Source organism: Pseudomonas sp. MF6394, assembly GCF_002018845.1.
Taxonomy (GTDB): domain Bacteria; phylum Pseudomonadota; class Gammaproteobacteria; order Pseudomonadales; family Pseudomonadaceae; genus Aquipseudomonas; species Aquipseudomonas lactis.
The window spans coordinates 1-81,897 of the sequence record NZ_MVOJ01000035.1 but is presented as its reverse complement, the minus strand read 5'-3'; the positions used below and the strand labels follow the sequence as shown (position 1 = coordinate 81,897).

Genomic DNA, 81,897 nt, shown 5'->3' with positions numbered 1-81,897 from the left:
TCGGCGCTTGGGTGAAAGGAGGAGGGGCGAAATCTCCCACGGTCTGTACTGCGTCAACAGTCAGAATCGGGCTTTGTCCCTTCTCCTCCCTTCAAGTCCTAGCATACAAGCGGGCTTGCTCGCGAAGGCGGCCTGACAGCTGACACAGTTTATCGGGGACATATCCATTCCTGCGGTAACGGCCACTTAGGGTTCCGCCCTGACAGCGGCTCACTTTTGAAAAGCGCAAAAGTAAGCAAAACGCTCATGCCCCACCACTCGGCACCTCGCTTGGGCTCGGTGTGCCCGTAATCCGCCAGTGATTTGGGGGGCCGCCGCCACGCGCCATCCATGGCGCGGGGCGGCTAAACCGGCATCCCTGCCGGTTTACCCCCCAAATCCCTGTCGAATTCCGGCCAGCGTGGTTTAACGGGGCGCCTGAGATCAAGAGCAGATCAAGAGCGGCTCGCTTCGCATCGTGGTTACCGCCTGCTGCTACAGCCCACAAAGTTATGTAGATACCTATGCTCATCGCGGGCAAGCCCGGCTCACAGTTGGCTGAGTTGTTTGTTATGGCAGCGATCAAATGTGGGAGGCGGCTTGCCTGATAGCCATAGGTATCTACACAACTCTGTAGCGACCGTAACCACGATGCGAAGCGAGCCGCTCTTGATCTTGATCTGCTTTTGATCTCAGGCGCCCCGTTAAACCACGCTGGCCGGACGTAGGCTTGAATTCGTGGGTAACCCGGCAGGACGCCGGGTTAGCCGCCTCGCGCCATGGATGGCGCGTGGCGGCGGCCCACGGATTCAAGCCTGCGTTCGGGCACACCGAGCCTAAGCGAGGTGCCGAGTGGTGGGGCATGAGCGTTTTGCTTACTTTTGCGCTTTTCAAAAGTGAGCCGCTGTCAGAGCGGAACCCTAAGTGGCCGTTACCGCAGGAATGGATATGTACACGGATAACAGTGTCGCCTGCCAGGCCGCCTTCGCGAGCAAGCCCGCTCCCACAGTTGGATTGTGGGGTGTCAGGTAGATGGGTGTCGGCTGGGAGGCCGTCATCGCAGGCAAGCCAGCTCCCACAGTTGGATCGTGGGGTGTCAGGTAGATAAGCGTCGGCAGTCAGGTCGTCACCAGAGCAAGCTCCCTCGCCACAGGTCCAGCGTCGGCTCTAAGTTGTGTCGATATCTATACTGCGATGAGGCCAACTCGGTCTGACAAGTTACCGCCGGTTAGCCCAGCGCAACTTCAACCACTCCAGATCTTCCGGCCGAGTCACCTTGATATTGTCCGACCGCCCTTCAACCAGGCGCGGCGCTTGCCCGGACCACTCCATGGCCGAGGCTTCATCGGTGATCAGCGCATCGGCCACCAGGCTGTCCGCCAAGGCGCGATGCAAGGCGCCCAGGCGGAACATCTGTGGTGTGTAGGCCTGCCAGATCAAGCTGCGATCGATGGTGTCCACCACACGGCCATGCTTGTCGACACGCTTGAGGGTGTCGCGCGCGGGCACTGCCAGCAGGCCGCCTACCGGATCATCGGCCAGTTCCGCCAGGAGCTTGTCGAGATCATCACGGCTCAGGTTAGGCCGCGCAGCATCATGCACCAAGACCCAGTCTTCATCACTGGCGCCCAGGGCATTGAGTTGCAGCAGCGCATTGAGAACCGAGCCGGAACGTTCCGAGCCGCCGTCGGCACGCTGGATACGCGGGTCGTTGGCGCACGCCAAGCTGGGCCAATAAGGATCATCAACTGCAAGACTGACCACCAGGCCCTTGAGGGAGGGATGGTCGAGAAAACAGCCGAGGCTGTGTTCGAGAATAGTGCGCCCGCCCAGTTGCAGGTACTGCTTGGGACGGTCCGCGGCCATACGGGCACCGACGCCCGCGGCAGGAATCACGGCCCAGAAGGCCGGTAAATCGTGGCTCATTGGGCCAACTGGTAGAGGGTTTCGCCCTCCTTGACCATGCCCAACTCATGACGAGCCCGCTCTTCAACGGTCTCCGTGCCTTTTTTCAACTCAAGCACTTCAGCGTCGAGGACGCGGTTGCGCTCCAGCAGGCGTTCGTTTTCGGCACGCTGGTCGGCAATTTGCTGGGTCAACTCTTCTACCTGCGCAAAGCTGCCATTACCGACCCATAGGCGGTACTGCAGGCCAGCCAGCAACAAGAGCAAGACGAGGAACAACCAATTGGGACTGCGCATCGAAATCCGGGTATCCAGTGAAAAAAGACAGTCATGCAAACCTTTTGCAGCAACTGATAGCACAAAGCCTGGTAAAACCAGGCTTGCGCTTGTCAGTCAGCAGATTAGCGCCGAAATTCACACTTTCGTGAGATTTCTGACGTAATCCGCCGACTTTTTACCATTTACTGCTTAGCCGCGAAACTCGCCGCGACCGTTGTACTTAGCTTTACCTGCCAATTGCTCTTCGATGCGCAACAATTGGTTGTACTTGGACACGCGATCGGAACGGCACAGGGAACCGGTCTTGATCTGGCCCGCCGAAGTACCCACGGCCAGGTCGGCAATGGTGGAATCTTCGGTTTCGCCGGAGCGATGGGAGATCACGGCAGTGTAGCCCGCAGCCTTGGCCATCTGGATGGCTTCCAGGGTTTCGGTCAGGGTGCCGATCTGGTTGAACTTGATCAGGATAGAGTTGGCGATCTTCTTGTCGATGCCTTCTTTCAGGATCTTGGTGTTGGTCACGAACAAGTCGTCGCCCACCAGCTGGATTTTCTCGCCGATCTTGTCGGTGAGGATTTTCCAGCCATCCCAGTCGGACTCGTCCAGGCCGTCTTCGATCGAGATGATCGGGTAGCGCTGGGTCAGGCCCTTGAGGTATTCAGCAAAACCTTCGGAGTTGAACACCTGGCCTTCGCCGGACAGGTTGTACTTGCCGTCTTCATAGAATTCGCTGGCAGCGCAGTCCAGGGCCAGGGTCACGTCGGTGCCCAGCTTGTAGCCAGCGTTGGCGACAGCTTCGGAGATGACTTTGAGTGCATCTTCGTTGGAGGCCAGGTTCGGCGCGAAACCACCTTCGTCACCCACGGCAGTGCTCAGGCCACGGGCCTTCAGTACAGCCTTGAGGTGATGGAAAATCTCGGTGCCCATGCGCAGGCCTTCGGAGAAGGACTTGGCGCCAACCGGCTGCACCATGAATTCCTGGATGTCGACGTTGTTATCCGCGTGCTCGCCACCGTTGATGATGTTCATCATCGGCACCGGCATCGAGTAGACGCCAGGGGTGCCGTTCAGGTTGGCAATGTGTGCGTACAACGGCAGGTCCTGGTCCTGCGCAGCCGCCTTGGCAGCTGCCAGGGACACCGCGAGGATGGCGTTGGCGCCGAGGCTGCCTTTGTTTTCAGTGCCGTCGAGCTTGATCATCGCGTGGTCCAGGGCTTTCTGGTCCAGCGGGTCCTTGCCCAGCAACAGGTCACGAATCGGACCGTTGATGTTGGCTACAGCCTTGAGTACACCCTTGCCCAGGTAACGGCTCTTGTCGCCATCACGCAGTTCCAGCGCTTCGCGCGAACCGGTGGAAGCACCGGACGGCGCGCAGGCGCTGCCGATGATGCCGTTATCGAGAAGCACGTCGGCTTCGACGGTGGGGTTGCCACGGGAGTCGAGAACTTCACGACCTTTGATGTCGACGATTTTTGCCATTGTTGTAAACACTCCAAAGTTGACGAAAACGACGCAGCTGAAGGAAATCTTTTGACCGACCGCAAGGGTGGAACAACGGGGCAGGCTTGCAGACGACAAGGCTCAGGCCCGGGGGCCTGAGCGTAAAGCGTGGGAAATTCTACCGGAGAAATGCCAGTTACGCGGTCTCTACCGTCGGAAAACTCTTGACCAGCTCGTCCAACTGCTTGAGCTGGGCCAGGAATGGCTCCAGCTTGTCCAGGCGCAGGGCGCATGGGCCATCACATTTGGCGTTGTCCGGGTCTGGGTGAGCTTCAAGGAACAGGCCCGCCAGCGACTGGCTCATGCCCGCCTTGGCCAGGTCCGTCACCTGGGCACGTCGCCCGCCAGCGGAGTCCGAACGACCACCGGGCATTTGCAGCGCGTGGGTCACGTCGAAGAACACTGGGTATTCGAACTGTTTCATGATGCCGAAACCGAGCATGTCCACCACGAGGTTGTTGTAGCCGAAGCTTGAACCCCGCTCGCAGAGGATCAACTGGTCGTTACCCGCTTCCACGCACTTGCTCAGGATGTGTTTCATCTCCTGGGGGGCGAGGAACTGGGCTTTCTTGATATTGATCACAGCGCCGGTCTTGGCCATGGCGACCACGAGGTCGGTCTGGCGCGACAGAAAGGCCGGCAACTGGATGATGTCGCACACCTCGGCGACCACGGCAGCCTGCTCAGGCTCGTGCACGTCGGTGATGATCGGCACGCCGAAGGCTTGCTTGATGTCCTGGAAGATCCGCATGCCTTCTTTAAGGCCCGGGCCGCGATAGGAGGTCACGGACGAACGGTTGGCCTTGTCGAAGCTGGCCTTGAAGACATAAGGGATACCCAGTTTCTGGGTGACCCGCACGTACTCCTCACACACCTGCATCGCCATGTCGCGGCTTTCCAGCACGTTCATGCCGCCAAACAGCACCATGGGCTTGTCGTTGGCAATCTCGATGTCGCCTACGCGAATGATCTTCTGGGCCATCAGGTTTACGCCTTCTTCTGATGTTGCGTCAGTGCTGCTTTGACGAAACCACTGAACAACGGGTGACCGTCGCGCGGCGTCGAGGTGAACTCCGGGTGGAACTGGCAGGCCACGAACCATGGATGATCCGGTGCTTCGACCACTTCAACCAGCTTGCCATCATCGGAGCGACCGGAAATCTTCAGGCCGGCTTCCTTGATCTGCGGCAGCAGGTTGTTGTTCACTTCATAACGGTGGCGGTGGCGCTCGACGATCACGTCCTTGCCGTAGCAGTCATGAACCAGCGAACCCGGCTCCAGCAAGCAGTTTTGTGCGCCAAGGCGCATAGTGCCACCCAGGTCGGAGCTTTCGGTACGGGTTTCAACGGCGCCAGTGGCGTCTTCCCACTCGGTGATCAGGCCCACGACTGGATGGCCGCTGCTGTGATCGAACTCGGTAGAGTTGGCGTCTTTCCAGCCCAGCACGTTACGGGCGAACTCGATAACGGCCACTTGCATGCCCAGGCAGATACCCAGGTACGGCACCTTGTTTTCACGGGCGTACTGCACGGCAGTGATCTTGCCTTCCACGCCACGCAGGCCGAAACCGCCGGGGACGAGGATCGCGTCAACACCTTCGAGCAGCGCGGTGCCCTGGTTCTCGATGTCTTCGGAGTCGATGTAGCGCAGGTTGACCTTGGTACGGTTGCTGATACCGGCGTGGCTCATGGCTTCGATCAGCGACTTGTACGCGTCCAGCAGCTCCATGTACTTACCGACCATGGCGATGGTGACTTCATGCTCAGGGTTGAGCTTGGCGTCGACAACCGCGTCCCACTCGGACAGGTCGGCGCCGCCGCACTGCAGGCCGAAACGCTCGACCACAAAATCATCCAGCCCTTGCGAATGCAGAATGCCTGGGATCTTGTAAATGGTGTCGGCGTCTTCCAGGGCAATTACCGCACGTTCTTCAACGTTGGTGAACTGCGCGATCTTGCGGCGCGAGGAAATGTCGATCGGGTGATCGGAGCGGCATACCAGCACGTCCGGCTGCAGGCCGATGGAGCGCAGTTCCTTGACCGAGTGCTGGGTAGGCTTGGTTTTGGTTTCGCCGGCAGTGGCGATGTAGGGCACCAGTGTCAGGTGCATCAGCATCGCGCGCTTGGCGCCAACTTCGAAACGCAACTGGCGGATGGCTTCGAGGAACGGTTGGGACTCGATGTCACCCACGGTGCCACCGATCTCGACCATCGCCACGTCGGCATCGCCTGCACCCTTGATGATGCGGCGCTTGATTTCGTCGGTGATGTGCGGGATCACCTGGATGGTTGCACCCAGGTAGTCACCACGGCGCTCTTTGCGCAGCACGTGCTCGTAGACACGGCCGGTGGTGAAGTTGTTGTTCTGGGTCATGGTCGTGCGGATGAACCGCTCGTAGTGGCCCAGGTCCAGGTCGGTCTCGGCGCCGTCGTGGGTGACGAACACTTCACCGTGCTGGAACGGGCTCATGGTGCCCGGGTCAACGTTGATGTACGGGTCCAGCTTGAGCATGGTGACCTTAAGTCCCCGCGCCTCCAGGATGGCCGCCAATGAAGCGGAGGCAATGCCTTTCCCCAATGAAGAAACAACACCGCCCGTGACGAATATGTAGCGCGTCATGAAAAACCCTAGAAGTCTGCGTTAAAGCGGTCCGAGCCGCCGGGGAAAGCGAAGGAAGGCCGAAGCCCCCGATCACCTGCATTAATCACAGTGCACCTTTCAAAAAAACCGCCGCGTTGTGACAGACCAGCAATGAAACACCGGTACGTTGATCGCTACACATTTTTTGGAATCGCCCAGCAAAGACTGCTTGGTAATCGGCAACGACTGCGATTCAGGCGAATCCACAGAAGTTGTATCAAGAAGGGAGCGTAGTCTACCGGAAAGGCGCTATCAGCTCAAACCTTGATCGCAGGTCTGTGGCAACCAATCCAATTGCACCTCACCCACCGACCGGGCCCATGCCCCCGCAACGCTTGGCACAGCCAGCAATTGCTCGCCCCGATAGACCAGCGGCAATCTGCCACGGACGAAGCCCGGCATGCCGCTTTCATTCAGCAGACGCTTGAGATCACGCCGGCCTCGGCCCGGTACGTCGATGATTTCGCCACCTTGGCGATAACGAACCTGCAGCGGGCCTTCGGGCGCCTTGCCGATAAACTTCAGTTGACCATTGCCCGTTAACTCTAGTGGATTTTGCGCATCGGGCCAGCTCACCGATGCGTCGGAAAACTCCGACCATGTTGAGGGCAACCACCAGATGCGTTCACCGCTACGCTGCATTTGACCGTCGGCCAGCCGCCACAGGGGCTGTGCGTCACCCTTGGCATCGCGCAGGGCATGCCAACCGGCCCAGTGGTCGCTGTCGGGTAAACGGGTCAGTGGCATCAGCCAATGCCGCAGGGCGTTGCGCTGGCGGGCATCGGATAGTTCGCGCAATGGTTCAAGCGCCAGAGACGGCAGAGGCAACCAGGGAAACGTAGAAGGCTGATCGGCGCGCTGCAGGTCCATCAGCGCCAACTCGTCGAGCAGCCCTTGCGCCTCAGCCATATGCTCAGCCGTGCGAGCCAGGTGGGTGATCGCGTGGGGCCAGCGTTCCGTCAGGGTTGGGAATACGCGGTGACGCAGGTAATTGCGGGAAAACCGTGGATCAGCATTGGAGGGATCTTCGATCCACTGCAACTGATGCTGATGGGCGTAGGCTTCCAGTTCGCGACGGGAGAACGCCAGCAACGGCCGCACCAAGTGGCCCTGCGCTAAGGGACGATGCTCAGGCATAGCTGCCAACCCTCGCACGCCGGCACCACGCAGCAGGCGAAACAGCAGGGTTTCGGCTTGATCGTCGCGGTGTTGGCCGGTGAAAAGCACCTCCCCTGCCCCCATGATCTGCATGAATGCTTGGTAGCGCGCATCGCGGGCCGCACGTTCAAGACTGGCGCCAGGCTGCACCTGCACGCGCATGGTCCGCAGGGGCACGCCCAGGCTGTCGCATACCGCTTGGCAATGAGCAGGCCATACCTCTGCGGCAGCCTGCAGGCCATGGTGAATATGGACCGCGCTGAGGGGAGGTAATGTTTCGGACTTTGTCAGAGTGACCAGAAGATGCAGCAGCACAGTGGAATCGAGGCCACCCGAGAACGCGACGTGCCAGGCCGGGGCGTTACGCCAAGGGGCTAGGGTTTGCAGGAGGTTGGCGGATAAGCTGGGCGTCATGACAAAGTACCGCCATTCATCTGGAATGAAATAAACCAGCTTACACAAAACAAATGTGGGAGCGGGCTTGCTCGCGAATACGGATTGTCAGCCACTGTATATGTGTCTGATACACCGCTTTCGCGAGCAAGCCCGCTCCCACATTTGGGTACTACGTCGCTCTTAGAGACCGTAGCTCATCAGGCGCTCATAACGACGAGCCAGCAGCGCTTCGTTATCCAGCTTCTTGAGCATCGCCAGTTGCGAACCCAACTCGGCACGGATGGTCGCAGCAGCCGCAGCCGGGTCACGGTGGGCACCGCCCAGTGGCTCGGCGATGACTTTGTCGACGATACCCAGGCCTTTGAGGCGATCGGCGGTGATGCCCATGGCTTCGGCAGCGTCCGGCGCCTTTTCGGCGGTTTTCCACAGGATCGAGGCACAACCTTCCGGCGAGATCACTGCGTAGGTCGAGTACTGCAACATATTCAGTTGGTCGCAGACACCAATGGCCAGCGCACCGCCAGAACCACCTTCACCGATCACGGTGGCGATGATCGGGGTTTTCAGGCGGGCCATGACGCGCAGGTTCCAGGCAATCGCTTCGCTCTGGTTGCGCTCTTCGGCGTCGATACCTGGGTAGGCACCCGGCGTGTCGATGAAGGTCAGGATCGGCATCTTGAAACGCTCGGCCATTTCCATCAGGCGGCACGCCTTGCGGTAGCCTTCCGGGCGCGGCATGCCGAAGTTGCGGCGTACTTTCTCGCGCACTTCACGGCCTTTCTGGTGACCGATCACCATCACCGGCTGGTCGTCCAGGCGAGCGATGCCGCCCACGATGGCCGCGTCGTCGGAGAAGTGACGGTCGCCATGCAACTCGTCGAACTCGGTGAAAATGTGCTCGATGTAGTCCAGGGTGTAAGGACGGCGCGGGTGGCGAGCCAGGCGCGCGATCTGCCAGCTGGTCAGCTTGCCGAAGATGTCTTCGGTGAGCGTGCTGCTCTTGTCTTGCAGGCGAGCGATCTCATCGCCGATATTCAGCGAATTGTCATTGCCGACCAGGCGCAGCTCTTCGATCTTGGCTTGCAGGTCAGCGATCGGCTGTTCGAAATCAAGAAAATTCGGGTTCATAAGCGTCCGTCTTGGGTCGACGGCCAAGGGGTGCCTGGCCAGCCGGTTGTCTATTCGCGCCCTACCTTAAGGGAGAGGCGCGTTTAGGTCGAGATTAAATGTTTAGTCGAGATCAGACTCATCTGACCGTCAACGGTATTGGAGGAAGACGTTGTCTCGCCCGAACTGGTCACGCAAAGCTTGAATCAAGCCATCAGCGGGATCAATTCGCCACGTCTCACCAAACTGCAACATGGCCTTGGCATCGCTACCGGTGTACTCCATGGTCACCGGGCATGCGCCACGGTGGCGTTTGAGCAAGTCCCCCAACCAGCGTAGCTGATCGCCTCTAAGCGCTTCGGTCTTGACCTTCAGGCGCAGGCTCTCGGCCAGGTTGGTGCGGGCATCTTCCATGCTCATCACCCGCTTGATACGCAGGCGCAGACCACCGGAGAAGTCATCATTGCTGACCTCCCCTTCCACCACCACCATGGCGTCGGTTTGCAGCAGCGACTGGGCGGAGTGGAACGCGTCGGCAAACAATGACGCTTCGATGCGGCCCGAGCGGTCATCGAGGGTGATGAAGCCCATCTTGTCGCCCTTCTTATTTTTCATCACCCGCAGGGCGATGATCATGCCGGCGACGGTCTGGGTATCCCGCGCCGGTTTCAGGTCGATGATGCGCTGACGGGCGAAACGGCGGATTTCGCCTTCGTACTCGTCAATCGGGTGGCCGGTGAGGTAGAGGCCCAAGGTGTCTTTCTCACCTTTCAGACGTTCCTTGAGGGTCAGTTCCTTGGCCTTGCGGTGGTTGGCGTAGACATCGGCATCTTCTTCGACGAACAGCCCGCCAAACAGGTCGGCGTGGCCGCTGTCATGGGTACGGGCAGTCTGTTCGGCAGCCTTGATCGCCTCTTCCATGGCGGTCAGCAGTACCGCGCGGTTGCGGTCGATATTAGCCTGGTAAGCCTTCGGCTCATCATGGAAGTACGGGCCAAGACGGTCGAGTGCGCCGCTGCGGATCAGGCCATCGAGGGTACGCTTGTTGATGCGCTTGAGGTCCACCCGCGCGCAGAAATCGAACAGGTCTTTGAACGGCCCGTCCTGACGCGCTTCGGTAATGGCCTCCACCGGGCCTTCGCCCACGCCCTTGATCGCGCCGAGGCCATAGATGATGCGGCCTTCGTCGTTCACCGTGAACTTGAACTCCGAAGCGTTCACGTCCGGCGCGTCGAGACGCAGCTTCATGGTGCGCACTTCCTCGATCAAGGTCACAACCTTGTCGGTGTTGTGCATATCCGCCGAGAGTACCGCCGCCATGAACGGCGCCGGGTAGTGGGCTTTCAGCCAGGCGGTCTGGTACGACACCAGGCCGTAGGCGGCGGAGTGGGATTTGTTGAAGCCATAACCTGCGAATTTTTCTACCAGGTCGAAGATGTTACCGGCCAGGTCGGCATCGATGTTGTTAGTCGCGCAGCCCTCAATGAAACCGCCGCGTTGCTTGGCCATTTCCTCGGGCTTTTTCTTACCCATGGCGCGACGCAGCATGTCCGCACCGCCGAGGGTGTAGCCGGCCATCACCTGGGCGATCTGCATCACCTGTTCCTGGTACAGGATGATGCCGTAGGTCGGCGCCAGTACGGGCTTGAGGCCCTCATACTGGTAGTCGGAGTGCGGATAAGCCAGCTCGGCGCGCCCGTGTTTACGGTTGATGAAGTCATCCACCATGCCCGATTGCAGCGGGCCCGGACGGAACAGGGCCACCAGTGCGATCAAGTCTTCCAGGCAGTCGGGCTTGAGCTTTTTGATCAGCTCTTTCATGCCCCGGGATTCAAGCTGGAACACCGCGGTGGTTTCGGCTTTTTGCAGCAGGCTGTAGGTCGGTTTATCGTCCAGCGGGATAAACGCGATATCCAGCGGTTCTTCGCCGACCTTGGCACGGTCGCGGTTGATGGTCTTGAGCGCCCAGTCGATGATCGTCAGGGTCCGCAGGCCGAGGAAGTCGAACTTCACCAGGCCGGCCGCCTCCACGTCGTCCTTGTCGAACTGGGTGACTAGGCCGTCGCCTTCTTCATCGCAATAGATCGGCGAAAAGTCGGTGAGCTTGGTCGGCGCGATAACCACACCGCCGGCGTGTTTACCGACGTTACGCACCACACCTTCGAGCTTGCGCGCCATGTCCCAGATTTCGGCGGCTTCTTCATCGACCTTGATAAAGTCGCGCAGGATTTCTTCCTGCTCGTAGGCTTTTTCCAGGGTCATGCCGACTTCGAACGGGATCATCTTCGACAGGCGGTCCGCCAAACCGTAGGACTTGCCCTGCACCCGCGCCACGTCGCGGATTACCGCTTTGGCGGCCATGGAACCGAAGGTGATGATCTGGCTTACCGCGTTGCGGCCATATTTTTCGGCCACGTATTCAATCACGCGGTCTCGGCCATCCATGCAGAAGTCAACGTCGAAGTCGGGCATGGAAACCCGTTCCGGGTTCAGGAACCGTTCGAACAGCAGGTCATATTCCAGCGGGTCAAGGTCGGTGATCTTCTGTACATAGGCCACCAGCGAGCCAGCACCTGACCCCCGGCCCGGACCTACCGGTACGCCGTTGTTTTTGGCCCACTGGATAAAGTCCATTACGATCAGGAAGTAACCGGGGAATCCCATCTGGATGATGATATCCAGCTCGAAATTCAACCGATCGACATACACCTGGCGCTTGGCTTCGTAGTCCTCGGTGGTGTCCTTGGGCAGCAGGACGCTCAGGCGTTCTTCCAGGCCATCGAACGACACTTTTCGAAAATATTCGTCGATGGTCATGCCATCGGGAATCGGGAAGTTGGGCAGGAAGTGCTTGCCCAGCTTTACTTCAATGTTGCAGCGCTTGGCGATCTCGACGGAGTTCTCAAGGGCCTCGGGCAAATCGCTGAACAGCTCCGCCATTTCATCGGCGCTTTTGAGGTACTGCTCTTCGCTGTAGTTCTTCGAACGGCGCGGGTCGTCCAGGGCCCGGCCTTCGCCGATGCACACGCGGGTTTCGTGGGCTTCGAAATCTTCTTTCTTGATAAAGCGCACATCGTTGGTCGCCACCAGCGGCGCACCCAGCTTGTCGGCCAGGGCTACGGCAGCGTGCAGATGCTCTTCATCATTGGGGCGATTGGTACGCTGGACTTCCAGGTAGAAACGGCCCGGGAATACCTGCATCCACTCGCGCGCCAGCACCTCGGCTTCCTGGGGGTTGCCGCCCAGCAGCGCGATACCGATTTCACCCTCTTTGGCCGCCGAGAGCATGATCAGGCCCTCGCTGGCTTCGGCCACCCACTCGCGCTCGATGATGATCGAGCCGTTGCGCTGGCCGTCGATAAAGCCACGGGAGATCAGTTCGGTGAGGTTGCGATAACCCACACCGTTCATCGCCAGCAGGCTGATGCGGCTCAGGGGGTTATCCGGGTCTTTGTTGGACAGCCACAGGTCGGCGCCGCAGATCGGCTTGATGCCGGCGCCCATGGCGTTCTTGTAGAACTTGACCAGGGAACACATGTTGTTCTGGTCGGTAACCGCGACCGCAGGCATGTTCATGCCCACCAGGGTTTTGACCAGCGGTTTGATCCGTACCAGGCCGTCGACCAGGGAGTACTCAGTGTGCAGGCGTAGATGAACGAATGAAGCCGGCATAGTGATCCTGTCTTGATACATGAAAACAACAAGGCCCGGATTGTACCGGGCCGGGGTAAAAGCATCAGCCTTGCTGCTAAACCTCGATCAGGCTTTCACGGGCCTCATAAGCCTGGCGTACCGGGGCAAACGAGCGGCGATGGATCGGGGTGGGGCCGAGCCGAGCCAGGGCTTCCAGATGAACGGGCGTCGGGTAGCCCTTATGCCCGCCAATCCCGTAGCCGGGATAGATCAATTCGAACGCGGCCATTTCACGGTCGCGGCTGACCTTGGCCAGGATCGAGGCGGCGGCAATGGCGGGAACCTTGCTATCGCCCTTGACCACCGCTTCGGACGGCATCGTCAGCTTGGGGCAGCGGTTGCCGTCGATCATCGCCATTTTCGGGGTGATGTGCAGCCCTTCCACAGCGCGCTGCATCGCCAGCATGGTGGCGTGCAGGATATTCAGCTCGTCGATTTCTTCGACCTCAGCCCGGGCGATATGCCAGCTCAGGGCCTTTTCACAGATCTCGTCATAGAGTTTTTCGCGACGGGCTTCGGTGAGTTTCTTCGAATCGTTGAGCCCCAGGATCGGGCGGTTCGGATCAAGGATCACCGCCGCCGTGACCACAGCGCCACACAGCGGGCCGCGCCCGACTTCGTCAACACCCGCCACCAGTTCGTGGGCTTGGGCAACGAGGCTGAAATCCAGGCCCATTTGCATGGTCATAAGGCGTCCTGTTTATGGCCGATCAAGGTCAGTACGGCATCGGCCGCCTGGTTCGAGGCATCACGGCGCAACGTGCGGTGAATGTCGTCGAAACCACGGGTCTGCTCTTCGCCGCCCTCGATCAAGGGTAGTAGAGTTTGCGCAAGCGCTTGGGGCGTTGCATCGTCCTGCAACAACTCCGGCACCAGCAGGCGCTGTGCCAGCAGGTTGGGCAAGGAAATGTAAGGGCTCTTGACCATGCGCTTGAGAATCCAGAAGGTCAGTGGCGCCAGGCGATAGGCCACGACCATCGGCCGCTTGTACAGCAGGGCCTCCAGCGTGGCAGTGCCCGAGGCGATCAACACCGCATCGCAGGCTGCCAGCGCCAGGTGGGACTGGCCATCGAGCAGGGTCAACGGCAGGTTGCGACCTTCCAGCAGGGTTTCGATCTGCGCACGGCGTTGCGGGCTGGCACAGGGCAGCACAAAGCGAATCCCCGGCTTTTGCGCTTGCAGACGTTCGGCAGCATCAAAGAACAACGCACCCAAGCGCCCCACCTCGCCGCCACGACTCCCTGGCATCAACGCAACCAAGGGGCCATCGGGCAAACCCAGCTCGGCGCGCGCGGCAGCACGGTCAGCCTGCAAGGGAATGGCGTCAGCCAAGGTGTGGCCGACAAACCGCACCGGCACGCCCTTCTCTTCGTAGAACCGGGCTTCGAACGGCAGCAACGTCAACATCAGGTCGCAGCCTTCGCGGATTTTCAACACGCGCTTCTGGCGCCACGCCCATACGGATGGGCTGACGTAGTGCACGGTCTTGATCCCGGCCTGACGCAACTTGAGTTCGATGTTGAGCGTGAAATCCGGCGCATCGATGCCGATAAAGACGTCAGGCTTTTCTTCGATCAGCGTCTTGATCAGCAGCTTGCGGCGAGCCAGCAGCTCACGCAGGCGTCCCAAGACTTCTACCAGCCCCATGACCGACAGGCGCTCCATGGGGAAGTAGGAGGTCAGGCCTTCGGCCTGCATCAACGGGCCGCCGACCCCGATAAATTCCACCGCCGGATGCTGGGCCTTGAGCGCCCGCATCAAGCCGGCACCCAGGATATCGCCGGAAGCTTCACCGGCCACGAGCGCAATACGCAGAGTGGCCATGATCAGCGGGTGATGCCGCGAGTCGAGGTCTGGATAGAGTCACGGAACACCGCGACTTCCGGAAACTGCGTGGCAGGCTCTGCCAGCTCGGCCAGGGCCTGCTCCACGGTCAACCCTTGGCGGTAAACCGTCTTGTAGGCACGGCGCAGGGCGTGGATGGCTTCTTCACTGAAACCGCGACGACGCATGCCTTCAAAATTCATGCTACGGGCTTCGGCAGGGTTGCCAAATACCGTCACGAACGCCGGGACATCCTTGCCAATGGCGGTGCCCATGCCGGAAAAGCTGTGGGCGCCGATATGGCAGTACTGATGCACCAGGGTAAAACCGGAGAGGATCGCCCAATCGTCAACGTGCACATGGCCTGCCAACGCGGTGTTGTTGACCAGGATGCAATGGTTGCCGATCACGCTGTCATGGCCGATATGCGCATAGGCCATCACCAGGTTGTGATCGCCCAACGTGGTTTCAGCGCGATCCTGCACGGTGCCGCGGTGAATGGTGACGCCTTCACGAATGATGTTGTGGTCACCGATGACCAGGCGTGTTTCTTCACCCTTGTACTTCATGTCCGGGGTGTCTTCGCCTACCGAGGAGAACTGGTAGATACGATTGTGTTTGCCAATACGGGTCGGACCTTTAAGGATCACGTGTGGCCCGATGACAGTCCCCTCGCCGATTTCCACACCTGCGCCGACGATCGACCAAGGGCCGACCTCAACGTCGGCGGCCAGTACGGCCGACGGATCGATGATTGCGCGAGGGTCAATCAAACTCATAGTTTGCGTTCCGCACAGATGATCTCGGCAGAGCACACCGGCTTGCCATCTACCGAGGCCTGGCATTCGAACTTCCAGATCTGGCGCTTGCAACTGATGAACTTGGCTTCCAGGATCAACTGGTCACCCGGGGTGACCGGGTTGCGAAAACGCAGCTTGTCGGAACCCACGAAATAGTAAAGCGTGCCGTCGGCAGGCTTGAGGTCGAGCATTTTGAAACCAAGGATACCGGCAGCCTGGGCCATGGCTTCGATGATCAACACACCCGGCATGATTGGATGCGCAGGAAAGTGACCGTTGAAGAATGGTTCGTTGATGCTGACATTCTTGTAGGCACGAATGCGCTTTTCCTCGACGTTGAGGTCCACTACGCGGTCCACCAGCAGGAACGGGTAACGGTGAGGCAGGTATTCGCGAATCTCGTTGATGTCCATCATTTCGGGGGGAAGCCTGTAATAAAGATTGGGGGCGGGCGCACCAGGCGCACGCCCCGCTAGCAAATCAAGGAGGCCGTCTAGCGGCTGCGCACACTTGATATGGAAATGGTATCAGCCTTCTGATGAAGCATTACCGCCGGGGGTCACGTCCCCGACACGCTTTTCAAGCTGTTTGATACGTCGTGCCATGTCGTCGATCTTCCTCAAACGCGCGGCACTCTTGCGCCATTCGGCCGCAGGTTGCATCGCGGTACCGGACGAATAGGCCCCTGGCTCTGTGATCGAGTGGGTCACCATGGTCATGCCGGTGATGAAGACGTTGTCGCAAATGTCGATATGCCCCACCAGCCCTACGCCACCGGCGAGCATGCAATGCTTGCCGATCTTGGTGCTGCCGGAAATCCCCACGCAGGCGGCCATGGCGGTGTGATCGCCAATCTGCACGTTGTGGGCGATCTGGATCTGGTTATCGAGCTTCACACCGTTACCGATCACGGTATCGGCCAGGGCCCCGCGATCCACAGCAGTGTTCACGCCGATCTCCACATCATCGCCGATCAATACGCCACCGACTTGGGCGATCTTGTGCCAGATGCCCTTGGCATTGGCAAAGCCGAAGCCCTCACCGCCGATCACGGCGCCCGACTGGATGACCACACGCTGACCGATACGCACATCGTGGTACAGGGTTACGCGAGGAGCCAGCCAGCCATCGGCACCAATTTCGCAGCGCGCGCCGATGAAACAGTGGGCACCCACGGTGACGCCTGCACCAATACGCGCTCCACTCTCGATCACGGCAAACGCGCCGATGCTGGCCGTCGGGTCAACCTGGGCATCCTCGGCGATCACGGCAGACGGGTGAATACCGCCAGCCGCCTTCGGCTTGGGATCGAACAGGTGCGACGCCTTGGCGTACGACAGATACGGGTCGGCCACCACCAGCGCATCCCCAATAAACCCTTCGGCGTCAGCGGCCTTCAGCAACACGGCTGCGGCCTGGCAGTCGACCAGGTATTTACGGTATTGAGGATTTGCGAGGAAGCTCAACTGAGCTGGGCCAGCCTCCTGCAAGGTGGCTAGCCCAGTGATTTCTTTCTCCTTGGAGCCACGCAAGGTGGCCCCCAGGAACTCGGCCAACTCGCCGAGTTTGATAGTCGCTGTCATGGTTTACTTCAGCTGGTTCATGCGCTCGATCACCTGGCGGGTGATGTCGTATTGAGGCTTGACGTCGATCACGGCGCCACGCTCGAACACCAGGTCAAAGGCACCTTTCTTGATGACTTCTTCCACAGCGCTGTCCAATTTCGGCTTGAGCTGCTTGAGCATTTCGCGGTCGGCCACAGCCTTGGCTTCGTTCAGCTCCTTGGATTGGAACTGGTAGTCACGGGCCTTTTGCTTGAATTCAAGCTCCAGACGCTCGCGCTCGCCTTGCTGCATCTTGTCGCCACCGGCTACCAGGCGGTCCTGGATGCCCTTGGCGCTGCTTTCCAGTGTCTTGAGCTTGGTCAGTTGCGGACCGAACTTCTTCTCGGCATCCACGGCGTATCGCTTGGCCGCATCGGATTCCAGCAGGGCCATCTGATAGTTCAGAACGGCGATTTTCATTTCGGCGAAGGCCGGGGTGGTGACCAGCACAGTGGCCAGCAAGACCAATTGAGTCAACTTACGCACGATGTACTCCTACAGAATCCGTTGTCGTTATCTTAGGTCAGACGCTTAGAACGTCTGGCCGAGGGAGAATTGGAAAATCTGGGTTTCAGCGTTATCCGGTTTCTTGATCGGCATGGCCAGAGCAAAGCTCAACGGGCCCAGTGCAGTCACCCAGGTCACACCCACGCCCACGGAGCTTGCCAGGTTGCTGAGGCTCACGTCGTTGCATTGGGTGTTGGACTTCACGCCACTTGGGTTGGTGATCTGATCGCACTTGGAGTCGAACACGTTACCCACGTCCCAGAAGACCGAAGTACGCAGCGACCGCTGGTCTTTCACGAATGGCAGCGGGAATAGAATTTCCGCACCACCCTGGATCAGCACGTTACCACCGAACGGAAGCGGGTCATTGTCGGAGTCCACTTGCGTACCCTGGTTACCCGTAAATGCCTGGCCGCGGCTCGGCGTACCACGTGGACCCAAGGTGCTGTCCTTGAAGCCACGTACCGAGTTGAAGCCACCAGCATAGTAGTTTTCATAGAACGGCAAGCCATTGGTCGAACCATAACCGTCGCCATAGCCCAGCTCTGTGTGCAGGCGCATGGTGTAGTTATCGCTCAACGGTTGGAACAACTGGCCGCGGTAGTCGAGCTTGAAGAACGACAGGTCGCTGCCCGGCGTGGTGACTTCCGCAGTCAGGCTCTGGGAGTGGCCGCGGGTTGCCAGTACGCCTTTGTTCAGGGTCGACTCGGACCAGCCGGCAGACGCCTTGAAGTTCAGGAACTTGTCGCCTTCACGACGGGTGAAGTCAAAGATTTCGTCCACGGTGTACACACCGGTCTTGATCTCATCCTGCTGTGCGGTGAGGCCGAAGGTCAGGCGCGACGTCTCGCTGATCGGGTAACCCACGTTGACACCAGCACCCAGGCTGTCGATCGCATAGCTTGCAACGTCAACATCGAGGTCTTTGTAGTCGGTGGTGCGGTAGAAGGCGTTGTAGCCCAGGCTCACACCGTCTGCAGTCCAGTAGGGGTCGGTGTAGCCGAAGTTGTATCGGCTCTGGTATTCGCTGCGGGTCAGGCCGATGGACACACGGTTACCGGTACCCAGGAAGTTGTTCTGCGTGATGGAACCACCCAGGATCAAACCGGCGCTCTGAGCGAAACCGACGCTGGCGGTGATCGAACCCGAGGCTTGTTCTTCAACGGCGTAGTTCACGTCAACCTGGTCATCCACACCCGGTACAGCCGGGGTTTCGACGTTGACTTCCTTGAAGAAGCCCAGGCGCTCAAGACGGGTCTTGGACTGGTCGATCAGGTAGGTCGAAGCCCAGCCACCTTCCATCTGACGCATTTCACGACGCAGCACTTCGTCCGCAGACTTGGTGTTGCCACGGAAGTTGATGCGGTTGACGTAGGCACGCTTGCCTGGATCGACGACGAAGGTGATGTCCACAGTATGGTCTTCATCATTCGGGGTCGGCACGCCGTTGACGTTGGCGAAGGTATAGCCTTCGTTACCCAGGCGACGGGTGATCAGTTCAGAGGTGGTGGTCATCAGCTTGCGCGAGAACACCTGGTCCTTCTGCACCAGCAGCAGGGACTTGACCTGGTCTTCAGGCACTTTCAGGTCGCCGCTGAGCTTGACGTCACGAACCTTGTACTTCTCGCCTTCGTTGACGTTGACGGTGATGTAGACGTGCTTCTTGTCCGGGGTGATGGACACCTGGGTCGAAGCGATGTCCATGTTGATGTAGCCACGGTCCAGGTAGTAGGAGCGCAGGCGTTCCAGGTCACCGGAGAGTTTTTCACGGGCGTACTTGTCATCGTTCTTGAAGAACGACAACCAGTTGGTGGTCTTGAGTTCGAACAGGTCAACCAGGTCTTCATCAGGGAACTTGGTGTTGCCCACGACGTTGATGTGCTGGATGGCGGCCACGGTACCTTCGTTGATGTTGACCTTCAGGCCCACACGGTTACGAGGCTGGGGGATCACTTCGGTTTCCACCGTCGCGGAGTAGCGGCCCTGGGCAACGTACTGGCGTTGCAGCTCGTTACGCACACCCTCAAGGGTCGCGCGCTGGAAGATCTCGCCCTCGGCCAGGCCCGATTGCTTCAGGCCCTTCATCAGGTCTTCAGTGGAGATGGCCTTGTTACCTTCGATCGCGATACTCGCGACGGAAGGTCGCTCGACGACCGTGATGACCAGGACGTTGCCTTCGCGACCCAGTTGGATATCTTGAAAGAACCCGGTTTTGAACAGCGCACGAGTGGATTCCACCAGGCGACGATCATCCGCCTGTTCCCCGACGTTCAACGGCAAGGCACCAAAGACGCTACCCGCGGAAACCCGCTGGAGGCCGTTGACGCGAATATCGGAGATGGTGAAGGACTCGGCGTGAACTTCGGCGATCATCAATACGGTGAGAACCGCAGTTAGCAGCAGACGTTTCATGAAGTCCTTTCTTATTCCAACTGGCAATAAACAAACTGCCGCAAAATGCGGCAGATTCGCAATTCAGCGAAGCGTTACAGACGTCCCAGATCGTTGACCAGGGCTAACAACATCACCCCGACCACCAAACTGATACCGATCTGTATCCCCCAACCCTGCACCCGATCCGACAAGGGGCGACCACGCACCCACTCGACCAGATAAAACAGCAGATGCCCCCCATCCAATACTGGAATGGGCAGCAAATTCAGAACCCCAAGGCTAATACTCAGATAAGCCAGGAAATTCAGGAAATCCGCGACACCCGACTGGGCAGAAGCGCCCGCCACTTTAGCAATGGTTATCGGTCCACTCAAGTTTTTTACCGAGAGCTCACCGAACAACATTTTCTTGAGGGATTCGAGGGTCAGCACGCTCATGGTCCAGGTGCGTTTCGCACCCTCGCCAATCGCGGCCAAAGGCCCGTAGCTGACCTCTCGCACCATCGATGGCGGCCATTCGACACCCTTGACCCCGGCACCCAGGTAACCCCCGGCTGCCTTGGCTTCGCTTCGCACCGACAAGGTCACAGGGACGTCGATTTGAGCACCGTCGCGCTCAACTTTCAGCACAATTTTGGTATCAGGGCGCACACGCACCAAGTCGACCACCTGCTGCCAGTCACCCAGCGCCTGGCCATCAAGGGCCAGCAAGCGATCACCGGTTTTCAGGCCAGCAGCCTGGGCCGGGCCTTTCGGGTCGAGCTCGGCCAGCACCGGCGGCAAGGCCGGACGCCAAGGGCGGATCCCCAGGGATTTGATCGGATCGGGCTCATCAGCGCCCTTGAGCCAATGGTCCAGCGCCAATGCCCGCGGGGTTTCGGCGCTGGAATCCTGATCGCGCACCACCACATTGACGGTGCCGCTCTCGCCCAGGCGACGTACCAACTGCAAGTTGACCGCGCCCCAGCCCGTGGTGGGTTCGCCATCAATGGATACAATTTCCTGCCCAGCCGTCAGGCCAGCCTTGGCCGCGATGCTGTCCGCTTCGACCGCACCAATGACCGGGCGCACCTGCTGGCTGCCCAGCATGGCCAAGACCCAGAAGAACACCATCGCCAACAGGAAGTTGGCAATCGGCCCCGCCGCAACAATCGCAATACGCTGACGAACGGTCTTGCGATTGAAGGATTGGTCCAACTGGTCGGCAGGCACTTCGCCTTCGCGCTCATCGAGCATCTTGACGTAGCCGCCCAACGGGATAGCAGCAATGACAAACTCAGTGCCGCGGCGGTCATGCCAGCGCAACAACGGCATGCCGAAACCGACGGAAAAGCGCAATACCTTGACGCCGCAACGACGCGCCACCCAGAAGTGGCCGAATTCGTGGAAGGTCACCAACACACCCAGAGCAACCAGGGTGCCGACAATCATGTAGAGCGCACTCATCTAATTTCTCCGCATTTCAATCCAATGCCTGAAGACTCAAACCTGCCCGCAGCCTAACCCGCGTTGCGATCCAACCATTGCCCGGCCAGGGCGCGGGCCTTGGTGTCAGCCTCGAACACCGCCTCCAGATCGTTCACCGCCACCACAGGCTCAAGCGCCAGGACGTCCTCGATGATACTCGCGATCTGTGGAAAGCGGATGCGCCGTTCAAGAAACGCCGCCACCGCCACTTCATTGGCCGCGTTAAGCATCGCCGGGGCACTGTTACCCGCCTCGGCCGCTTGCCGCGCCAGGCGCAAACACGGGAAACGCTGCTCGTCCGGAGCTTCGAAGTCCAGACGCGCAATCGCAAACAGGTCCAATGGCGCCACACCGGAATCAATGCGCTCAGGCCACGCCAGAGCGTTGGCAATCGGTGTACGCATGTCCGGGTTACCCAACTGCGCCAACACCGAACCATCCACGTAATCGACCAGGGAATGGATCACACTTTGTGGGTGAATCACCACCTCAACCTGGTCAGGCCGCGCATCGAACAACCAGCAGGCCTCGATCAACTCCAGGCCCTTGTTCATCATGCTCGCCGAATCCACCGAGATTTTGCGCCCCATGGACCAGTTCGGGTGTGCGCACGCCTGATCGGGCGACACATGCTCCAGCTCGGCCGACGGAGTCTGGCGGAAGGGTCCGCCAGATGCCGTCAGTAGAATCCGGCGCACGCCGACCTGGCTCAAGCCGCGGGCAAAATCACCGGGCATGCACTGGAAGATGGCGTTGTGCTCGCTGTCCAGAGGCAGCAACACCGCGCCGCTCTTGCGCACCGCTTGCATAAAGAGTGCGCCGGACATGACCAAGGCTTCTTTATTGGCCAGCAGGATTTTCTTGCCAGCATCAACCGCCGCCAAGGTCGGGCGCAAACCTGCTGCGCCCACAATCGCCGCCACCACGGTATCCACGTCCGCATCGGCCGAGACTTGGCACAATCCTGCCTCGCCGACCAGTACCTGAGTGGCCAGCCCGGCAGCCCGCAGATCGTCCTGCAGACCGCGAGCCGCAGCCGCCTCTGGCACCACGGCAAAGCGCGGCGAGTGACGCACGCACAAGGCCAGCAACTCGCGCAAACGCGTGAAGCCAGTCAGGGCGAAAACCTGATAGCGATCGGGGTGACGCGCAATGACGTCCAGGGCACTGAGCCCGACCGAACCGGTTGCGCCCAGCACCGTAACCTGCTGCAGGCGGCTCACGAAGCGATCATCCACAACAGCACGGCAAAGATCGGTAGCGCAGCGGTAAGGCTGTCGATACGGTCAAGCACACCGCCATGACCTGGCAGCAGGTTACTGCTGTCCTTGATGCCAGCCTGGCGCTTGAACATGCTCTCGGTAAGGTCACCCACCACCGAGATGAACACGACGATAGCCGTGCCCAGTAAGGCCAGAAGCACTTCCTTTACCGACCAGTCACGCACCACACCGACCACCAGCGTGATCAGCAGCGTCAAGGCCAGACCGCCGTATACGCCTTCCCAGCTCTTGCCTGGGCTGACGGCCGGGGCCAGCTTGCGCTTGCCAAAGGCTCGGCCCGAGAAGTAGGCGCCAATATCAGCACCCCACACCAACACCATCACCGCCAGGATCAATTCGTTGCCCAGCGGGTAACGCTTGATCTCCACCAGCCCTTGCCAGGCCGGCAACAGGATTGCCAGGCCAATCACCAGCTTGCAGGCCACGCTGGACCATTGGCCACTGGTGCGCGGATAGGTGAGCACCAGGAAAGTCGCCAACGCCCACCACAACACTGCCGCACCCAGTACCCAAGGCGCGATATCCGGCAGGATGTACATGAAGAACAACAACAGCGCGACCACGGCGGCGTAGGCCACGCGCGGCACTTGGTTGACGAAGCCCGCCAGGCGCGCCCATTCCCAGGCACCAAGAGTCACGACCAGGCCGATGAACAGCGCAAAGCCGGAACCGTCGAGCAGGAAAAAACCGCACAAGGCAATCGGCAGCAGGATCAGCGCCGTGATGATTCGTTGTTTAAGCATTTAAACCCGGGCTCCAGCTTCGATCTGCTCGCTCGTTTTACCGAAGCGACGCTGACGGGAAGCGAAATCGGCCAGCGCATTACGCATGGCATCGTGTTTGAAGTCCGGCCAGAACAGGTCGGAGAAGTACAGCTCGGTGTAAGCCAGCTGCCACAGCAGGAAGTTGCTGATGCGATGCTCGCCACCGGTACGAATGCACAAGTCCGGCAACGGCAGGTCGCCGGTCACCAGGCAGGTTTGCAACAGTTCGGGCGTGATGTCATCCGGGCGCAGATGGCCGGCCTGCACTTCGCGGGCCAGCCGCTGTGCAGCCTGGGCGATATCCCACTGGCCGCCGTAGTTGGCTGCGATCTGCAGCACGAAACGGTTGCTGCCGGCAGTGATGGCCTCGGCTTCGCGCATGGCCGTTTGCAGTTCCGGATGGAACCGCGAGCGATCACCGATGATGCGCAGACTGATGTTGTTGTCGTTGAGGCGCTTGGCCTCACGACGCAGAGCCTTGAAGAACAGGTCCATCAAGGCACTGACCTCATCGGCGGGCCGCTGCCAGTTCTCACTGGAGAACGCGAACAAGGTCAGCACTTCGACCTTGGCCTCGGCGCACACCTCAATCACCGCCCTTACCGCGTCAACACCCGCTTTATGCCCGGCAACACCCGGCATAAAGCGTTTTTTCGCCCAGCGATTATTCCCATCCATGATGATCGCGACATGGCGCGGCACCACGGAGGGCACAGTCTGCTTGGTCTTTTCCATGAAGGCGTCCTGACCCTTATACGGCCATCAGGTCCGCTTCTTTTTGCTTAGTGGCAGTGTCGATTTCAGCCTCAAACTTGTCGGTCAGTTTCTGGATGTCGGCCGCAGCACGACGCTCTTCGTCCTCACTGATTTCCTTGTCCTTGACCAGCTTTTTCAGCTCGCTCAAAGCATCACGACGGATGTTACGCACGGCAACACGGGCATCTTCAGCGGCACTGCGCGCCTGCTTGGTGAAGCCCTTGCGGGTTTCTTCGGTCAGGGCAGGCATGGAGATCAGCAGCAACTCGCCCAGGTTGGTCGGGTTGAGGTTCAGGCCAGCGCTCTGGATCGCCTTGTCGACGGCAGCGAGCATGTTGCGCTCGAAGGCCACGACTTGCAGAGTGCGAGAGTCTTTTACGGTGATGTTAGCCACTTGGGTGATGGAGGTATCTGTGCCGTAATACGGGACCATCACGCTACCCAGGATGCTGGGGTGCGCCTTGCCTGTGCGAATCTGGCCAAATGCATGGGCCAGGGATTCCAGGGATTTCTGCATACGCTCTTGAGCGTCTTTCTTGATTTCGTTGATCATTGTTGGCCTTCCTCGATCAGAGTCCCTTCTGCGCCGCCGTGTACGATATTCAGCAGGGCGCCGGGCTTGTTCATGTTAAATACGCGCAGCGGCATCTTGTGGTCGCGGCACAGGCAGATAGCGGTCAGGTCCATGACACCCAGCTTGCGATCCAGTACTTCATCGTAGGTCAGATGATCGAACTTCTCGGCATGCGGGTCTTTGAATGGGTCTGCAGTGTATACGCCATCCACCTTGGTCGCCTTCAACACCACGTCGGCATCGATTTCGATAGCACGCAGGCATGCGGCCGAGTCGGTGGTGAAGAACGGGTTACCGGTGCCAGCGGCAAAGATCACCACTTCCTTGGAGTTGAGGTGGCGCATGGCTTTGCGGCGATCATAGTGATCGGTCACGCCAACCATGGAAATAGCCGACATCACGATGGCCGAGATGTTGGCGCGCTCCAGGGCGTCGCGCATGGCCAGGGCGTTCATCACAGTGGCCAGCATGCCCATGTGGTCGCCGGTAACCCGGTCCATACCGGCAGCACTCAGTGCCGCACCGCGGAACAGGTTGCCACCACCAATCACCAGGCCGACCTGCACGCCGATACCGACCAATTGGCCGACTTCCAGCGCCATGCGGTCAAGCACCTTGGGGTCGATCCCGAACTCTTCCGAGCCCATCAGGGCCTCGCCGCTGAGCTTGAGTAGAATGCGTTTATAGCGAGCCTGATAACCACTGCCCTGCTGAGCCATTGCGAATCTCTCCTGCGGCGTATTTTTTAAAAAATTCTTGGCGAGCCGTTTACGGCTTGCGTTCACTCTAGCTGGACGCTGTCACAGCGCCATCGGAACACGGCTTTGTAAGCCAGTTCCGAGAGGAAACCAAATAAAATTGGCCTTCCCATTTGAAAAGAGGCTGCGCGCGTGAGCGGGCAGCCTCTTTCGGCGACAGTTTGGAACTGTCTTATTGCTTGGCGGCAGCCAGCTGGGCAGCAACTTCTTCAGCGAAGTTGTCGACCGGCTTCTCGATGCCTTCGCCTACTTTGAAGTAAGTGAAGGAAACGATTTCAGCACCGGCTTTCTTGGCCAGTTCGCCAACCTTGATTTCAGGGTTCTTGACGAACGCCTGCTCAACCAGGCTTGCTTCAGCCAGGAACTTGCTGATGCGGCCCTTGATCATGTTTTCAACGATGTTCTCTGGCTTGCCGGCGATCTTGTCGGCGTTGAGGCTCAGGAACACAGCTTTTTCACGTTCGATTGCGTCGGCAGACACTTCCGAAGGCAGCAGGAACTCAGGGTTGCTTGCAGCAACGTGCATTGCGATGTCTTTAGCCAGCTCAACGTCGCCGCCTTTGAGAACAACTGCAACACCGATCTTGTTGCCGTGCAGGTAACCACCAACCACATCACCTTCAACGCGAACCAGGCGACGGATGTTGACGTTTTCGCCAACCTTGCCGACCAGTACCAGGCGATCAGCTTCTTGAGCTTCGATCAGCGGAGCGGCGTCAGTCATTTTCTCGGCGAACGCTTTTTCAACGCTGGCAGCAACGAATGCCTTGAAGTCGTCCTGCAGAGCCAGGAAGTCGGTCTGGGAGTTCACTTCCAGCAGAACGGCGGATTTGCCGTCTTCTTTCAGAGCGATAGCGCCTTCAGCAGCCACGTTGCCTGCTTTCTTGGCAGCCTTGATGGCGCCGGAAGCACGCATGTCATCAATGGCTTTTTCGATGTCGCCGCCGGCCTTGGTCAAGGCCTTTTTGCAATCCATCATGCCTTCGCCGGTACGCTCACGCAGTTCTTTAACCAACGCTGCAGTAATCTCTGCCATTTCAAAATCCTCTTGGATAGGTTTTCAACCATTCCACCCGATCAAACGGGCGATCAATTCTTCCCGAATCTCCGTTGTAGGCCGCTGCACGTTACAAATGATGTAGCTGCGCTGCCGACAAATGGTTTTCGAGGTGGCAAAAAGGGGGCCAAGCCCCCTTTTTGCTTACTGAGTCAACGCCAGGGCGTCAATTACTCAGCGGCAGCTACCGGAGCTTCTTCAACGAACTGCTCGGTACCACCAGCAACGTGGTTGCGACCACGGATTACAGCGTCAGCCATCGAACCCATGTACAGCTGGATAGCGCGGATTGCGTCATCGTTGCCTGGGATGATGTAGTCAACGCCTTCCGGGCTGCTGTTGGTATCGACTACGCCGATAACCGGGATGCCCAGCTTGTTGGCTTCGGTGATCGCGATGCGCTCGTGATCAACGTCGATAACGAACAGTGCGTCAGGCAGACCGCCCATGTCCTTGATACCACCCAGGGAACGATCGAGCTTTTCCAGGTCACGGGAGCGCATCAGCGCTTCTTTCTTGGTCAGCTTGGCGAAAGTACCGTCTTCGGCTTGTACTTCAAGGTCACGCAGACGCTTGATGGAAGCACGGATGGTTTTGAAGTTGGTCAGCATGCCGCCCAACCAGCGGTGATCCACGTACGGCGAACCGCAACGTGCTGCTTCTTCAGCAACGATCTTGCCAGCGGAACGCTTGGTGCCAACGAACAGGATCTTGTTTTTGCCCTGGGCCAGACGCTCTACGAAAGTCAGCGCTTCGTTGAACATTGGCAGGGTTTTTTCAAGGTTGATAATGTGAATCTTGTTACGCGCGCCGAAAATGTACTTACCCATTTTCGGGTTCCAGTAACGGGTCTGGTGACCGAAGTGCACACCGGCCTTCAGCATATCGCGCATGTTGACTTGGGACATGATAGTTCCTTAATAAGTCGGGTTTGGCCTCCACGTATCCCAATGACCAACCAGCGGCATCAAGGCCTCCGGCACCCAGGTCATCGTGTCGACACGTGTGTGGATTTAAGCTTTGCGGGGTATCCCCGGAAAGCGGCGCATTTTATACCACAGCGTCGGCAAAAACGAAACCCGCAATCACACTTGCCGGTCGTCGTCTTTGCGTAAGCCCTTGAATACAGCCAACATGCCTCTACCTCATAGAGAGAAGCGATCACCACATGCGCATGATTTGCCAGCATCGTCTGTTAGAATCGCGTTTTTTGGGACTTGCGCGAATGCTGTAACCCTTTGTCGCGCCCCCGTGAACCGTATTGATTTCAGCGCGTCGCGCTAGAGAGAGCCTGTATGACCGTTACCTTGAAAACCGCCGAAGACATCGCAGGCATGCGCGTTGCCGGCAAACTGGCTGCCGACGTGCTGGAAATGATCGCCGAACACGTCAAGCCCGGCATCACCACCGAAGCGCTGGACCGCATTTGCCACGACTATATAGTCGACGTGCAAAAAGCCATCCCTGCCCCGCTGAATTACAAAGGCTTCCCCAAGTCGATCTGCACCTCGATCAACCATGTGGTGTGCCACGGCATTCCCGGTGACAAGCCATTGAAGGACGGCGACACCCTGAACATCGACGTCACGGTGATCAAGGATGGCTACCACGGCGACACCAGCCGCATGTTCCACGTCGGCAATGTACCGGTGTGGGCCGAGCGCCTGTCCCAGGTCACCCAGGAATGCATGTACAAGGCCATCGAGATCGTCAAGCCAGGCTGCCGCCTGGGCGACATCGGTGAAGTGATCCAGAAGCACGCGGAAAAGAACGGTTTCTCGGTGGTGCGCGAATTCTGCGGCCACGGTATCGGCAAAGTGTTCCACGAAGAGCCGCAGATTCTGCACTACGGCCGCGCCGGCACCGGCATGGAACTCAAGGCCGGCATGACCTTCACCATCGAACCGATGATCAATCAGGGCAAGGCCGACACCAAGGTGCTGGGCGACGGCTGGACTGCGATCACCAAGGACCGCAAGCTCTCGGCCCAGTGGGAACACACCCTGCTGGTCACCGACACCGGCTACGAGATCTTCACCCTGCGCGCCGACGACACCATCCCACGCGTTTCGGCCTGAAGGTTGCCCAGGTTTTCCCACCGCGTGTTGTGACTGACTGATAGATAGAAAGGAAAGCCGATCGATGCCCCAGGTGGATCCCGAACTCTTCGACCGTGGCCAGTTCCAGGCCGAGCTGGCATTGAAGGCAAGCCCTATTGCGGCCTTCAAGAAGGCTATCCGCCAAGCCCGCGAGGTTCTGGATGCGCGCTTTCGCAGCGGCCGGGATATTCGCCGCTTGATCGAAGACCGCGCCTGGTTCGTCGATAACATCCTGCAAAAGGCCTGGGAGCAGTTCAACTGGAGTTTCGACGCCGATATCGCCTTGGTGGCGGTCGGCGGCTACGGTCGCGGCGAACTGCACCCCTACTCCGACATCGACCTGCTGATCCTGCTGGACCAGGCCGATCATGAGACCTTTCGTGATTCCATCGAGCGCTTTCTGACGTTGCTGTGGGACATCGGCCTGGAAGTCGGCCAGAGCGTACGCTCGGTGGACGAATGCGCCGAAGAGGCCCGTGCCGACCTCACGGTGGTCACCAACCTGATGGAAAGCCGCACCATCTGTGGCCCCGAGCGCCTGCGCCAGCGCATGCTCGAAGTCACCAGCACCGCACACATGTGGCCGAGCAAGGAGTTCTTCCTGGCCAAGCGCGCCGAGCAAAAAGCCCGGCACCACAAGTACAACGACACCGAATACAACCTGGAACCCAACGTCAAAGGCTCACCGGGCGGGCTGCGGGATATCCAGACGATTTTGTGGGTGGCGCGCCGTCAATACGGCACGCTGAACCTGCGTGCCCTGGCCGGCGAAGGTTTCCTGGTGGAGAGTGAAAACACCCTGCTGGCCTCGTCCCAGGAATTTTTGTGGAAGGTGCGCTACGCCCTGCACATGCTGGCCGGGCGCTCCGAAGACCGGTTGCTGTTCGATCACCAGCGCTCTATCGCCACCCTGCTGGGCTTTGAGGGCGAAGATGCGAAGACCAGCATCGAAAGCTTCATGCAGCAGTACTACCGGGTGGTCATGAGCATTGCCCAGCTCAGCGACCTGATCATCCAGCACTTCGAAGAAGTGATCCTGGCCCCTGAAGACGAAGCGCCGCCGCAGCCGATCAATGCGCGCTTCCAACTGCACGACGGCTATATCGAAGCGCGCAACGACAACGTGTTCCGCCGCACGCCGTTCGCCATGCTGGAAATCTTCGTATTGATGGCCCAGCAGCCTGAGATCAAAGGCGTGCGCGCCGATACCATCCGCCTGCTGCGGGAAAACCGTCACCTGATCGACGACGACTTTCGCAACGATATCCGCAATACCAGCCTGTTTATCGAGCTGTTCAAGTGCCGCATCGGCATCCACCGCAACCTGCGGCGCATGAACCGTTACGGCATTCTCGGGCGCTACCTGCCAGAGTTCGGTTTTATCGTCGGGCAGATGCAGCACGACCTGTTCCACATCTACACCGTCGATGCCCACACCCTGAACCTGATCAAGCATCTGCGTAAGTTGCAGTACACCCAGGTGTCAGAGAAATTCCCGCTGGCCAGTAAGCTGATGGCCAAGCTGCCCAAGCCCGAGCTGATTTACCTGGCCGGCCTGTACCACGACATCGGCAAGGGCCGGCATGGCGACCACTCTGAGATCGGCGCGGTCGATGCCGAAGCCTTCTGCCAGCGCCACCAGTTGCCGTTGTGGGACAGCCGCCTGATTGTCTGGCTGGTGCAGAACCACCTGGTGATGTCGACAACGGCCCAGCGCAAAGACTTGTCCGACCCGCAGGTGATCCACGACTTTGCCGGCATCGTTGGCGATGAAACCCGCCTGGATTACCTGTACGTGCTGACCGTCTCCGACATCAACGCCACTAATCCCACGCTGTGGAATTCCTGGCGCGCCAGCCTGTTGCGCCAGCTGTACACCGAGACCAAGCGCGCCCTGCGCCGTGGCCTGGAGAACCCGGTGGACCGCGAAGAGCAGATCCGCCGCACCCAAAGCGCAGCCCTGGATATCCTGGTGCGCGGCGGTAATGACCCGGACGACGTCGAGCAACTCTGGTCGCAACTGGGTGACGATTATTTCCTGCGCCACACCGCCGGCGACGTGGCCTGGCACAGTGACGCGATCCTGCAGCAGCCCGCCGATGGCGGCCCACTGGTCTTGATCAAGGAAACCACCCAGCGCGAATTCGAAGGCGGCACGCAGATCTTCATCTACGCGCCCGACCAGCACGACTTCTTCGCCGTGACCGTGGCGGCCATGGACCAGCTCAACCTGAACATCCATGACGCCAGGGTCATCACCTCCAGCAGCCAGTTCACCCTCGACACCTACATCGTGCTCGACACCGACGGCGACTCGATTGGCGACAACCCGGCGCGGGTGAAAAAGATCCGCGAGGGCCTCACCGAAGCCCTACGCAACCCCGACGACTACCCCACCATCATCCAGCGCCGGGTACCGCGCCAGCTCAAGCATTTTGCCTTTGCGCCCCAGGTGACCATTTCCAACGACGCCCAGCGACCGGTAACGGTGCTGGAGCTCAGCGCACCGGATCGCCCGGGCCTGCTGGCACGCATCGGCGGGATTTTCCTGGAGTTCGACCTGTCGTTGCAGAACGCCAAAATTGCGACCCTGGGCGAGCGCGTGGAAGACGTGTTCTTTATCACCGACGCCGACAACCAGCCACTGTCCGACCCAGAGCTGTGCCTGCGTTTACAAGCGGCGATCGTGGAGCAATTGAGCGTGAGCCAGGAACCCGGTGTTGAGCTGACCCGACTGACCATTTGAATTCTTAACTTTGTGAACAGGAGCCCTGTGGGAGCTGGCTTGCCTGCGATGCAGACACCTCGGTCCGTCAGGTTAACCGCAGTGATGCCATCGCAGGCAAGCCAGCTCCCACAGAGGCCATGCTCACCGTGATAGAGGCTTATATGAACAACGCCCTTAACCAGTTGCAGCCCTACCCCTTCGAGAAACTCCGCGCCCTGCTGGGCAGCGTGACGCCGAACCCGGACAAGCGCCCGATCGCCCTGTCCATCGGCGAACCCAAGCACACCTCACCGGCCTTCGTTGCCGAGGCCTTGAGCAATAACCTCGATCAAATGGCGGTGTACCCCACCACGTTGGGTATCCCGGCACTGCGCGAAGCCATCGGCGCCTGGTGCGAGCGTCGCTTCAATGTTCCCAAGGGCTGGCTGGACCCGGCGCGCAACATCCTGCCGGTCAACGGTACGCGCGAGGCGCTGTTTGCCTTCACCCAGACCGTGGTCAACCGTGGCGACGACGCGCTGGTAGTGAGCCCCAACCCGTTCTATCAGATCTACGAAGGCGCCGCGTTCCTGGCCGGGGCCAAGCCGCATTACCTGCCATGCCTGGACAGCAATGGCTTCAACCCGGACTTCGATGCTGTCTCCCCGGATATCTGGAAACGTTGCCAAATCCTGTTCCTGTGCTCCCCCGGCAACCCGACTGGCGCGCTGATCCCGGTTGACACCCTGAAAAAACTCATCGCCCTGGCCGACCAATACGATTTCGTCATCGCCGCCGACGAGTGCTACAGCGAGCTGTACTTCGACGAGCAAACCCCGCCGCCAGGCCTGCTCAGCGCCTGCGTCGAGCTGGGCCGCGAAGACTTCAAGCGTTGCGTGGTATTCCACAGCCTGTCCAAGCGCTCCAACCTGCCAGGGCTGCGCTCAGGCTTTGTGGCTGGCGATGCCGAGATCCTCAAGGCCTTTTTGCTGTACCGCACCTACCACGGCTGCGCGATGCCCGTGCAAACCCAACTGGCCAGCATCGCCGCCTGGCAGGACGAGGCCCACGTACTGGCCAACCGTGACCTGTACCGTGAAAAGTTCGACGCCGTGCTGGCGATCCTCAAGCCGGTGCTGGACGTGCAAAGCCCGGATGGCGGCTTTTACCTGTGGCCGAATGTGCAAGGCGACGACGCTGCCTTCTGCCGGGATTTGTTCGTGGAGGAGCACGTGACAGTGGTGCCGGGCTCTTACCTGTCGCGGGAAGTGGACGGCTTCAACCCTGGCGCGGGGCGTGTGCGCCTGGCGTTGGTGGCGCCGTTGGCGGAATGTGTGGAAGCGGCTGAACGGATTCGCGACTTCATCCAGCGTCGTCGTTAAGGGCTTATGGGTCACTTCATGTGACCCAAATTCGCCTCGCTCATATCCAGCTCCGCCAACACCTCCCTCAACACGTCGTCACCAATCTGGTGATGACGGCTCAAGCTGTACAACTCCAACCGCTGCGCACGCAGGGCCTTGAGCCGCAATTTGCGCTCCAATTGATCCATTTGCAGCGCCAGCGCCTGGGCTTCGGCCGAATCATTGAATACGTCCAACTGGTGACGATACTCCGCCATCAGCCGCGCCTTGAGCTCGGTGGCCAGTGCCGCTTGAGCGGCGTCCGGGGTTTCGGCTTCGGCGGGCTCCTGGGCCTCCAACGCATGGATCGCCGCTACGGCGGTCTTTTTCCAGGCCTCGCGCACTTCGTTGTGGCGTTTTTCATCCGGGCCTTTTTCAACGCCACGCAGCAGTAACGGCAGCGCGATGCAGGCCGCGACCAGCGACAGCAGGATCACCCCGGCAGCGATAAAGATCAGCAGGTCACGCTCGGGAAAATCCTGGCCCGGCGCCAGCAGCAAGGGCACCGACATGACGCCCGCCAGAGTCACCGCACCGCGCACACCGCCGACGGTCAACAACCAGCAGGAGCGGGCCGTCGGCACCAGGGTCAATGCGCTTTTGCCTCGCAGACGGCGCAGCAACCCCGACAGCCGCCAGATGCTCTGCACCCAGATAAAGCGCAATACCACCAGCACCAGGAAGATCGCCACCACATCCAGGCAGCGATACATCAAGGTGGGCCACAACGTGGCTTCATGGCTGACCACGGCCTTGATGATGTCTGGCAGTTGCAGGCCCAGCAGCAGGAAGATCAAGCCGTTGAAGGCAAACTCCAGCAACGACCACACGCTGCGGTTGAGCAGGCGTGTGCTGGTCTGGCGCGGCAGCAGGTCGAGCCAGCTTTGCATCATGCCCGCCGCCACCGCCGAGAGAATGCCGGACGCGCCCAGGCGCTCAGCCAGTACGTACGCAGCAAAAGGCAGCAACAACATGAACACCACATGAGTGGCCGGGTCATCCCAGCCGCGCGCGATCATCCAGGCGCGCAGGCGGCCGACCAGCCAGCTCAACGCCACGCCGATCGCCAGCCCGCCCACCGCCACCAGTACAAACGTCAGGCTGGCATCTGCCAGGGAAAAGACCCCGGTCAACGCCGCGGCCAGGGCGAACTTGAATGTCACCAGGCCAGACGCGTCATTCATCAAGGCCTCACCCTGGAGCATGTGCATCAGCGGCTTGGGCAAACGGTTCTGGGAAATGGCCGACACCGCCACGGCGTCCGTCGGGGATAAAACCGCCGCCAGGGCGAAGGCCACCGGCAACGGGATGGTTGGCAATAACCAATGAATGAAATAGCCGGCGCCCACCACGGTAAACAGCACCAGCCCCACCGCCAACGTCAGGATCGGGCCACGCAGGCGCCACAACTCGCGCTTGGGCATGCGCCAACCATCGGAAAACAGCAGGGGCGGCAGGAACAGAAACAGGAACAGCTCCGGGTCCAGCGCCACATGCAGCCCCAACGTGGGCCACGCCAGCAAGGCGCCGGCGGCGATCTGCACCAGGGGCAACGGCAGTGGGATGATGCGCCCGACCAGGCGCGAAAAGCTGACCAGCATCAGCAGGATAAGAACGGTGTAGGCGGTTTGCATAACGCGGGTTTCCCGAACAATCGACTCGCAACGACACATCAGGCAACAACTGGCCGTTGAAGTGCCATATTACCTGGCTATGTTACTCGCCTAGGCCGCGCACCGGCTTTTGCACAAAAGTCGCACGCTGTTGACGAGCGGCGCCGAAACCCGCCGGTCGTGGCATAATCCGCGATCTTTCATTTTTCATGCGTCCAAAGGGGGGCAATTCCTTGACTGCTTCAAGCAAAACCTTGCACCTTTTCGGCATTAAAGCCTGCGACACCATGAAAAAGGCGCGCACCTGGCTCGATGAGCACGGGGTGAGCTATGAGTTCCATGACTACAAAACGGCCGGTATCGACCGCGAACACTTGACCCAATGGTGCAACGAGCACGGTTGGCAGGTGGTTTTGAACCGTGCGGGCACCACCTTTCGCAAACTCGAAGACGAACGCAAAGCCGATCTCGATCAGTCGAAAGCCATTGAATTGATGCTCGCACAACCCTCGATGATCAAGCGCCCGGTGCTCGATCTCGGTGACAGAACCCTGATTGGCTTCAAGCCAGATAGTTATTCGGCGGCCCTCAAGTAGGCCAGCCTTCCATTTTTGTAGAGGTAACAGCATGTCCAATTCCCTGTTCAGCCTGGGCTTCGGCGTCGGCACTCAGAACCGCCAAGGTGCTTGGCTGGAAGTGTTTTACGCACAACCCTTGCTCAACCCATCGGCTGAAATCGTTGCCGCCATCGCACCGATCCTCGGGTACACCGAAGGCAACCAGGCGATCACCTTCACCGTGAGCCAGGCCCTGCAACTGGCCGACGCACTCAAAGGCGTCGATGCCGCCCAGGCCGCCCTGCTCAGCCGCCTGGCAGAAAGCCACACGCCGCTGGTCGCGACCCTGCTGGCCGAAGACGCCGCACTGACGTCCACGCCTGAGGCCTACCTCAAGCTGCACCTGCTGTCCCATCGCCTGGTCAAGCCTCACGGCCTGAGCCTGGCCGGTGTGTTCCCGCAGTTGCCGAACGTGGCCTGGACCAGCCAGGGCGCCATCGACATCAACGAGCTGGCCGAGCGCCAACTGGAAGCGCGCCTGCGTGGCGACCTGCTGGAAGTGTTCTCGGTGGACAAGTTCCCGAAAATGACCGACTACGTCGTACCGGCCGGCGTGCGTATCGCTGACGCGGCACGTATCCGCCTGGGCGCGTACGTGGGCGAAGGCACCACCGTGATGCACGAAGGTTTCGTCAACTTCAACGCCGGCACCGAAGGCCCGGGCATGATCGAAGGCCGCGTATCGGCGGGCGTATTCGTCGGCAAGGGCTCGGACCTGGGCGGCGGCTGCTCCACCATGGGCACCCTGTCGGGCGGCGGCAATATCGTGATCAAGGTGGGTGAAGACTGCCTGATCGGCGCCAACGCCGGTACCGGTATCCCATTGGGCGACCGCAACACCGTGGAGTCGGGCCTGTACATTACCGCCGGCACCAAGGTGGCCCTGCTGGACGAGCAGAACCAAGTGGTCAAGGTGGTCAAGGCGCGCGAGTTGGCTGGCCAGCCAGACCTGCTGTTCCGTCGTAACTCGGTAACCGGTGCCGTGGAGTGCAAAACCCACAAATCGGCCATCGAACTGAACGAAGCGCTGCACGCTCACAACTAAGCAGCCACTCGATGCCACTAGCGGGCCGCACCTTCGGGGCGGCTCGCTTATACGAGTCTTGATCACCATGCTTGTGCCCTCCCCCTGGCGCGCCGACTTCCCGGCCATCGCCACCCTGCAACGGCAAGACCAGACCTATCTGGACAGCGCCGCCACCACGCAAAAACCCCAAGCCCTGCTGGATGCCATCAGTCATTACTACGCCAATGGCGCAGCGAATGTGCACCGTGCCCAGCATTTGCCCGGGGCCCATGCGACCCAGGCCTTTGAAGACAGCCGCAGCAAGGTCGCGCAGTGGTTGAACGCAGGTGACAGCGGGCAGGTCGTGTTTACCCACGGCGCAACCTCTGCGCTGAACCTCCTGGCCTATGGCCTGGAGCACTTATTCAATGCGGGCGATGAGATTGCCCTCAGCGCCCTGGAACACCACGCCAACTTGCTGCCCTGGCAGCAATTGGCCAAACGGCGCGCGCTCACGCTGGTGGTCTTGCCTCTGGACGATGACGGCGTGATCGACCTGGACGCCGCCGCCAGCTTGATTGGCCCACGCACGCGCCTGCTGGCGGTGAGCCAGTTGTCCAACGTGCTCGGCGCCTGGCAGCCGCTGCAAGCCTTGCTGAAGCTGGCCCAGGCACACGGCGCCCTCACGGTGGTGGACGGCGCCCAAGGTATCGTCCATGGCCGCCATGACATGCAGGCCCTGGGCTGCGACTTCTACGTGTTTTCCAGCCACAAACTCTACGGCCCGGACGGCGTCGGTGTGCTGTATGGCCGTAATGAGGCCCTGCATCATCTGCGTCACTGGCAGTTCGGCGGTGAGATGGTGCAACAGGCCGACTACCACAGCGCCAGCTTTCGCCCCGCGCCGCTGGGTTTCGAGGCCGGCACTCCACCGATTGCCAGCGTGATAGGCCTGGGCGCGAGCCTGGATTACCTGAGTTCGCTGGATGCTTCGGCGGTGCTCGCCCACGAAGCCGCCCTGCATGACTACCTGCTGCGTGGGCTCAAGGCACGCAATGGCGTGCGCGTGCTGGGCTCGCCACAAGTGGCGCTGGTGAGTTTTGTGGTGGAGGGCGTGCACAACGCCGACCTCGCCCACCTGCTGACCGAGCAAGGCATTGCCGTGCGTGCCGGTCATCACTGCGCAATGCCGCTGTTGAAGGCGATGAATCTGTCAGGCGCAATCCGGGTGTCCCTGGCGCTCTACAACGATTCCGACGACCTGGAGCGCTTTTTTGAAGCGCTGGACCAGGCGCTGGACATGCTGCGATGAGCTTGCCGCTGGAGGCACACGCCGCACTGGAAGCGTTCCAGGCCGTAGGCAGTTGGGAACAGCGCGCGCGGATGCTGATGCACTGGGGTGAACGCTTGCCCGCCCTGGCTGATGACGAAAAGGTCGACGCCAACCTGGTGCACGGTTGCGAAAGCCTAGTGTGGCTGGTGGGGCGTTTGCAGGACGGCCATTGGCAGTTTGCTGCGAGCAGTGAGGCGCGGATGATTCGGGGGTTGGTGGCGTTGCTGCTGGCGCGGGTCAATGGGTTGTCGGCTGATGAATTGCAAGCAGTTGACCTGCCTGACTGGTTCAATCAACTGGGCTTGTCGCGCCAGCTATCGCCGTCGCGCAGTAATGGTTTGAATGCCGTACTGCAACGCATGCGAGACCTGACGCGTACATAGAAATTAATGTGGAAGCTGGCTTACCTGCGATGGCCATACATAACCGACGGTAACCACGATGCGAAGCGAGCCGCTCTTGATCTTGATCTGCTTGTGATCTCAAGCGCCCCGTCAAACCACGCTGGCCGGAATTCGACAGGGATTTGGGGGGTAAACCGGCAGGGATGCCGGTTTAGCCGCCCCGCGCCATGGATGGCGCGTGGCGGCGGCCCCCCAAATCACTGGCGGATTACGGGCACACCGAGCCTAAGCGAGGTGCCGAGTGGTGGGGCAAGAGCCTTTTGCTTACTTTTGGGCTCTTTTCAAAAGTGAGCCGCTGTCAGAGCGGAACCCTAAGTGGCCGTTACCTAAATAACGGATATGTACCCCGTCCAACTGTGTTGATTGTCAGGCCGCCTTCGCGAGCAAGCCCGCTCCCACAGTTGGATCGTGGGGTGTCAGGTAGATTGCCGTCGGCTGGCAGGGCTTCATCGCAGGCAAGCCAGCTCCCACATTTGGATCGAGGTGCGTCAGTGAGATCAGCGTCGGCTGTCAGGCCGTCACGGGAGCAAGCTCCCACAGTTTGGATCTCTGTCGGGTGGTGAGATCTAGGTGGGTTTGATGCGCTCAGAGGGACGGCGCACTCCCGCCACAATCTTGTCCACAGCCTTGGTCGCCGCCACCATGCCGAACGTGGCCGTGACCATCATCACCGCGCCAAACCCTCCCGCGCAGTCCAGCTTCACACCATCGCCGACAAAGCTCTTCTGCAAACAGATGCTGCCATCAGGCTTGGGATAGCGCAGCTGCTCGGTGGAAAACACGCACGGCACGCTGTAATGACGGGTCACGGTACGCGAGAAGCCATAATCGCGGCGCAAGGTAGAGCGCACTTTCGAGGCCAGCGGGTCATTGAAGGTGCGGTTCAGGTCGCACACCTGGATCAGCGTGGGATCAATCTGCCCGCCGGCGCCGCCAGTGGTGATGATCTGGATCTTGCGGCGCTTGCACCAGGCAATCAGCGCCGCCTTGGCGTTGACCGCGTCGATGCAGTCGATCACGCAGTCGATAGTCGGGGTGATGTACTCGGCCATGGTGTCGCGGGTGACGAAGTCTGCCACCGCATGCACGGTGCACTCAGGGTTGATACCGCGCAGGCGCTCGGCCATCACTTCGACCTTGGGCTTGCCCACGGTGCTGTCCAGGGCATGCAACTGGCGGTTGCTGTTGCTGACGCAGACATCGTCCAAGTCAAACAGCGAAATCTCGCCCACCCCACAACGGGCAATCGCTTCCGCCGCCCAGGAACCTACGCCGCCGACGCCGACAATCGCCACATGGGCCGCTTTCAAGCGCTCCAGGCCCTCAAGGCCGTACAAGCGGGCGACGCCTGCAAACCGCGGATCTTCTGTACTCATCATCATTACCCCAAAAACCGGCGCGCATTATAGGGCTACGCCGCGACAAGTTCGACGCTTGCAGCTACAAGTAAAGAACTTAAGCGGACTTTCGCAGACTAACGTCCGGCTTTTCTCTGTCTGCTGTACGCTCAGGGAAGGGCCGGTGTAGGATGCGCGCCGTTCGGCGTAGGCCGACACCTCTTTCGTTCCGCACCCTTTGGAACCCGACATAACCATGGCATCGCGTAAATTTGGACTCAACCTGGTGGTGGTGCTGGCAATTGCCGCGCTGTTCACCGGTTTCTGGGCGCTGATCAACCGCCCGGTCACCGCTCCCAACTGGCCCGATCAGATCTCCGGTTTTTCCTACTCGCCGTTCCAGCAGGGCCAGTATCCGCAGAAAGACCAGTACCCTACCGACGAACAGATGCGTCAGGACCTTGCGATCATGAGCAAGCTGACGGACAACATCCGTACCTACTCGGTGGACGGCCCCCTGGGGGATATTCCCAAGCTGGCCGAAGAGTTCGGCCTGCGCGTGACCCTGGGGATCTGGATCAGCCCGGACCAGGAACGTAACGAGCGGGAGATCCAGCGCGCTATCGAGATCGCCAACACCTCGCGCAGTGTCGTACGCGTAGTGGTGGGCAACGAAGCGTTGTTCCGTGAAGAAATCACCCCCGAAGCCCTGATCGTGCTGCTCGACCGCGTGCGCGCCGCCGTGAAAGTCCCGGTGACCACCTCCGAGCAATGGCACATCTGGGAAAAGAACCCGCAACTGGCCAAGCACGTCGACCTGATCGCCGCGCACATCCTGCCGTTCTGGGAATACATCCCGATGGACAAGGCCGGCCAGTACGTCCTCGACCGCGCCAAGGATTTGAAGAAAGCCTTCCCGAAAAAGCCCCTGCTGCTGTCGGAAGTGGGCTGGCCGAGCAACGGCCGTATGCGCGGTGGCAATGAATCGTCGCCGGCAGACCAGGCCATTTACCTGCGTACACTGGTGAACAAGCTCAACCGCCAGGGTTACAACTACTTTGTGATCGAGGCATTTGACCAGCCGTGGAAGGTCAGCGACGAAGGGTCGGCAGGTGCGTATTGGGGCGTGTTCAACGCCGCGCGCCAGCAGAAATTCAACTTTGACGGCCCGGTGGTGGCGATTCCGCAATGGCGGGTACTGGCCATCGGTTCGGTGGTGCTTGCACTGCTATCCCTGACCCTGTTGATGATCGATGGCTCGGCCCTGCGCCAGCGCGGCCGCACCTTCCTGACCTTTATTGCGTTTCTGTGCGGGTCGGTGCTGGTGTGGATCGGCTATGACTACAGCCAGCAATACAGCACTTGGTTCAGCGTGACCGTTGGCGTGTTGCTCGCGCTCGGCGCCCTGGGTGTGTTTATCGTGTTGCTGACCGAAGCCCACGAACTGGCAGAAGCGGTGTGGACCCACAAGCGCCGACGTGAATTCCTGCCCGTGGAAGGCGACTCGGACTACCGTCCAAAAGTGTCGATCCATGTGCCGTGCTACAACGAGCCACCGGAAATGGTCAAACAGACCCTCGACGCCCTGGCCGCCCTCGATTATCCGGACTACGAAGTCCTGATCATCGACAACAACACCAAGGACCCGGCGGTGTGGGAGCCGGTGCGCGACTACTGCGAAACCCTCGGCCCGCGCTTCAAGTTCTTCCACGTTGCGCCCCTGGCCGGTTTCAAGGGCGGTGCGCTGAACTACTTGATCCCGCACACCGCCAAAGATGCCGAAGTGATCGCGGTGATCGACTCGGACTACTGCGTGTCGCCCAACTGGCTCAAGCACATGGTGCCGCACTTCGCCGACCCGAAAATCGCCGTGGTGCAGTCGCCCCAGGATTACCGCGACCAGAACGAAAGCACCTTCAAGAAGCTCTGCTACGCCGAATACAAAGGCTTCTTCCATATCGGCATGGTCACCCGTAACGACCGCGACGCGATCATCCAGCACGGCACCATGACCATGACCCGCCGCTCGGTGCTTGAAGAGCTGGGCTGGGCCGACTGGTGCATCTGTGAAGACGCCGAGCTGGGCCTGCGCGTGTTCGAAAAAGGCTTGTCGGCGGCGTACTACCACGACAGCTACGGCAAGGGTTTGATGCCGGATACCTTTATCGACTTCAAGAAACAGCGTTTCCGTTGGGCCTATGGCGCGATCCAGATCATCAAGCGCCACACCGCCAGCCTGATACGTGGCAAAGACACCGAGTTGACCCGTGGCCAGCGCTACCACTTCCTCGCCGGCTGGTTGCCGTGGGTGGCCGATGGCATGAACATCTTCTTTACCGTCGGCGCCCTGTTGTGGTCCGCAGCGATGATTATCGTGCCGACCCGAGTCGACCCACCGTTGCTGATTTTCGCGATCCCGCCGTTGGCGTTGTTTGTGTTCAAAGTCGGCAAAATCATCTTCCTCTACCGTCGTGCGGTAGGCGTGAACTTGAAAGATGCGTTCTGCGCGGCGCTGGCCGGGTTGGCGTTGTCCCACACCATCGCCAAGGCGGTGTTGTACGGCTTCTTCACCAGCAGTATTCCGTTCTTTCGTACACCGAAAAACGCGGATAACCACGGCTTCTGGGTGGCGATTTCCGAAGCCCGCGAAGAGATGTTCATCATGCTGCTGCTGTGGGGTGCGGCGCTGGGGATTTACCTGGTGCAAGGCCTGCCGAGCAATGACATTCGCTTCTGGGTGGTGATGTTGCTGGTGCAGTCGCTGCCGTATGTGGCGGCGCTGATCATGGCGTTCTTGTCGTCGCTGCCCAAACCTTCGGCGGCGCCCGAGGCCGCACCGGCGGCGTAAAAAGTCACGCAATGCACTAAACGGCGGCCCTTGGCCGCCGTTTTGCTATAAGATAACGGCCGTTTGTGAGATCCAGGCAGGCACTGATTACCCCTTGTGGGAGCGGGCTTGCTCGCGAATGCGGTGGGCCAGTCAAAGGTACTGTGACTGGCCCACCGCATTCGCGAGCAAGCCCGCTCCCACATTGGATCTGTGACGTTTCAAGTTCTGTGTTCAACATTCGCCCTGCGCCCACCACACGCTTTCCGGAGTTCCCCCATGACGGCCCATGCCGACCTTTCGCCGACCCTTCAACTGGCCATCGACCTGATCCGTCGCCCATCGGTCACGCCGATCGATGCCGATTGCCAGAAGCTGATGATGCAGCGCCTGGGCGATGCCGGTTTTGCGCTTGAACCGATGCGCATTGAAGACGTGGATAACTTCTGGGCCACCCACGGCAAGCACGAAGGCCCGGTGCTGTGCTTTGCCGGTCATACCGACGTGGTGCCGACCGGTCCGGTACAGGCCTGGCAGAACGACCCGTTCGACGCGTTGATCGATGACAACGGCATGCTCTGTGGCCGTGGCGCGGCGGACATGAAAGGCAGCCTGGCGGCGATGCTGGTGGCGGCGGAACGTTTCGTCAGCGACTACCCAGACCACAAGGGTTCGGTCGCCTTCCTGATCACCAGCGACGAAGAAGGCCCGGCGCACCATGGCACCAAGGCCGTGATCGAACGCCTGGCCGCACGCAAGGAGCGCCTGGACTGGTGCATCGTCGGCGAACCGTCGAGCACCAGCCTGGTGGGCGACGTGGTCAAGAACGGCCGCCGTGGCTCCCTCGGCGCCACCTTGACCGTGCGCGGTGTACAGGGCCACGTGGCTTACCCGCACCTGGCGAAGAACCCGATCCACCTGGCCGCACCGGCCCTGGCCGAACTTGCCGCCGAACATTGGGATGACGGCAACACCTTCTTCCCGCCGACCAGCTTTCAGATTTCCAACCTCAACTCCGGTACCGGCGCCACCAACGTGATCCCCGGCGACCTGACGGCGGTGTTCAACTTCCGTTTTTCCACCGAGTCCACCGTCGAGGGCCTGCAACAACGGGTCGCGGCCATTCTCGACAAGCATGGCCTGGACTGGCATGTGGAATGGGCGCTGTCGGGCCTGCCGTTCCTCACCGAGCCAGGCGCTCTGCTGGATGCGGTGTCGGCCAGCATTCTGGCGATCACCGGGCGCGAGACCAAGGCGTCCACCAGCGGCGGCACCTCCGATGGGCGGTTCATTGCGACGCTGGGCACCCAGGTGGTCGAACTGGGCCCGGTCAACGCGACGATCCATCAGGTCAACGAACGCATCCTGGCCAGCGACCTCGATGTGCTGACCGAAATCTACTACCAGACCCTGATCAAGTTGCTCGCCTGATGCTTGCCTGCCCCATTTGCAGCGCGCCGCTCAATACCGTGGACAATGGCGTGGCGTGCCCGACCGGGCACCGCTTCGACCGCGCACGCCAGGGTTACCTGAACCTGTTGCCGGTGCAGCACAAGAACAGCCGCGACCCGGGCGACAACCTGGCTATGGTCGAGGCGCGTCGCGACTTCCTCAACGCCGGGCACTATGCGCCAGTGGCCAAGCGCCTGGCCGAACTGGCCGCCGAGCGCGCACCACAGCGCTGGGTGGACATTGGCTGTGGCGAGGGTTACTACACCGCGCAAATCGCCCAGGCCCTGCCCGATGCCGATGGCTATGCGCTGGATATCTCCAAGGAAGCGGTCAAGCGCGCATGCAAACGCAACCCGGCGCTGACCTGGTTGATCGCCAGCATGGCCCGGGTGCCATTGGCCGACGCCAGCTGCCAGTTCCTCGCCAGTGTGTTCAGCCCGCTGGACTGGCAGGAAGCCAAGCGCCTGCTCAGCCCCGGCGGCGGCTTGATGAAAGTCGGCCCCACCAGCGGCCACTTGATGGAACTGCGCGAGCGCCTGTACGACGAAGTGCGCGAGTACACCGACGACAAACACCTGGCCCTGGTGCCGGATGGCATGAGCCTGGCGCACACTGAGACCCTGGCATTCACCCTGAGCCTGGCCGAGCCCAAGGATCGCGCCAACCTGCTGGCGATGACGCCCCACGGCTGGCGGGCCAGTGCCGAGCGCCGCCACGAGGTGATTGAGGCGGCTGAGCCGCTGCAGGTCACGGTGTCGATGCGCTACGATTATTTCGTGCTTCAATGACCGACTTTCACCCATCCGCGAATGGATTTTCGAATCCCGCAACGAGGAACATCCATGCGCCAACCTGATATTGAAATTTACCTGAAGGACGCCGACGTCGATCACAAGGCCATCGCCGCCTGGCTGGGCGCCGCCCTGGGCTCGTGCACCGACTGGGTCCAGAAAGGCCAGACCTACAAGTGCAAGGCCGGCAACGTGCCGGTTACCTGGCTGCCCAAGGCGGTGGGCAAATGGAACAGCCTGTTCCTGGAAAGCGACCAGACCCCGTGGGACGACGACATCGCCTGCGCCCGCGCCGCGTTTGCCGCGCTGAATGTCGAAGTGCGCTGCGCACCGGGCACCTGGGTTGAGGAAGAGGGTGAAGAAAGCGCTGATCGCTGGATCCGCATCAGCGCAGATGGTGAAGAAGAGATCACTTGGAAAACTACCTGACAGCGGATCGCTAACCCACTCAATGTGGGAGCTGGCTTGCCTGCGATAGCATCACTGTGGTCTGACTGATAGACCAAGGTGTCTGCATCGCAGGCAAGCCAGCTCCCACAGTTGATTGGGTTAGCAAAACAAAGGGGTTACAGGCCCACCACATCCTCAGCCTGCAAGCCCTTCTCGCCGGTCACCACGGCGTATTCCACCTGCTGGCCTTCGGCCAACGAGCGGTGGCCTTCACCGCGAATGGCGCGGTAGTGCACAAACACATCCTTGCCATCTTCACGCTGGATAAAGCCGTAGCCCTTTGCATCGTTGAACCATTTCACATTGCCGGTTTCACGCGTTGTCATCTGTTCACTCCCACTGGTTTTTTTATTGTTGAGTCGCTCGCATTGAACTGCCGAGTATAAGACAGGCTCAAAAACCATCAACTCAACTTTACATCGCTGCTTTTTTGCCGATTTTCGGCGAATACGGCACACTACCCGCCCGAGCGCCTGCTCGGTTTTTTCCACTTGAAGCAGTTCGCCTATGACCCGCTCCCCGTTCCGCCGTCTGGTGTTTGGCACCTTGCGCCGACTGTTGTACCTCTGGGTTCGCTCGGAGACGATCAACCAGTCGTCCCTCACCCTTAACCTGGACCGCAGCCGGCCGGTTTTCTACGTCCTGCAATCACCTTCCCTCACCGAGTTGGCGGTGGTCGATGCCGAGTGCACCAAGGCCGGCCTGCCGCGCCCGGTGCTGCCGGTGTCGGTAGGGCCGTTGATGGAGCCCGCGGCGTTCTTCTATCTCACACCGGATCCGGATTGGCTCGGGCGCCAAGACAAGCGTGGCGCGCCGCCCACCTTGACGCGCCTGGTCAACACCCTCACCGAACACGCCGAAGAGAATGCACAAATCATTCCGGTCAGCGTGTTCTGGGGCCAATCCCCCGAAAGCGAGTCCAGCCCGTGGAAGCTGTTATTCGCCGACAGCTGGGCAGTCACCGGGCGTCTACGCCGGTTGTTGAGCATCCTGATCCTGGGGCGCAAGACCCGCGTGCAATTCTCCGCGCCTATCAACCTGCGTGAATTGATCGAGCACAATAAAGGCCACGAACGCACCGTACGCATGGCCCAGCGCATCCTGCGTGTGCACTTTCGTAACCTTAAGACAGCCGTGATCGGCCCCGACCTGTCCCACCGGCGTAATCTGGTCAAGGGCCTGGTCAATATGCCGCTGGTACGCCAGGCCATTGCGGATGAAGCCGAACGCGAAAAGATCGCCCCGGAAAAAGCCAAGGCCCTGGCCCTGCGCTATGGCAACGAGATTGCCTCGGACTACACCTACACCGCGATCCGCTTCCTGGAAGTGGTATTGAGCTGGTTCTGGAACAAGATCTACGACGGCATCAAGGTCAATAACATCGAAGGCGTGCAAAAGGTGGCCCAGGGCTACGAGGTGATCTACGTGCCTTGCCACCGCAGCCATATCGACTACCTGCTGTTGTCCTACCTGCTGTTCAAGAACGGCCTGACCCCGCCGCACATCGCCGCCGGCATCAACCTCAACATGCCTGTGATCGGCAGCCTGCTGCGCCGTGGTGGTGCGTTTTTCATGCGCCGTACCTTCAAGGGCAACCCGTTGTACACCTCGGTGTTCAACGAATACCTGCACACCCTGTTTACCAAGGGTTTCCCGGTGGAGTACTTCGTCGAAGGCGGGCGCTCGCGCACCGGGCGCATGCTGCAACCGAAAACCGGCATGCTGGCGATCACCTTGCGCAGCTTCCTGCGTTCCTCGCGCATGCCCATCGTGTTCGTGCCGGTGTATATCGGCTATGAGCGCGTGCTCGAAGGCCGCACTTACCTGGGCGAACTGCGTGGCGCGAGCAAGAAGAAAGAGTCGATCTTCGATATTTTCAAAGTGGTCGGCGCGCTCAAGCAGCGCTTCGGCCAAGTGGCAGTCAACTTCGGCGAGCCGATCAAGCTGGCAGAATTCCTCGACGCCGAACAACCGGACTGGCGCGCCCAGGAACTGGGGCCGAACTACAAACCGGCTTGGCTCAACGAAACCACCAATCGCCTCGGCGAACAGGTGGCGCGTCATTTGAACGAAGCCGCTGCGGTGAACCCGGTGAACCTGGTGGCGCTGGCACTGCTGTCCACCACCCGCCTGGCCCTGGATGAACAGGCCATGGCCCGCCAGCTGGACCTGTACCTGGCGCTGTTGCGTCGTGTGCCCTACTCGCCCCATACCACTTTGCCGGAGGGCGATGGCCTGGCGCTGATCAAGCACGTCAAGGACATGAACCTGTTGTCGGAGCAGAGCGACGCCCTGGGCAAAATCGTTTATCTGGATGAGCAGAATGCCGTCCTGATGACCTACTACCGCAACAATGTGCTGCACATCTTCGCCCTGCCGGCCTTGCTGGCGAGCTTCTTCCAGAGCAGTTCGCGCATGACCCGCGAACAGATCCTGCGCTACACCCACGCGCTCTACCCGTACCTGCAATCGGAGCTGTTTATCCGTTGGTCGCTGGAAGACCTGGACAGCGTGGTCGACCAGTGGCTGGACGCCTTCGTCGAACAAGGCCTGCTGCGCTTCGAAAACGCCGTGTACCTGCGCCCGGCGCCGAGTTCGCGGCACTTTGTGCTGCTGACGTTGCTGTCCAAGAGCATCGCCCAGACCCTGCAACGCTTCTACATGGCGATCTCGTTGCTGCTCAACAGCGGCCAGAACAGCATCAGCGCCGAGGAGCTGGAAGACCTGTGCACGATCATGGCCCAGCGCCTGTCGATCCTGCACGGCCTCAACGCTCCGGAGTTCTTCGACAAGAGTCTTTTCCGACATTTTATTCAGACGTTGCTGGAGCAAGATGTGCTGCGCCGCGATGAAGCCGGCAAGCTGGGTTATCACGACCTGCTCGGCGAACTGGCCGAAGGCGCGGCCAAACGTGTGCTGCCGGCGGATATTCGCCTGTCGATCCGCCAGGTCGCCTTGCACCGTGTGGACGGTGCAGCCGAGGCCGCCGCCGAACCGGTTGCCGTCACCCCTGAAGAAAACCGCTAGATTGAATGAGGCGCCGGGCGGATTCCGGCGCCGTTGAAAAGGAGTTGCACCGTGAAAAAACTCATCCTCCTGGGCCTGACCGCCCTGCTCGGAGCCTGCCACTCGATGGCTCCAACCCCGAAGGCCAGCCTGGACGGCGAAGTGTTCTACCTGCAACGCATCGCCCTGCCGCCAGCCGCCACCTTGAGTGTCAGCCTGCAGGACGTGTCCCTGATGGACACACCGGCTGTGACCCTCGCCGAGCAGAAAGGCCCGGTCAAAGGCCAGGTGCCGCTGCCGTTTCACCTGAGCTATGACCCGGCCCAGGTCAAACCGGGCCACACCTATTCGGTCAGCGCTCGCATCGAGCTGGACGGCAAGCTACTGTTTATCACCACCGAGCGGCACACCGTGCAGCTCAATGGCCAGGACCCACAACCGCTGCGCCTGCGCGTAGATGCGGCTGCACACTGATCATTCCCACTTCATAAGGAAGCGCCCATGCTCCGCAAATCTCTTCGCCTCACCGCCCTGTGTGCTGGCTTGCTGTTCGGCGCCAATGCCATGGCCCTGGACCTTGGCAGCCTGTCCCAGGGCGACGCCAGCGGCGGCCTCAAGGATGCCTTGACCCAAGGTGCACAGATTGCTGTGAAACAACTCGGAACGCCCGGTGGTTTCAGCAATAACCCGGACGTGAAGATCGGCCTGCCAGGCAAGCTCGGTAAGGTCGCCGACAAGCTGAAAATGTTCGGCATGGGTGACCAGGTCACGCAGCTGGAAACCAGCATGAACAAGGCAGCAGAAACCGCCGTGACCCAGGCCCAGCCGATTCTGGTCAACGCCGTGAAGAACATGAGCGTGACCGATGCCAAGGGCATTCTCAGCGGTGGCCAGGACTCCGCCACCCAGTACCTGAACAAAAGCAGCCGTGAAGAAATTCGCGCCAAGTTCCTGCCTATCGTCAAGGCTGCCACCGACAAAGTCGGCGTGGCCCAGCAGTACAATGCCCTGGCCGGCAAGGCCGCGGCCTTTGGCGCTGTGGATGCCAAGAGCGCCAACGTCGAGAACTACGTGACCGAGCAAGCGCTGGATGGCTTGTTCAAGATGATCGCGCAGCAGGAAGAAACCATCCGCAAGAACCCGGCGGCAGCTGCCACCAGCTTGGCCAAGAAGGTGTTTGGGGCGCTGTAAGCCCACGCCAGCAACTGAACCTGACGCGGCAAACACTCTGCGGATACAGAGTGTTTGCAATGGCTCAAAAGCGGCAATCAGCGCATTCAACGGCCGATTTGAGTATTGGTGTTCGCGTTGCTATTCACGTTGTTGTTCGCGTTGGCAACACTGTTGTTAATCGTGATATTACTGCTCGGCTGGGGAAGATCGTATTTGAACGATTTGAGCGCGTCGGAAAGCTCACGCCGACCGACGGAGTCATTATGGGAATGTTTGGCGCAAGCGCCGCCCATCTGACCGCCGCCCAGCATCATGCCGATCCCCGAGTAAAAGTTACCCAATGCTTGTAGGAGCATATCTATTTCGCCTCTATGAACGTTCTGGAAACGTTATCCCGGTGATAAAAACCACCGGATAACGTACCTGCGAACAGGTAACCCTTTGTGGCAAGCCTTGAAAAATGGTTCCCACCGGGCCTGCCAAAAACGCTCACTGATCTACCCCTCCTTCCTGATTCTGAACCACGCCGCGTACAACGCTGGCAGGAACAACAGCGTCAACGCCGTTGCCACAATCAACCCGCCCATGATCGCCACGGCCATGGGCCCGAAGAACACACTGCGTGACAACGGAATCATCGCCAACACCGCTGCCAACGCCGTCAGCACAATCGGGCGAAAGCGTCGGACCGTGGCTTCGATGATTGCCTGCCAAGGTGCCAGGCCAGCCTTGATGTCTTGTTCGATCTGGTCCACCAGAATCACCGAGTTACGCATGATCATCCCCGACAGCGCGATGGTGCCGAGCATGGCGACGAAACCGAAGGGTTGGCGGAACACCAGCAGGAACAAGGTCACGCCGATCAGCCCCAAAGGCGCGGTGAGAAAGACCATCGCCGTACGCGAGAAGCTGCGCAGTTGCAGCATCAGCAAGGTCAGCACTACCACGATAAACAGCGGCACGCCGGCCTTCACCGAGTTTTGCCCACGGGCAGAATCTTCCACCGTACCGCCCACTTCCAAGAGGTAGCCGTCCGGCAGTTCGGCACGCACATCGGCGAGCGTCGGCAGGATCTGCTGCACGAGGGTCGCCGGCTGTTCCTTGCCATAGATGTCGGCCCGCACAGTCACCGTGGGCAAGCGATTGCGATGCCAGATGATGCCCTCTTCGAATCCATATTCGAGGGTGGCAATTTGCGACAGCGCCACGCTTTTACCATTGTCGGTGGGCACGGCAAGGCTCGGCAGGCGCGACAGTTCGCTACGCTCATGCACGGTGCCGCGCAGGAGGATCTCGATCAATTCGTTGTCCTCCCGGTACTGGCTGACGCTGGAACCGGTCAGGGAGCTCTGCAGGAATTTCGACAGGTTGGCGGTGCTCACACCCAGGGCGCGTGCACGGTCCTGGTCGATATTCAGGTACACGATTTTGCTCGGTTCTTCCCAGTCCAGATGCACGTTGACCACATGGGTATTTTCGCGAACCTTGGCCGCCACTTTGCGCGCCAGCGCACGGACTTCTTCGATGTGCTCGCCCGTCACGCGAAACTGCACCGGGTAGCCTACGGGCGGGCCGTTCTCCAGGCGCGTCACGCGCGAACGCAAGTCGGGGAATTGCTCGTTGAGGGTTTCGATCAGCCAGGTGCGCAGGCTTTCACGCTCCTCGATGGTATGAGCCAGCACCACAAACTGGGCGAAGCTGGCAGCGGGCAATTGCTGGTCCAATGGCAGGTAAAACCGCGGCGAGCCGGTGCCCGCGTAAGCGACATAGTTGTTGATGCCGGCATGCTCCTTGAGCAACGCTTCCAGGCGCTTGACCTGCTCGGCGGTGTTGCTCAGGGAAGCGCCTTCGGCCAGTTTCAGGTCGACCATCAACTCCAGGCGACCGGAAGCCGGGAAGAACTGTTGCGGCACGAAGCGGAACAGCGCAACCGAGCCGATAAACAGCAGCAAAGTCAGCACGATCACGGTTTTACGCCGCCGCACGCACCACTCCACCAAACGTCTTACCCGCTGATAGAAAGGTGTGCCGTAAGGATCTGGACCGTCGGTGCCGTGCTTGGCGGCGTGAATCTTCGCCAGGTCGGGCAGGAGTTTTTCTCCCAGGTACGGCACAAACACCACGGCCGCCACCCAGGAGGCCAGCAGTGCGATGGTCACGACCTGGAAGATCGAGCGGGTGTATTCGCCGGTGCTCGATTGCGCGGTGGCAATCGGCAAGAAACCCGCCGCCGTGATCAGGGTGCCGGTGAGCATGGGGAATGCGGTGCTGGTCCAGGCGAAACTCGCGGCTTTGAGGCGGTCGTAGCCCTGCTCCATTTTGATCGCCATCATTTCCACGGCGATGATCGCGTCATCTACCAGCAAGCCCAGGGCCAGGACCAAGGCGCCAAGGGAAATCTTGTGCAGGCCGATGCCCAGGTAATACATGCTGGCAAAGGTCATCGCCAGTACCAGCGGGATCGCCAGGGCGACGACCATGCCGGTGCGCACGCCGAGGGAGAAAAAGCTCACCAGCAAAACAATCGCCAACGCTTCAGCCAGCACCTGGACGAATTCGCCGACGCTGGTCTTTACCGCTGCCGGTTGGTCCGACACTTTGCGCAGTTCCATCCCTGCCGGAAGGTTCTTTTGCAGGCGTGCGAATTGCGCTTCAAGGGCCTTGCCCAATACGAGGATGTCGCCACCGTCGCGCATGGCCACGGCCAGGCCGATGGCATCTGCGCCCATGTAGCGCATACGCGGTGCTGGTGGATCGTTGAAGCCTCGATGGACGTCAGCTACATCACCGATGCGCAAGGTGCGATCACCCATGCGGATCGGAAAGTTGCGGATCTCCTCCACCGTCTTGAAGTTGCCTGAAACGCGCAGTTGCACGCGCTCGGTGGGGGTTTCAAAGAAACCGGCGGTGGACACCGCATTTTGTTCCTGCAACGCCTGCTGTACGGCAGCCAGAGGCAAGCCGAGGGTGGCGAGCTTGAGGTTGGACAGCTCGATCCAGATCTTCTCATCCTGCAAGCCGAGCAGCTCGACCTTGCCCACATCCGGCACCCGTTGCAGCTGGATCTGGATGCGGTCGGCGTAGTCCTTGAGCACGGCATAGTCAAAGCCGTCGCCGGTCAGGGCGTAGATATTGCCGAAGGTGGTGCCGAACTCGTCGTTGAAAAACGGCCCCTGGATATCCGGCGGCAAGGTGTGGCGGATGTCGCTGATTTTCTTGCGCACCTGGTACCACAGCTCGGGAATCTGCGCCGAACGCATCGAATCACGGGCAATAAAGGTGACCTGGGATTCACCCGGCCGCGAGAACGACACGATGCGCTCGTACTCACCGGTCTCCATGAGTTTTTTCTCGATGCGCTCGGTGACCTGGCGCGAAACCTCCTGGGCCGTGGCCCCGGGCCAGTTGGTCTTGATCACCATGGCCTTGAAGGTACACGGCGGGTCTTCGCTTTGCCCCAGCTTGGTGTAGGACAAGGTGCCAACCACGGCCAGCAGTATCATCAGGAACAGTACGATCTGGCGATTACGCAACGCCCATTCGGAAAGATTGAAACCCATGGGGACTACTCCTTGGCCGCCAGATTCACTACACGGTTAGAGCGATCCACCGGGCGCACTGACTGGCCCTCATGGAGCACATGCACGCCTGCGGCCACCACCCAATCGGTGGCGGCCAAGCCTTCGAGCACCGGGACGGTTTTTTCGCCAAACGCACCAATGCGTACAGGGGTGCGTTCAAGGGTGTTGTCCGGTTTTACACGCCAAACGTAGGACGCACCGTTCTCGGCACTCAGGGCAGACAGCGGTACCGATAGGGGAATGACACCCTCGGACTGGATGAAAACCCGTGCGCTTTGGCCCAGTTCGGCGGGCACTTTGCCGCCGGTGAAGGCTACGCGCGCGGCGAAGGTGCGAGACTTGGGGTCGGCGGCAGGAGACAGTTCACGAATGCGCCCGGCGAAGCGTTGCTCTGGCTGGCTCCACAACTCCACCGACACCGGCTGGCCGATCTTGAAGCGGCCAAAGCCCTGCTCGGGCAGGCTGATCAAGACTTCACGCTCGCCATCGGCGGCCAGGGTGAACACCGTCTGGCCAGCGGAAACCACTTGCCCCACCTCGACGGCACGCTTGGCGACTACCCCATCCTGAGGCGCACGCAGCACGGCGTAGCCGGCCTGATTGCTGGACACATCGAACTCGGCCTTGATCTGCTTCAGGCGTGCTTCACCGGCTCGGTAGAGGTTTTCGGAATTGTCGTACTGCGACCGACTGACCATCTGACGATCCATCAAGGTCTTGTAGCGATCCCGCTCCGCACGTACCAGGCTCAGATTGGCCTCGGCGGCGGCCACTTGGGCACGGGTGGCTTCCAACTGCAGGCGCACGTCCTGAGGGTCGAGTTCGGCCAGCGGCTGGTTGGCCTTGACCCGCTCGCCCTCCTCCACCAGGCGCTTGCTGACTTTACCGCCGATGCGAAAGGCCAGGTCCGGCTCATAACGCGCACGCACCTCACCCGGGTAGCTGTCCATCGCCTGCGCCGAAGGCTGCGGTTGCACCACCATGGCCGGGCGCACGGTGGTCTGGGCCGCTTCTTCATGGCCGCAAGCGGCCAACAGGAAGATCAGGCTGACAGGCAAAGCAAGGGGCAGGAAAGCGCTGCGCATGCTGAAGGACCTTTCGCAAATAGAGCTTGGAATAATTATACTGGCCGGTATGTTATTAATACCAAACTCACCAGTCCAGTATTAAAGGTGAAAATGTCCGACAATCCTCTGAACACCGTAAGCCCCGGGCGTCCCAAGGACATGGCAAAACGCCAGGCAATCCTCGAATCGGCAAAATCGCTGTTCTTGGGCAAGGGCTATGCAAACACCAGCATGGACGCCGTTGCACTGGCGGCCGGCGTATCGAAACTCACGGTCTACAGCCACTTCACCGACAAGGAGACGCTGTTCACCGCGGCGGTGGTGGCCAAATGCGAAGAGCAATTGCCGGTGATGTACTTCGAGCTCCCCGAAGGCATGCCCGTCGAGACGGTGCTGCTTAACATCGCCCGCGGCTTTCATCGACTGATCAACAGCGAAGAGTCGGTAAACCTGCATCGCCTGATGATGACCACCGGTAATCAGGACGTGAAACTCTCCCAAATCTTCTTCAACGCCGGCCCCATGCGCATGCTGCAAGGCATGGAGCGCCTGCTCGGCAAGATTCACCAAAGCGGCGCCTTGAGTATCGACACACCGTTGAAGGCCGCCGAACACTTCTTTTGCCTGCTCAAAGGCACGGCGAACTTTCGTTTGTTGTATGGCTGCGGCGGACAATTGAGTGCGCAAGAGGCCGAGGAGCATGTGCAGGACGTGGTGAGGTTGTTTATGCGGGCCTATCGCAGCCAGGGTTCAGAAACACCTAAGTAAGTTGCACCAACCGACAGTAACCACGATGCGAAGCGAGTCGCTCTTGATCTTGCTCTTGATCTGCTTGTGATCTTGATCTCAGGCGCCCCGTTAAACCACGCTGGCCGAACGCAGGCTTGAATTCGTGGGTAACCCGGCAGGACGCCGGGTTAGCCGCCCCGCGCCATGGATGGCGCGTGGCGGCGGCCCACGGATTCAAGCCTGCGTTCGGGCACACCGAGCCCAAGCGAGGTGCCGAGTGGTGGGGCAAGAGCGTTTTGCTTACTTTTGCGCTCTTTTCAAAAGTGAGCCGCCGTCAGGGCGGAACCCTAAGTGGCCGTTACCGCAGGAATGGATATGTACACGATCCAACGGTGTTGACTGCCAGGCCGCCTTCGCGAGCAAGCCCGCTCCCACAGTTGGATTGTGGGGTATCAGGTAGATATGGGTCGGCTGGCTGGCCGTCATCGCAGGCAAGCCAGCTCCCACAGTTTGGATTGCGGGGTGTCAGGGAGATAGTTGTCGGCTGTCAGGCAGACATCGGGGGCAAGCCCCCTTCCACATTTGGAGCTCGCCGCATCAGCAAGATGAGCGCTGTTGCTTGCCGCTTATGCCTTAAGCGCCTTCTTGGGATAAATATCGTAGCGGCTGGACTTGCCATCCAACGCATGACTCGGCTTCGGCCCCTCAATACAGGGTGCCTTGCGCGGCCGCTTGACCACCACACGATGGCTGGCCAGCGCCAGAGCCGCCGCGAGCAACGCCGGTGCATCCGGATCATCACCCACCAACGGCCGAAACAGGCGCATTTCCTTCTTCACCAGCGCAGTTTTCTCACGGTGCGGAAACATCGGGTCCAGGTAGATCACCTGAGGCGGCTCCCCCTGCCAATTGAGCATCACGTCGATGGAGTTGCCCTTGAGCAGCTTCATACGCGCCACAATCGGCGCCACCTCAAAATCCTCGGCGGCGCGGGCCAGGCCATCTTCGAGCAAGGCGCCGATCAACGGCTGGCGCTCGATCAGGCTCATCTCACACCCCAGGCTAGCCAGCACGAACGCGTCCTTGCCTAAGCCCGCCGTAGCGTCCAGCACCCGCGGGCGCACGCCCTGGGCGATGCCCACCGCCTTGGCGATCATCTGCCCGCTGCCGCCGCCATACAACCGCCGGTGCGCCGCGCCGCCTTCGACAAAGTCGACCCGCACCGGCCCTGGCGCATCAGGCCCAAGCTGTTGCAACTGCAAACCGTGCTCCCCCACTTGCAGGGAAAAATCCGCATCGGCCACCTGCAGAGGCAACCCCAGCAGCGAAGCCCAGTGTTCGGCGCGGGCCTGGAAACTGTCAGCCAAGGCTTGGACCTGGATGCGGCTGGCCGCTGGTTGTTCGTTCATCAATCGCCACGCTCAAAAATATTAAGGATCGGCAAACAACGGCCGATAAAAATCACAGTCAGGTATTTTGCCAGAGCTGAGCGTCGACCGAGAAAAATGTCAGACATTCTTCCCCTTTCCATCGGTGTACTGCCGACCCACAACCATTACGGCCTGCGCAATACCCAAGCGCTGGCCGGGGTGAGTCATGTGTGGCAGGACTTCTTCGCCCGTGCGTTGGCCGAACAGCTGGGTGAAACGCCAGACGCGCTCGCCGCCAACGCGCCTGCCCCGGCAGACCCGGCGGTTGAACCCCGCGAAGGCGCCGACCTGCTGGCGCAAATCCTCACCCAGCGTGAGTGCGATGTGAAAGACACCGAGATCGTGCCGCCTGCGCCGCTGTTCCTGCCGATTGCCGAGTTCGAAACCGAGCTGCTGCCACCGGCCGCGACGCCGTTCCCGGAAGAAGAAGTCATCGCCCAGCAACGCCAACAGGACTTTGAGAGCGGGTGGGTGCGCCCCATCGTGCTGAACGCCGGCCAACCGCTACCCGAGCCAGGCCCTGCGCCACAACCACGCCCGCTGCACCTGCCGATTGCCGAATTCGAGCTGGACCTACTGCCGCCGGCCGCCACGCCGTACCCTGAAGAAGAATTGCTGGCGCAGCAAAAAGCCCTGGATTTCGATTACTACTGGGCGCGCCCACTGGTGACCCACAACCTGCGCCTGGCCGCCTGAACCTTAGCGACACACCCACCAACGCCCCATGTCCAGATGGAAATGGTTGCGATGGGCGGCGTTGTAGTCCGGGCTCAACACCACGTTGAAATCATCACAGGCGCCATCGCGTACCAAACGCAGGAAACGCGCGCTGTCGCCCTGCCCTGGCCAATCCTTGAGCACGCTGATGCTGCGCCCATCCGCCAGGCGAAACCCGGCGATATCCAGGGCATTGGCCGAGGCGTGCTGGCTGAGCCTTGCGTCGGCGCGATTGTAGATATTACGGCAGGCAAAACTGCCCAAATGCTCGACGCGGCTCACCGCTTGGCCAAACACGGCCTGGGCCGCCGGTTGCAGGCTGTGGCGCTCGAACAACGCAAACGCCACCGCCAGCGGGCAACTGGCGAGAAAGCTGCTGCTCAAGGCCACATCAGCGCCCTGTACGCGCAGGACATTGCGCAAGGGGCACGCCGCATCCGGCGCTGTATCAGCCTGGCGACTCACGCGCAGACCGGAGGCGTTCAATACCTGGTCACACAGCTGCAAACGACTGAGCTTGTAGCGCGTCAACAGGTTGGGGCTGGCCCGCACATCCAAGGGCGCCCAGGGGTTCCACTCAGCCGGCATCGGCACCCAACCGCGCCAGACAGCCAGCGCAAAGGCGCCCACCAGCACCAGCAATACACTCAATGTCTTGACCACACCCACGGCTCAACCCTCAAAGTAGCCCGAGCTGCTCCGCCACGGGTTCTCGATGCAAGACAGGCAGCGGCGGTAACCCTGGCAGACGCACCATCAGCTTGGCGTGGAAGCGCAGCGCCAGCTGCGCCGCGAGACGGTTGTCCGACGTGTGCAGGAACATATAGGGCGTGCGGCCTTCTTCGATCCAACTGGCGATCTTTTCCACCCATGGAATCAGGAACGGGTCATTGGCCTCAAGGTCCGGATGCCCGATGAAGCGCACCTGGGGAAACTGCGTCAGTGCCGCTGGGCGCGGTGGCACCCGGGGCTTTTTGGACTGGGCATGCAGCACCGCTTCGGAGGTAGAGGTACAGCTGAACAGGGCACGCGGATCGAGGCAGATGCGCTCGACACCGCGATCGCGCAACAGACGGTTGAGCCTGCGCTCAGCATCCCCCTTGGCGAAGAACTGTTCATGACGCACTTCCACAGCCAGCGGCCGATCGATGCCATCGAGAAATCCAGCCAGCTCCGCCAGGCGCTGCGGCGTAAAGCCCTTTGAGAGTTGCAACCACAGCGGTGAAACGCGCTCACCCAAAGGGCTCATCAAGCCGACAAAGCTTTCTGCCGCCGGCAACTGTTCACGCAAATCGCCAGCATGGCTGATATCGCCGGGGAATTTGGCGGTGAAGCGAAAGTCATCGGGCATGATTTCGGCCCAGCGCTGCACAGTGGCGGCCGAGGGGCGAGCGTAAAAAGTGGTATTGCCTTCAACGGCGTTGAAGACCTGGGAATAGAGCCCGAGGTAATCGTTGGAACGTGCATCAACCGGATACAGGTACTCGCGCCAGGCGTTTTCACTCCAGGACGGGCAGCCGATGTAATAAGGCAAACGCATCAGATATGGATATCGAGACCCAGCACTTCCATATCCCATTCGACAAAGCCGGCAGTGGTCAGGTAGCTGGCCAGGGCGGTGGCAACGCTTTTGCTCATGGAACGGGGAAAGACCATGTCTTGCTGACGGGCAGGAACGCCGCTGATACGTGCGCTCGAGGCGCCTTGCGCTTTGGAAGGCGTATCGGTGTGTACTTCGATGAAGTCCGGTGAATCCTCGACGGATTCGTCTACCGTCACGCTCGCCTTGCGCGGCTTACGCTTGAGGGGGTAGGACTGTGAGGAAAAACCGTCTATACGCATACATGCAGACTCGGTATCAATGATGGCAATTTAGCGGCACTTTCCATGGCGCGCAAATGCTCTGGTGATAACTAGAACACATAATTTGTAAAAGGTTTAAAAACCCAGGCAAATTCTGACGATTGGCGAAATTTGCCACCGAACGCCCACATTTTTGGCGTCAAATAATCCCGCGCTCGGCCTTGGTCTGCGCGACTTTATCGCGCAGGTACACCGGTGCTGCCTGGTCCGCTGCAACTGCCTCGCCGCGCTCGAACGCGAAACGCGCCAACGCCAGCAGGTCTTCGGCGTGGGGCAACATCGCCGCATCCTGCTCGGCACACGTTACCTTGATGCGTTCGCCATAACCCCAGCCCGTGCCGGCACCGAACCAAGCGCCGCTGGCGTCAGCGGGCAACTGCGCCGCTTCGGGGGCCAGCACCGCTTCCTTACCGACCAGGCGCATTTCGCCTGCGGTCTCACGGTAGCACCCCCAGTAGACCTCATCCATGCGCGCATCAATTGCCGCAGCCACTTGCGACGCACCGTGCTCACGCAACGCACGCTGGGCCAGCACCGCCAGGTTGGACACCGGCAATACCGGGCGCTCCAGGGCAAAGGCCAGGCCCTGCACCACGCCAATGGCGATGCGCACCCCGGTGAATGCACCGGGGCCACGGCCGAACGCGATGGCGTCCACGGCCGCCAGGGTGGTACCGGCGTCTTCAAGCAGTTGCTTGATCATCGGCAGCAATTTCTGCGCGTGCAGGCGCGGGATCACCTCGTAGTGGCTCGTAACCTTGCCATCGTGCAGCAAGGCAACGGAGCAAGCTTCAGTCGCGGTGTCCAGGGCCAGCAGGGTGCTCATCGGTGTGGGTGTCCAAGTCGGAAAAAAGTGCGCCAGTATAAACAACAACGGCCCGCAAGCGGGCCGTTGTCTGTGCCGCCGATCACAGGATCAGCTCAGTGCTTGCAGCACCTTGGCGGTGATGGCCTCAACCGAGCCCACACCTGGGATGTGGCTGTATTTCGGCTTGCCTTGAGCTGCGGACAGCTTCTGGTAGAAGTCCACCAGGGGCTTGGTCTGGGAATGGTAGACCGACAGGCGATGACGCACGGTTTCTTCGGTGTCGTCTTTACGCTGCACCAGGTCTTCACCGGTGACATCGTCCTTGCCCTCGACTTTCGGCGGGTTGTAGACGATGTGGTACACGCGGCCCGAGCCTTCGTGAACGCGACGGCCAGCGATACGCTGAACGATCTCTTCGTCTTCAACTGCGATCTCGACCACGGCGTCCAACTCCACGCCCGCCTTCACCAGGGCTTCAGCCTGGGGAATGGTGCGTGGGAAACCGTCGAACAGGAAACCGTTCTTGCAGTCGTCCTGGCTGATGCGTTCCTTGACCAGGTTGATGATCAGGTCATCGGAGACCAGGCCGCCGCTGTCCATCACGCTCTTGGCGATCAGGCCCAGCTCGGTGCCAGCCTTGACGGCCGCACGCAGCATGTCGCCGGTGGAGATTTGTGGAATGCCGAATTTTTCAGTGATGAACTTTGCCTGAGTACCTTTACCGGCCCCGGGAGCTCCCAGCAGAATGACGCGCATCGATGTGCTCCTCAATTTTTTATAGAGATGACGCTCGGATTCGCCGCGTGGGGCCAATCTCGTAAAAATGTGGTTCTAGGCCGATCAAACGGCCAAAGGCTGATCAAGATACACAGCGGGCCCTCACCATACAAGCCGCCAAAAGTAGGAGAAACCCGCGCCGCACATGCGTCAGCGCCGGGGTGTGCCTGAGCGCAACCCGCCCCCTCAAACGACGACCGCCCGTTTCCGGGCGGTCGTCGCGGTTTATCCGCAAGCCATTGAGTACACGCAAAAAACCTCAACCGGTGTTGCGCAAACCGGCCGCAATACCGGCCACGGACACCAGCAGCGCCTGTTCCAGAGGGCTGTCTTGCGCAGCCTCCTGCTGGCGCGAACGTGCCAGCAACTCGGCCTGCAACAGGTGCAGAGGGTCGAGGTAGGTGTTGCGCAGGCGGATGAACTCCAGGGTGTCGGGGCTATGGGCCAGCAGCTGCGACTGGCCGGTCAGGCCAAGCACCACGTCACACGCCTGCGACAATAGGTCGCGTAAGTGCGCACCCAATGCCAGCAGGTCCGGCTGCACCAGGCGCTCATCATAAAGACGGGCGATATCGGCATCGGCCTTGGCCAGCACCATTTCCAGCATGTCGATGCGCGTGCGAAAGAACGGCCACTGCTCGCGCATCTGCCCCAGCAATTGACCTTCACCGCGCTCCAGCGCCTTGCTCAGTGCCGCTTCCCAGCCGAGCCAGGCGGGCAGCATCAGGCGTGTCTGGGTCCAGCCAAAGATCCACGGGATGGCGCGCAAGCTCTCAATCCCGCCCGCACGACGCTTGGCCGGGCGGCTGCCCAAAGGCAAACGGCCCAACTCCTGCTCCGGCGTGGACTGGCGGAAGTATTCGACGAACTGCGGATTTTCCCGCACCACGGCGCGGTAAGCGCTGACACCGTCTGCCGCCAATTCGTCCATCAGGTGACGCCAGGCAGGCTCGGGAGGCGGCGGCGGCAACAAGGTCGCTTCCAGTACCGCAGCCAGGTAGAGATTGAGGTTCTGCTCGGCGATATCCGGCAGACCGAATTTGAAGCGAATCATCTCTCCCTGCTCAGTGGTACGGAAACGCCCCGCCACTGAGCCCGGCGGCTGCGACAGGATGGCCGCGTGCGCCGGGCCGCCGCCACGACCAACGGTGCCGCCGCGACCGTGAAACAACAACAGCTCCACCTGTTGCTCGCGGCAGATATCCACCAGGCGTTCCTGGGCGCGGTACTGCGCCCAGGCGGCGGCCGTGGTGCCGGCGTCCTTGGCCGAATCCGAGTAGCCAATCATCACTTCCTGCGGGCCCTGCAAGCGCGCGCGGTAACCCGGCAGTTGCAGCAGGCGCTCCATCACTGGCCCTGCGTTATCCAGGTCGGCCAGGGTCTCGAACAGCGGCACGACGCGCATTGGCCGTTGTACGCCCGACTCTTTCAACAGCAGTTGCACCGCCAGCACATCCGAGGCGGCGCCGGCCATGGAGATGACATACGACCCTAGTGATGCGGCCGGTGCGGCGGCGATTTCCTTGCAGGTATTGAGCACCTCGGCAGTGTCCGCCGACGGCTTGAAGTAACCCGGCAGCAACGGCCGACGATTGGTCAGTTCCTGGGTCAGGAAGCTGATACGCGCCTCTTCATCCCAGTCCTCATAACGCCCCAGGCCCAGGTAATCGGTGATTTCGGTCATGGCCGCCGAGTGACGGCTGGAGTCCTGGCGCACATCCAGGCGCACCAGGAACAGGCCGAACGTCACGGCACGGCGCAGGCAGTCGAGCAGCGGGCCATCGGCGATCACGCCCATGCCGCAGTCGTGCAGGGACTGGTAGCACAGCTGCAGCGGGTCGAGCAGGTCGCGGTTGTTTTGCAACACGTCGGCCGGCGCCGGGGTGGTGCTGGTCAACGAGGTGTGGGCCCACTGGCGCGTGGCGCGCAGGCGTTCACGCAGTTGCTTGAGCAAGGCACGATAGGGTTCGACGCTGTCGCCGACTTTGGCGTGCAACGCCGGGCTGGCCTGTTGCATCGACAGCTCGGAAGCCAGCTGATCAATGTCGCGCAGATACAAATCCGCCGCCATCCAGCGCGCCAGCAACAGCACTTCGCGGGTGACCGGCGCGGTGACGTTCGGGTTGCCGTCACGGTCGCCGCCCATCCACGAAGCAAAGCGAATCGGCGCAGCCTCCAGGGGCAGGCGCAGGCCGGTGGCGGCGTGCAGGGCCTGGTCGGCCTTGCGCAGGTAATTGGGGATGGCTTGCCACAACGAATGCTCGATCACCGCAAAGCCCCATTTGGCTTCATCCACCGGCGTGGGGCGCACGCGCCGGATTTCTTCGGTGTGCCAGGCTTCGGCGATCAAGCGTTGCAAGCGCTCGCGAATCTGCTCGCGCTCGGCGGTGGTGAGGTCACGGTGATCCTGCAAGGCCAGTTGCGCGGCAATGGCGTCGTACTTTTGGATCAGCGTGCGGCGGGCCACTTCGGTGGGGTGGGCGGTGAGCACCAGTTCGATGTCCAGCCGAGCCAATTGCCGGGCCAGGGACTCATTGCTGTGCCCTTCGTTTTGCAGGCGTGCCAGCAATTCTGGCAAGACCCGGGATTCGAACGGCGCAGGTTGCGATTCATCGCGCCGATGAATCAACTGATATTGCTCGGCAATGTTGGCCAGGTTGAGGAATTGGTTGAAGGCCCGGGCCACGGGCAGCAACTCCTGCTCCTGCAACTGGTTGAGGCTGGCGCTCAACTCATCGCCAGCGGTTTTCTCTGAAACGGCTCCACGACGGTCGGCCTTGGCGCCTTTGCGGATCTGCTCGATCTTTTCGAGGAAAGCCTCGCCGTACTGCTCTCGAATGGTGTTGCCCAACAGCTCACCCAGCAGGTGAACATCCTCACGCAAGCGTGCATCGATATCACTCATCAGCCAATCTCCAGCCAGAAATCCGGGACGCGCAGGGGGTTCAGAGTGCCGCCGACGTCGGTTTCTGACAAGGCCGAACGCAAACGACTTTAAACCTTGGCGCTTGCAGCTAGTCTCAACGATGAGTCGCCGCGTTATTCACGCAGGCGGCTGGTCACTCATCACCGCCTGCGATTGCGGGCTTTATTGAGGTCGCCATGAAAATTCGAGAACTGGCCCAGCATTGGGAAGAAACCGCCAAGGGCCGCCTGACGAAAACTGAATACGCGATTCATCTGGATGTGGAAGCCGCCGCCCGGCTGGCGGCCATTGCCGAGATGTACCCCAAGCGCCACGTCGAAGAACTGCTCGGCGAGCTGATCGGCGCCGCCCTTGAAGAGCTGGAAGCCAGCTTTCCTTACATCCAGGGCCAGCAGGTGATTGCCACCGATGAAGAGGGTGACCCCCTGTATGAAGACGTCGGCCCCACGCCACGTTTTCTCACGTTATCCCGTCGCCACTTGCACGATTTGTCGGCCGTTACTGACGAACAAAAGCACTGATAAACATTTATTGACGTCAATTAAACCCCCGTATTCCGGGCCTTTTACGGGCCCGGAAGTACCGCCGCGCGCCGCGAAAGTTCCATTTTTTAAACACTGACCAGTCAGTCAGATATTTTTTTAGGCAAATCGCCATATCCGCTGAACTTTTGAAAAAAGCCTCCGGTCACAGCCAGTAGCCATCACGTGTGGAACGGTCGTTTGAACGGACGCCATGTGCTTTATCGACGGGCCCGAAATCGATACGCCCCGATGGATTTTGATGTTTTTCAGGAGTTATCCAATGGAGTTGAAGACGATGAACACCAGCACTGCCAAATCCTCGTTTAACCATCTGCGCGGGCTCAAATTGGCCGCGCTGGCAATCGGCACCAGCTTCGTTCTGGCTGGCTGCGCCGGCAACCCTCCAACCGAGCAGTACGCCGTGACCCAATCGGCCGTCAACAGCGCAGTCAGCGCCGGCGGCACCGAGTACGCGGCGGTGGAAATGAAGTCGGCCCAGGACAAGCTCAAAGAAGCTGAGATTGCCATGCACGACAAGAACTACGACAAGGCTCGCCAACTGGCTGAACAAGCCGAGTGGGATGCCCGCGTCGCTGAGCGTAAAGCCCAGGCTGCCAAGGCTCAACAGGCTGTGAAGGACTCCCAGAAGGCTGTTGACGAACTGCGTAAAGAAGGCATGCGCCCAGCTGCAATCATGCAGAAGTAAGCCGCAGCCTCTTGACTGCATCGCACCTGATATCGAATTGAAAGGACGACACGACTATGCGTAAACAATTGATGATCCCTGCCCTGCTGGCGATGAGCGTTGCCTTGGCGGCCTGCTCCACCCCGCCGAACGCGAACCTGGAAAATGCGCGGACCAATTTCTCGTCCCTGCAAACCAACCCGCAAGCCACCAAGCTGGCCGCGCTGGAAACCAAAGACGCCAGCGACTGGCTGGACAAGGCTGACAAGGCCTACCGCGACAAGGAAGACGAGAAGAAAGTCGACCAACTGGCCTACCTGACCAACCAGCGCGTTGAAGTGGCCAAGGACACCATCGTCCTGCGCGAATCCGAAGCCAAGCTGAAAAACGCCGGTGACGAACGTGCCCGCGCCCTGCTGGACGCCCGTGATGCGCAAATCAAGCAACTGCAAAACAGCTTGAACGCCAAGCAAACCGATCGCGGTACCCTGGTGACTTTCGGTGACGTGCTGTTCGCCACCAACAAGTCCGACCTGAAATCCAGCGGCCTGGTGAACATCACCAAGCTGGCTCAGTTCCTGCGCGATAACCCAGACCGTAAAGTGATCGTCGAAGGCTACACCGACAGCACCGGTTCCGACTCGTACAACCAGAGCCTGTCGGAGCGTCGTGCCGCTTCCGTTCAACGTGCACTGGCTCAGCAAGGCGTGGATATCTCGCGCATCGTGACCCAGGGTTATGGCAAGGAATACCCGGTTGCCGATAACGGCAGCGTTTCCGGCCGCGCCATGAACCGTCGCGTTGAAGTGACCATCTCCAACGACAACCAGCCGGTCAAGCCACGGTCTTCCGTCGCTAACTGATCAATAGCCTGGTAAAAAGCCCCGCCTTTAGGCGGGGCTTTTTCGTTGCCGCTCATGAAAGCGCATTCAAGCTTTAGTCATTGAAGTATCCGACGCTGCTGCGGTTGCCGTTCTGGCCAGAGTTGATGTAACGGCTGGAATCGCCCGAGTTGCCGTTATTTCCGTAGTTACCATAGTTACCGTAACTGCCGTGATTACTATAGCCTTCAAAGTGACGGTAGTTACCCGGCGCCCCCATCATGTCATTGCCGTTATGCCCATGATTTTCATAGTGACTGCACCGGCCGCTATTACCGTTATTGCCATAGTTACCATAATTGCCGTTATTGCCATGACTGCCGCCACTGCCCCACACTCGCTGACCTGGTGTGGCATGGCGAGGTTGCTCTTCAGCATAACGTGGATGCCAAGCAACATACTGTGCAGGTCGCGAACCAAATAGATGAGTCATTTTATCTTCCCTGTCAAACTGAAATAAGAGTGTGTGGATGTACGACACCTAAGCTGCGTGCTGCTTGGTGTGTCGCCCCTTTAAGTGGGGAATCGCTGCGAGCAGTTCCACTACGAAGACTCTAAAAACCACGTCAAAATATGCGCGGCGACGCAGTCGCATTGCTTGTTTCAACCTTGAAGGCGCCGAGCATGGCGAATGCCGTTACTGCCGTGATTGGAATAACCACTGTGGCTTCCGCTATTGCCGTTATTGCCGTAATTTCCGAAGTTACCGTCATTCATGCTGTGATGACCGTTATTGATATGCACACCCACTTGCGCCGACTTGACGCCACCGACCGTCACATAATTAGTATTGAATACATAGGTCACGTAGTTGATCGTAGGCGGCTGCGAAGTCGACGCCTGAGTACGGGGTGGCGGCCCCATGTAGCGAACGGTTCCACGATTCAAAGGTTGAGTACCGGCATAGTTTGGACGCCGACTCGATTGATAGCTATTGTAGTTATAGGTTTTACCCACTTGAGGGTATCGCCAACCCATACGCTGCCCCGTGACAGCGTTCCATGTATTGGACATGACCCCCATGGTATTCACGAGCGCTGTATTGACAAATGAATCTAACCTCATTCCTTGACTCCAAATGATTTCCCACACGTCCAGGTTTAAACTCCTGGCAGCTATAGAGTGGTCGCCTACTTCTATCAGTTCCCAACGGTATAATCCTGATAACAAGTAGGGGCTCGCCTGTTGGTATCCCAAGCAGGTCGCCTATCGTTGATGGATAAAATTGAAACGAAAAAAAAAAAACCACCGGAAACGGTGGTTTTTTTGACTAGGGAAACTTGATCTTGCGATCAGTATCTTCATCCGGCGGCGTTATCTTTTTGTTATGACGGGAGGAATCAGTTGAGCAACCTGCCAACTGATTACGCGCCTGTTCTTGCGCATCCGCCCGCTCCAACGCCTGATGCGCCCTGACCATAGCCAGCATATTGCATATCGCATCAATTCTTATCACTGCCTTCCCGCCCCCACTTCGCGTAATTACATCGCTCTTTGTGGCATCAGACGCAATTGGGTTCCAAACAATTTCGTTACGAGATCCTGGCACGTCGATGATGTCTGTAGGGCCGCTGATATGAAAAAACGCCGCTAAAAGGCGGGCTCTGGGAGGGATGCCGATCAGTAGTTGATCGAGCCTTGGCCCGATGCGCCACCTTCACCGCCTTGTGCACCTTGGGCCGCCTGTTTTTCTGCCAGCAGCTTCTGCAGTTTTTCGAGACGCTCATCCCCGCCAGCGCCTTGGGAGCCACCGGAGCCTTGAGCGCCTCCAGCCCCCTGGGAACCACCGGAGCCACCCGAACCGGGAAACTCAACGGTGTGACAGGCTCACTGTTGCAACTGCGGGGTTTCCTGGCCCATGCAACGCACGGCCTGCTTCTTATTGTTCACCAGCACGCCGCTCAAGCCTTTCTGTTCGGTATCAAACATCACCAACACGCCGTCAACGCACTGCGCCACTTGCGCCGCCGGGGTCAGGGAGACCTTGTAATCCTCACCCGGCACGGTCTTGAGCATGGTGAAGTCGCTGAGCAGCAACGCATCTTCCGGCTTGGCGAAGTGCAGGTAGCCGTAGTACCACAGGCAGCCAACGGTACCGATGATGGTGCCGATACCGGTGAGAATCAGCGGGATCATGTTGCGTTCTTCACTCATTGCGGGCTCTCTGATGACTCAACTTTAGGAATAGGGTAATTCGGAATTTCGCCCAGGCGGCGCAAGCCGTTGAAGTGCCGCGGGTCGTCCAGGTAACGCAGCATCACGGTCTGCCAGGTTTTGTCGGCAAAGGTCTGCACATGGCCGCCACGGGTCAGTTGCAACACCCTGGGCGGCGGTGCGGCCTGATACAGGCGGATGCCATTGGCCACCGGCACGATGGGATCATCCAGGCTGTGGAACAGCAGCTTGGGCACGCCGGTCACGCGGGGCATGGCATTGATCGCACTGTCGGCGTCGGGCACCAGCCACGACAGCGGCACCTGCAACGGCCAGGTTAACCAGGAAGTGCTCAAGGCGAATTGTCCTACGTCACGATAACTGGCTGGCACGCCGTCCAGTACCAGCGCTTTGAGTTGGGTTTGACGCTCCGGGTGGGCGGCCAGGTAATGCACCGCCAGTGCACCGCCCAGGCTTTGCCCGAGAATAATCAGCGGTTGACCCTGGGTTTCAGGCGCCTTGTCGATCCAGCCGAAGGCGGCGTCGATATCCTGGTAGATCGCCGGCAGCGATGGCTTGCCTTCCGACAGCCCATAACCACGATAGTCCAGCAACAGTACTTGATAGCCCTGTTCCGGCAACCACCAACTTCCTCCCAGGTGCCAGGCGAGGTTACCGCCGTTGCCGTGCAAATGCAGGACGGTGCCCTTGAGCGGTACACCGGCTTTGGCCGGCAGCCACCAGGCGTGCAGCTTCACCCCGTCTGCGGTGGTGAGCGTGACGTCGCGGTATTGCAGGTGGGCTTTTTCCGGGGTGAACGGCAGGCCGGGCTCGGGGTAGAACAGCAAGGAGCTGCAACCGTTCAATGTGAGTAGCAGGCATAAAATGCCGAGGATTCTCATCCGTTGAAGCCTCGCGAAAGTTCTGAAGACCCATGGAGATCAAATGTGGGAGCTGGCTTGCCTGCGATAGCGGTCTATCAGTTGAATGAGTGCTGGCTGACTCACCGCTATCGCAGGCAAGCCAGCTCCCACATTTTGATTCGGTTTCGTCAGTTAAAGGATATTGGAGTAATCCGCCTCGATCCGGTCCAGGCTCAAGTGGTTGAGGAAGTTGGAGAAGCACATCCAGGCCGCCAGCGCGTTCATGTCGCGAAACTGCTCCGGCAAATACTTGGGCGGCACCACCAGGCCTTCGTCGACCAATTGGCGCAGGGTACGCATGTCTTCAAGGGTGGTCTTGCCGCAGAACAGCAGCGGCACCTGTTCCAGCTTGCCTTTGCGTACGGCGAGCTGAATGTAGTTGTAGACCATGATAAAGCCCTTGAGGTAGGACAAATCCTTGGTAAATGGCAGACCGGTGGGCACCGAACCACGGAAAACCCGGCTGGCATTCCCATAGCTTTCGGCCATTTCAAAGCCTTGCTCGCGGAAGAACTCGAACACCTGCAGGAAGTCGGCCCCCTCCTCCACCATATGGATGGCGCGTGTCCGGTTGGTGAGTTTGCGCAAGCGGCTGGGGTAGGAGGCAAACGTGATGATTTCCATCAGGATCGCCAGGCCTTCCTGGGTAACGGTGGACGACGGCGGGCCCTTGGACAGGAACGTGCAGATCGGCTGGTTCTGGCCGTTGAGGGTGGTGCCCACATGCACCAGGCCTTCATGCACTTCGAGGGCGCGCACGTCGCGGTCGTTGAACATCGCGTCGGCGCGGATCTTGATATAGTCGGCGCCCGCCGCCGCATCGGCGACGATGCCGTCGGACTCGAATACCCGGATGGTTTCTTCCGCCTCGCCAAACACCTTGTTCAGGCGGGTTTGCAGCAGGCTGACCGCATCTTTGGCGGTGAGGGTCTTGGCTTCGTCCTTGAGGTCACCCCGACCGTCGATGTTGTTCAGGTAGTCGGAGAGCATCAGGCCAAGGTCGGCCAGGGTCGGGTCGCCGGCGTGGAACGCATCGGAGGCGGCGCCGTACAGCTCCTGGGAAATCAGGCCGAAGTCCTCGGTGCCGCGCGCTTCAAGCATGCGCACCACCATCCGGTATTCGCGGCACATGCGCCGCATGATCTGCCCCACCGGACTGAATTGCCCAAGGCGACGGGTGATGTCGCGCTCGATGTTCTGGAACTCCAGCTTCACCGCACTGGAATCGAACGACAGCGGCCGGTTCAGGTAGTAATCACGGTCTACGGCAGGCATCGCCTTGCCTTTGGCCTTGAGGAATCCCTGGCGAATGTTCTCGTCCCATTTCACCGCATCGAGAACGCGGATCGGTGTTTGCGCCAGCACAATGCGATCGGACAAGGTGCGTATCGTCTGCTGGTAATCGTCCACCCGGTGCTTCCTCTTTAAACGTTGAACGTTATCAGGCTTTCATCGAACGCTGTCAGACCGAGGCCAATACCAGGTGCATGTAGCGCTTGAGGATTTCAAGCATCTCTTCCCCGGTCAGAGGCTCTGCGCCGCCCAACAGGCCCTGATATTCCATCCGACTGATGATAGCCGTCAACACCTTGGCATCCTGCTGCGGCTCACGGGAACCCAATACCTGGAAAAACTGCCCGGTGCCTTGCAACAGGATCTGTTGATGGGAGCGTACCAGTTCGGCCAGGCGTGGGTTGAGCAGGGCTTCCTGGCGAAAGGCCTGCTCGGCCATCAGGTATTCGCGCCGGTTGGTCAGTTGGCGCAGCACATAGTCGGCGGTCAGGCGTGCGATGTCATCGGCCAGTTGCGAGCGCGACTCCGGGCTACCGTCGCCATAGGCGACCATCTCGCGTAACAGGCCTTCGTTACGCACCCACAGCTTGCCCATGAATGCGGCGCTGCGTTCCACGTACTGGGCGAAGGTGTCGGTGAGCAGGTCGTCGATGTCTTTGAAGTAATAGGTGGTGGCCGACAGCGGCACCCCCGCCTCTGCCGCCACTGCCCGGTGACGCACGGCCCGCACGCCATCGCGCACGACGATACGCATGGCCGCATCGAGAATGTCTTGCCGGCGTTGCTCGCTGCCCCGCCGACTGGCCTTGCGGCCCTGGTACTGAACGCTTTCAGCCACGGCAGCAGCAATGCCGGCGGCACCTTCTTGAGCCATTACGCGGTTCACCACACACATCCTTGAATAGAACAAAACCTGGCGCTGTTTGCTTGACACTCGTACAGGCCACATAAAAAAGCCGCCTTATAAAAGGCGGCTTCGGATTTCGCTACGGTTACGCTTGTGGCCGCATGTGCGGGAACAGGATCACATCGCGGATCGACGGCGAGTTGGTCAACAACATCACCAGACGGTCGATGCCGATGCCTTCACCGGCAGTGGGCGGCATGCCGTATTCCAGGGCCCGTACGAAGTCGGCATCGTAGTGCATGGCTTCGTCGTCACCGGCGTCCTTGTCGGCCACCTGGGCCATGAAACGCTCGGCCTGGTCTTCCGCGTCGTTAAGCTCGGAATAGGCGTTGGCGATTTCGCGGCCACCGATGAACAGCTCGAAACGATCGGTGACGTTCGGGTTGTCGTCGTTGCGACGGGCCAGCGGCGACACTTCGAACGGGTACTGGGTGATGAAGTGCGGCTGTTCCAGCTTGTGCTCCACCAGCTCTTCGAAAATCATCACCTGCAGCTTGCCCAGGCCTTCGAAGCCCAGCACCTTGGCGCCGGCTTTCTTGGCAATGGCACGGGCCTTGTCGATGTCGTTGAGGTCGTCAGCGGTCAGCTCGGGGTTGTACTTGAGGATCGAGTCGAACACCGACAGGCGCACGAATGGCTCGCCGAAGTGGAACACCTTGTCGCCGTACGGCACGTCGGTGCTGCCCAGCACCAGCTGTGCCAGCTCGCGGAACAGCTCTTCGGTCAGGTCCATGTTGTCTTCGTAGTCGGCGTAGGCCTGGTAGAACTCCAACATGGTGAATTCTGGGTTGTGACGGGTCGAGACGCCTTCGTTGCGGAAGTTGCGGTTGATCTCGAACACTTTCTCGAAGCCGCCAACCACCAGGCGCTTGAGGTACAGCTCCGGCGCGATACGCAGGAACATTTCCATGTCCAGCGCGTTGTGGTGGGTTTCGAACGGCTTGGCTGCGGCACCACCCGGGATGGTCTGCAGCATCGGGGTTTCGACTTCCAGAAAGTCACGCTGCATCAGGAAGCTGCGGATGTGGGCAATGACTTGCGAGCGCACGCGGAAGGTCTGGCGCACGTCTTCGTTGACGATCAGGTCAACGTAGCGCTGGCGATAGCGCTGTTCGGTGTCGGTCAGGCCGTGGTGCTTGTCTGGCAGCGGGCGCAGGGACTTGGTCAGCAGGCGCACGTTGGTCATCTCGACGTACAGGTCGCCCTTGCCGGAACGGGCCAGGGTGCCTTCGGCGGCGATGATGTCGCCCATGTCCCAGGTCTTCACCGAGGCCAGGGTTTCTTCGGACAGGGTCTTGCGGTTGACGTAGACCTGAATGCGACCGGTCATGTCCTGGATCACCATGAACGAGCCACGGTTGAGCATGATGCGACCTGCCACCTTGACCGGGATCGCAGCCTCTGCCAGTTCTTCCTTGGTCTTGTCCGCGTATTGCTTCTGCAAGGCATCGCAGTAGTTGTCGCGGCGGAAGTCGTTGGGGAAGGCGTTACCCTTGGCGCGCTCGGCAGCAAGCTTTTCCTTGCGCAGGGCGATCAGGGAGTTTTCTTCCTGTTGCAGGGCTTGCGGGTCGAGTTGTTGGTCGCTCATGTCTTTAAATATTCCATCAGGTTCGTTGTCCCCAGCCTTCGGCGGGGGATCGCGGGCAAGCCCGCTCCCACAGAGGGTGTTAGAGGCCGGATTTCAGGCTGGCTTCCAGGTATTCGTCGATATCGCCGTCGAGTACCTTGTCGCAGTCGCTGCGTTCGATGTTAGTGCGCAGATCCTTGATCCGCGAGGCATCGAGCACGTACGAACGGATCTGGTGACCCCAGCCGATATCCGACTTGGTGTCTTCCAGCGCTTGGGAAGCGGCGTTGCGCTTCTGCATTTCCTGCTCGTACAACTTGGCCCGCAGCATTTTCATGGCGGTGTCCTTGTTGGCGTGCTGGGAACGTTCGTTCTGGCAGCTGACCACGGTGTTGGTCGGTACGTGGGTAATACGTACGGCCGAGTCAGTGGTGTTTACGTGCTGGCCACCGGCACCGGAGGAACGGTAGGTGTCGATCCGCAGGTCGGCCGGGTTGATCTCGATTTCCACCTTGTCGTCGATCTCTGGCGAGACGAACACCGCAGAGAATGAGGTGTGGCGACGGTTGCCGGAGTCGAACGGGCTCTTGCGCACCAGGCGGTGCACGCCGATCTCTGTGCGCAGCCAGCCAAAGGCGTATTCGCCCTTGATGTGCACGGTCGCGCCCTTGATACCGGCCACTTCACCGGCGGACAGTTCCATGATGGTCGCGTCGAAACCGCGTTTGTCGGCCCAGCGCAGGTACATGCGCAGCAGGATGTTGGCCCAGTCCTGGGCCTCGGTGCCGCCGGAACCGGCCTGGATATCCAGGTAGGCGTTGTTCGGGTCCATTTCATGGCTGAACATGCGGCGGAATTCAAGCTTGGCGAGGTTTTCCTCGAGACGGGCCAGCTCGGCGACGACATCGCCCACTGCGCCTTCGTCGTTTTCTTCGACGGCCATGTCCAGCAGGTCGCGGCAATCACCCAGGCCGGTGTTCAGTTCGTCGAGGGTATCGACGATCTGTGCCAGCGCAGCGCGCTCGCGCCCCAGTTCCTGGGCGTATTCAGGTTTGTTCCAGACACTCGGATCTTCAAGCTCGCGATTGACCTCGGTCAGACGCTCATGCTTTTGATCGTAGTCAAAGATACCCCCGAATAGTTTCGGAGCGCTCGGACAGGTCCTTGATGGTGTTAAGGATCGGGTTGATTTCCATGGCGGGCAGCACTCGTTGGCGAACTTTTGAAAGCCGGCGAGTATAACGGCAAACAGCTGGAAACGGCAGCCCGCTTGGCCGAAAAGGCGGGGGTTTGTACACGATCCCAAGACCGATGAAGATTGAAATGTGGGAGCGGGCTTGCTCGCGAAAGCGCGATACCAGTCACTAAATGCGTTGACTGACCCACCGCATTCGCGAGCAAGCCCGCTCCCACAGGGGATCTGCGCTTAACTGACGGGCATTAAGGCTTGCCCCTTCCACATTGGGGGTTGGGCGGCGCTGGGGATTACTCGATGCCCACCTGATTACGCCCATTGTTCTTGGCCGTGTACAAGCCCTTGTCCGCCGCCATGATCAACTGCCGACAGTCCGTGCCCTGAGCCGGCGTCAACGTCGACAGCCCAATACTGATGGTCAGGCTGGCACCTTCCGCCGGGGCGATGTGCGGGATTTTCAACGCCGCCACCGCCATGCGTAGTTTTTCCGCGACCAGGCGTGCGCCGCCCGGCGAGGTGCTGGGCAGGACCAGCGCGAACTCTTCGCCGCCGTAGCGCGCCGGCAAATCCGAAGGGCGGCTGCTGGCTTCACGGATGGTGTTGGCGACTTTGCGCAAGGCTTCGTCGCCCTCGACGTGGCCGAAGCTGTCGTTGAAGGTCTTGAAGAAGTCCACGTCGATCATCAGCAGCGACAGTTGGGTCTGGTCGCGCATGGCGCGGCGCCATTCCAGCTCCAGGTATTCGTCGAAGTGGCGGCGGTTGGAGAGCCCGGTCAGGCCGTCGGAGTTCATCAGACGTTGCAGCACCAGGTTGGTGTCCAACAACTGTTGCTGGCTGACGCGCAACGCGCGGTAGGCCGCGTCGCGCTGCAACAGGGTCATGTAGGAGCGCGAGTGATAGCGGATGCGCGCCACCAACTCGATGTTGTCCGGCAGCTTGACCAGGTAATCGTTGGCCCCGGCCGCAAAGGCCGCGCTCTTGATCAGCGGGTCTTCCTTGGTGGACAGCACGATGATGGGGATATTCGCGGTGGCCGGGTGATTGCGGTATTCACGCACCAGGGTCAGGCCGTCCAGGCCCGGCATCACCAGGTCTTGCAGGATCACCGTGGGCTTGATGCGGATCGCCTGGGCAATGGCCTGGTGCGGGTCGGCACAAAAGTGGAAGTCGATGTTCTCTTCATGGGCCAGGCCACGCCGCACGGCTTCACCGATCATGGCCTGGTCGTCGACCAGCAACACCATGGCGGCGTTTTCGTCGGTCTTGAAGTCGTCGAGCTGTAAATCATTCATGTGCAGTCACCTGAATTACTACCTGCAAGCCAGCACGGCGGGAGATTTTTGTTCATTTTGCAAAGACCTCCAGCAATCGGGGCGCAATTCTATCCAGTGGGCGAATTTCAACAGCAGCGTCAATCGCCGCCGCCGCTTTGGGCATGCCATACACCGCCGAGCTCTGTTGGTCCTGGGCGATGGTCAAATATCCTTGTTCGCGCATCAGCTTGAGGCCTTGGGCGCCGTCGCGCCCCATGCCGGTGAGCAAGACGCCGACGGCGTCACCGTTCCAGTGGCTGGCGACGCTTTCGAAAAACACGTCGATCGACGGCCGGTAAATCTCGTTCACCGGCTCTGCGGTATAGGCTAGCGTGCCATTTTTCAACAAGCGAATATGATGGTTGGTGCCGGCCAGCAATACCACGCCGGGTTGAGGCGGCTCGCCTTCACAGGCCAGGCGCACCGGCAGACCTGAAGCGCTGCTCAACCACTCGGCCATGCCGGCGGCAAACACCTGGTCCACGTGCTGCACCAGCACGATGGCGGCGGGAAAATCCCGGGGCAAGCCCTTGAGCAGGGCTTCCAGGGCCGCCGGCCCACCGGCCGAAGATCCAATGGCGACCAGCCGTTGACGCTTGCCGGTGACCCGCTGCGGCGGGGTTTCGGCACGCACTCGGGTACCACGCTGGCCGATCAGCCAGCCAATATTAAGGATCTTGCGCAACAGCGGCGCCGCCGCATCCTTGGGGTTGCCCACGCCCAGTGCCGGGGTGTCCACCACATCCAGGGCGCCGTGGCCCATGGCTTCGAACACACGGCTGACGTTGGCCTGGCGGTCGACAGTGACGATCACGATCGGGCATGGCGTGTCGGCCATGATCTGCCGGGTAGCTTCCACGCCGTCCATCACCGGCATGATCAAATCCATCAGGATCAGGTCCGGGGTCAGCTCGGCACAACGTTGCACCGCTTCCAGGCCATTGCTGGCCACCCACACCACTTCATGGGCGGGCTCGTAACTCAAGGCACGACGCAAGGCTTCCACCGCCAGAGGCATGTCATTGACGATCGCAATCCTCATGCCCGGGCGCCTCCAATCAGTTCAACCACGGCGTCGAGCAAGGCGTCGTCATGGAAACTGGCTTTGGCTAAATAATAGTCGGCCCCGGCGTCGAGGCCACGGCGGCGGTCTTCTTCACGATCCTTGTAAGAAACCACCATCACCGGCAACGATTGCAGGCGACTGTCACGGCGCAAAAGTGTGACCAATTCAATACCGTCCATGCGAGGCATATCAATATCAGTGATAAGCAGGTCGAAGTCCTCGGAGCGCAATGCGTTCCAGCCATCCATGCCATCGACCGCAACAGCGACTTCATAACCACGATTGAGTAATAATTTGCGTTGCAGCTCGCGCACCGTCAGTGAGTCGTCCACCACCAGCACACGCTTGCGCGGCGCTTCGGTGGCCTGCTGGCTGCGCCGGGCAATGCGCTCCAGGCGACCGGTGTTGAGCAATTTATCCACCGAACGCAGCATGTCTTCGACATCGACGATCAACACCACCGAGCCGTCATCGAGCAAGGCCCCGGCGGAAATGTCCTGGACCTTGCCCAGGCGATCATCCAGCGGCAACACCACCAGGGTGCGCTCGCCGATAAAACGCTCCACGGCAATCCCGTACACGGCATCGCGTTCGCGGATCACCACCACTTTCAAGGTATCTGACGGGGTCTGCCCCGGCGGGCGCTGCAGCAACTGGCTAGCGGCAACCAGGCCGACGTGCCGGCCCTCATGCCAGAAGTGCTGGCGGCCTTCCAACTGCACGATGTCGTCGGGGGCCAGGTCGCACATGCGTTCGATATGCGCCAGGGGGAAGGCATAGGCTTCTTCGCCGACTTCTACCACCAGGCTGCGCACCACCGACAAGGTCAACGGCACCTCCAGATGGAAGCGGCTGCCCTGCCCTGCTGTCTGTTCCAGCACCACCGCGCCGCGCAACTGGCGAACCATATGCTGCACCGCGTCCAGGCCCACACCGCGCCCGGACACTTCGGTGACCTTGTCGCGCAGGCTGAACCCCGGCAGGAACAGGAACGTGAGCAGCTCTTCTTCGCTCAGGCGCAAGGCCGTTTCCACCGGCGACAGGTGCCGGTCGACGATAGTGCCGCGCAGGCGCTCGAGGTCGACACCGTTGCCGTCATCGCTCAGCTCCAGCACCAGCAGCCCGGCCTGATGGGACGCGCGCAGGCGAATCAAGCCTTCCGCCGGCTTGCCCGCCAGCACGCGCTGCTCAGGGGTTTCGATGCCGTGGTCGACCGCATTGCGCAATAAATGGGTGAGCGGCGCTTCGAGCTTTTCCAGTACGTCACGGTCGACCTGGGTCTTTTCGCCCTCAATCTCCAGGCGCACCTGCTTGCCCAGGCTACGACCGAGGTCACGCACCATGCGCACCTGCCCGGCCAGCACGTCGGCAAACGGCCGCATGCGGCAGGCCAAGGCGGTGTCGTAGAGCACCTGGGCACGCTGGCCGGCCTGCCAACCGAACTCATCCAGCTCGGCGTTTTTTTCCGCCAGCAGGGCCTGGGCTTCACTCAGCAGGCGACGGGTATCGGCCAGGGCTTCCTGGGCTTCCAGGTTCAGATCCAGGGATTTGAGCTGGCCATCCAGGGCGTCGAGGGCACGCAAGCTGTTGCTCTGAATGCGCTTGAGCCGCTGCAGGCTGGCCAGGTACGGCTTGAGCCGCTGGGTTTCCACCAGGGATTTGCTGGACAAGTCCAACAGGCTGTTCAAGCGCTCGGCTGTGACCCGCAGCACCCGCTCGCCGCCTTCGGTCATGCGCTTGTTCTGGCGCGGGGCTTCGCTACTGACCGCTGGCGCGGGCTCCAGCTCAGGCTCCAGCAGCAACGCGTCAACCGGCGGCGCGCTGATGGGCTCGGGTTTTGGCACCGGCGTGGCAATCGGCTGCGAGGGGTCGAGCAAGCGCTCCATCAGCGCTACGTACGCTTCGATATCCGCCGGCCCCACATCGTTGCCCGGGGTGGCGATACGCATCAGCAGGTCGGTGCCTTGCAGCAACGCGTCGATATGTTCAGGTTGCAGGTACAGGCGGCCCTCCTGGGCGCTGACCAGGCAATCTTCCATGACATGGGCCACGCTGACCCCGGCATCCACGCCGACAATCCGCGCCGCCCCTTTAAGTGAATGCGCGGCGCGCATGCAGGCTTCGAGCTGGTCGGCCTGGGTCGGGTTGCGCTCCAGCGCCAGCAGGCCCGCGCTCAATACCTGGGTCTGCGCGTCCGCTTCCAGGCTGAACAGTTCCAACAGCGAGGCATCGCGCATCTGGTCGGGGGTCATGCGAGGCTCCGGGTCACGGCGGACAACAATTGCGCTTCGTCCAGCCAACGCAGGCTGCGGCCTTTCCACTGCAACACGCCTTGGGTGTAGCGTGCGCTGGCCTGGGTGCCGGACACCGATGCGGCCTTCAAGGTGCGCTCATCGATGGCGTGGATGCCGTCTACTTCATCTACCGGTACGACGACCGGGCCGTCCTGGGCAGCGATGATCAGCATGCGCGGCATGATCCGCCCGCCGCTGGCGCCGGCACTGGTGCTGTCCAGGCCCAACAGTTCCACCAGTGACAGGCACGCCACCAGCGCCCCGCGTACGTTGGCCACGCCCAGCAGCGCTCGGGAACGCTGGTGCGGCAGCGAGTGGATCGGCTGCAACGGCGCCACTTCCACCAGGCAGCGGGTGGCGATACCGAGCCATTCTTCGCCGAGGCGGAACATCAACAGCGAACGGGTGACCACCTCGTTATCCGCTTCGGCAGTTGCCTGCGCGTGATGGTCGTCCTGTTGCAGCGCGTAGCGGTCAAGCAGGCGCGTGGCAGCGGCGGAATATACCGAGCAATTGCGGCAGTGGATGTGCTCAGCCAACAACGGGCAGGACTTGTCGCCATGGATACCGATGCGGTTCCAACAGTCGTCAATGGCTTGGGTGTCAGTCAGCGTCAGGTCCAGGCCTGCGGTGTCGAGCACGTCAGGGCTACTCATCGTTTGGACTCACTGTCAGCTCGCTCGCTACGGGCGGCGCGTGCCTGAAGACGACGCGCACCGGCACTGTCGCCCTGGGACTCGAGCAACGCGGCCAGGTGCATCAGGGCCTGGGGATGCTGCGGTTCCAGATACAGGGCTTTTCGGTAATACCCTTGGGCCTCCAGGGCACTGCCAGCCACATCGCTGAGCAGCCCCAGCCAATAAAACACCTGGGCGGCCGGTGGGTGGCTGCTCAAATACCGCTCGCAGGCCGCACGGGCCTCGGCACTTTTGCCCTCGTTGGCCAGGGTTGCGATCTGGCTGAGCAAATCCCCGGCATCGGTAGGCACCCCTTTGACCGGCGGCACGTGGGGGCTGACCGTGCTGAACGGCCGCGGCTTGAGCGGTATGGGCGCCGCCCTGCGCTGCGGTAGCGGCGCGGGCGTCGGTTTGACCACAGGTGCTGGCGGCGGGGTCGGTTCTACATGCCGACTGAAAGCGAAGGACTGCGGCACGCCGATGGAGCGCATACCGTGGCGCCCCAGCAGGCTGCCCTCGGCTGGGCCGATAAACAGCACGCCGTCCACGTGAGTCAACGCCTTGAGCACATCAAACACTTGTTTCTGGGTCGGCTGGTCGAAGTAGATCAGCAGGTTGCGGCAGAACACAAAGTCGTAGGTTGGCTCGTTCGCCAGCAGTGCCGGGTCCAGCAAGTTGCCGACTTGCAGGCGCACTTGTTCGCGCACTCGGTCGGCGATGCGGTAACTGCCTGCGTCTTCAGTGAAGTGGCGGTCGCGAAACTCAAGGTCGGCGCCGCGAAACGAGTTCTTGCCATACACGCCCCGCCGCGCGCGCTCCACAGACAGCGGGCTGACATCCATGCCCTGCACTTTGAACTGGTGGGGCGCCAAACCCGCATCGAGCAAGGCCATGGCAATCGAATAGGGCTCTTCGCCGGTCGAACACGGCAGGCTGAGAATGCGCAGGGCGCGCATCTGGTTAATCTCGGCCAGGCGCACCTGGGCCAGTCGGGCCAGGGTGGCAAAGGATTCGGGATAGCGGAAAAACCAGGTCTCGGGGACGATCACCGCTTCGATCAGCGCTTGCTGCTCGTCATGGGAGGTTTGCAGGTGCTGCCAGTAAGCCTGCGCCGACGGCGACTGGGACGACTGGCAGCGCTGGCGCACCGCGCGTTCGATGATCGCCTCGCCCACCGAAGCGACGTCCAGGCCGATGCGTTCTTTCAAGAACGCGAAAAACCGCGGGTCATTGCTCATAGGCTCAACTCGGCACAGAACAACAAGGCGCGCACTGGCGCGGTCAACAGATCCGCGACGCCAATCCACTGCATCAAGCCTTGGGCATCCTCGCGCACCGGCCCCAGGTACGGCGCCTGCTGGTTGTCCAGGCCATAGGGCTGGAACTCGGCGGGGTCGCAACGCAGGGTGTCGGTGGCCTGTTCCAGGATCAGCCCCAGCCAACGCGCCTCACTCCAGGGCTGCGGTTGGTAATTGACCAGCACCAGGCGCGTACTGGTGCGCGCCTGGGCCGAAGTGCCGAAGGTCAGCGCGCTCAAGTCGATGACCGGCACCAGCACCCCACGATGGGCGAAGATACCCGCCACCCATAAGGGCGCTTGGGCGATGGGTTTAAGCGCCAGGCGCGGCAGCACCTCGGCCACTTCGGTGGCCTTGAGGGCAAAACGTTCGTTGCCGATGCGAAACACCAGGAACAACGCCTTTTTCGCTGCCGGGACGGCACCGCGTTTAGCCGCGAGCTCGCTCATCAGACTTTGAAACGCGAGACGCCGCTGCGCAGACCGACCGCAACCTGGCTCAGTTCATCAATGGCAAAGCTGGCCTGGCGCAGGGATTCGACGGTCTGGCTGCTGGCATCGCCCAATTGCACCAGCGCGTGGTTGATCTGCTCGGCGCCGGTGGCCTGGGCCTGCATGCCTTCGTTGACCATCAACACCCGCGGCGCCAGGGCCTGTACCTGATGGATGATCTGCGACAGTTGCTCGCCCACTTGTTGCACCTCAGACATGCCCCGGCGCACCTCCTCGGAAAACTTGTCCATGCCCATCACCCCCGCCGACACCGCCGACTGGATCTCGCGCACCATCTGTTCGATGTCGTAGGTCGCCACGGCGGTCTGATCGGCCAGGCGACGCACTTCGGTGGCAACCACGGCAAAGCCGCGCCCGTATTCACCGGCTTTCTCTGCCTCGATGGCCGCGTTGAGGGACAACAGGTTGGTCTGGTCGGCCACCTTGACGATGGTCACTACCACCTGGTTGATGTTGCCAGCCTTCTCATTGAGGATCGCCAGCTTGGCGTTGACCAAGTCGGCGGCGCCCATCACCGAGTGCATGGTTTCTTCCATGCGGGCCAGGCCCTGCTGGCCGGAACCTGCTGCCACCGAGGCCTGGTCGGCGGCGGTGGACACTTCGGTCATGGTGCGGACCAAGTCTTTGGACGTGGCGGCGATTTCGCGGGATGTGGCGCCGATTTCGGTGGTCGTCGCCGCGGTTTCTGTCGCGGTGGCCTGTTGCTGCTTGGAGGTCGCGGCAATCTCGGTGACCGAGGTAGTGACCTGTACCGATGAGCGCTGCGCCTGGGACACCAGTGCAGTCAGCTCGGTCATCATGTCGTTGAAGCCGGTTTCGACTGCGTTGAATTCGTCCTTGCGCTCCAGGTTCAGGCGCTTGCTCAGGTCGCCGGTGCGCATGACTTCAAGGATTTGAACGATGCGCTGCATGGGCGCCATGATCGCGCGCATCAGCAACAGGCCGCACAGCGCGGCGGCGAGAATTGCCAGCAGCAGCGAGACGCCCATGCTGATCTTCGCGGCCGCTACCGCATCATCGATGGCGGCGGTGGCGTTGTCGGCGACCTGTTTGTTCTCGTTGATAATGTCATTGAGCTTCATGCGGCCTGCGGTCCAGGCGGGGGTCAGTTGCTCGTTGAACAACCTCAGCGCTTCGGCTGAATTGTTGCTCTGATGTGCTTCCAGGACCTGAGCGAGAATCCGATTGTAGTTCTGATGCAGTTTTTCGAAGGCATCGAACTCGGTGCGATCCTGATCGATATTGATCGTCGCCGCATAGCTACCCATGTGCTGTTCGAGCCGTGCTTCGAAAGACTTGTAGTCCTGCTTGTCAACCTCGGAAATGCCCTGGTTCTTGTGGATACCGACCAGTTCCTGGGTTTGCAGGTAGCTGTCGACCCAGGCGCTGCGAATCATCGAGCTGAAAAACACCCCCGGCACTGCATCGTCTCGGACTGAGTTTTCGCTGACTTCGATTTTCAGCAGGCGTGAATACGAGACTACGACCATCAGCAGCATGATCGCGATAATTACCGCAAAGCTCGCCAAAATCCTTTGGCGCAGGGTCCAGTTCTTCACAGTAATTCCTCGAGGGCCGTTCAAATGGAGGGGAGTATAGCTGAGCGGCTGCGCGCTTTTATCAAGGCTTTTGATGTGCAGTGCACAGAATGCAGATGTGCTCGCGTTGGCCACAGCTATCTACACAATTTTGGTACGACGCTGGACCTGTGGGGAGGGAGCTTGCTCCCGTGACGGCCTGGTAGCCGACGCCTATTCACCTGCCCCCCCACAATCCCAGACACCCCGCGATCCAACTGTGGGAGCGGGCTTGCTCGCGAAGGAGGCCTCCCAGCCTACGGTTATCTACCTGACGCCCCGCGACCCAACTGTGGGAGCTGGCTTGCCTGCGAAGGCGGCCTAACAGCCTACGGCTATCTACCTGACTCCCCGCGACCCAACTGTGGGAGCTGGCTTGCCTGCGAAGGCGGCCTAACAGCCTACGGCTATCTACCTGACTCCCCGCGACCCAACTGTGGGAGCTGGCTTGCCTGCGAAGGCGGCCTAACAG

General features: G+C 60.4%; 70 protein-coding genes. 19 read left to right on the top strand and 51 right to left on the bottom strand.

Annotated features, from left to right (window positions below):
* Positions 1 to 1,197: 1,197 nt before the first annotated feature.
* The 23 genes from ispD to rpsB all read right to left on the bottom strand — a co-directional run bounded on the left by ispD (position 1,198) and on the right by rpsB (position 27,351).
* Positions 1,198 to 1,905, bottom strand: a complete 708-nt coding sequence (gene ispD / locus MF6394_RS27400; protein WP_044272541.1) for a 2-C-methyl-D-erythritol 4-phosphate cytidylyltransferase — start codon at positions 1,903 to 1,905, stop codon at positions 1,198 to 1,200.
* On the bottom strand, positions 1,902 to 2,180 hold the full coding sequence (gene ftsB / locus MF6394_RS27395; protein ID WP_003189195.1) for a cell division protein FtsB: 279 nt from the start codon (positions 2,178 to 2,180) through the stop codon (positions 1,902 to 1,904). The genes ispD and ftsB overlap by 4 nt, the downstream gene beginning before the upstream one ends.
* A 171-nt stretch (positions 2,181 to 2,351) precedes the next feature.
* Positions 2,352 to 3,641: a phosphopyruvate hydratase gene (gene eno / locus MF6394_RS27390; protein ID WP_003189193.1), complete on the bottom strand. Its 1,290-nt coding sequence runs from the start codon at positions 3,639 to 3,641 to the stop codon at positions 2,352 to 2,354.
* Positions 3,642 to 3,798: 157 nt separating this feature from the next.
* Positions 3,799 to 4,644, bottom strand: coding sequence for a 3-deoxy-8-phosphooctulonate synthase (gene kdsA, locus MF6394_RS27385; protein WP_078467938.1), 846 nt, complete (start codon positions 4,642 to 4,644; stop codon positions 3,799 to 3,801).
* A gap of 5 nt (positions 4,645 to 4,649) precedes the next feature.
* A complete protein-coding gene (locus MF6394_RS27380; RefSeq protein ID WP_047712743.1) occupies positions 4,650 to 6,281 on the bottom strand; it encodes a CTP synthase in 1,632 nt (543 codons plus the stop codon).
* A gap of 273 nt (positions 6,282 to 6,554) precedes the next feature.
* A complete protein-coding gene (gene tilS, locus MF6394_RS27375) occupies positions 6,555 to 7,874 on the bottom strand; it encodes a tRNA lysidine(34) synthetase TilS (protein ID WP_078467937.1) in 1,320 nt (439 codons plus the stop codon).
* Between the two features lie 162 nt (positions 7,875 to 8,036).
* Positions 8,037 to 8,984: an acetyl-CoA carboxylase carboxyltransferase subunit alpha gene (locus MF6394_RS27370; protein WP_003189182.1), complete on the bottom strand. Its 948-nt coding sequence runs from the start codon at positions 8,982 to 8,984 to the stop codon at positions 8,037 to 8,039.
* A gap of 129 nt (positions 8,985 to 9,113) precedes the next feature.
* On the bottom strand, positions 9,114 to 12,635 hold the full coding sequence (gene dnaE, locus MF6394_RS27365) for a DNA polymerase III subunit alpha (protein ID WP_078467936.1): 3,522 nt from the start codon (positions 12,633 to 12,635) through the stop codon (positions 9,114 to 9,116).
* 76 nt (positions 12,636 to 12,711) lie between these two features.
* Positions 12,712 to 13,338, bottom strand: a complete 627-nt coding sequence (gene rnhB / locus MF6394_RS27360; RefSeq protein WP_161793220.1) for a ribonuclease HII — start codon at positions 13,336 to 13,338, stop codon at positions 12,712 to 12,714.
* A gap of 2 nt (positions 13,339 to 13,340) precedes the next feature.
* Positions 13,341 to 14,480 carry a lipid-A-disaccharide synthase gene (gene lpxB / locus MF6394_RS27355; RefSeq protein ID WP_078467935.1) on the bottom strand — a complete coding sequence of 380 codons (1,140 nt, stop codon included), beginning with the start codon at positions 14,478 to 14,480 and terminating at the stop codon, positions 13,341 to 13,343.
* 2 nt (positions 14,481 to 14,482) lie between these two features.
* Entirely contained in the window at positions 14,483 to 15,259 is a 777-nt protein-coding gene (gene lpxA / locus MF6394_RS27350) for an acyl-ACP--UDP-N-acetylglucosamine O-acyltransferase (RefSeq protein WP_032893181.1), read from the bottom strand.
* A complete protein-coding gene (gene fabZ, locus MF6394_RS27345) occupies positions 15,256 to 15,696 on the bottom strand; it encodes a 3-hydroxyacyl-ACP dehydratase FabZ (protein WP_003172281.1) in 441 nt (146 codons plus the stop codon). Before fabZ ends, lpxA begins: the two co-directional genes overlap by 4 nt.
* A gap of 111 nt (positions 15,697 to 15,807) precedes the next feature.
* Entirely contained in the window at positions 15,808 to 16,863 is a 1,056-nt protein-coding gene (gene lpxD / locus MF6394_RS27340) for a UDP-3-O-(3-hydroxymyristoyl)glucosamine N-acyltransferase (protein WP_047712739.1), read from the bottom strand.
* Positions 16,864 to 16,866: 3 nt separating this feature from the next.
* Complete coding sequence (locus MF6394_RS27335; RefSeq protein ID WP_003189173.1) at positions 16,867 to 17,370, bottom strand: OmpH family outer membrane protein; 504 nt, start codon at positions 17,368 to 17,370, stop codon at positions 16,867 to 16,869.
* 45 nt (positions 17,371 to 17,415) lie between these two features.
* On the bottom strand, positions 17,416 to 19,803 hold the full coding sequence (gene bamA / locus MF6394_RS27330) for an outer membrane protein assembly factor BamA (RefSeq protein WP_020300966.1): 2,388 nt from the start codon (positions 19,801 to 19,803) through the stop codon (positions 17,416 to 17,418).
* A gap of 74 nt (positions 19,804 to 19,877) precedes the next feature.
* Positions 19,878 to 21,230 (bottom strand): sigma E protease regulator RseP, encoded by a 1,353-nt coding sequence (gene rseP, locus MF6394_RS27325; RefSeq protein ID WP_032893184.1) that lies wholly within the window; start codon positions 21,228 to 21,230, stop codon positions 19,878 to 19,880.
* A 53-nt stretch (positions 21,231 to 21,283) separates the two neighbouring features.
* Complete coding sequence (gene ispC / locus MF6394_RS27320; RefSeq protein ID WP_078467934.1) at positions 21,284 to 22,474, bottom strand: 1-deoxy-D-xylulose-5-phosphate reductoisomerase; 1,191 nt, start codon at positions 22,472 to 22,474, stop codon at positions 21,284 to 21,286.
* Positions 22,471 to 23,277 (bottom strand): phosphatidate cytidylyltransferase, encoded by an 807-nt coding sequence (locus tag MF6394_RS27315; RefSeq protein ID WP_078467933.1) that lies wholly within the window; start codon positions 23,275 to 23,277, stop codon positions 22,471 to 22,473. Before MF6394_RS27315 ends, ispC begins: the two co-directional genes overlap by 4 nt.
* Positions 23,278 to 24,033, bottom strand: coding sequence for a polyprenyl diphosphate synthase (uppS, locus tag MF6394_RS27310; RefSeq protein ID WP_003189167.1), 756 nt, complete (start codon positions 24,031 to 24,033; stop codon positions 23,278 to 23,280). It abuts the gene before it with no gap.
* Between the two features lie 16 nt (positions 24,034 to 24,049).
* The gene (frr, locus tag MF6394_RS27305) at positions 24,050 to 24,607 is read right to left on the bottom strand and encodes a ribosome recycling factor (protein ID WP_044272521.1); all 558 of its coding nucleotides are present in this window, start codon (positions 24,605 to 24,607) and stop codon (positions 24,050 to 24,052) included.
* Positions 24,604 to 25,347, bottom strand: coding sequence for a UMP kinase (pyrH, locus tag MF6394_RS27300; protein WP_003189161.1), 744 nt, complete (start codon positions 25,345 to 25,347; stop codon positions 24,604 to 24,606). Before pyrH ends, frr begins: the two co-directional genes overlap by 4 nt.
* Before the next feature lie 211 nt (positions 25,348 to 25,558).
* Positions 25,559 to 26,422 (bottom strand): translation elongation factor Ts, encoded by an 864-nt coding sequence (gene tsf, locus MF6394_RS27295; protein ID WP_003189160.1) that lies wholly within the window; start codon positions 26,420 to 26,422, stop codon positions 25,559 to 25,561.
* 191 nt (positions 26,423 to 26,613) lie between these two features.
* Entirely contained in the window at positions 26,614 to 27,351 is a 738-nt protein-coding gene (rpsB, locus tag MF6394_RS27290) for a 30S ribosomal protein S2 (protein ID WP_003189158.1), read from the bottom strand.
* Between the two features lie 387 nt (positions 27,352 to 27,738).
* Here rpsB and map point away from each other — a divergent pair, with 387 nt between their 5' ends.
* The 3 genes from map (at position 27,739) to dapC (ending at position 32,631) form a co-directional block, all read left to right on the top strand.
* Positions 27,739 to 28,521, top strand: a complete 783-nt coding sequence (gene map / locus MF6394_RS27285; protein ID WP_078467932.1) for a type I methionyl aminopeptidase — start codon at positions 27,739 to 27,741, stop codon at positions 28,519 to 28,521.
* A gap of 64 nt (positions 28,522 to 28,585) precedes the next feature.
* Complete coding sequence (locus MF6394_RS27280) at positions 28,586 to 31,288, top strand: [protein-PII] uridylyltransferase (protein ID WP_034134914.1); 2,703 nt, start codon at positions 28,586 to 28,588, stop codon at positions 31,286 to 31,288.
* Between the two features lie 143 nt (positions 31,289 to 31,431).
* Positions 31,432 to 32,631, top strand: coding sequence for a succinyldiaminopimelate transaminase (gene dapC / locus MF6394_RS27275; protein WP_078467931.1), 1,200 nt, complete (start codon positions 31,432 to 31,434; stop codon positions 32,629 to 32,631).
* Between the two features lie 11 nt (positions 32,632 to 32,642).
* Here the strand turns inward: dapC and MF6394_RS27270 are convergent, their stop codons facing one another.
* Positions 32,643 to 34,286 (bottom strand): Na+/H+ antiporter, encoded by a 1,644-nt coding sequence (locus MF6394_RS27270; protein WP_078467930.1) that lies wholly within the window; start codon positions 34,284 to 34,286, stop codon positions 32,643 to 32,645.
* 188 nt (positions 34,287 to 34,474) lie between these two features.
* Here MF6394_RS27270 and MF6394_RS27265 point away from each other — a divergent pair, with 188 nt between their 5' ends.
* The 4 genes from MF6394_RS27265 to MF6394_RS27250 all read left to right on the top strand — a co-directional run bounded on the left by MF6394_RS27265 (position 34,475) and on the right by MF6394_RS27250 (position 37,604).
* Positions 34,475 to 34,861, top strand: a complete 387-nt coding sequence (locus MF6394_RS27265) for an ArsC family reductase (RefSeq protein WP_171905475.1) — start codon at positions 34,475 to 34,477, stop codon at positions 34,859 to 34,861.
* Between the two features lie 31 nt (positions 34,862 to 34,892).
* On the top strand, positions 34,893 to 35,927 hold the full coding sequence (gene dapD, locus MF6394_RS27260) for a 2,3,4,5-tetrahydropyridine-2,6-dicarboxylate N-succinyltransferase (protein WP_078467929.1): 1,035 nt from the start codon (positions 34,893 to 34,895) through the stop codon (positions 35,925 to 35,927).
* Between the two features lie 67 nt (positions 35,928 to 35,994).
* Positions 35,995 to 37,200 (top strand): aminotransferase class V-fold PLP-dependent enzyme, encoded by a 1,206-nt coding sequence (locus MF6394_RS27255; RefSeq protein ID WP_078467928.1) that lies wholly within the window; start codon positions 35,995 to 35,997, stop codon positions 37,198 to 37,200.
* Positions 37,197 to 37,604: a SufE family protein gene (locus MF6394_RS27250; RefSeq protein WP_078467927.1), complete on the top strand. Its 408-nt coding sequence runs from the start codon at positions 37,197 to 37,199 to the stop codon at positions 37,602 to 37,604. The genes MF6394_RS27255 and MF6394_RS27250 overlap by 4 nt, the downstream gene beginning before the upstream one ends.
* 587 nt (positions 37,605 to 38,191) lie before the next feature.
* Here MF6394_RS27250 and tcdA read toward each other — a convergent pair.
* Complete coding sequence (tcdA, locus tag MF6394_RS27240) at positions 38,192 to 39,001, bottom strand: tRNA cyclic N6-threonylcarbamoyladenosine(37) synthase TcdA (protein ID WP_370874601.1); 810 nt, start codon at positions 38,999 to 39,001, stop codon at positions 38,192 to 38,194.
* 217 nt (positions 39,002 to 39,218) lie between these two features.
* Between tcdA and MF6394_RS27235 the strand changes: the two genes are divergently transcribed.
* From MF6394_RS27235 to MF6394_RS27220, 4 genes are all read left to right on the top strand, one after another.
* Positions 39,219 to 41,810, top strand: a complete 2,592-nt coding sequence (locus MF6394_RS27235; RefSeq protein ID WP_044272281.1) for a glycosyltransferase — start codon at positions 39,219 to 39,221, stop codon at positions 41,808 to 41,810.
* Positions 41,811 to 42,068: 258 nt separating this feature from the next.
* Complete coding sequence (gene dapE / locus MF6394_RS27230; protein ID WP_032893206.1) at positions 42,069 to 43,220, top strand: succinyl-diaminopimelate desuccinylase; 1,152 nt, start codon at positions 42,069 to 42,071, stop codon at positions 43,218 to 43,220.
* Positions 43,220 to 44,029 (top strand): putative RNA methyltransferase, encoded by an 810-nt coding sequence (locus MF6394_RS27225; protein ID WP_047712729.1) that lies wholly within the window; start codon positions 43,220 to 43,222, stop codon positions 44,027 to 44,029. Before dapE ends, MF6394_RS27225 begins: the two co-directional genes overlap by 1 nt.
* A gap of 54 nt (positions 44,030 to 44,083) precedes the next feature.
* Positions 44,084 to 44,461, top strand: a complete 378-nt coding sequence (locus MF6394_RS27220; protein WP_078467926.1) for a hypothetical protein — start codon at positions 44,084 to 44,086, stop codon at positions 44,459 to 44,461.
* Between the two features lie 137 nt (positions 44,462 to 44,598).
* Here the strand turns inward: MF6394_RS27220 and MF6394_RS27215 are convergent, their stop codons facing one another.
* A complete protein-coding gene (locus MF6394_RS27215; protein WP_003189131.1) occupies positions 44,599 to 44,808 on the bottom strand; it encodes a cold-shock protein in 210 nt (69 codons plus the stop codon).
* Positions 44,809 to 44,989: 181 nt separating this feature from the next.
* Between MF6394_RS27215 and plsB the strand changes: the two genes are divergently transcribed.
* From plsB to MF6394_RS27200, 3 genes are read left to right on the top strand one after another with little or no spacing between them, the layout of a single operon-like run.
* Entirely contained in the window at positions 44,990 to 47,509 is a 2,520-nt protein-coding gene (gene plsB / locus MF6394_RS27210; RefSeq protein ID WP_044272275.1) for a glycerol-3-phosphate 1-O-acyltransferase PlsB, read from the top strand.
* Between the two features lie 51 nt (positions 47,510 to 47,560).
* Complete coding sequence (locus tag MF6394_RS27205) at positions 47,561 to 47,962, top strand: YbaY family lipoprotein (protein WP_078467925.1); 402 nt, start codon at positions 47,561 to 47,563, stop codon at positions 47,960 to 47,962.
* Positions 47,963 to 47,989: 27 nt separating this feature from the next.
* On the top strand, positions 47,990 to 48,679 hold the full coding sequence (locus MF6394_RS27200) for a DUF4197 domain-containing protein (protein WP_003189124.1): 690 nt from the start codon (positions 47,990 to 47,992) through the stop codon (positions 48,677 to 48,679).
* Between the two features lie 86 nt (positions 48,680 to 48,765).
* Here MF6394_RS27200 and MF6394_RS27195 read toward each other — a convergent pair whose 3' ends face one another.
* The 3 genes from MF6394_RS27195 to MF6394_RS27185 all read right to left on the bottom strand — a co-directional run bounded on the left by MF6394_RS27195 (position 48,766) and on the right by MF6394_RS27185 (position 53,327).
* Positions 48,766 to 49,017: a hypothetical protein gene (locus MF6394_RS27195; protein WP_047712727.1), complete on the bottom strand. Its 252-nt coding sequence runs from the start codon at positions 49,015 to 49,017 to the stop codon at positions 48,766 to 48,768.
* Between the two features lie 141 nt (positions 49,018 to 49,158).
* Positions 49,159 to 52,221: an efflux RND transporter permease subunit gene (locus MF6394_RS27190; protein ID WP_078467924.1), complete on the bottom strand. Its 3,063-nt coding sequence runs from the start codon at positions 52,219 to 52,221 to the stop codon at positions 49,159 to 49,161.
* 5 nt (positions 52,222 to 52,226) lie between these two features.
* Positions 52,227 to 53,327: an efflux RND transporter periplasmic adaptor subunit gene (locus tag MF6394_RS27185; protein WP_078467923.1), complete on the bottom strand. Its 1,101-nt coding sequence runs from the start codon at positions 53,325 to 53,327 to the stop codon at positions 52,227 to 52,229.
* Positions 53,328 to 53,420: 93 nt separating this feature from the next.
* On the opposite strand from MF6394_RS27185, the gene MF6394_RS27180 reads away from it, so the two are divergent.
* Positions 53,421 to 54,077 (top strand): TetR/AcrR family transcriptional regulator, encoded by a 657-nt coding sequence (locus MF6394_RS27180; protein ID WP_044272267.1) that lies wholly within the window; start codon positions 53,421 to 53,423, stop codon positions 54,075 to 54,077.
* Positions 54,078 to 54,664: 587 nt separating this feature from the next.
* Here the strand turns inward: MF6394_RS27180 and MF6394_RS27170 are convergent.
* The gene (locus tag MF6394_RS27170; RefSeq protein WP_044272264.1) at positions 54,665 to 55,447 is read right to left on the bottom strand and encodes a class I SAM-dependent methyltransferase; all 783 of its coding nucleotides are present in this window, start codon (positions 55,445 to 55,447) and stop codon (positions 54,665 to 54,667) included.
* A gap of 96 nt (positions 55,448 to 55,543) precedes the next feature.
* On the opposite strand from MF6394_RS27170, the gene MF6394_RS27165 reads away from it, so the two are divergent.
* Positions 55,544 to 56,164, top strand: coding sequence for a hypothetical protein (locus tag MF6394_RS27165; protein WP_044272262.1), 621 nt, complete (start codon positions 55,544 to 55,546; stop codon positions 56,162 to 56,164).
* A gap of 3 nt (positions 56,165 to 56,167) precedes the next feature.
* Here the strand turns inward: MF6394_RS27165 and MF6394_RS27160 are convergent, their stop codons facing one another.
* From MF6394_RS27160 to ppc, 6 genes are all read right to left on the bottom strand, one after another.
* Positions 56,168 to 56,854: an extensin-like domain-containing protein gene (locus MF6394_RS27160; protein WP_078467922.1), complete on the bottom strand. Its 687-nt coding sequence runs from the start codon at positions 56,852 to 56,854 to the stop codon at positions 56,168 to 56,170.
* 10 nt (positions 56,855 to 56,864) lie between these two features.
* Positions 56,865 to 57,725, bottom strand: a complete 861-nt coding sequence (locus MF6394_RS27155) for a DUF72 domain-containing protein (protein WP_078467921.1) — start codon at positions 57,723 to 57,725, stop codon at positions 56,865 to 56,867.
* Positions 57,725 to 58,027, bottom strand: coding sequence for a hypothetical protein (locus MF6394_RS27150; protein WP_034126521.1), 303 nt, complete (start codon positions 58,025 to 58,027; stop codon positions 57,725 to 57,727). The genes MF6394_RS27155 and MF6394_RS27150 overlap by 1 nt, the downstream gene beginning before the upstream one ends.
* A 160-nt stretch (positions 58,028 to 58,187) precedes the next feature.
* Entirely contained in the window at positions 58,188 to 58,874 is a 687-nt protein-coding gene (tsaB, locus tag MF6394_RS27145) for a tRNA (adenosine(37)-N6)-threonylcarbamoyltransferase complex dimerization subunit type 1 TsaB (protein ID WP_078467920.1), read from the bottom strand.
* A gap of 90 nt (positions 58,875 to 58,964) precedes the next feature.
* Positions 58,965 to 59,612, bottom strand: a complete 648-nt coding sequence (gene adk, locus MF6394_RS27140; RefSeq protein WP_032893225.1) for an adenylate kinase — start codon at positions 59,610 to 59,612, stop codon at positions 58,965 to 58,967.
* A 280-nt stretch (positions 59,613 to 59,892) separates the two neighbouring features.
* A complete protein-coding gene (ppc, locus tag MF6394_RS27135) occupies positions 59,893 to 62,538 on the bottom strand; it encodes a phosphoenolpyruvate carboxylase (protein WP_078467919.1) in 2,646 nt (881 codons plus the stop codon).
* A 197-nt stretch (positions 62,539 to 62,735) separates the two neighbouring features.
* Between ppc and MF6394_RS27130 the strand changes: the two genes are divergently transcribed.
* The 3 genes from MF6394_RS27130 to MF6394_RS27120 all read left to right on the top strand — a co-directional run bounded on the left by MF6394_RS27130 (position 62,736) and on the right by MF6394_RS27120 (position 64,631).
* The gene (locus MF6394_RS27130) at positions 62,736 to 63,080 is read left to right on the top strand and encodes a hypothetical protein (protein WP_044272252.1); all 345 of its coding nucleotides are present in this window, start codon (positions 62,736 to 62,738) and stop codon (positions 63,078 to 63,080) included.
* A 283-nt stretch (positions 63,081 to 63,363) separates the two neighbouring features.
* Positions 63,364 to 63,789, top strand: a complete 426-nt coding sequence (locus MF6394_RS27125) for a DUF4398 domain-containing protein (protein WP_003189094.1) — start codon at positions 63,364 to 63,366, stop codon at positions 63,787 to 63,789.
* Between the two features lie 56 nt (positions 63,790 to 63,845).
* Positions 63,846 to 64,631 (top strand): OmpA family protein, encoded by a 786-nt coding sequence (locus MF6394_RS27120; protein WP_003189093.1) that lies wholly within the window; start codon positions 63,846 to 63,848, stop codon positions 64,629 to 64,631.
* A 73-nt stretch (positions 64,632 to 64,704) separates the two neighbouring features.
* Here MF6394_RS27120 and MF6394_RS33985 read toward each other — a convergent pair whose 3' ends face one another.
* The 15 genes from MF6394_RS33985 to MF6394_RS27040 form a co-directional block, all read right to left on the bottom strand.
* The gene (locus tag MF6394_RS33985) at positions 64,705 to 65,082 is read right to left on the bottom strand and encodes a hypothetical protein (protein WP_125969614.1); all 378 of its coding nucleotides are present in this window, start codon (positions 65,080 to 65,082) and stop codon (positions 64,705 to 64,707) included.
* 170 nt (positions 65,083 to 65,252) lie between these two features.
* The gene (locus MF6394_RS33980; protein ID WP_139129539.1) at positions 65,253 to 65,714 is read right to left on the bottom strand and encodes a hypothetical protein; all 462 of its coding nucleotides are present in this window, start codon (positions 65,712 to 65,714) and stop codon (positions 65,253 to 65,255) included.
* A gap of 762 nt (positions 65,715 to 66,476) precedes the next feature.
* A complete protein-coding gene (locus MF6394_RS27100) occupies positions 66,477 to 66,803 on the bottom strand; it encodes a hypothetical protein (protein ID WP_003189087.1) in 327 nt (108 codons plus the stop codon).
* On the bottom strand, positions 66,800 to 67,705 hold the full coding sequence (locus tag MF6394_RS27095) for an alpha/beta hydrolase (RefSeq protein ID WP_047712721.1): 906 nt from the start codon (positions 67,703 to 67,705) through the stop codon (positions 66,800 to 66,802). Before MF6394_RS27095 ends, MF6394_RS27100 begins: the two co-directional genes overlap by 4 nt.
* A gap of 153 nt (positions 67,706 to 67,858) precedes the next feature.
* On the bottom strand, positions 67,859 to 69,136 hold the full coding sequence (locus tag MF6394_RS27090) for a flavohemoglobin expression-modulating QEGLA motif protein (RefSeq protein ID WP_014717201.1): 1,278 nt from the start codon (positions 69,134 to 69,136) through the stop codon (positions 67,859 to 67,861).
* 52 nt (positions 69,137 to 69,188) lie between these two features.
* Entirely contained in the window at positions 69,189 to 69,905 is a 717-nt protein-coding gene (locus MF6394_RS27085) for a TetR/AcrR family transcriptional regulator (protein ID WP_078467916.1), read from the bottom strand.
* A 106-nt stretch (positions 69,906 to 70,011) separates the two neighbouring features.
* Positions 70,012 to 71,514, bottom strand: a complete 1,503-nt coding sequence (lysS, locus tag MF6394_RS27080) for a lysine--tRNA ligase (protein ID WP_003189082.1) — start codon at positions 71,512 to 71,514, stop codon at positions 70,012 to 70,014.
* A gap of 79 nt (positions 71,515 to 71,593) precedes the next feature.
* Positions 71,594 to 72,689 (bottom strand): peptide chain release factor 2 gene (prfB, locus tag MF6394_RS27075; protein WP_096001736.1). Its coding sequence is split into 2 segments (ribosomal slippage): positions 71,594 to 72,616 and positions 72,618 to 72,689, totalling 1,095 coding nucleotides; the frame shifts between segments, so codons are not numbered across the junction.
* A 289-nt stretch (positions 72,690 to 72,978) separates the two neighbouring features.
* Positions 72,979 to 73,980: a response regulator gene (locus tag MF6394_RS27070; protein ID WP_044272245.1), complete on the bottom strand. Its 1,002-nt coding sequence runs from the start codon at positions 73,978 to 73,980 to the stop codon at positions 72,979 to 72,981.
* A gap of 52 nt (positions 73,981 to 74,032) precedes the next feature.
* The gene (locus MF6394_RS27065) at positions 74,033 to 75,043 is read right to left on the bottom strand and encodes a chemotaxis response regulator protein-glutamate methylesterase (protein WP_047712720.1); all 1,011 of its coding nucleotides are present in this window, start codon (positions 75,041 to 75,043) and stop codon (positions 74,033 to 74,035) included.
* Positions 75,040 to 77,319: a hybrid sensor histidine kinase/response regulator gene (locus tag MF6394_RS27060; protein WP_069558392.1), complete on the bottom strand. Its 2,280-nt coding sequence runs from the start codon at positions 77,317 to 77,319 to the stop codon at positions 75,040 to 75,042. The genes MF6394_RS27065 and MF6394_RS27060 overlap by 4 nt, the downstream gene beginning before the upstream one ends.
* Positions 77,316 to 78,017, bottom strand: a complete 702-nt coding sequence (locus MF6394_RS27055) for a chemotaxis protein CheW (protein WP_078467915.1) — start codon at positions 78,015 to 78,017, stop codon at positions 77,316 to 77,318. The genes MF6394_RS27060 and MF6394_RS27055 overlap by 4 nt, the downstream gene beginning before the upstream one ends.
* Positions 78,014 to 79,276 (bottom strand): CheR family methyltransferase, encoded by a 1,263-nt coding sequence (locus MF6394_RS27050; RefSeq protein WP_078467914.1) that lies wholly within the window; start codon positions 79,274 to 79,276, stop codon positions 78,014 to 78,016. The genes MF6394_RS27055 and MF6394_RS27050 overlap by 4 nt, the downstream gene beginning before the upstream one ends.
* A complete protein-coding gene (locus tag MF6394_RS27045) occupies positions 79,273 to 79,785 on the bottom strand; it encodes a chemotaxis protein CheW (RefSeq protein WP_003189072.1) in 513 nt (170 codons plus the stop codon). Before MF6394_RS27045 ends, MF6394_RS27050 begins: the two co-directional genes overlap by 4 nt.
* The gene (locus MF6394_RS27040) at positions 79,785 to 81,407 is read right to left on the bottom strand and encodes a methyl-accepting chemotaxis protein (protein WP_044272237.1); all 1,623 of its coding nucleotides are present in this window, start codon (positions 81,405 to 81,407) and stop codon (positions 79,785 to 79,787) included. Before MF6394_RS27040 ends, MF6394_RS27045 begins: the two co-directional genes overlap by 1 nt.
* Between the last annotated feature and the right edge of the window lie 490 nt (positions 81,408 to 81,897).

What these genes read in the sequence shown, in the direction of transcription:
- ispD (WP_044272541.1), bottom strand. Translation starts at nt 1,905, where the DNA reads ATGAGCCACGATTTACCGGCCTTCTGGGCCGTGATTCCTGCCGCGGGC.
- ftsB (WP_003189195.1), bottom strand. Translation starts at nt 2,180, where the DNA reads ATGCGCAGTCCCAATTGGTTGTTCCTCGTCTTGCTCTTGTTGCTGGCT.
- eno (WP_003189193.1), bottom strand. Translation starts at nt 3,641, where the DNA reads ATGGCAAAAATCGTCGACATCAAAGGTCGTGAAGTTCTCGACTCCCGT.
- kdsA (WP_078467938.1), bottom strand. Translation starts at nt 4,644, where the DNA reads ATGGCCCAGAAGATCATTCGCGTAGGCGACATCGAGATTGCCAACGAC.
- MF6394_RS27380 (WP_047712743.1), bottom strand. Translation starts at nt 6,281, where the DNA reads ATGACGCGCTACATATTCGTCACGGGCGGTGTTGTTTCTTCATTGGGG.
- tilS (WP_078467937.1), bottom strand. Translation starts at nt 7,874, where the DNA reads ATGACGCCCAGCTTATCCGCCAACCTCCTGCAAACCCTAGCCCCTTGG.
- MF6394_RS27370 (WP_003189182.1), bottom strand. Translation starts at nt 8,984, where the DNA reads ATGAACCCGAATTTTCTTGATTTCGAACAGCCGATCGCTGACCTGCAA.
- dnaE (WP_078467936.1), bottom strand. Translation starts at nt 12,635, where the DNA reads ATGCCGGCTTCATTCGTTCATCTACGCCTGCACACTGAGTACTCCCTG.
- rnhB (WP_161793220.1), bottom strand. Translation starts at nt 13,338, where the DNA reads ATGCAAATGGGCCTGGATTTCAGCCTCGTTGCCCAAGCCCACGAACTG.
- lpxB (WP_078467935.1), bottom strand. Translation starts at nt 14,480, where the DNA reads ATGGCCACTCTGCGTATTGCGCTCGTGGCCGGTGAAGCTTCCGGCGAT.
- lpxA (WP_032893181.1), bottom strand. Translation starts at nt 15,259, where the DNA reads ATGAGTTTGATTGACCCTCGCGCAATCATCGATCCGTCGGCCGTACTG.
- fabZ (WP_003172281.1), bottom strand. Translation starts at nt 15,696, where the DNA reads ATGATGGACATCAACGAGATTCGCGAATACCTGCCTCACCGTTACCCG.
- lpxD (WP_047712739.1), bottom strand. Translation starts at nt 16,863, where the DNA reads ATGACAGCGACTATCAAACTCGGCGAGTTGGCCGAGTTCCTGGGGGCC.
- bamA (WP_020300966.1), bottom strand. Translation starts at nt 19,803, where the DNA reads ATGAAACGTCTGCTGCTAACTGCGGTTCTCACCGTATTGATGATCGCC.
- rseP (WP_032893184.1), bottom strand. Translation starts at nt 21,230, where the DNA reads ATGAGTGCGCTCTACATGATTGTCGGCACCCTGGTTGCTCTGGGTGTG.
- MF6394_RS27315 (WP_078467933.1), bottom strand. Translation starts at nt 23,277, where the DNA reads ATGCTTAAACAACGAATCATCACGGCGCTGATCCTGCTGCCGATTGCC.
- uppS (WP_003189167.1), bottom strand. Translation starts at nt 24,033, where the DNA reads ATGGAAAAGACCAAGCAGACTGTGCCCTCCGTGGTGCCGCGCCATGTC.
- frr (WP_044272521.1), bottom strand. Translation starts at nt 24,607, where the DNA reads ATGATCAACGAAATCAAGAAAGACGCTCAAGAGCGTATGCAGAAATCC.
- pyrH (WP_003189161.1), bottom strand. Translation starts at nt 25,347, where the DNA reads ATGGCTCAGCAGGGCAGTGGTTATCAGGCTCGCTATAAACGCATTCTA.
- tsf (WP_003189160.1), bottom strand. Translation starts at nt 26,422, where the DNA reads ATGGCAGAGATTACTGCAGCGTTGGTTAAAGAACTGCGTGAGCGTACC.
- rpsB (WP_003189158.1), bottom strand. Translation starts at nt 27,351, where the DNA reads ATGTCCCAAGTCAACATGCGCGATATGCTGAAGGCCGGTGTGCACTTC.
- map (WP_078467932.1), top strand. Translation starts at nt 27,739, where the DNA reads ATGACCGTTACCTTGAAAACCGCCGAAGACATCGCAGGCATGCGCGTT.
- MF6394_RS27280 (WP_034134914.1), top strand. Translation starts at nt 28,586, where the DNA reads ATGCCCCAGGTGGATCCCGAACTCTTCGACCGTGGCCAGTTCCAGGCC.
- dapC (WP_078467931.1), top strand. Translation starts at nt 31,432, where the DNA reads ATGAACAACGCCCTTAACCAGTTGCAGCCCTACCCCTTCGAGAAACTC.
- MF6394_RS27270 (WP_078467930.1), bottom strand. Translation starts at nt 34,286, where the DNA reads ATGCAAACCGCCTACACCGTTCTTATCCTGCTGATGCTGGTCAGCTTT.
- MF6394_RS27265 (WP_171905475.1), top strand. Translation starts at nt 34,475, where the DNA reads ATGCGTCCAAAGGGGGGCAATTCCTTGACTGCTTCAAGCAAAACCTTG.
- dapD (WP_078467929.1), top strand. Translation starts at nt 34,893, where the DNA reads ATGTCCAATTCCCTGTTCAGCCTGGGCTTCGGCGTCGGCACTCAGAAC.
- MF6394_RS27255 (WP_078467928.1), top strand. Translation starts at nt 35,995, where the DNA reads ATGCTTGTGCCCTCCCCCTGGCGCGCCGACTTCCCGGCCATCGCCACC.
- MF6394_RS27250 (WP_078467927.1), top strand. Translation starts at nt 37,197, where the DNA reads ATGAGCTTGCCGCTGGAGGCACACGCCGCACTGGAAGCGTTCCAGGCC.
- tcdA (WP_370874601.1), bottom strand. Translation starts at nt 39,001, where the DNA reads ATGAGTACAGAAGATCCGCGGTTTGCAGGCGTCGCCCGCTTGTACGGC.
- MF6394_RS27235 (WP_044272281.1), top strand. Translation starts at nt 39,219, where the DNA reads ATGGCATCGCGTAAATTTGGACTCAACCTGGTGGTGGTGCTGGCAATT.
- dapE (WP_032893206.1), top strand. Translation starts at nt 42,069, where the DNA reads ATGACGGCCCATGCCGACCTTTCGCCGACCCTTCAACTGGCCATCGAC.
- MF6394_RS27225 (WP_047712729.1), top strand. Translation starts at nt 43,220, where the DNA reads ATGCTTGCCTGCCCCATTTGCAGCGCGCCGCTCAATACCGTGGACAAT.
- MF6394_RS27220 (WP_078467926.1), top strand. Translation starts at nt 44,084, where the DNA reads ATGCGCCAACCTGATATTGAAATTTACCTGAAGGACGCCGACGTCGAT.
- MF6394_RS27215 (WP_003189131.1), bottom strand. Translation starts at nt 44,808, where the DNA reads ATGACAACGCGTGAAACCGGCAATGTGAAATGGTTCAACGATGCAAAG.
- plsB (WP_044272275.1), top strand. Translation starts at nt 44,990, where the DNA reads ATGACCCGCTCCCCGTTCCGCCGTCTGGTGTTTGGCACCTTGCGCCGA.
- MF6394_RS27200 (WP_003189124.1), top strand. Translation starts at nt 47,990, where the DNA reads ATGCTCCGCAAATCTCTTCGCCTCACCGCCCTGTGTGCTGGCTTGCTG.
- MF6394_RS27195 (WP_047712727.1), bottom strand. Translation starts at nt 49,017, where the DNA reads ATGCTCCTACAAGCATTGGGTAACTTTTACTCGGGGATCGGCATGATG.
- MF6394_RS27190 (WP_078467924.1), bottom strand. Translation starts at nt 52,221, where the DNA reads ATGGGTTTCAATCTTTCCGAATGGGCGTTGCGTAATCGCCAGATCGTA.
- MF6394_RS27185 (WP_078467923.1), bottom strand. Translation starts at nt 53,327, where the DNA reads ATGCGCAGCGCTTTCCTGCCCCTTGCTTTGCCTGTCAGCCTGATCTTC.
- MF6394_RS27180 (WP_044272267.1), top strand. Translation starts at nt 53,421, where the DNA reads ATGTCCGACAATCCTCTGAACACCGTAAGCCCCGGGCGTCCCAAGGAC.
- MF6394_RS27170 (WP_044272264.1), bottom strand. Translation starts at nt 55,447, where the DNA reads ATGAACGAACAACCAGCGGCCAGCCGCATCCAGGTCCAAGCCTTGGCT.
- MF6394_RS27165 (WP_044272262.1), top strand. Translation starts at nt 55,544, where the DNA reads ATGTCAGACATTCTTCCCCTTTCCATCGGTGTACTGCCGACCCACAAC.
- MF6394_RS27155 (WP_078467921.1), bottom strand. Translation starts at nt 57,725, where the DNA reads ATGCGTTTGCCTTATTACATCGGCTGCCCGTCCTGGAGTGAAAACGCC.
- MF6394_RS27150 (WP_034126521.1), bottom strand. Translation starts at nt 58,027, where the DNA reads ATGCGTATAGACGGTTTTTCCTCACAGTCCTACCCCCTCAAGCGTAAG.
- tsaB (WP_078467920.1), bottom strand. Translation starts at nt 58,874, where the DNA reads ATGAGCACCCTGCTGGCCCTGGACACCGCGACTGAAGCTTGCTCCGTT.
- adk (WP_032893225.1), bottom strand. Translation starts at nt 59,612, where the DNA reads ATGCGCGTCATTCTGCTGGGAGCTCCCGGGGCCGGTAAAGGTACTCAG.
- ppc (WP_078467919.1), bottom strand. Translation starts at nt 62,538, where the DNA reads ATGAGTGATATCGATGCACGCTTGCGTGAGGATGTTCACCTGCTGGGT.
- MF6394_RS27130 (WP_044272252.1), top strand. Translation starts at nt 62,736, where the DNA reads ATGAAAATTCGAGAACTGGCCCAGCATTGGGAAGAAACCGCCAAGGGC.
- MF6394_RS27125 (WP_003189094.1), top strand. Translation starts at nt 63,364, where the DNA reads ATGGAGTTGAAGACGATGAACACCAGCACTGCCAAATCCTCGTTTAAC.
- MF6394_RS27120 (WP_003189093.1), top strand. Translation starts at nt 63,846, where the DNA reads ATGCGTAAACAATTGATGATCCCTGCCCTGCTGGCGATGAGCGTTGCC.
- MF6394_RS33985 (WP_125969614.1), bottom strand. Translation starts at nt 65,082, where the DNA reads ATGACTCATCTATTTGGTTCGCGACCTGCACAGTATGTTGCTTGGCAT.
- MF6394_RS33980 (WP_139129539.1), bottom strand. Translation starts at nt 65,714, where the DNA reads ATGAGGTTAGATTCATTTGTCAATACAGCGCTCGTGAATACCATGGGG.
- MF6394_RS27100 (WP_003189087.1), bottom strand. Translation starts at nt 66,803, where the DNA reads ATGAGTGAAGAACGCAACATGATCCCGCTGATTCTCACCGGTATCGGC.
- MF6394_RS27095 (WP_047712721.1), bottom strand. Translation starts at nt 67,705, where the DNA reads ATGAGAATCCTCGGCATTTTATGCCTGCTACTCACATTGAACGGTTGC.
- lysS (WP_003189082.1), bottom strand. Translation starts at nt 71,514, where the DNA reads ATGAGCGACCAACAACTCGACCCGCAAGCCCTGCAACAGGAAGAAAAC.
- MF6394_RS27070 (WP_044272245.1), bottom strand. Translation starts at nt 73,980, where the DNA reads ATGAATGATTTACAGCTCGACGACTTCAAGACCGACGAAAACGCCGCC.
- MF6394_RS27065 (WP_047712720.1), bottom strand. Translation starts at nt 75,043, where the DNA reads ATGAGGATTGCGATCGTCAATGACATGCCTCTGGCGGTGGAAGCCTTG.
- MF6394_RS27060 (WP_069558392.1), bottom strand. Translation starts at nt 77,319, where the DNA reads ATGACCCCCGACCAGATGCGCGATGCCTCGCTGTTGGAACTGTTCAGC.
- MF6394_RS27055 (WP_078467915.1), bottom strand. Translation starts at nt 78,017, where the DNA reads ATGAGTAGCCCTGACGTGCTCGACACCGCAGGCCTGGACCTGACGCTG.
- MF6394_RS27050 (WP_078467914.1), bottom strand. Translation starts at nt 79,276, where the DNA reads ATGAGCAATGACCCGCGGTTTTTCGCGTTCTTGAAAGAACGCATCGGC.
- MF6394_RS27045 (WP_003189072.1), bottom strand. Translation starts at nt 79,785, where the DNA reads ATGAGCGAGCTCGCGGCTAAACGCGGTGCCGTCCCGGCAGCGAAAAAG.